A 104630-nucleotide genomic window follows, 5' to 3' on the forward strand; every position below is an offset into this window, starting at 1 on the left:
TGGTACCACAGCATGCGACGCCTGCGCATCCGCTGGGAACGCCGCGCCGACATCCACGAGGCGTTCCTCGGCCTGGCCACCTGCATCATCTGCTTTCGACACATCAAAACCCTTTGTTAGGAACTCTTAGGAATCCTTCTTGCGGCGGGGGCGGAGGCTTGCGGCGAAGCGGGGCTTCTCGAGCGCGTTGTAGAACGCCATGTAGGCCTGCTGGACATCTCGACGAGAATCGTCCGGTGTGGACGGTGCGGCCTTGCGGTCCGGGTCGGGCATGCTCGTGACCCGCATCCACCGCTCGTTCCACAGCGCTTCCATCGCGGCGTTCCACCGCTTGCGCACGTCGTCGAACACCTTCTCGCGCTGCTCGTCGGCGGCCTCCCGGCGCTGCTTCCCCGCCGCGACCGCCTCGCCGAGCTCGTCGGCCCGCTCGCGCTCGTGCTTGCGCAGCTGCTGCGCGGCCGTGGTGGCCCGCGCGGTGATCTCCCTGTACCGCTCCGCGGCCGGAATCTGCTCAGTCACCGGCTTCCTCCCGGATCTCGCACCGCTCGTCCGCCGCTCGCGGCGCCGGGACCGCCGGCACCGGCTTCGCCTGGTCGCCGAGGTCGAAGGGCAGGATCACCTCGGGCCGGGAGTGCACCGCGCGGTCGAAGAACAGGCCGCGCCGCGCCCGCGGCGACCAGTTGACCACCTGCCCGGCCGCGAACGCAGCCAGCTCCTGGCCGTGCACGTCGAAGGCGACCCAGGCGCCGATGTCGTCGACCGGGCCCATGCCGAGGGTGTTCTTCACGCGCTGCGCGCTGCGCCACCAGCCGATCACGTGCACCCGCAATTCGGGACCCTGCTTGAGGATCTTCCGGAGGTGGTCGAGCCCGCTGACGCGGGTGGTCGGGTCCTTGCGCTCCAGCGTGGTGTGCGCCGCGTCGGCGGCGTAGAGCACCAGGACGTGCGGCACGTCGGCGCCGGATCGCTGGTCGATCGTCTCGGCGGTGGCGGCCAGCGCGGCCTCGATGCCGTCCAGACCGACCAGCTCGACGTCATGACCGTCGATGCGCAACGCCTCGGCGACGCCGCGCGCGTCGTCGTCGACGTCGTCGAGCAGGGTCGCGATGGTGAACTTGATGCTGCCCGGAACGTATTGGCGCGCCAGGGAAAGCGTCGCCGTGCCGAGCACGCTGGTCGCATCCGCCAGCACCGAGCCGATCACCGCGATGTTGCGTCCCGGCGAGCGCACGAGCCGGACCGCGGCGGCCGTGCCGTTGACGTCGATGATCTGCCCGAGCAGGACCTTCGGCACCGCCACCGGCGCCCGCAGCTTCGCGTAGTCGTCCAGTGTGGACAGCGCGGGCAGGTTCGAGCCGTCGAACAACCGCGGCGGCGGGTCGTTCTCGTCGCGCCGCTTCCACAGCTCCTGCTGCAGCGCATCGAAGGTGTTCTTCGCGGTGGCGTCCGGGATGCGCGCGATCTCGTTGCCGTGCTTGACGCCCGACTCGTGGTTGACGACCGCGTGCCAGCGCGGCAGCTCCAGCGCGGCGTTGTTCTGGTCGGCCAGCACCCGCCGCGCCTTGGGCAGCGCGATCCGCAGGATGAACTGCTCGAAGATCGCCGGCTTGCCCCAGAACGCCTCGATCCCGGACACGTCCTGGCTGGCCAGCACCAGGTGGATGCCCTGCGACCGGCCGCGCCGCGCGACGTCCTCCAGCAGCGCGGCGGCCTGCGCCGTGACCGGGTCGCGCTCGGCGAAGAGGTACTGGAACTCGTCGATCACGGCGACGATCCGCGGCCACCGGCCGTTCGGGTCCTCGGCGCGCAGCTCCTCCAGCTTGGTGACCTCGTGCTCCTTGGCGGACTCCGCGCGCCGCCGCATTTCGTCGGCCAGGAAGCGCAGCAGCGCCAGCCCGAACTCGCGGTCGGTGTTGACGTTCACCCCGACCAGCTGCGCGTGCGGCAGCCAGCTCGGGTCGCGGCGGCCCGGGGTGAACTGGGCGAACGACACGCCTTCCTTGAAGTCCAGCAGGTAGAGCTCCAGCTCGTCCGGCGAGTAGCGGGCCGCGAGCCCGCCGAGCATGCCGTAGAGGAAGTTCGTCTTGCCCGATCCGCTGGGGCCGCCGATCAGGGTGTGCGGGCTGCCGTCGCCGAGGGTGATCCACACCGGTTCGCCCTCGTTGAACCCGACCGGCGCGTGCAGCCCCGCCGTCGAGCGCTGCGTCCACAGCTGCTCCGGCACCAGGTCGTCGAAGGTCCGCACCCGCGCCCGCCGGGCGAGGAACGCCTCCGCGATCGCCGAGCACGCCTTGGTGACCTCGTTGCGCGACGGCGATTCGTCCAGCTGCACAACGGCTTCCGGCCCGGTCATGCTGGTGCGCGCTCGGTCGCCGCCGAGCAGCCGGATGGACTCGATCGCGCTGTTCACGGTCAGCGAGAGGTCCACGACGATCAGCTGGATGCCGCAGGCCAGGCCGTTGCGCGCGATCCGCTGCAGCTGTTGCTGCTGCTCCTCGCGCAGCGCCTCGCCGTTGCCGAACAGCACCGCGACCCGCCAGGGCTCCGAGCGGTGCCCGCTTTCCGCGGCCAGGGAGCGCAGCGAGGTGTGGCCGCCCACCAGCGAACTGGTGTGGATCCGCCGGATGTGGTCGGAGAGCGCTTCGAGCATCTCGTCGAGCCGGGTCGGATCGTGCGCCGTCAGCAGGCCCGCGCGGGTCAGCGGGTAGAGCCCGGGCAGCGTTCCGGTCAGTTGCGCGACGTCCCAGACGTGGATGCGCACCAGACCGGGCTGGAACCGGCTGAGCAGCCGCAGCAGCAGGTTCTGCACCAGGGTTTCGGCGGATTCCGGGTTGCCATCGGTGACGATCCGCAGGTGCGACTCGTCCAGCAGTGGGACGGCGGCCGGGAACGGTTGCGGGTCGGGCGAATCCGGGACGGTCGCGGTGCCGATCCGCCACAGCTCGGGCGGTGGCGCGGCGGCGTCCTGGGTGCCGACCTCGCCGAGCCATTCCGGCCACGGAAGCCCCGCGGCGCCGGGAGCCGCCTCTGCGACGAGCCCGCCGAGCTGCTCCGGGCCCTGCTCGGTCCACTCGGCGTAGATCTCCGCCCGCTCGCGCAGCGCCTCCCGCATCGCGGCCTGGAAGCCCGGATTCTGGGGGTCGGCGATCTCCGCCGGTTCGCGTTCCGCCGCGGCCACCCCGACCTGGGCGATGCGCAGCGCGAACTCCTGCTGCGAGCATTCGGCGAGGACGCGGTCGTGCTCCTGCTCGGCGGCGCCGAGCGCGGAGGCGATGCTGGTTCGCAGGCGCTCGAAGGCCGCTTCGATCCGACTCCGCCGCTCGTTGCGTTTACCCACGCCCCACCTCGGAACCCGTGTTACAGACCGTGATCAAAATACCACTCGACGAGGAGCCGAGCAGGCCCCTGGTACACCCATGCACGAGGGCGAATGTGGCTCGGTTGAGCGCCGAATGCCGAGAACGCCGCCGCGTCCTACAACCGGGTGGCGAAGTCGCGCACCGTGTTGAGGACGTGCTCGATCATCCCCTGGGATCGCTCGATCTGGTCATCTGCGCGGTGCAGGCTCGGCGGCACCACCGTCTCCGGGTGTTCCGGGTCGAGCTTCGCCAGCGCCTGCTCCGCCTCGGCCAGCGCGGTCCGGCTGGTGCCGAGGTGGGCGCCCGCGTCCGCCAGGTGTTCCTCCACGAGGCGCAACGTCTGGATCAGTTCGTCGAGTGTCGACACGGTGCCACAGAGCCTGTCTACGAGGTCGGGTTGGACTTCTGTCGTTGCACCGAGCGGCCGGAACCTAGAGGCGGCCCGAGTAGCCCTCGGTGGCGTTGATCGTGGCGCTGATCTGCGCCTGCACGCCGCTGATCACCTGCATCACCTCGGCGAGCGAGCCGTGCGCGTGCTGCATCTCCTCCTGGGAGCTGCCCTGGGTGGCGGTGACAAGGGCCGATTGCGCCTCTTCGAGCGCGAGGTTGCCCTGTTGCAGGGCGGCGATGCTTTCCTGCATCTTCTGATTTGCCAAGGCAATTCCCGCGCGAACTTCTTCGACGCCCGCCATCTGGACTCTGGACCTCCGTGGTGCACAACGCTGTATCGGTCCACAAGTTAGCGCCCGGTGGCGGCGACGGCGCAGGCAGGTGGGTGCGGATGATCACGATGCGATCGCGGTACGTGACGACCAGGGAAATTGATCACCCGGCCGGCAGAACGCCCTCCTGAAATGCCGCTTTTGTCCGTTCAGTCCTCCGGTGTGCCCGCAATTTCAATGGAAATCGGGCCTTCGATTTCCATTGAAATCGCGGCCGATCGCCGGTTAGCCGTGGCCCGTGGTGCCCACTGTGGATTGTGGTTCGTCGGCTTCGGCCTCGACGGCGGACACCTCGATCGCCGCGACGCCGGACGGCGGTGTCGGCGCTGCCGACCACCGGGCGGTGGCGCGGTGTTCGTCGACGCGCAGCCGCGACCAGCCGTTGCCGCCGAGAGTCGAAATCGCGCCGAGCACGATCTCCGGCAGGTCGCCGAGCGCCGGCCCGAGGTCCATCGCGACCCGGACCAGCGGCGGATCCACCGCGTACTCGGTGATCGCGGCCGTGTGCGACAGGCGGCTGGCCACCGCCCGCGCCGGCCACTCCGCGCCCGCCCGCCGCTCGGTGACCACGTCCACGAGCAGTCGCAGCCGCGGGCGCGGATTGCCGCGTTCGTCCAGGTCGCCGATGCCTTCCGGCGCCTCCGCCGGCGGTTCGTCCGGGTCGCCGGGGTCGGACCTGCCGAACAGGATCGACCCGCCGGACCACGCCTCGACCAGCAGTCGCTCGCCGCCGGCGACCAGATCGCCCACCAGCTCCGGGTGCTCCACCACCGTCCACGCGGTCGGCGGCTCGCAGGACACCCGGTGCCTGGCGTAGTCGGGCCCGAGCTCGCGCAGGAAGTTGCGCACCGCGCGGGACAACCCGGCCACGTGCTGCGCGGTTTCCGCGCTGGCCCGGCTGATCGTGACCGACCAGCAGCCGGGCTCCTCGTCGGAGCAGTCCCCGGACGCCACGATCCGGCCGTCGATCCGCCGCACCAGGCCGCGGCAGGCGGCGCGGGCGGCGGTCTCGTCGTCGGCCGCGACGACAACGGTGATCAGCAATTCGAGCTCGGTGTTCTCAGCCATCGCGAGAAGCATTCTCGCGCACTGAACCGGAACGTCGAACGGATGATCAGGTGAAGTCGCGACACGCGGGCGGTCGGCTTGTGTCCGACGACACAACCGACCCGTTTGACCCTCACACTGGTGTGACGGTTGGAGCATGGCCGCAACACCCGGAAAACGCCGCGATAGCAGGGAAAACCCGCCGCGGCCAGTCCGATCAGGAGGCGGCAGTGCACAACCAGCTCTTCGACTACAGCCCGATCGTCGACCGCGCCCCGGTGCGGTGGCCGGACGGCGCCCGGCTGGCGTTCTACGTGGGCCTCAACGTCGAGCACTACGAGATCGACCGGCCGTCCACCAGCATCTTCGCCGGGACCAGGGACCTCGCGCCCGACCCGCTGAACTACGGCTGGCGGGACTACGGCCCGCGGGTCGGCATCTGGCGGCTGGTGGACATCTTCGACCGGCACGGCATCCGCCCCAGCGTGCTGCTGAACTCCGACGTCACCGAGCACAACCCGCAGATCATCGACGCGGGCAAGCAGCGCGACTGGGCCTGGTTGGCGCACGGCAAGAACAACTCGATCCTGCAGGCGGACATGCCGGTCGACGAGGAACGCGCCTACCTGCGGGACGTGGTGGACACCATCGAGGCCGCGACCGGCACCCGCCCGCGCGGGTGGATGGGGCCGGGGCTGACCGAAACGTTCCACACCCCGGAGCTGCTCGCGGAACTCGGCCTGCGGTACGTGCTCGACTGGAGCAACGACGACCAGCCGTACCGGCTGAACGTGCCCGGCCTGCTCAGCGTGCCGTACCAGACCGAGCTCAACGACGTGACGATGTTCGTGGGCACCGGGGTGAGCGGCCCGGACTTCCTGCAGGCGGTCAAGGACCAGTTCGACCAGCTCTACGCCGAGTCGGCGGACAGCGGGCGGGTGATGTCGCTGGCGTTGCACCCGTTCGTCATCGGCCAGCCGTTCCGGGCCAAGTACCTGGACCAGGCGCTGGAGTACATCACCGGCCACGAGGGCGTGTGGCTGACCACCAGCGACGAGATCGCCGAGTCCTACGCCAGGAACTAGTTTCCAGGCTCGTTTTGCGTGGCGGTGCGGGTAGCGGAACCTGAGAACCCGCGGCGGTGCAAGCTGCGTAGGTGGGCTAAGCGGCTGCGCCGCTTCAAGAACAAAAGCCCGCCCTACCGCACTTTCCGCGAATTCCCGAACAACTGTTAGAGCCGCTGTTCGGCCTCGGTGGGCGGTTCGCCCTGGTCCAGGCCGTAGTAGTGGTAGAGGTCGCGGCCTTCCTGATCGGAGAGGTGGCCGTGCTCGGCCTCGATGCGCGGGGCGTTGCGCACCCGGTCCTTGGAGACGCGCAGGTCGAGGCGGTTCTCCTCGGTGGTCGCGCCGGCCAGCGGCACGAAGGTCTCCTTGACGCCGAACACGCCGATCCGGACGGTGACCCACTCCGGTTGGTGGGTCACGTCGTCGACGTAGACGTTCCCGACCCGGCCGACGCGGTCGCCGTTGCGGTCGAACACCGGAGTGCCGATCAGGTCCTGTGCGCGCTCGACGTTCATGGCCACCTCGCTCGCTCCGCCTCGCCCGGAGGCGCCGACCCCCCGTCGGCAATCCTCAAGCTGCCCGTGGAGCGCTTGAGCTGCAACTGCGCAAGCGACACGCCTCACCTGAACAGGTAATGATCGAGATTATTTGGCGACCACTATTAATGATCCTTCATTTTCGGACATGATTCGCGTGCCCGGCTTCGTCCTTGCGAAAGCGCGCGGAGGCCAGTGGTCACGAGTTCAGTTCGCGGCCGATGAAGGTGAGGACGTCGTTCATCACCTCGTCCTTGTTGATCTCGTTGAACAGCTCGTGGCGGCCGCCCGGGTAGATGTGCTCGTGGAACTCGCCGCCGCGAATCCGGTCGATGCCGGTGCGGGTGTCGGCCTCCGGGACCAGCTCGTCGTCCTCGCCGTGCACCCACAGCGTTGGCCGGTCCAGCGTCGGCCCGTCGTTGATGGCCAGCAGGCACTCGTCGATCGCCTGCAGCGTGGCGCGCTTGAACGGGCCGTGCCAGACCAGCGGATCGGCGATGTACGCCGCGCCGACCTCGGGGTCGCGGGACAGGATCGCCGGATCGATCGGGGCCTCCGGGATCTCGTCGTGCTCCAGCAGGTCGAGCACGTGCCAGGTGCCCAGCACCGGCGCGGACAGCACGACCGCGGCCAGGTGCTCCTGGTGCTCCTGCGCGTAGCGGGCGGCGAGCATCCCGCCCATCGAATGACCGATGAGGACGACCGGCAGGTCCGGGTGCTCGGCGGTGACCTGCCTGCGGAGCTCCTCCAGATCGGCGACGATCGTCTCGGCGTCCTCGAAGTAGACCCGGTCGCCGGGGGAGCGGCCGTGCCCGATGTGGTCCGGGGCGTAGACCAGCGCGCGGGCGCCGACCAGCTGCTCCGCGACCCACTGGTACCGGCCGGAATGCTCGCCGTAGCCGTGCACGACCAGCGCGATCCAGCCGGGGTTGGTCCCCGACCACTCGCGCACCGCCAGCTCGCCGTGCCGTCCGCTGACCACTCGATCCGTTGACTCGATCATGCCGCCACCCCAGCACACCTCATCCGGTCGGGCCAACCCCGGCCCTTACCCGTCGAACGGCGATTTCGCGCGAAATCGACCGGCTCCCGGTGCGGGAGCGCCGATTCCGCGCGAAGCCGCGCTGTCGTCACTGGTGGTACGCGCTGTTGTCGATGCTGCCGAACCCGCAGACCGGGCCCACGTTCCAGGCGACGGGGAGCGCGTCGGTCTCGTCCGGCGGGATGACCTGCGCACGCACCGGAGTCGGCTGGCAGGGGCCGTCCATCGGCTCGCCCTCGTGCGGGACGGCCGTCCAGTGCAGCGTCGCGCGGGCCGACTCACCAGGCGCCAGCGTGATCAGGCCCGGGCCGGGGTTCGGCGTCCGCTCCATCTTGGTGGGCACCGCCTGGCCGGAGGCGTCGACCAGCTGCATCCCGCCGTAGCCGTAGAGCGTGCAGGTCTCATTGCTGGAGTTGCGCAGCACCAGCTCGGCGTAGCGCTGGCCCGCTCCGGCTTCGGCGCCCTCCACGGAGCCCGTGAGCATCGAGGTGTGGCAGCGCTCCACCTTCTTCGGCTGGACGCGCCCCGGCGACGAGGCCGGCGTCGTGCTGCCGCCCGTGGCGGGGCCGTTCCCGGCGGCCTCGGAAGCTTGGGGATCCGGTCGTGGATCCGTGCTCGTCGCCGGTGGTGCCGGCTGGACGTGCTGCTCCGGTGCCGTGATTACCTGGCCGGTCTGCGCGGTTTGCGCGCTGTGCGCTCCGCAGCCCGCCATCAGCCCGGCGATCAGCAGGGCCCCGGACGCCTGGAGCGTCCGCGAGCCGAAAATCCGCAATCGGTTCGGGGTCACGGTGACCACCTCCCGTCCCCGGCCTCGCGGGCGGGGTCGTCGGTATTTGCTCTGCTGTTCCTGAAGACGTCCGGCCGTTGGCGAGGTTGCCCGCACGGTCGATTTTCCGCCGTCGGTGACTTGGTGACCTGTGGCGCGGCGGATGCTCCGGTTGCCCCGATCGACTGCCTCGACCAGCGGATCGAGTGACGGACGACTGCGCCGAATAGGTCTTGTCACGGCTAGGTGCAACCCGATTCGGGTAATTCACGGCGCCACGAATCCGTTACGCATCGCGCAGATATCGACCGATCGGGTGGGGATCTTGACCTGAACGGCGGGACTGCCTCTTTGCCCGACTTCGATAGTTTGGCAACTGCAGAAAGGCCGAAGTCAGGGGGTTGATCATGGCCGAGCGAATTCCGGGCATTGACGTCGCGCGATATCAGGGGGAACCAGACTGGGGAGCGGTTCGCGGCGCCGGATATGCCTTCACGTACATCAAGGCGACCGAGGGAATCGGATATGTGAGCCCGACCCTGGACGCCCAGCTGGCCGGCGCCCGCGGCGCCGGGATGGTCACCGGGCTCTACCACTTCGCCCGCCCGGACACGAATTCGCCGCAGCAGGACGCGGCCGACTTCGCCGCCCAGCTGGCGCGGCTGAACTCCAGCGCGCCGGGCAACCTGCCGCCGTGCCTGGACATGGAGACCGACGCGCCGAACCTCGGCGGCTGGATCAAGGGGTTCATCGACGCGGTCCGCGGGCACACCGGGCGGCACGAGATCGTGGTCTACGCCTCGACGTCCTGGTTCCAGAGCAAGCTCGCGCCGGAGACCTGGGTCGACCCCGGCGTGTTCCTGTGGGTCGCGCACTACGGGCGCCCGCCGGGCGAGCCCGGCTACCTCACCGACCGGGTCGCCATCCACCAGCACGCCTCGGACGGGAAGGTTCCGGGGATCGCCGGCGACACCGACGTGAACGTCTCGCTGGTCCCGCTGGAGGTGCTCACCGGGGCCGGTGCCCCACCGCCTCCGCCGCCTCCGCCGCCGGCGGAGACCTACGTCGTGCAGCCTGGCGACACGCTCTCCGAGATCGGGCAGAAGCTGGGCGTCGACTGGCGGGAGATTGCGCGGGTCAACGGCATCGCCGATCCGGACCTGATCTACGTCGGCCAGGTGCTGAAGATCCCGCGCTGAGACAGCGCCGTTCTCCCGACGGAGCCCCCGGCGATCCTCGTGACGGGCGTCCGAGGCTCCGCTGGCGTGCGCTTTTCCGGCGAATTGCCCAAAACGTTACTGCCGCGTACGTCGTTGCCGCACGCTCGCGATCAGTACCGACTACCGTTTTTCGCGTGAACATCGCGCAAGGTGGAGGTGAACGCGATGGCGGGTACAGCTGAGCTGGTCCGAAGCCACTGGACGCGTGGTGAGCCGGGTCGGGAGGCTCCCCCGGAACTCGTGATCGCGCTCTATCGCTGGTGGGTGATCGCGATGGCGCTCAAGATCGCGGGCGCCACCTGGGACATCTGCTGGCATTTCCGGTGGCTCCGCGACGACCTCGCGCCACCGCACATGATCAACACGGTCGGCACCGTGATCGTGATCGGATTGGTGGTCTTCCACACCTACACCGGCATCGGCGCCGATCGCGCCACGCTGCGCTGGATGCAGTGGGGGCTGGGCATCTTCCTGGTCGCCGCGCCGCTGGACGTGATCAACCACCGGATCAACGGGCTGGACATCACGGCGTGGAGCCCGTCGCACGCCCTGCTCTACCTCGGCACCGGGCTGATGAGCGTCGGCCTGCTCCGCGGCTGGGCCCGCTACGGCGGCGGCGACCGGTACTACTACCCGATCACCTGCTTCCTCTGGTTCACGGTGCTGGACAACTTCCTGTTCCTCAACCAGCACCAGGAATACGGCGTGCTCGGGCTGGCGGCGTGGGAGCGCGGCACGCCCTACGCCGAGGACATCCTGCTGCAGTTCGCCGCCGACGACCTCGGGCGGCCGCTGGACTGGATCGCAGTCGAGTCCTTCACGCTCCCGGTGCCGGACTGGGTCTACCCGACCTGGGCGGTCATGACCGGGCTGGGCACGCTGCTGCTGGCCCGGCAGCTGGTCGGGCGCCGCTGGACGGCGACCACCATCACCGCCGGCTACCTCGTTTTCCGTTGCGTGGCCTGGGGATTGCTGGCGGCGGCCGACTTCCCGATCTCGACCGTGCCGTTCTTCCTGCTCGCCGGGGCGGTGGCGATCGACCTGTCGTTCCGGCTGGCGCCGCGCATCCGGCCGTTCGCCGGAGCGGCGGTCGTGACCGCGGTGGCGTACCTCGCCCTGCGGGCGCAGCAGACCTACATCGCCGCGCCGCCTGCCGACTACTGGTCGGTGCTGTACACGGTGGTCATGTTCGCCGCGGTGTGGTGGGGCATCTCGTACCTGGTCGAAACCGAGCGCGGGCGCCGGCTGCTGTCGCGCGGTCAGACGATGACCGGGGCGCGGGAGAGCACGACGCCCAAGCCGTAGGCGATACCCATCACGCCGACCTCGGCAGCGGCCCAGCCGATCAACGCGGCGCGCTGGTGGCGCGCGATGCGGGGCAGCAGGCGGAATCGCATCTGCGACGCCACGATGCCCAGCAGCACCAGGCAGCCGGTCTTGGCCAGGATGATCTGGCCGTAGCCGGTGTTGATCAGGCCGGGCAGGCCGACGGTCGGCGTGATGATCAGCACCATCAGGCCGTTGAACAACCCGGAGGCGCCGACCACGAAGATCGCGATGGTGGCGAGCTTCGAGAACCGCGGCAGGGCCTCGGCGAGCAGCCCGCGGCGTGGGGCGACGAACAGCGCGATCGCGGCCAGACCGCCGGTCCACATCGCTGCGCCGATGACGTGCAGTTCCATCGAGATCATGCTGAAGTCGTGGTACTGCCAGTCCGTGGCGTGGCCGGTCAGCGGCATCGGGAGCAGGCCGAGCAGCGCGATGATGGTGCGCAGTTCCGCCGGGACGCTCTCGCCGAACCGGACCGCGAGCAGGCCCAGCACCGCGCACACCAGCCCGGCGCCGGCGCTGGCGAGCAGGCCGGGGCCGGCCGGCACGTTCGCGACGTAGTCGATCAGCAGCTGGGTGGTCACGGGCCGGCCAGGGCTGAGCTCCGCGGCGTGCAGGACCAGCGAGACGAGGGCGCTGAGCATCCAGATCAGCGAGGTGATCACGGTGACCCGCCGGGCCAGCGCCATGACCGGCTCGGTGTGCTTCGGGCGGTCGAAGCCCAGCAGCTTCGGCAGCAGGCTCAGGCCGACGGTGCCGAGTGCCGCGATGTCGAGCACGGCCCGGGCGACGGGCAAGCCGAAGTGCACGAGCGGCGGCGGGTCGGCGAGGCCGGGGATGGTGCCGACTGCGGTGTAGGCCGTCGCGGCGAGTGCGGTCAGCAGCGCGCCGCCCAGCAATGCGGCCACCACGGCTGCCTTGGCACCGAACACGTTGCGTTCGTCGGCGTCGGCGGGGTGCTCCGGCTTCGCGGTCCGGCCGTGCTGGGAGACATCAGAGTCGGCAGCCACGGGTGCATCGTCTCACTCGGACGAGCGCACATCGGCCTTCGGCCCCGAGGATGAGCCGAATTTGATCACGGGTCGTGACCGATTTGTTTCGGTGTGCGAACGGTTTGCGGGGCGTGATGTTGTCGCGGTGTCGCATTCGTCACCGTTTCCGCGATGATTAGTTGATCTTCATTGTTTCCGATTTCCCTGCTGACGGGGTGTTTTCGGCGGCGCATCGCTATTCCGCGGGATTGCGGTCGCGACGCTGCCGTCGTCCTCCGGGCGAGTCGGGATGTGTTGCTGGCAAAGTCCTCAGCGACGTTGTTCTACAGTCGTGCACGTGGATCCGGCGGACAGTGCAGAAGCGCACGCGCGAGGTGCGTCCGGCGCGCCTCCATCGTGCGCGAGTGCAACGATTCCGAAACCGGTTGGGTTCATTCCACTTGTTTCTCCTGGCGGTCGACTTTCGTTCACCGGATCGGTTCGCACATATTCGTCTGACGTTTCACGAGCCGCCGCAATTCCGTGCTTTGCTGTAATGCCCGCCGGGCGGGCCGGGATGTGCGTGCGGGTTACCCGGAGAGCTGGCCGGGTCGGTGCCGCAGCGTGTTTACGCAGGTCCGGCAGGGTGCTGGGGTCGGTTCCGGGGCGTCGTGGCCTGGGGGCCCGGCGGACGCCCCAGGGTGCGAACCCGGAACGTCTCAGGGAAATTGGGGGTCCGGCCCCGGATGTGAGTCGGACTCGCGAGACGCGAGATTGAGCGGTGTGGACGGACAGCGAAGGCGGGAATCAGCGGGCTCGGAGCCCGATACTGGTAGCAGGCCGACGCGGCGGACGCCGCGGGGCTCGAAAGCGGGACGTGACATGGATCGCGCACTAGGGTGTTCGGTAGCCGAACGTTCCCGCAGCCTGGTGAAGAGGACTGATCCGGTCGTGCAGCACCATCCGGCCACCGTCGCGGGACGTGGTCCACGATGACTGCGCTCGCGGTGCTGCTCGCTGCACTGGGGGCCTGCGGCTATGCCGTGGGGGCGAGGCTGCAGCATGCCGCTGTGCACGACGCGATGGACGGCCGCGGACTCGGTCTCCGCAGCCAGGCCCAGCTCATCCGCAACCCCCGCTGGCTGGGCGGCCTCGCCGCGCTCGGTAGCGGCACCGTCCTGCACGCCTGCGCGCTCGGCCTGGCACCACTGAGCGTGGTGCAGCCGGTCGGAGTGCTGGCGCTGCCGATCACCGTCCTGCTGAACCTCAGGCAGCAGGGCATCACCGCCCGGGACCTCAAGCCCAGCGTTGCGCTGTCGGTGGTCGCGGCCACCGGCGGTGTCGGCGCCTTCGTCTTCCTCGCCGCGGGCAGCGCGACGGCCACCCCGATCGCCGGTGACGAGCAGCTGCTGGCGACGCAGCTGGTGGCCGGCGCGATCCTGGCGGTGGGCGTGCTCGCGATGCTGACCCGCTCGAAGGCGCGTTGCATCCTCTTCGCCGCCGGTTGCGCGGTGGCGTACGGGTACGTGTCGGTGCTGATGCGGGCGGTGGCTCAGCAGCTGGGCACGACCGAGCTGCTGGACATCAACCCGCTTCCGCTGCTCGGCATCGTCGTCGCAATGGTCGTCGGCGGTTGGCTGCTGCAGCACGGGTACGCCAGCGGCCCGCCGGACCTCGTGGTGGCCTGCCTGACCGTGATCGACCCGCTGGTGGCGGTGGGGCTGGGCATCGGCCTGCTCGGCGAGGCCGATCATGTCAGCGCCTGGACCGCCGTTGGCGAGGGCCTGTGCGCCGTCGTGGCCTGCGCGGGCGTCTTCGCGCTGGCCCGCTACCACCCCGACACCCAGGAACGGAGCGAGCCCGCCGCCGCTGCGCTCCCCTCGACCACCGTGACCACTGCGACCTCACCGAACACTTCGAACGGCAGCAGTGATCTTGCCGGACCGAGTTCGACAGATCGTCCTGACGGGAGTTCCACTTGACTTCGCAACCGCCCAGCAGGCGCCCGATGCGGATCGTGGTCGGCGCGACCACCTACCCCCCCGACGTGAACGGGGCGGCGAACTTCGGCCACCGCCTGGCGACCGGGCTGTCCGGTCGCGGCCACGACGTGCACGTCGTCTGCCACTCGACGGACCGGGAGTCGCGCTCCGAGGTCGAGGACGGCGTGACCGTGCACCGCGTCGCCTCCTACGGCTCGCCGTTCCACCCGTCGATCCGGGGCCTCCTCCCTTGGCAGGCCCGCCAGGCGGACCGGCTGATCGCCGAGATCCAGCCCGACGTCGTGCACGTGCAGTCGCACTTCTTCATCTGCCGCGGCCTGATCAACTCGGCGCGCCGCCGGGACATCGGGCTGATCGCCACCAACCACTTCATGCCGGAGAACATCTTCGGCTACTTCAAGGTCCCGGAGTTCCTCCAGCAGGCGGCCGGCCGCCTGCTGTGGCACAACCTGGTCAAGCATTACGGGAAGGCGCAGCTCGTCACCGCGCCGACCCCGCGCGCCGTCCAGCTGCTGCAGGAGAACGGGTTCGCCGACCTGGCGCTGCCGGTCTCCTGCGGCATCGACGTCGAGCGGTACCGGCGGCGGGCCCGGAGCTACCGCAAGCAGCACCCGGACCCCGCCACCCGCACCGTGCTGTTCGTCGGGCGCCTCGACGAGGAGAAGCACATCGACGACCTGCTGCGGGCCATGGCGCTGCTGCGCACCGAGGTGCCGACGCGGCTGGAGATCGTCGGCAATGGCAGCCGTCGCGACGCCTTCGAGCAGCTCGCGGTGGAACTCGGCATCGCCGACCGGGTGCACTTCCACGGGTTCCTCAGCGATGACGAACTCCTGGACGCCTACGCCCGCGCGGACCTGTTCTGCATGCCCAGCATCGCCGAGCTGCAGAGCCTGGCCACCATGGAAGCCATGTCGGCGGGCACCCCGGTGGTGCTGGCCAACGCCATGGCCCTGCCGCACCTCGTGCAGCCGGGGGAGAACGGCTGGCTCTACCCGCCGCGGGACGTGCACGCCCTGGCCCGGGCGATCGACGACGTGATCAGCGATCGCGCGACGATCGACCGGATGGGCGCGGCCAGCGAGCGGTTTGTGTCCCGTCACGACATCGACGAGATCCTGGGCCGGTTCGAGGCGATCTACCACCACGTGACGGACCCGGAGAGCACCGTCGAGCTCGACGAGATCCGCACCGAGCTGGCGAGCTGACCCAACATGATCGTTCCGGAACTCCAGCCCGCGGAGCGGGTGGAGCACATCAGCGGCGCCGAGCTGCACTACTGGGTCTACCGCGACCACCTCGCCGAGAGCGGTTCCACCGCGCCGGTCGCGTCGACCGAACCGGTTGACGCAGCCGAGACGGTGGTGATGGTCCACGGCCTGCGCGGTACCCACCACGGCCTGGAACTCGTCGCGGCGAGCCTGCCGGACCAGCGCGTCGTGATCCCGGACCTGCCCGGGTTCGGGGACTCCGGGCCGATGACCGGGCGACGGCACGACGTCGCCGGTTACGCGCACGTCATCACCGAACTCATCGAGCGGCTCGGCGGCCGAACCCGGCCGGTGGTGCTGATCGGGCACTCCTTCGGCTCGATCGTGGCGTCGCGCGTCGCCGCCGCCTCGCCGGAACTCGTCCGCCGCCTAGTGCTGATCAACCCGATCGCGACGCCCGCGCTGCGTGGGCCACGCGTGGTGCTGTCCGGGCTGACCTCCGCCTACTACACGCTGGGCAAGCGGCTGCCGCTCCGGGCCGGGCACTCGTTGCTGAGCAACCGGTGGGTCGTGCTCGCCGCGAGCCGGGCGATGACGCGGACGAAGGACAAGCAGCTGCGCGGGTTCATCGACGAGAACCACCTGCGGTACTTCAGCCGCTTCCACAGCCCGGCGCTGCTCAGCGAGACCTTCGAGGCTTCGGTGACGCACACCGTCGCGGACCACGTCGACGAGCTCGGGATGCCGACCCTGCTGATCGCGGGGGAGTCCGACGAGATCGCGCCCCTGGCCGGACAGCGGGCGCTGGCGGCCCGGTTCGCGGACGCCGAACTCGTGGTGATTCCGGACGTCGGCCACCTGGTGCACTACGAGACGCCGGAGCCGGCGGCCGAAGCGATCCGACGATTCCTCGGAACGCCATGACCGGCGTCGGACAGCACGGGAGCGGTACCTCCGGCCAGCGTTCGGGCGAGGCCGGGGCGGCGACGATGAACGTCTTCGTCGACGCGCGTTGGACGCGAACCGATCAGCACGACGGGATCAGCCGCTTCGGCGCGAGCTTGATCGAGGCATTGCACCACCTCCATCCGGTGACGATGTTGATCCATGACGAGCGGCAGCTGCGACTGCTGCCCTCCGGGGTTCCGCACGTGAAGGTCAACAGCCCCTTCTCGCCGCGGGAGTTGTGGCTTTCCCGCACACTCAACCGGCTCGGTGCGGACGTCGTGTTCAGCCCGATGCAGGTGATCGGCGGCTTCCGGCGCGACTACCGGCTCGTCCTCACGCTGCACGACCTGATCTACTACCGGCACCCGCAGCCGCCGGGTTTCCTGCCGCTGCCGGTGCGCATCGCGTGGCGGCTCTACCACAAGGCGTTCTGGCCGCAGCGGGTCATGCTCAACCGGGCTGACGCGGTGGTCACGGTCAGCGAGACGACCCGCAAGCTCATCGAGGAACACCGGCTCACCCGGCGCTCGGTGACGGTTGTCCACAATGCACCGTCCCCGTCATCGGGGAACGACGCCGGCAACGGGGAGCCCGACGCCGATTCCGGTGCGCAGCCGGGTGGGCCGCGGGAACTCGTGTACATGGGCTCGTTCATGCCGTACAAGAACGTGGAAACGTTGATCGCGGGCATGGCTCTCCTTCCGGAACACCGGTTGCACCTGGTCAGCCGGATCGCAGCCGCGCGCGAGGCGGAATTGCGCGCGCAGCTGCCTCCGGACGCCGATGTTGTTTTCTGGCATGGCATCAGCGAAAGCGACTACCAGGCGCTGCTCGGCAGGGCCAGCGCCTTGGTGACCGCTTCGCGGGACGAGGGTTTCGGGTTGCCGATCATCGAGGCGATGAACGCGGGGACGCCGGTGGTCTGCAGCGACCTGGAGATCTTCCACGAGGTGACCGGGGGACACGCGAAGTTCTTCGATCCGGGGTCGTCGAAGGACTTCGCCGCCGCGGTGCGTGCCGTGGAGGATCCCCGGACGCGTGCGGATCTGATCGCCGCGGCTCGCGGTCAGGCGGCGAAGTTCACCTGGGCCAACTCCGCCGAACGCCTGCTGGAGCTGATGCGGGACCTGGTCCGCTGAGTTCCTGCCGGGAATCGGTGCTGCGCCTGGTTCCTGCGGCGGGTTCTCAGGCGTCGCCTCGGGAGGACGACATCGGCGCTGCACATCGGTGAATGCGCGAACGGGATGTCGTCGACGGCGTCTGAGATTCCGCCTGTGCAGCAAATTGCGTGTCGAGGCAGGGTCTCGCCGGTCAGTGCGACCAGATCTTGATTGCTCGCGCGACGTAAGTCGCCCGTGGATTCTGGGAACCCGTTGGATACGTGCTGAATTCCGCTTCGGTGTCGCAGTCGGGATCCTGGTAGACCGTCACCGGCCGGCCGGTGTTGTTCGCGAAGGACCGCGCCTCCGCGCCCTGCTGGAGCCGGACGCACTGCTCCAACGAGGTCGCCTGGAGGCCGACCTCGTGTGACTGGCCGGTGAAGTTCTCCTCCGGCCAAGTGCAGAAAGATCCTGCCGGGCAAGGACTTTCGGGTGGCGCGGCGTAGGCTCCGCCCGCGCCGACCGCGATCGCGGCGAGGACGGACAGCACCGGGACGGCTATTCTCCGGAGGCCGCTCCGCCAGGCCCCTCGCCGGGTGGACGAGCGGATCGCGATTCGGCACGACGCGGCGGAAGAAGCGCACTTGGACATGCTAAAACCCTTTCATGGGCGGATAATGAGTAGATCGCGACCGAAATCGGCGCGCTGAAAACAAGATTCCCGAAGCCCGGATCGGAATGCCAGCGAATTTGCTGGATACACCCCGACCGGGTGGAATTCCGCGCCTGCGCGCAATGTCGCGGCGCCGTGGCGATCGGCCGGACGGGCTGTCGGAGCGTCCCCGACTGCGGTATACAGGCACTCGGTTACCACTCGGTAGTGCGGAGGTCGGCAGTGACGTTGGACGCTGATGTCATCGTGGTGGGCGCCGGCCTGGCCGGCCTGGCCGCCGCCGCGGAGCTGGCCGACGCGGGCCGCCGGGTCGTGCTGGTCGACCAGGAACCCGAAGCCGCCCTGGGCGGCCAGGCGCACTGGTCGTTCGGCGGCCTGTTCCTGGTGGACTCCCCGGAACAGCGCAGGCTGGGCGTCCGCGACTCCCACGAGCTGGCCCTCCAGGACTGGCTCGGCTCCGCCGGGTTCGACCGACCCGAGGACCACTGGCCCCGGCAGTGGGCGGAGGCCTACGTGGACTTCGCCGCCGGGGAGAAGCGCTCCTGGCTGGTCGAGCAGGGCGTGCGGTTCTTCCCGCTGGTGCAGTGGGCCGAGCGCGGCGGCCACCTGGCGACCGGGCACGGCAACTCCGTGCCGCGGTTCCACGTCACCTGGGGCACCGGCCCCGGGGTGCTCGCCCCGTTCATCCGCCGCGTGCGGGAGGCCGCCGAGCGCGGCCTGGTGACGTTCCGGTTCCGGCACCGCGTCAGCGAGCTGATCACCAGCGGCGGAGCGGTGACCGGCGTGCGCGGCGAAGTGCTCGTGCCGAGCGCGGTGGAGCGCGGGCAGCCGAGTTCTCGCGACGTGGCAGGCGATTTCGAGCTGCACGCGCAGGCGGTGGTCGTCGCGTCCGGCGGCATCGGCGGGAATTTCGACCTGGTGCGCCGGAACTGGCCCAAGCGCTATGGCGAGCCGCCGAAGGAGATGATCGCCGGGGTGCCCGACCACGTGGACGGGCGGATGCTGGAGGTGGTGTCCCGCACGGGCGGGCACATCATCAACCCGGACCGGATGTGGCACTACACCGAGGGAATCCGCAACTACGCGCCGATCTGGAGCAAGCACGGCATCCGGATCCTGCCCGGCCCGTCGTCGCTGTGGCTGGACGCGCAGGGCAGCCGGCTGCCCTCGCCGCTGTTCCCGGGCTTCGACACCCTCGGCACGCTGGAGCACATCGTGCGGACCGGCCACGACTACACCTGGTTCGTGCTCAACCGGCGCATCATCAGCCGCGAGTTCGCGCTGTCCGGCTCCGAGCAGAACCCGGACCTGACCGACCGCAGCATCCGCAAGCTGCTGCAGCGCGGCGGCGGTGCCACGCCGGGACCGGTCGCCGAGTTCGTCCGCCGCGGCTCCGACTTCGTCGTCCGGCGCACCGTGCCGGAGCTGGCGCACGGGATGAACGACCTGGTCGGAGAGCCGCTGATCGACGCGGCCGCGCTGGAACGCGAGATCGTCGCCCGGGACCGCCAGGTCGAGTCGGGGCTGGGCAAGGACGAGCAGGTCATCGCCATCCGCGCGGCCCGCCGCTACGTGGTCGACCGGATGATCCGGGTCGCCGAGCCGCACCGGCTGCTGGACCCGGCCGCCGGGCCGCTGATCGCGGTGCGGCTGTCCATCCTGACCCGCAAGACGCTGGGCGGGCTGGAGACCGACCTGTCCGGCCGGGTCCTGCAGGACTCGGGCGAGCCGCTGCCCGGGCTCTACGCGGCCGGGGAGGTCGCGGGCTTCGGCGGCGGCGGTGTGCACGGGTACCGGGCTCTGGAGGGCACGTTCCTCGGCGGCTGCCTGTTCTCTGGCCGGCAGGCCGGACGAGCGGCCGCCGCTGCCGTCGGCTAGCCCTGCTGACCTGCGGAGTTCGCCCGGCTCGCGGACAATCGGATCATGCGAGATCCGGCCGAGTCGGGCCCGTTGGTGCTGCGGATCGGGCGCGAGGAGCTGCTGATCCGGCGGCGGTACGAGGTCATCAGCATCGTCAACGACTTCCTGATCGCCGTCTGGTTCGCCGTCGGCAGCCTGCTGTTCTTCCACGAGTCCACGGTGACCGCGGGCACCTGGCTGTTCCTGCTGGGCAGCTGCGAGCTCGCGGTGCGGCCGGTGATCAGGCTCGCGCGGCACGTGCGCCTGCGTCGGTTGCGGCCTGCCGGGCTGCGCGGATCTGATCAGGATTTCTGACCCGCCCATTCCCGGCGGCCGAATGCGACTCGATCATAGGAAGCAGCCGCTGACGAATCCGCTGACGCGGGTGCGGCGATTCGTGATGTCGAACCATTCCGAATTCGCAGATCCGTCCGGGCAGCGGACGGATTCCCCACGGGTCGCCTGGCGAATGCTGGCGTCGTCGCCGGGATTTCCCACGCCGCGTGCGGCGCTGCCGGTATCGGGCGCCGAACGGATCAGCACCCCGGGTTCGCGGAAGTCGCCCGACCGGCCGTGGGAAGCCTTCTGGGCCAGCTCGACCAGGCCGTTCTTGACTTCGGCCGCGATGGTGACGACCTGGGTGCCCAGCCCGGACATGGGCAGGACGGCGGCGGTGACCGCAGCGAGCAGTGCATTGCGAACCGTTCGCATGGAATACCCCCCGATTCGCCCGCCGGAGCGCTTCCCATTGCCCCCTGCTATTGCCGAAGCGCCCCGTTGGCGGGCAGTTCCATTTTATGGAGAATTGCGGCCGCCCGGCAGTATCCGATTGGGTAGAGCGCAATCGAGCACGGCGACCGGACGGCCGGTGACCCATGGCGATCGGGCGCACGGCGGAGCCCACCTGTGGGTTAGCACCGGTCGGGCCACCGCTGCGGTGCGTGCAGACGAGAACGGCCCCGGGACACCGAGTCCCGGGGCCGTTCCCGAAGGTTCCAACACTTGTTCGCGGCTGCTTCAAAGCACGATCCATACGGGACCGCGAAGCTTGGCTCGCATGATCGAAGGCCTTCGCAAGCGGCGTAGCCGCTTAGCCCACCCTCGCAGCTTGCACCGCCGCGGGTTCTCAGGCGTCGTCTGGCGAGGACAGCCCCGACGCGTCGTATTGGTCATACGTGTGTCGGGGATCCCGGAGACCAGGCGGCGTCTGAGGTTCCGCTACCCGCACCCCACGCAAAACGAGCCTGGAATCCAGTCGGTGTCAGCCGGCTCGGGAGCCGATGCCGGTCAGGGAGCGGACCTCCATCTCCGCCTGGCGGTCCTCGTCGACCGCGTCCTTGCCCACGAAGGTGCCGATGATGCCGCAGATGAACGAGACCGGGATGGACACGATGCCCGGGTTCTTCAGCGGGAAGAAGGCGAAGTCCACGCTCGGGATGATCGAGTCCGGCGAACCGGACAACACCGGCGAGAAGATCACCAGCAGCAGGCAGGAGCCGAGCCCGCTGTAGATGCCCCACAGCGTGCCGGTGGTGTTGAACCGCTTCCAGAACAGCGAGTACAGCAGCGTGGACAGGTTCGCCGAGGCGGCGAACGCGAACGCCAGGCCGACCAGGAACGCGATGTTCTGCCCGATGACGAGGATGCCGCCGAGGATCGAGGCCACGCCGATCACCAGCGCCGTCAACCGGGCCACCTGCACCACGGAGTCCGAGTCGATGTCGCCGCGGCGGATCACGTTGGCGTAGATGTCGTGCGCGAAGGACGCCGATGCGGTCAGCGTCAACCCCGCCACCACCGCCAGGATCGTGGCGAAGGCGACCGCGGCGATGATGCCCAGCAGCACCGTGCCGCCGATCCGGTAGGCGAGCAGCGGGGCTGCAGAGTTCTCCGCGCCCGGCGCGTCGAGGATCGCGTCCGTGCCCACCAGCGCGGCCGCGCCGTAGCCGATGACCAGGGTGCAGATGTAGAACGTCGCCACCACCCAGGTCGACCAGACCACGGAGCGGCGGGCCTCGCGGGCGTTGGGCACGGTGTAGAACCGCATCAGCACGTGCGGGAGGCCGCCGGTGCCGAGCACCAGGGCCATCGACAGCGACACGAAGTCCAGCTTGGTCAGTTCGGACTTCCCGTACTGGACGCCCGGGGCGAAGATGTCGCGGCCGTGCGGGTTGTTCTCGGCGGCGTGCTGCAGCAGGTTTGTGAAGCTGTAGCCGAACTTGCCGAGCAGGAAGATCGTGATCATCAATACCGACAGCAGCAGCATGGCGGCCTTGATGATCTGCACCCAGGTGGTGCCCTTCATGCCGCCGACCAGCACGTAGATCATCATGATCGCGCCGACCGCGGCGATCACCAGGGCCTGGCCGAACTTGCCGTGCACGTTGAGCAGCAGGGCGACCAAGCCGCCCGCGCCGGCGATCTGGGCGATCATGTAGATGATCGTGATGGCCAGCGTCGAGGACGCCGCCGCAGCCCGCACCGGGCGCTGGCGCATCCGGAAGCTGAGCACGTCGCCCATGGTGAAGCGGCCGGTGTTGCGGGTGCGCTCGGCGAGCAGCAGCAGGTTGATCAGCCAGGCGACCAGGAAGCCGATGGAGTACAGGAAGCCGTCGTAGCCGTAGACCGCGATCGCCCCGGCGATGCCCAGGAACGACGCGGCCGACAGGTAGTCACCGGAGAGCGCGATGCCGTTCTGCACACCGCTGAAGGAGCTGCCCGCGACGAAGTAGTCGCTGGAGGTGCCCCGGTTGCTCACCCGGTACACGACGAACAGCGTGATCAGCACGAACGCCGCGAAGACGCTGGTGTTGATGATGGCGTTGTCGGCCGGGATCAGCTGCGGTTCGTTCACTGGTCGGACTCCCCAGCGTCCTGTCGGATCCGGTCGACCTCGGGGTCGACGCGGCGGCGGGCGAACCGGACGTAGAGCGCGGTCAGGCCCAGGGTGGTGACGAACTGACCGACACCCATGACCAGGCCGACGTTGATCTCGCCGATGAGTGGCTGGGCCATGAAATCCCGGGCGTAGGCGGCGATCGCCACGTACCCGAGGTACCAGATCAGGAAAAACGCCGTAGCCGGGAAAATGAACCATTTCAGTCGGCGGCGCAGGTCGCGGAATTCAGGGCTCTGCTGGATAGCGGCGAAATCAGGACGTTCGTTAGTCGCGCGAACGGAGCTCTTGTCGATTCCACCGAAGGCCACCCGCGGATTTCCGGGCTGGTCGCGGGGACCGCCGCGCAGCGCGGATTGCGTTGCGTTGCTCATGCATCCTTCCTGGGACTTCGCGGTTGGCCGCTCGGCTGAAGGGCCTGGCGGTGGCGGGGAATTCTAACCATGTGCCGCGCGAGATCGACAGTGTGGTGATCCCCACGTGGTTTCGGCGGTTGCGGAGCGGCTCGCGGGCCTCGGCGAGGCCGGTCGTCGACGCTTGGTTACTGTCCGGTATTGCCAGGTCAGAGGTCCAGCTTCGGCGCTCATGATCTTACTGACCAGGTCTTTTGCGCTGCTCGCGACCAAAGTGGATTACCTCGCTCTAGGCTGAACGAGTGAAAAAGCCCCCGGGTGTGGAGTCGGGTTCGAACACTCGGTGTTACATCGCCTGTTTGTCGTAGCGGAATGGGAAAAAGCCCCCGGTGCTATCCGCGGTCCTGGGCCTTATAGTGCTTGGGCACTGAAAGACAGTCGCGCGATCTGGAAGGTCACGGTTCGGTACCAGTGTTCGAAATGCGCCAACCGGGGACGCTCATAGTTACTCTGAGTGAATCTGATCACGCATTGGTACGGTGCCGTACCGTAAGCCGTTTCCGGGCGTCGGGTAGTGCTCGACCGCGGCTGGATTTCACCCCCGACAGCCCAGACGACGATTGCGGGATCGCACGCATGCGCCGTTCTCCAACGCATTGTTCGCCCGAGAGGGTCCAGACCTTGGTTGACCTGCACGAGGCCCCGAGCTCGCAGCCTGGAGGGCGCTCGTGAGCGCGGGTGGATTCGAGCGGGTACGCGACAACGTCGTGCAGTGGCGTAACTGGTCGCTGCCGACGAAGCTGGGCGCTGTCGTGCTGGTGCCGGTCATCTTCGCGATCACGCTCGGTATCGGGCAGATCCGGTGGCAGGTCGACCGCGCCGCCGAGTACGGCCGCGTCGCGGACGTGCTGAACGCGGTCGATCGGGTCGAGCCGCTACTCGTCGGCGTCCAGCACGAGCGCACCCGCTCCGTCGAGTTCCTGGTCGGCGACGGCGACCTCGCCGCCGCCGAGGAGCCGACCGCCGCGGTGGACCGGGCGGTCGCCGACCTCGGGCAGATCCTGGCCTCGCCCGACGTCGACACCGGCGTCATCGCCGACCGCTACGGCGAGCTCCGGCCCCTGCTGGACGGGCTCGGGCAGCTCCGCCAGCAGATCCGCGAGCACCGGATCAGCCCGGCCAAGGCGATCGGCGACTACACCCGCGTGATCAACTCGGTGCTGGCCCTCGACCGCGCGCTGAGCAGCAGCGTCGCCGACCGGAGCCTGTCCAGCACGGCGACCGCGCTGCAGGACATGCTGGGCCTGACCGAAGAAGTGCGGCTGCAGCAGGCCTGGGTGCTGACCGGGCTGACCGAGGCCGACATCGAATCGGTGGCGCTGGAGAACCTGAGCGGTTCGCGGGCCCGGCTGCTCAGCAAGATCGGCGATGCTCGTTCCACCGTCGCCGCGTACTGGCAGCAGCGGCTGGACCAGACGCTCACCGCCCCGGCGATCGTGGATCGCAACCGGATGCTCGACGCGATCGTGCGAGAGAGCACCGACAACATCTTCTCCGGCGAGTTCTCGGTGCAGCGCGACGCCTGGAACACCGCCACCGAAGCTTCGGTCGCGTTGATCGACCAGGGCCACGACGACCTCGCGACCGACGTGCGCGCCACCGCTTCGCGGCTGGAGGACGAGGCCAGCAACGCCGCCGGCTGGGACTCGGTGCTGCTGCTGTCCGCGTTGATCGCCGCCGCCGCGATCATCATCGTGATCGCCCGGCAGCTGCTCGGCTCGCTGCGCGACCTGCGCAGCAGCGCGCTGGACGCCGCGGAGTACGAGCTGCCCGCGGCGGTGTCCAGCATCCGGCAGGGCCGGATCGCCGACGCCGTCGTCGAGCCGTTCCCGGTGGACACCACCGAGGAGGTCGGCCAGCTGGCCCGCGCCTTCGACGAGGTGAACCAGCAGGCGCTGCGGCTCGCGGTGGAGCAGGCGGACCTGCGGCGCGGCTACGGCGAGGTGTTCATCAGCATCTCGCGGCGCAGCCAGAGCCTGCTGGAACGGCAGCTGCGGCTGTTCGAGCAGCTGGAGCAGGACGAGGAAGACCCGGACCAGCTCGCGCGGTTGTTCCAGCTGGACCACCTGGCCACCCGGATGCGGCGCAACAACGAGAACCTGATGGTTCTCTCGGGCAGCGACCTGGCGCGCCGCTTCACCCAGCCCACCGCCATGGCGGACGTGCTGCGCGCCGCCGTGTCCGAGATCGAGCAGTACCCGCGGGTCGTGGTGCAGCCGCCGCCGGCGGTCAAGCTGCGCGGGCACACCGCCAGCGACCTGGTGCGGCTGGTCGCCGAGCTGCTGGACAACGCGGCCAACTTCTCCGCACCGGACACGACCGTCACGGTGTCCAGCTACCAGTCCGGCGACGGCACGGTGGTGCTCGACGTGCTGGACCAGGGCATCGGCATGGGGCACGAGGAGATCGCCCGGGCCAACGAGCAGCTGGCCCACGCGGACGAGGACGACCTCGGCACCTCGCGGCGGATGGGCCTGTACGTCGCCGGACGGCTGGCGGTTCGCCACGGCGTCGGCGTCGAGCTGCACGGCGGGCCGGACGTCGAGGGGGTTCGGGCGACCGTGATGATCCCGGCCGAGCACGTCGTCTCGGTCGAACCCGGCCCGGCCCTGCAGCCCACGGCGACGCCGCCGGGACAGCGCAACGGGCACTCGCACACGGACCTGCCGACGTCCGGTGTGCTGCCGCGTCGCGGTGCGCAGCCCGAACCGGCGCAGGACAGCTCGCCGTGGCAGGAACCGGCGACGGCAAGCCTCTTCGAGTCCGGTCCCACCCGGGAGGAATCGCCGACGGAGCACCTCTTCGACGCGCCGCTCGGCATCCCGCAGCAGCCGCGCGCGGTGTCCTCGGACCTGGGCGTCGACTGGCCGGATGCCGAGCCGCCCGCGGAGCGGCCCGCGGCGGAGGCGCCGCTGTTCACCGAGGCATCGACCCAGTGGTTCCAGCCGGCCGGCGAGAACCCGTACGCGAAGGAGCAGGCCGCCGCCGACGATTTCGGCTGGCCCGACGCGGAGGGCGAACCGGCGGGCTTCCCGTCGAGCTCGGACTTCCCGCCGGACGACCGGCGGCCGGAGGAGCCGTCGGTCACCTCGTCCGGGCTGCCGCGCCGCGTGCCGCGCGGGCAGCAGCAGACGGAACCGCCGGCCGACAAGCCCTCCCGCAGCGCGGAGGACATCAGCCGGCGGCTGGCCCAGAACGGTGTCCAGTTCGGGCACCCGGCCGACGTGCCTGCGGAAACGCCCGCGGAGACCTCCGGGGCGGGTTCCTGGTTGTCGGAGCCTGCACAACAGGACCCGTGGACGGAGCCGGCCGGATCGGACGGCCCGGCGGCCGCCGAATCGTCCTGGATCCCGGACACCTCCGGGGCGGACGCCTGGAACTTCGCCGCCGACAAGGCGCGCGAGGCGGCGGAGGCCGCGGCGAACCCGCAGCCGGCGTCGTTCACCCAGGCGGGCCTGCCGCGCCGGACCCCGAAGGCGCACCTGGTGCCGGGCAGCGTGACGAATGCCGAGCGCCAGGCCGAGGCCGAGCCCTTCCAGCGCGACGCGGATCAACTCCGCGGTCGGCTGGCCGACTTCCAGAGCGGTATCAGTCGTGGTCGGCACCGAGCAACCGACGAGGGCTGACATGGATTCCGCAGCGCGAAGGCGTGATCACCGCGGCAACGAACAGGAGGTTGCATGACTGCTCAGGAGATCATTTCCCGCAGGTTCGGCTGGCTGATCACTGACTTCACCGAACGCGTGGCCGGTGTGGCGCACGCGATCGTGGTGTCCGCCGACGGCCTGGTGCTGACCGCCTCGGCGACCTTGCCCAGGGACCGGGCCGATCAGCTGGCCGCGGTCGCCTCTGGGCTGCTGAGCCTCACCCAGGGCTCGGCGAAGTGCTTCGAGGCCGGGCGAGTGGTCCAGACGATCGTCGAGATGCAGCGCGGCACCTTGCTGCAGATGGGCATCAGCGACGGCTCCTGCCTGACCGTGCTCGCCGCCCCGCAGTGCGACATGGGACTGGTCGCCTACGAGATGACCATGCTCGTGGAGCGCGTCGGCCAGATGCTCACCCCGGAGATCCGGTCGCAGCTGCAGGGGGCGCCGAACGCGTTCACCGGCCAACTGGTGTGAGGATGCGATGAGTAGACACTCTGAATACCCACGGCAGGGCCGAAGACGGGACAGCTCGGGGGACGACAGCTTCGCCCACGTCGTCAACGGGTTCACCTTCGGCAGCGGGCGCAAGAAGCGCAAGCGCGACGAGCCGCAGGAACAGCCCGTCGAGCATTACGAGGACCAGTACGACGACGGGTACGACGACCAGTACGGCGACTACGGCCATTACGAGGGCCGGCAGGAGCCGTACCCGGACGAACCCGTCGAGCCGGAGGCGCCGGCCGCGTCCAGCATCCGCTCCTACACCTGGACCGGCGGGCGCACCAGGTCGAACCACAAGCTGGAGCTGGAAACCCTGGTCTCCACGGGGGACGTGTACCAGCCGGGCGCGGCGGTTCGGCTGGAGCACCAGTCGATCGCCGAGCTGTGCCAGCACCCCAGGTCGGTGGCGGAGGTGGGGGCGCTGTTGTCCGTGCCGATCGGGGTCGCCCGCGTGCTCCTGGCCGACATGGCCGAACTGGGGTTGATCACCGTGCACCAGACGGTGAGCGAAAGCGGTAGCGCACCACACATGGTGTTGATGGAAAGGGTTTTGAGTGGACTCCGTCGGCTATAGCGCGCCCCAGCTCGGCTCCGCGCCGCCGCAGGCCGTCAACCAGGGCAGCACCACGTCGACGTCGGCGAAGATCGTCGTCGCGGGTGGTTTCGGGGTCGGCAAGACGACGTTCGTCGGGTCGGTGTCGGAGATCGTGCCGTTGACCACCGAGGCGGTGATGACGGAGGCCAGCCGTGGCGTCGACGACCTCGGCGCCACGCCGAACAAGACGACCACCACGGTGGCGATGGACTTCGGCCGGATCTCGCTGGCCTCCGACTTGATCCTGTACCTGTTCGGCACGCCCGGGCAGCAGCGGTTCTGGTTCATGTGGGACGACCTGGTGCGCGGCGCGATCGGCGCGGTCGTGCTGGTGGACACCCGGCGGCTGGCGGACTCGTTCTCGGCGATCGACTTCTTCGAGGACCGCGGGCTGCCCTACCTGGTCGGCGTGAACCTGTTCGACGGCCAGATGCTGCACTCGATCGAACAGGTCCGCGAGGCCATGGCGATCGGCCCGGACGTGCCGATCGGGCCGTGCGACGCCCGGGACCGGGAGTCGACCAAGCGGACCCTGATCGCGCTGGTCGAGCACGCCATGAGGCACTGGACCTCTCGGCAGCCCGGCTGATCCAGGCACGAGATCGGGGGCGTTCCGGGCAGCCGCCCGGAACGCCCCCGGCTCTTTTCAGGCCTTGCGGGCGACGCCGCCGAGGAGGTTGTGCTCGGCGTCGGACGGCTCGGTGAGACGCGGGCCGTCGGGCCACCAGTCGAAGAGGTACGACAGGCCCGGCTCGACCATTTCGAGCCCGCAGAACAGATCCTGGATCTCGTCCCGATTGCGGTAGTAGCAGCTGCCCATCATCGAGTTGAACCGCAGCTGGGACTCCGTCGCGAGTTCGGCCCGCGAGCTGCCGTCGGCCGGGTTGTGCAGGTGCGAGATCGCGAGGTAGGAGCCCGGCGCCAGTGCGTCGACGTAGGCCGACATGATGCCCTGCGGATCCTCGTCGTTGGTGACGTGGTGCAGGGTGTTGCACTGGATCAGCGCCACCGGGCGGCTCAGGTCCAGGTACTTGGTCACCACCGGGTCGGACAGGATCTCCGCGGGATTGCGCAGGTCGCCGACCGCGAAGTGGGTGTAGTCGTTCTCCTCCAGCAGCGCGCGGCCGTGCGCAGCGACCGACGGGTCGTTGTCGATGTAGACCACCCGGGCCTCGGCGTTGAGCCGCTGCGCCGCCTGGTGGGTGTTCTCCGCGGTGGGCAGCCCGGAGCCGAGGTCGAGGAACTGGTCGATGCCGGCCTGGCCGGACAGGAACCGGACCACGCGGATCAGCCACGCCCGGCACTGCCTGCCGACCTGCACCGCCTCGGGCGCGATCTTCTGGATCTGCTGCAGGACCTGGCGGTCCACCTCGAAGTTGTCCTTGCCACCGACGAAGGCGTCGTAGACCCGCGCGATGCTGGGCTTGGTGGTGTCGATCTGCGGCCTGTCAGCAGTTGCCATGGGGAAGGGTCCGCTCGGTCCGGGGTCGAAACGATCAAGAGCAGGGTATTCCGCCGAATGCGCCAGGTAAACACCTGTTACTGATCGACTTCGGCGATCCGGACGTCGTGGCCGGCATCCGGCTCAGCGAATTCCAGCAGCCGCCGGCCTTCCGCCTCGATGGCATCGGCATCCTGTTCGGACAGCTTCCGGTACGGCTCGACCAGGAGCGTCGCGGAGTTCTTCCGCCGGTCGATCCGCCAGGTGCCGTGCAGGAAGCCGTCGACCAGGATCGTGCCCGGCAGCACGGCGTTCTTGACGGCGAACAGGCGCTTGCGGTCGTCCTCCCGCATGACGCGGGTGCGGTCCTTGTGCGAGAGCAGCAGGTTGTCGAACGGCGGCAGGAAGCGCGGCGGGCTGGGCACGTCGGGATCAGGGCGGGGCGCGTCGGGGAGGTCGAGCAGCTCGCGGTCGTTCTCGTCGCGGAAGCTGCGCAGATCCAGCTTCGACGCGACCGCCTTCAAGCCCGTGAGGCCGGACCAGGTCTGCATGTCCGCGACCGTGGCCGGGCCGAAGGCCGCGAGGTAGCGGCGCAGGACGTCCTCCGGCGCGGGCTCCGTGGCCAGCGGGCGGCCGAGCCAGGTTTCGGCCGTCGCGTAGGTCGGCTGGCCGCTGCGACCCCAGATCGCGCGCGGCGGGACCTGCACCAGCGGCAGCAGGCTGCGGACCGCGTGCGCCAGCGACGCCGGCTTCCGATCCGGCCACCGCTCGGCGAGCAGCGGGCCGAGCTGGGCGGCCGTCCGGGGCTGCTCGTCGAGCAGTTCCCGGGCAGCGGCGGCGAGCTCGGCGTGGTCCAGCTCCGCGATCTCGTCCCGGTGCTGGTTGTTCGTGCGCAGGCCGCGATCCATGATCGGCTGCACCAGCGGGCGCAGCAGCAGGCAGTCGGCGGCGGAGACCAGGTGGACGGTGCCGCGCATCAGCACGATGCGGACCACGCTGCGGTCCAGCAGACGCTGCGCCAGGTCGTCGGGCCGGAACCCGGTGATTCGGGTCCACAGGCCGAAGTACGGCGGGAACGGCGCCTGCGCCTGCATCCCGACGAGGTGGTCGATCACCTCCACCGCGGACCGCTCGGAGCGGCGCAGCAGCAGTTGCCGCTCCAAGGTCGCGCGGTTCAGCTCGCGCAGGCTCAGCACCGTCATCGTTTTCCTCTCGCCGGGGGCCGACCTTATGTCGTGGGACCGACGGGTTCGCCTCGATGGGCAGGGCGTTCGCGCCGGTGCGCGGCGGGCGGGGTCGCCGATGGCAGACTTGCGGCGATGAGCGGAGCGGTATTGGTCCTCGGGGGCCGCAGTGAAATCGGTGTGGCGGTGGCGGAGCGCTTCGTCAAGCGCGGGCACGGCACCGTGGTGCTGGCGGCGCGGCGGTCGGCGGACCTGGACGCCGAGGAGACCGCCCTCCGCGAGGCCGGGGCCACCGACGTGGCGCGGGTGGAGTTCGACGCCTCGGACGTGGACAGCCACGCGGAGCTGCTCCGCGGCATCGTCGACAGGCACGGGCCGATCGCCGTCGCGGTGACCGCCTTCGGCTTGCTCGGAGACCAGGAGCGGGCCGAGCGGGACGCGGCGCACGCGATCGACATCGTGCACGTCGACTACGTCGCGCACATCAGCGTGCTGACGCACCTGGCGAACCTGCTGCGCGAGCAGGGCAGCGGCGAGATCGTCGTGTTCTCGTCGGTCGCCGGCGTGCGGGTGCGGCGCGCGAACTACGTCTACGGGTCGGCGAAGGCCGGGCTCGACGGGTTCGCCAACGGGCTGTCCGACGCGCTGGTCGGCAGCGGCGTGCGGTTGCTGATCGTGCGGCCGGGGTTCGTCATCGGCCGGATGACCCGGGGCATGAGCCCCGCGCCGTGGTCCAGCACGCCCGACCAGGTCGCGGATGCGACGGTCAACGCCCTGCGGCGGGGGCGGCGAGTGGTGTGGGTGCCGCCGATCCTGCGCTGGGTGTTCGCGGTGATGCGGCTGGTGCCGCAGGCGATCTGGCGCCGCATGCCCCGCTGATCCCCGGTCTCGTCCCGCGCAGCTGCGCCTGCCGCATGGGTGCGGTTTCAGTGAGGTTTTTCCGGCCTAGATTTGCGTGGCGGTGACCTCGTCGGGTGGTGGAGTTCTGGTGCATGGCCGCAATTTCCATTGAAATTGAACCTTCGATTTCAATGGAAATTGCGTCAGTACCCGGCGTCGGTGCGGTATCCGCAGGTCGCAGGCCGTGCGTGTTTCTTGCTGCTATGGCGACACAATGTGCTCACGGGCACTGACCTGCAGGGATGTCCGCGTTCACGTCAGGCCCTGGGCCGTTGCGTCGATCGCGAGGAGATCGCGGAGGGCCTCGGCGCCCGGATCGGTCAGGCGGACCGCCCGGCCCGTGCCGATCCGCTTGATCCAGCCGTTGTCCAGGAAGCTGCGCAGGAGGTGGGCTCCGGCGGCTCCGGCCAGGTGGGAGCGGCGCTCCGTCCAGTCCAGGCAGGCTCGGGCCAGCGGGCGCCGGGTGCCGGTGAGGTCCGCGGCGGGGATGCCGAGGGTGCCGGTCAGCCAGTCCACGCCCGCCTCGGTCATCGCGAACCCGCCGGCCTGGTCTAGCAAGCCCGCGGCGGTCATGCCGTCGGCGATCGCGACCCCGATCCGGCCGGCCAGGTGGTCGTAGCAGGTGCGGCCCCTGGCCAGGGCCGCCGAGGCGCCGACCGCGCGCAGGCCGCGCGGCTGCTCCCGGCTCGGCCCCAGGTGGCCGATGAACGCCTCCAGCAGGTCCGCCGCCTGCGAGTTCGCGAGCTGGACGTACCGGTGCCGTCCCTGCCGGCGCTCGACCAGCAGCCCGCCCGCGACCAGCCGGTTCAGGTGCTCGCTGGCCGTCGAGGCGGCGACCCCGGCGTGCGTGGCGAGCTCGGTCGCCGTCCAGGCCCGGCCGTCGAGCATCGCCAGGCAGAACGCGGCACGGGTCGTGTCGGCCAGCAGCCCGGCCAGTTGCGCGACATCGCGTGCCATCGTCATGCGGTCATCCTGCAACACCGACGGTTCGGCGGCTGCCGAACCGTCCCGGTCCTATGGTGCGGGCATGTTCCGAGAATTCCACGCGCTGCACCACGCTGACGCCCCGCTGCTGCTGCCGAACGCCTGGGACTTCGCCTCCGCTGCGGCGCTGGTCGAGGCCGGTTTCGAGGCGATCGGCACGACGAGCCTCGGCGTTGCGGCCGCCCACGGCCTGCCGGACGGTGAGGGGCGTACGCGCACGCAGACGATCGAACTCGCCCGGCGCCTGGCGGACCTGCCCCGGCCGGTCACCGTCGACATCGAATCGGGCTTCGGCGGTGGCCCCGGCGAGGTCGCGGAGCTGGCCGCGGACTTGGCCGCGGCGGGCATCGCCGGGATCAACCTCGAAGACGAGCTCGGCGATCCCGCGCGTCATCAAGAACTGATCGGCGCGGTGAAGGAACGGGTGCCGGATCTGTTCCTCAACGCCCGCACCGACACCTACTGGCTGGGCGACGACCCGTCGCTGGCCGACACGATCGACCGCGCGAAGCGCTACGTCGCCGCTGGTGCGGACGGCGTCTTCGTGCCGGGCATGGCCGCAGACGACGACATCCGCGCGCTGCGGGATGCGATCGACGTGCCGATCAACATCCTCTTCCAGCCGGGACAACGCATCGAGCACCTCGCGGAGCTCGGCGTCCAGCGCATCAGCACGGGCTCGCTGCTGTACCGCGCCGCGCTGCACGCAGCGGTCACCACGGCGCGCAGCGTCCGTGACGGTGCGGCCTTGGCACCCGGTATCCCCGCTTATTCGGTTGTGCAGGACTACGCGATCGGTGGCCGTCGGCGGGGTTCCGGCGGCTTCCAGTGACCTCCGTCCGGGCCGGTCCAGCGCTCGACCCCGGCGCCGAGGTAGTTGCGGAACCAGCTCGCGGCCAGCTCCGCGACCTGGTCCAGCGCGCCGGGCTCCTCGAAGAGGTGACCGGCGTGCGGCACGATCTCGATCTTGACGTCCGTCAACGGCAGCGACGTGAGCAGGTCGGCCGCCTGCCGATTCAGGTTGAGCACCTCGCGGTCGTCGCCGCCGACGATCAGCAGCGTCGGCGCCTGCACCGATGCCAGCCCCTCACCGCCGAGATCCGGGCGGCCGCCCCGCGACACCACGGCGGCGACGCGGTCCGGGCGCCGGGCGGCGGCCTTCAGCGCGGCGGCCGCGCCGGTGCTGGCGCCGAACAGCCCGATCGGCATGCGCCTGGTGGCCGACCACTCGTCGAGCTGGTCGATCGCGGGCACCAGCCGCTCGGCGAGCAGCTCGATGTCGAAGCGCAGTTCGTGGGTTCGTTGGTCGAACTTCGCCTCCTCCGGGGTGAGCAGGTCCAGCAGCAGGGTGCCGAATCCGGAGTACTGCAACGACTCCGCTACCGCGCGGTTGCGGGGGCTGTGCCGGGAGCTCCCGGAACCGTGCGCGAAAAGAACCACCGCCCGAGCAGGCGGTGGCACGACGAGATCCCCTTCGAGGTCGCCCTTGGGGGTCTTGACGATCACCGGCTCGGTTGCGACTTGAACCATGTGAGCCTCCTCCAGTTCCGCAAGCTCCGACTACCCCGACCTGCGTGCGCCGACACGCGGTGACCGGAGGTGAGACTTCTCGGCCGAGTCGCGTTGGGATGGGCCCGGACACCCGGTCGCGGCCGGCGCGGCTCGGGCACTTGTTCCGTGCGGCGATTTCGCGCGAAATCACCGTTCTGCACGCCTGTCAGGTGGCGATTTCGCGCGAAATCGCCCGCCCCGCCGCCTCCGGAACAGGCTCTGCAGCAGCTCGGAAGTGCTCACGGGACTGCTCGCCTAGCCCTCGGCGAGGGTGACCGCGCGGCAGGCCAGGTGGAGGGCCAGGCGTTCGTCGCGGTGGCTCAGGTCGACCGCGAGGAGGCGCTCGATCCGTTCGATGCGGGCCGCGACCGTGTTGCGGTGCACGCCGAGCACCGCCGCCGTCTCCGCGATCGACGACTCCGCGTCCAGGTAGGTCGCCAGGGTCCGGATCAGGTCGCCGGGTTGGCCGCGCAGCGGCGCGATGAGCACGCGGGCCGCCGGCTCGAAGGTGTCCGTGCGCGTCCACTCCAGCAGCAGCTGGGCCATGCCGAGCTGGTCGACGTGCAGGAACCGGCCGGACTCCGGGCGGGTCCTGGCCATCCGCGCGGCGTCGGTGGCCTCGGCGATCGTCGTCGCCAGCCCGTCCGCCTGCGGGTGCGGGCGACCGACTCCCATGTGCGCATCCAGCGTGCGCTGCAGCTCGTGGGTGGCGGCGCGCAGCTGGGCGGCCAGTGCGCGCACCCGGTCGGCCGTCGGATCCTGGTCGAAGGTAGCCCAGCCGGTCCAGCCGTCGCCGTGCTCGACCACCACCGCGTCGATGCCCTCGGCGTGCAGCACCCGCTCCACTTCCCGGCCGCGCGCGACGGTGTCCACTGTGGATTGGCTACCGATCCGGATGCCGACGTGCCAGCCGCCGAGCCCCCAGCCCGCGTCCGCCGCGCGGCGGCGCAGGTCGGCGGTCGGCTCGTCGTCCAGGCGCAGCAGGTCGCTCAGCAGCGCGGCCCGGGACCGGGCGTCGCGTTCGAGCTCGAGCCGGTTGGCGAGCAGCCAGCGCTGCACCGCCGCGGCGGCGACCGACAGAGCAGGCGGCACGATGTCGGCGCGCGCCGCGTTGGCGTCGGGCAGCTCGGTGGCCAGCCAGAGCGTCGGTCGAGCCGTGTCGGGGAGAAGCACCGGGTGTGCGAGCAGCACGCTGTCGTCGAGCTCGATGCGCTGCGGAACCGGCTCGTGCACGCGGACTTCGTTGGTGTGGGGGAGTTTTCCGGCGAGCAGCATGCCGCTGTCGTCGAGCAACGCGACCGGCGCGTCCAGCAGACCGTTCAGCGTCGCGACGATCTCCTCGGGCGAGCGGATGCGCGAGCCGAGCGCCTCGTGGGTCGCCAGCACCAGGTCCGCGCGGTCGAGCGCGGGAGCCGCCAGCAGGAGCCGGGCGGAGATCAGCAGGTCCAGCGGCGATGCGGCGGCCGCCAGCAGCGGGATGCCGAGCCGGTCGGCGAGCAGCCGGGTGGTTTGCAGCAGCTCCCCGGCCGGCAGCAGCACGCCCGCGCCACTGCCGTCGGCGACCCGGCGGAGCAGGGCGTCGATGCGCCAGTCGGTGGCCGGTATCGGCTGCACCAACACCACGAGCTCGCCGGGCTCGACGGGACGGTCGGGCGCCATCGGCCGCGCCAGCCGCACGACGCGCTCGACGTCACCCGCCAGCACTCCCACCGACTCGCGCCACTCCGGCAGCGCGAGCAACCGGCGCACGCTGATGCTCATCGCCGCACCTCCAGCAGGATCGGGTCGCAGTCGATGCCGAAGGCGCGCGGCTCCAGCACCGGCAGGCGCCGCGGGTCGGTCCAGAACTCCGCGGCCGGCAGCTGCAGGACGGTGACCTCGACGCCTTGGCGGACGACGTCGCAGGGGATCGGCACGCCGGTGCGGCGATCGAGCACCGCGAGAACGTCCGGTGTGGACGCCACCGGTTCGCCGTCGAGCATCGCGAACAGGTACTCGTTCTCCATCTCCAGCCGCAGCAACGACCGGCTCCGGTGATCCAGGATCGTCGCGCTGCCGCGGGCGAACCCGGTCCGGCCGTGCTCGCCGGGGCCCGGCCGCCGCGACACCTCGACCACCCGGCCCAGCCCGATCACCCGCCCGCCGGTGGCCGCCGCCAGCTCCTCGGCGCCGGATCGTTCGCCCACTGAAAGAGCTTGCCGGCCAAGGGAAACCGCGGAACTCATGGTGCCGGGAATCGCGCAGGACGGCAGCTCGCGCGCGGAGATCGGGGCGATTGCGAGAACCGCCCAGCCGCCGGAACCGGCGAGGAAGGCGCGCGCGGTGCGCTCCAGCTCGGCGGCGGTCGCCTCGGCGAGCACCAGCACCTGACCGCCGGGCTCGGCCAGCACCGCGGGCGTCAGCCCCTTGCCTGCGGCGGCCACGGAGAGCTGGTTCAGCCGGGGCACGCCGCGCCCCGACAGGTCGGCATCCACCACCGGCAGGCCCAGCTGCCCGCCGACGACCAGCGGCAGGACCCCGTTGAGCCCGCCGACCTCGATCGAGACCAACGCGTCCGCGCGCCGGCCGGTCCACCGCTCGATCGCGGCGATGGCCGCGCCGAACTCCGCCCCGCTGGGCAGCTTCTCGGCGAACACGGCGGTCGCGCCGACCACGCCGATCGGCACCACCTGCGCATCGGCGCCGAGCTCGCCGACCGGGGTGAGCGCCACCCGGTGGCCGGCGGCGAGCCGGTTGCGCAGCAGCGCGGCGCCGGTGACGGTGTCGCCGCCACCGCCGGAACCGAGCAGCGAAACGCCCCGCTCCAGCGCGGGCACGTCCGGCAGACCGATGCGCATGACCCACAGCCTGCCCCACCAGCGAAGATCCAGCGCGGACGGCCCCGCCGTCACCCGGGCACCGGTGCACCCCGCCGAACCCGTGACCGATCAGGGATCGACGAGGTCTTCCACGGGGTGGAAGTCGTAGGGGAGGCCGAAGGCCGCCGGGCCGAAGACCGCCAGGGCCTCCGGGGTTCGCATCAGGTCCGGGGTCGAGATGCCGATGACCGTCACCCGCTGGCCGTAGCGCAGGGTTTCGGTGGTGATCGGCTCCGCCTGCTCGGATTCCAGCACGCACACCAGGTCGGGCACTACGCACCGCACCTCGCCGTCGACCAGCGCCACCAGGTTCTCGTTCTGGAACTCCAGCTCCAGCTTGTGCTCGCCGTCGAAGGACACCGCCGCCGCGCGCCCGCGGGCGAACCCGGCCTCGGTGCGCCGCTCCACGTCCGAGACCTTGCCCCGGAACAGCACCCGCAGGTTCCCGTACAGCGTGTCCTTCAGGACCTCGCCGAGGTGCGCGATCGGATCGCCGTTGCCCTCCCGGGCCTCGCGGATGGCCTTGCCGACGGTGTGCGCCAGCGTGAGCGTGCGCGGGATCGCGGTGCGCTTCACGTCCGCGCCGCTCATCGAGTACTCGGCGATGTGCGCGACGCCGCCCAGCCTGATGGTGATGCCGCGCGCCAGCCACTCCATCCGCTCGTTGTCGTCTCCGGCGTCGATCACCGCCGTCTCGCCGCGCTCCCCGGCCACCGCCATCGGCGACCCCGTCACGCCGTAGACCCCGAAGGTCTCCATCTGCAGTTCCGGGAATGCCCGGCCCATGCCGTCGCCATCCACCACCGGCAGGCCGGTGCGCGCGGCCACCACCAGCGGGATCATCGAGTTGATCCCGCCGCACTCGATCGGCATGGTCGCGCTCGCCTCGGCCCCGAGGTAGGACTCCAGCGCGCGCAGCGCCGACACCGGCTCGTCTCCGCTGGGGATCTTCTCGTGCACCACCGTGGGCGCGCCCATCTGCGCCGTCGGGATCACCAGCGCATCATCGTCCACTTCGGACGGATCGAGCACCGTGATCGGCCCGGACTCGCGGATCGCCTGCTGCACCAGCAGGCGGCCCACGTACGGGTCGCCGCCGCCACCGGTGCCCAGCAGCGCCGCGCCGCGGGCCAGGTCTTCGAGGTGTTCCTCGGTCAGCTGCCAGCTCACCGCGCGACCCCCACCGGGTCGATGTCGTAGCCGAAGTAGCGCGGCCCGGCCAGCTCCAGGCCCGCCGGGGTGTGCCAGCGCGGGTCGGCCGGCGCGGCGATGACCGCGATCCGCTGGCCGAAGCGCAGCGCCTCGGTGGTGACGGCCTCGCCGGACTCCCGGTCCAGCGTGCAGATCAGGTCCGGCACCGAGGCCAGGACGGCGCCGTCGCGCTCGGCGACCAGGTGCTCGTTCTGGAACCGCAGCACCAGCTCGCTGCCCCTGTCGCCGTCCATGCCGGTCAGCCGCGCGTCGCCGCGCGCGAAGCCCGAAACCGTGCGCCGCGAGACGTCGACGACCTTGCCGGTGAACAGCCGTCGCCCGCCCAGCCGTGCGACGACCGCGTCCACCGGATCGGCGTGCTCGGCCTGCGCGGTGCGCACCAGCCGGCCCAGCTCGGCGCAGAGCGTCAGGGTGCCCGGCACCAGCGAGTCCCGGGCCTGCTGCCCGGTCATGGCGTACGTGCTGATCATCGCCGAGCAGCCCATGTCGATGGTGGCGCTGCGCGCCAGCCGCTCGGCCCAGTGGTTGTCCACCGTGTCGAGAACGCCGCGGTTGCCCTTCTCGTCGGCGATGGCCATCGGGGTGGCCTCGACGCCGTACAGCGTCGGCAGCACCATCTGGATCTCGGGGAACGCGCGCCCCATGCCGTCGCCGTCGATCAGCGGCAGGCCCAGCTGCGCGGCGGCGGCGACCGGGATCAGCGAGTTGACCCCGCCCGCCTCGGCGCACGCGATGTGCGTGAGCTCGCGGCCGAGGTAGTCGGCGAGGGTGCGGGCCGCCAGGCCGATCTGCTCGATCGACGGCAGCTTCTCGACCATCACGGTCGGCGCGCCCATCATCGCCACCGGCAGCACCGCGGCATCGGCGGGCACTTCTTCCAGCGGCGTCAGGGAAACCGAACCGTGCTCGCGCACCGAGGCGGCGGCCAGCAGTCGGCCGATGTGCGGGTCGCCGCCGCCACCGGTGCCCAGGATGGCCGCGCCCCGGGCGATGTCGTCCAGGTCGGAAATCGTGATCTCGCGCATGATCAGACCCCCAGTTGCAGGTCGCCGACGGCCTTCGCCCGGATCCGGGTCGCGTTGCCCGGCAGGTACGGGATGGGCACCTCGTCGAAGTCCACGATGTCCACTGTGGACGGGCTCGCACCCGCCGCCACCGCCCGGTCGATCGCCTCCTGCTTGGCTTCGTCGACCACCGACTCGCGGCGGCCCGGCTCGATCGCGTACACCCGGTCCACCTCGCCGCCGATCTGCGCGATCGCGGCCCCGATGGCGTTGGCCACCGCGTAGTTCTCCGGCCGGTGCACCTCGCCGGCGTCGCCGAGCTCGTCCGGCAGCAGCACCGAACCGCCGCCGACGGCGACCACCGGCAGCGGCTCCGCCGAGGTCCGCATCCGCTCGACCGCGTCGGCGTTGTCCGCCGCGATGCGCTCCAGCGCGGCCCGCACCAGATCGCGGTCCAGGTGCTTGACCAGCTCCGGGTCGCCGATCTCGGCGCGCCCGGCCGCCACCGCGATGTCCGTCGCGGTCAGCGTGTCGCCGCCGAACACCAGCGCCTTCGAGGTCAGCCGGTAGCCCACCGACTCGGGTCCGACGGTCACCGCCGACGGCTCGCCGCGCACCAGGCTGCCGCCGCCGATGCCGATCGACAGCACGTCCGGCATCCGGAAGTTGGTGCGGATCCCGGCGACGCTGACCGCCGTGGTCGCCTCGCGGGGGAAGCCCTGGTTGAGCACGCCGACGTCGCTGGTGGTGCCGCCGACGTCGACCACCGCGCAGGTGTCCAGGCCGGAGAGCACGGCGGCGCCGCGCATCGAGTTCGTCGGGCCGGAGGCGAACGTCGCCACCGGGTAGCGGCGGGCGAAGTCGACGTCCATCAGGGTGCCGTCGTTCTGGCTCAGGTAGAGCGGGGCGGTGATGCCCGCGCCGGTCACGGACGACGCCAGGCCGTCGACGATGTTGGCCGCGAGCTCGCGCAGCGCGGCGTTGATGACGGTCGCGTTCTCCCGCTCCAGCAGGCCGATCCGGCCGATCTCGTGGGACAGCGAGATCGCCACGTCCGGCAGCTCCGCGGCGATGAGCTCCGCCGCGCGCTGCTCGAATTCGTGGTTGACGGGCGAGAACACCGAGGTGATCGCGACGCTGCGGATGCCGTTGCGGCCCATGTCGTCGACGGCTTTGCGCAGCTCCGCCTCGTCGAGCTCGGCGATGTGCCTGCCGTCGAACTCGTGCCCGCCGTGGCACAGGTAGCTGCGCCCGGAAACGGCGTCCGTGCTCGGCGTGGTGTTCCCGCCGATCGGCGGGATCATGGTTGCCGAGTCGTTCCGGGGAACTCACGAGCTGGCGGCCGTCGCGCACCGCCTGCTGCGGTTCTTGGTGGAGGAGCTGGGGTTCCGGTCGCTGTTGCTGGAAGGCGACGACGTCGCGAGCGCCGAGCTCGACGCCTACGTGCGGACGGGGCGGGGAGATCCGCGCGAGGTGCTGGCCGGCGCCCGGCCCTTCCTGCGCACCGAGGAAGTCCTCGATGCCATGCGGTGGATCCGCAGTCACAACGAGCGGCACCCCGACGACCAGGTGCGGTTCGCCCTGGCGGACCAGGCGGTCGGGCCCGGGCCGGACCTCGCGGACATCGAGCGCGGACTGGCCGAGAACACCATCCGCTGGCACGAGCGCACCGGGCACAAGATCGTCTACTGGGGCGGCCTCGCGCACCTCGTCAACGGTGCGGCGCGCACGGTGTCGCCGGGGGCGCTGACCCACCGCAACGCGGGCAGCTACCTGCGCGAACGCTTCGGCGCCGGATACGTCCCCGTCGGGTTGACCTTCCAGCGCGGCCACGAGGTGCCCGCGCCGCCCGCGGACTTCGCCGAAGCCGTCCTCGCCGCCGGGCCGGACGCCTACGTGCTCGACCTGCGCGCAGATGCCCCGGCGGACGTGCGCGCCTGGCTCGACGCCCCGACGCGGACGCGGCTGATCGGCCCGCACTACGACCCCGCCGAGGACGCCTCCTACCACCTCTCCGGCGGGTCCCTGGCCGAATGGCTCGACCTCGTGATCCACGTCCGCGAGGTCGGCGCCGCCCGCCTCCTCCGCTGATCCTGGCCCGAGGGCTTCGGCAGAGGGCAGTTGGTTTGCGACGATGCTGAGGTGACCATGCATCGGCAACAGAGCTCGCACTGGGGACTGTTCACCGCGGCCAGCACGCCGGATGGCCTGGGCGTGATCGCCGATCCGGACGACCCGGACCCGGCTCCGCTGCTGCGCAACGTGCCCGCAGCGCTCGACGAACGGGTGCGAGTGCTCGCGCCGCACGTGCGGAAGGGCTGGCTGGAAGGCCGGGGCGTGCGCGGCCGGGACGAGTACGTGCAGGTCAGCTGGGCCGAGGCGGTCGAGCTCGCGGCGGGCGCGCTGGACCGGGTTCGCCGCGTCCACGGCAACGAGGCGATCTACGGCGGCTCCTACGGCTGGGGCAGCGCAGGCCGGTTCCACCACGCGCAGAGCCAGATCCACCGGTTCCTGAACGTCATCGGCGGCTACACCCGCTCGGTGAACTCCTACAGCCTGGGCGCGGCCACGCCGCTGCTGCGGCACGTCGTCGGTAGCGTTGACCCGATCGGCCGCCCGACGGCGTGGCCGGTGCTGGCCGAGCACACCGAGCACTTCGTCTGCTTCGGCGGCATCCCGGCGAAGAACTCGCAGGTCAACTCGGGCGGCATCAGCAAGCATTCGGTTGCCGGGCACCTGCGTCAAGCGCGGGCGCGCGGCGCGCGGTTCACGCTGGTCGGCCCGCTGCGCGACGACCTCGCCGCGGAGCTCGACGCCGAGTGGCTGGCGCCGGTGCCGGGCACCGACACCGCGCTGATGCTGGCGCTGTGCCACGTGCTGATCGAACGCGGTTGGCACGCCGAGGAATTCCTCCGCACGCACTGCGAGGGCTTCGAGGAGTTCTGGAAGTACCTCTCGGGAGCGGCGGACGGTACCGCGAAGAGTCCACAGTGGGCAGAGGAGATCTGCGGCATCGACGCGGCGGTGATCGTCGGGCTCGCCGAGTCCATGGCGACGCGGCGGACGATGGTGACGCTGAGCTGGTCGCTGCAGCGCGCCCGCCACGGCGAGCAGCCGCTGTGGGCGGGCATCGCGCTGGCGTGCGTGCTCGGCCAGATCGGCCTGCCCGGCGGGGGATTCGGCCACGGTTACGGCTCGATGGCCGGCATCGGGGTGCGCCCGTTGCCGTACCGGTTGCCGACGTTGCCGCAGGGTGTGAACCCCGTGCGCCAGTTCATCCCGGTCGCGCGCATCGCGGACATGCTGCTGAACCCGGGGCAGGAGTACGAGTACAACGGCGAACGGCGCACTTACCCGGACATCAGGCTGGTGTACTGGGCCGGCGGGAACCCGTTCCACCACCACCAGGACCTGACGCGGCTCGCCGAGGCGTTCAACCGCCCCGAGGCGGTCATCGTGCACGACCCGTTCTGGACGGCGACGGCGCGGCACGCCGACATCGTGTTCCCGGCCACGACCACGCTGGAGCGCAACGACCTTGGCTGCGCCAGGGAGGATCGCGCGCTGGTGGCCATGCGCCAGGTGGTTCCGCCGCTCGGGGAGGCCCGGTCGGACTTCGAGATCTTCGCCGCCCTGGCCGAGAAGCTCGGGCTGGCGCAGGAGTTCACCGAGGGCCGCGACGAGCGGGCCTGGCTGGAGCACCTGTACGAGCAGTGGCGGCAGAACTTCGATCCGGGCCTGGACTTCGCGCAGTTCTGGGAGAACGGTCGGCTGGACCTGCCGGGAGAACCGGACGACCAGGTCCTCTACGACCGGTTCCGCGCCGACCCGGCCGGGAACCCGCTGCCGACGCCGAGCGGGCGGATCGAGCTGTTCTCGCAGCGCATCGACTCCTTCGGCTACGCCGACTGCCCCGGCCACCCGGCCTGGCTGGTCCCGGAGGAGCTGCAGGTCCCACCGGGATCGGGCGAGTTCCCGCTGTTCCTGGTCGCGAACAACCCGGCGACCCGCCTGCACAGCCAGCTCGACCACGGCGCGACCAGCGCGGATTCCAAGGTCCACGACCGGGAACCGATGCGCATCCACCCCGCCGACGCGGCGGCGCGAGGACTGTCCACAGGGGACATCGCGCGGGTCGTGAGCGCCACGGGCAGCGCCCTAGCAGCGGTGGTGATCAGCGACGCCGTGCGACCCGGCGTGGTCCAGCTCTCGACCGGCGCCTGGTTCGATCCGAGCGCGCCCGAGGTCGCGACCTGCATCCACGGCAACCCGAACGCGGTGACGCGGGACATCGGAACTTCGAGCCTGGCCCAGGGCTGCACGGGCCAGCTGACCCGGATCGAGGTCCGACGCCACGAGGATCCGCCGCCGCCCCTGCGGACCCTGACCCCTCCGATCGCCCCGAGGTGACCGGCCCGAATCCCGGTTTTCCCGCAATTTCAATGGAAATCAGACCTTCGATTTCAATGGAAATTGCGGCAGTCATCCACAGCCTCCGGCGTGTCGTGCGCCCGACACGCCGGAGGTGTGCAGTTTCAATTGAAACTGGGGGGATGTCAGGCGGCGGCGTTGCCGAGGGTCATCAGCAGTCGGTTGTCCCAGGTGAACATCGCCGAGACCGCCACGAGATCGCGGACGTCGTCGGCGCTGAGGCCGACGGCGTGCAGGCGGCGGATGTCGGCGGCGGACAGCGCCGCCGGAGTGGGGGCGAGGGCACCTGCGGTGTCGACGATGGCGCGCCGGCGCGGATCCGCCACCGCCGCCGGGCCCGCCTCCGCGAGCGCCACGGCGGTGATCTGGTCGCCCGACAACTGCACTTGGCGGCGGCCGTGCACCCCGGCGCAGTACTCGCAGCCGGTGATCAGCGACGTGGCGAGCGCGGCCAGCTCGCGGTCGGCCGGGTCGAGCGCGCCGGAACCGCTCATGATCGCGTTGTGCAGCGCGGTGCGCTCCGCCAGCAACTCCGGATCGTGCCGCAGCGTCAGGTAGAACGGCGACCACTGCGCCCCGGCGGATTCCTCCGGCGCATCAGCCGGATCGACCCACGGAACCCAGCGCAGCGCCCGGAACGCGTCGGCGGGGGCGGGGAGTTCGCAGCCGTCGGCGGTGGCCCCGGTCTCGATGGTGTTCACCGGGCCGTCGGGAACCGGCCCGTCCCCGGCCTCCTCGACGAGCGACAATCCGAGCAGCAACCGGACCCGGTAGCTGACGTACGCGACGATTTGCGCCGCGGCCACCACCTGCGCGGAGCTGAACCCGTGCTCCCGCAGCGCGGTGATCTCGTCGAATCCCGCATCGGCCGGGTCCAGCGCAACCTGCTCGCAGTGCGCGAGCAACGCTTGCAGCGCCTCCGGAAGTTCGGACCAGCGCTCGACGTCGAGGACCACCTCGGCGGCGCCGTCCCCGGCCAGCGAATCGAGCTGTGCGGCCAGCTCGTCCGCGTATTCCTGGTGTTCGTTGACCAGCGCGACGCGCAACGCGATCCGGGCCCGATCGGCGTGGCTGAGCACGGATTCGTCGGCCGGGCGCAGCACAGCGGCATCAACGCTCGCGGTCAACTCGCGCACGTCCGGCCGCAGCACGGCCAACGCCTCTTCGGTCCGGCTGACGCGCTCGCTGCCGACGATCGTCATAAGCATCCCATCCGCTAGAACGGCTTCTCCCGCAATAGTTTTCCATTGCGCGCTCCAGCGGTGATCCCGGGCTGTCAGCCGGGGAGGTTCAGTTGCCAGGAGACGCCGAAGCGGTCGTTCACCCAGCCGAACTTGGGGCTGAAGCCGTAGGAGCCCAGCGGCATCAGCGCGGCGCCGCCCTCGACGAGCGCCGCGTAAGCGCCGTCGAGCTCGGCTTCCGTGCGGCAGTTGACGAACAGCGACATCGACGGCGTGAAGGTGAAGGCGTGCGACACGTGGCTGTCGATGCACATGAACTGCTGGCCGAGGATCGTGAACGTGGCGAGCTGCACGGTTCCCTCGTCGCCCGGACCGTCGGCGCCGTAGCGGGTGATGTCGAGGATCTCGCTGTCCTCGAACAGCGAGGTGTAGAAGTTCATCGCCTCCTCCGCCTTGCCCTCGAACATCAGGAACGTCGTGATCCGCGGGGAATCCGGGCTGGTCATCGTGGCTGCTCCCTCGAATGCCGGTTTCGCGCCGCAATCTAACCTCCCCTCCGATCACGCGCACGCCGCGAGAAACGGTCAGCCGGCTTGCGGGACCGCGTGCCGGGCTGGTTCGCGGGCCGGGGCGAGCAGGGCCGCGACCGCCAGAGCGCCGAGCGCGGTCACCGCCGCGATCGCCCAGAGCAGGACCTGCCAGGCGTCGCTCAGCTGGGCGGCCAGGAAGTCGTGCTGCGCGGCGGCCAGCTCGCCGGTCGCCACCTTCCCGGCCTGGTCGCCGACGCGGCTGGTCAGCAGGCTGATCAGCACCGAACCGAACAGCGCGAGCACCAGCGTCTGGGAGCCGCCGCGGATCGTGTTCAGCAGGCCCGCCGCCATGCCGGTCCGGGACTGGGCGACCTGGTTCATCGCCTGCGCGTCGATGAGACCGGTGGCCAGGCCGATCCCGACGCCGACCGTCAGCAGCGGGCCGAGCAGCGCTCCCGCGCCGATCCCGGGGTGCAGCACGGTGAGCCAGGCGTTGCCCGCCGCGATCAGCAGCAGCCCGGCAGTGATCAGCGCGCGCGGCGAGACACCCCGGTTGACCAGCCGCCCGCCGAGCAGCGGCATGAACAGCGTCGGGGCCGTCGACATCAGCATGATCAGCCCGGCGTCCCGCGCCGACATCCCGTTCGCGCCCTGCAGGAACGTGGGCAGGTACGACATCATCCCGCCGAAGCCCAGCACCATCACGACGCCCGAGGTGAGCCAGCCGACGAACCGCCGGTCGCGCAGCAGGGTCAGGTCCAGCACAGGGTGCGCGCTGCGCCGTTGGACAGCCGCGAACAGCGCCAGCAGCGCGGCGCCCGCGGCGAGCAGGCCCAGCACCAGCGGGCTCGTCCAGCCGGCCCGCGAGCTCTGGGTGATCGCGAACATCACCGAGGCGAGCCCGGCGATGAAGGTCACCGCGCCGCCCCAGTCCACCCGCGGGCGCTGGTCGCCCCGCGTCTCGGCCATCGCGAAAGTGCCTGCCAGCAGGAGCATTCCGGCGGCCGCGAAGGTGCCGAACGTCGCGCGCCAGCCGAGCGCGCCGACCAGCCAGCCCGCCAGCGTCGGGCCGATCGCCATGCCCAGGCCCGCGGTCGTGCCCATCGCGGCGAACGCCCTGGTCCGCTCGGTCCCGGTGAACGTGGACGCGAGGATCGCGCCGCCGCCAGCCATCACGCCCGCCGCCCCGACGCCGGTGAGCGTGCGGGCCACGTCCAGCACCAGGATGCCCGGCGTGAGCGCGGCGGCCAGGCTGCCAAGCGCGTAGATCGCGGCGCCGACCCGGTAGATCCGGCGCCTGCCGAACAGGTCCCCGGTCGAGCCCGCGACGAGCATGAACGACGAGGCGGTGAGGAAGTAGCCGGTCACCACCCACTGCAGGGCGCCGCCGGAAGCGTCGAGCGAGACGCCGATCTGGGGCAGCGCCACTGTCGTGCCGGACATCGACATCGGTAGGACCAGGTAGCCCAGCAGCACGACCACCAGGGTGAGCTTGTTCTGCACGGGAGAGCTCCGGGGGATCATGCGGCGTACGGTTCGGTGGCGCGGGCGGCGCGCAGGGCGCGCGCCCACCAGCTGAGCTGGCCGAGCATGCCCTTGGCGGCCTCGTTGCAGCCCTCGTCGATCGGGTCGCCGGTCTCGTCGAAGCGCTCCCAGGCGTTGTGGAAGCTGACCGTGTCGCGGACGGTCGTGGCGTGCAGTTCGGCGAAGACCAGCCGCAGCTGCTCGACGGCGCGCAGGCCGCCGCCCATCCCGCCGTAGGAGACGAAAGCGACCGGCTTCGCCTGCCATTCCTCGCGGTAGAGGTCGATCGCGTGCTTCAGCACGGCCGGGAAGCTGTGGTTGTACTCGGGGGTCACGACGACGTAGGCGTCGGCGGCGGCCAGGCGGCCGGCCAGCTCGACGACCGGCTGGGCGCCGAAGTCGAGGGTGGCGGGCAGGTCGGTCTCGGCCAGGTCGATAACGTCGACGTCCAGACCGCCGAACTCCCGGGCCTGCCGGGTGAACCAGTTGCCGACGGTCGGGCCGAAGCGGCCCTCGCGGTTGGTCCCGATGATCACGGCCAGGCGCAGTGCGGACATCTTTCACTCCTCGTGGATCGGCGTTCCGGTGGGTTCCGGAAGCGGCGCAGTGGTAAAGTACAACATGTAATGCATTTAATGCAATGAGCGTTGTACATTGACGGAAAGGGCATTGATGAGCAGGGAAAACGTCTCGCGTCGCGGCTCGGAGAAGCGCCGGGCGATCATCGACGGGGCCCGCGAGGTGTTCGGCCGGGACGGCTACGCGCGCGCCAGCATCGACACGATCGCCAAGGCGGCCGAGGTGTCGACCCGCACCATCTACAACCACTTCGCGGACAAGGGCGAGCTGTTCCGCGAGGTCATCCTGGAAAGCGCGGCGGCGGTCCGGGACGCGCAGCTGGCCGACCTCGACCGGCACCTCGGCAAGATCGTCGACCTGCGGTCGGACCTGATCGGCCTCGGGCGCGACTTCGCCGCCGCGATGCCCGAGTTCGAGGCACATTTCTTCCTGGTGCGGCAGATCAACGCCGACGTCGGGCACATCCCGGCGGAGGTCGTGGAGGAGTGGCAGGCGGCCGGCCCGCGGCAGGTGCAGGCCGATCTGGCCCGGCGGCTGGCGGAGTTGAGCGACAGGGGGCTGCTGGAGATCGACGACCCGCAGCGGGCGGCGGTGCACTTCGTGCTCCTGGTCGCCGGGGAGGTGCAGAGCCTGACCTTCTGGGGCGCGCGCTCGATCGACGAGGACGAGGTCGAGGCCATCGTCGCGGCTGGCGTCGAGGTGTTCCTGCGTGCCTACCGCCCTCGGTAGGGCGAGCACATCCGGCGCCGCTGCACCGTCGGAATCGGGGAGCGGTTCAGGTCTGAGCCGCCCACTGCCTTCGCGCTGGCGTCCGGGTCGATACGCTTTGTACATGGAGCGCGATCCGGTCGACAGCCTGCTGCCAGAACTGGCGGAGTGGGCCGATAAGCAGGCACAACCGGTGCAAGGGAACAGCAACGACGCCGAGATCCTGCTCCGGCTGCTGTACGAGCACGTCGGCCTGCCCGAACTCGGCGAACTGCGTCCGGGCGATCTCGACGAGCTGCTGCTGGAGCAGTTCCCCGCCAAGGTCGCAGTCGAGGAGGACGAGGACCTGACCGAGGTGCTCGCGACGCTCCGCGAACTGCTGACCTTCGCCGGCGACACCGGCCGGATCGAGCCGGCGCTGGTAGCCGACCTGCGGCGGAAGGTCGACGAGATCGAGCCGCGGTTCGGCGAGGTCGCGATGGCCCCGCCCGGCGAGCAGCCCTACGACCTCCGGGCGGAGCTCGGGCTGCCGGACCGGCTGCCGCCGCTGCGGTTGCCGTCGGACGAGGAGCTCGCCGCCGCGGCGCGGCAGAGCCCGCTGCTCGACCGGGCCCGACGGCTGGCGGTCCGCACGGTCGCCTGCCCGATCAAGGCCGGTGCGCTGAGCACCGCCGACGCCATCGCCGCCGCCGAAGCGCTCGGCTTCGCGGTTCCGGACGCGGTGGAGGGCATGGCGGACATCCCGGAGCTGGAGCGGCTGTGGGAGTGGGCGGCCGAGCTGGAATTCATCGGCCCCTCAACGGAAATCGTCGAGGTCGGCCCCAGTGTCGACGACTGGCCGGACGGCGACGACCAAGCGGTGCTGGACGTCTGGGCGGACGCCTTGGGGCTGCTGCTGGAGGAGATCTTCCAGGACGAGTGCGCGGACCTCGACCTCGAGGACATCGCCTACTACGCGATGGTGTCGCTGTTCCTGGCCCGCAGCGAAGGCGCGTCCGTCGCCGAGCTGCGCGACATGATCCGCGAGATCGCCGTGGACGAGACCACTTCCGATGGCGCGTGGGACAACTGGGTCGCGACCTGCGGCGATCCGGCGGAGCGGCTGCTGGCGGTCCTCGCCGACCTGGGTGCGGTGACGGTGGAAGGGGGCATCGCCCGCCTCACCCCGCTCGGCCAGTACACCTTCGGCGGCGCGTTGACCGACGGCGGCGTCGAGGTTCCGCTGCTGCCGCCGGTCGAGGAGATGGCCGCCTTCGACCTGGTGGACTTCGCCAAGGGCGCGACCGACGAGGAGCTCGACGCGGAAACCGTCGCCTGGTTCGAGGTGCGTGGAGCCGTCGCCGCCACCGACGACCTGCTGACCGCCGCCGCGGAAGGCGAGGCGGAAGACAGGATGATCGCGGTCTCCATCGCGGCGCCGCACGCCGCGACCGCGACGCAGCGGTGGCGGCAGGCTCTGGACGAGCCGATGCTCCGGCCTTACGCGAAGGTGACGCTGCACCAGCTGGATCCGTCCGAGGAGCTCGAGTCGACGGTGGCCGACGCGGCGCGGTTGCTCACCGACATGCTCGCGGCCGCGCTCGACTCGGTCGACCCGGAGGAGCTGCCCGACGTGCTCGCGGAGACCGTGCCCGCCGGGCAGGAGCCGGCGGTCTTCGAGGAGATGTGGCGCCTGGACCACCCGGACGTCCGCGAGGTCCTGGCCCTGATCGGCGCCCAGCACCCGGACAAGAAGATCGCCAAGGCGGCCCGCAAGGCGGGCTTCAAGATCGCCCCCGAGGAGTGACCCTCGGTCGGCTCCGGTAAGCGACGGGCCCGTGCGTGTTTTGTGTTGCCATAGCAGCACAAAACACGCACGGGACCTGACCGGCGGGGTCCGCTGCCGTGGGGATCACCCGGCCGCGGGGGTGGGCCGGTAGCACAGGCGGACCACGCCCGAGGGGAAGGTCGTCGTGTTGACGAGTTCCAGCCGGACGGGGCCGAGGTCGTCGAAGATCCGCGGTCCGGTCGCCCACAGGTAGGGGCTGACGTTGAACCAGAGCTCGTCGACGAGGTCGTGGGCGATGAGGTCCCGGGTCAGTTCGCCGGCGCAGGGGACGATCAGGTTGCCGTGGTGTTCGTCCTTGAGGCGGCGCACGCTCTCGGCGAGGTCGCCGTCGATCAGGGTGGCGTTCCACTCCAGCGGCCCGGTCAGCGACCGGGACGCGACGTACTTGGGCATGCCGTTCATCCGGGCCGCGTACGCCTCGAAGCCGGGGACGTCGGCGAGCTGGGGCCAGGCGGCGGCCAATCCCTCGTAGGTCTTGCGCCCGAGCACCATGGCGTCGGCCGCCTGCCACATCTCCAGCCCGGCCTGCATGCTGTCGGGATCGGTGACCAGCCACCCCTGCGGCTCGGGCGCTGGTGCTTCGAAGGCGCCGTTGACTGTCATGCCGACGTTGATGATCAGTCGTCCCACGAGAAGCTCCTGGTGTCGGTGTCGTGCTCGGTGTTGTCGGTGAGGGTCGCCGCGAGCTTGTCGAGGCACTGGCCGAAGCCGATCTCGATGCCTGCGATGAAGTCGGCGGAGTCGACGGTGCTGTCGGTGATCCGCCAGTGGGCGTCGAGCTCCGTGCCGGTGTCGGTGGGCCGGAGGCCCAGGTCGACGTGCGCGGTGAAGGCGAGGCCGCCGTCGGGGAGCAGCGGGGAGAGCCGGTAGGTGAGGCGCTCACCGGGGCGCACGTCCTCGACGACTCCCTCCGCGCGTCCGGCGACCGGGTCCGAGTCGCCGGTGTCCTCGACGTCGCGGTACTCCTGGACGATCCGCCCGCCCGGTCGCGCCTCGAAGACGAGCTCGGAGACGCGCAGGTCGTCGGGTGTCCACCAGTGGGCGAGCAGTGCGGGATCGGTCAGGTGGCGCCAGACCAGCTCGGGACGCCCCGCCAGCGACCGGTGGAACCCGAACGAGCGCCCATCGGCCCACCCGGATTCCTCGGCGGCGCGCCGTTCCGCGTCGAGGCTGGCCCCGTGGCGGTCGTAGGTCTCGCGCGGGCCGCCGACCTGGTCCGCGGCGTCGGCGAGCCGGTTCAGCGCGGCCGCCAGGTCTCGCAACGGGCCGGGCCGGAGTGCGTAGATGCGGCGCTGGCCGGTGCGCTGGGAGGTGACGACGCCGGCGCGTTCAAGGGTCTGCAGGTGTTTGGTCGTCTGCGGCTGGCGGGCTTCGGCGAGCTGGGCCAGGACGCCGACCGAGCGGGGCCGCTCGGCCAACAGGCTCACGAGCCGCCAGCGGGCCGGATCGGCCAGTGCGGCGAGGAATGCTGCGTCCATGGGCAGGACTATTCGCCATGGAGAATGTTCGTGTCAAGGAATACTTCGCAGGCTGGCCCGTGCGTGTTTTGTGCTGCCATGGCGACACAAAACGCACACGGGTCCTGACCAGCGGATATTCCGTGCCTAGGCGGCGGCGAGGAGGATCTTGCGGAAGTCGTCCGGGGCGTCGGCCACGATGTTGTGCCCGATCGGCAGTGACCGGACGTGCCACGCCGGATCGTTCCGCAGGCGCTCGTAGGTCGAGGCGAACGGGGTGTGCTCGAACTCGGAGCAGAACACGTACTCGCGGCGCGGAATCCGGTCCAGCGCGCCGGTGAGCCGGATGCTCTGCACCAGCGTGGCCAGCGGATGCGGCGTCGCTCGCGGGCTCAGCACCGGCAGCGGCGCGACCGAGAGGCCGTCGCCCGCCGAGCCGCCGATGTACCACTGGTGCCAGTAGTCGTCGGTCAGCGACATCACCGAATCGCCGTTCTGCGGCACGAAGGCGTCGACGTAGACCAGCGACGCGATCCGCTCCGGCACCCGGTCGGCGGCCCCGGTGATCACCATGCCGGCATAGCTGTGTCCGCACAGGACGACATCGCGCAGGTCCTCCTCTTCGAGTAGGCGCACCACGTCGTCGATGTGCGTGTCCAGGTTGACCGCGCCGGTCGGCGAGGCCTGCGGGCCGAGGCCGGTCAGCGTCACGGGGTACGCCCGGTGTCCCTCGTCGCGCAGCTCCGCGGCCAGCGGCTCGTACCACCATCCGCCGTGGCAGGCGCCGGGAACCAGCACGTAGATCGCCATGTCACGTCTCCTTCGAGGTCGTCGTGACAACAACCCTAGGAGCCGTTTAGGACAGGAACTGTCCACAAGAAAACCTTCTTGGACGTGAGTGAACGGCCCGTTCGCCTCGATAGGCGGCGCGAACGGGCCGTTCGCTCACGACGACGTGCCGAACCACCCCGGAACGTCGAGGCGGAACGTCTCCGCCGGCGTCATGGTGCGCAAGTCTGCTTCCAGCTCCCGAAGCCGCTGCGCGCCAAGGGTTTTCGCCCACTGCGACCGGAGTGCTTCGAAGATCGCCGCCGAGCGGGCGAGCACGTCGACCCCTCGGTCGGTGAGCCGGATCAGCTTCCGCCGCGCATCCGCCGCGTCATCGGCCCGCTCGACGTAGCCGAGGCTCGCCAGGCGGTCCACCGTCTTGCCCGCGGCCTGCTTGGAGACGCCGAGCCTGCGGCCCAGCTCGCTGGCCGTCGCGCCGTCGCGCCCGATCGCCTGCAGGGCGAATCCGTGCGCCGGGCGCACCTCGGGATGTCCCTGCGCGGCCAGTTCGGCGTGCAGCTGGTCGATCAGCGAGCGGAACCCCGCGAACAGCAGCAGGGGCAGCTCGAATCCGTGTGCTTCAGTCGTTGCCATATTCGACAACCTGGTTTACCTTTTCGACAACCATGTTGTCGATTCTAGGCGCCGGAGGGCGCCAACTGGAACGGGGGAACATGTTCACCGACCACACGGTGGAGTCCGCGCCCGCCGAGTCGCGGCGGGCCATGGAAGCCACCGCAAAGCGCCTCGGCCACCTGCCGGCGGCGATCGGGCGACTCGCCGAGTCGCCGCACCTGCTCGACGGATTCCTCAAGCTCAGCGCCATGTTCGAGGCGACCACGCTGGACCCGCTCGCCCGCGAGACCGTGATCCTCACGATCGCCACCCGCAACGAGTGCCATCTCTGCGTCGCGATGCACACAGCCAAGCTGACCACCATGGGCGCGAGCCCCGGGACCATCGCCGCGCTGCGCGACGGTGAACCGCTGGACGATCCGCGCCTGGAGGCGATCCGGGAGTTCGCGGTCCAGGTGGTGGAGCGGGCCGGGGCGGTGGAACCCGAAGCGCTGCAAGCATTCCTGGCGCACGGCTACACGACCCGCAATGCGCTCGAAGTGGTCCTCGGCATCGGCGCCTACACGATGTCCACGCTGGCGAACCGGCTGGTCGAAGCGCCGCTCGACGAGTGGCTCGAACCCTTCGCCTGGCCGGGGCTCAGCGGGTCAGCAGGGAGGTGACCTTCACCGCGGTGCTGTTGATCCACACGTCCGAGTACTCCACGGCCTGGCCATCGCGGGTGTAGGTCACCTGCTCCAGGTACAGCACCGGGGTGCCCGCCGGGACCTCCAGGGCCTCCGCGACGTCCTCGCGGGCGGGGTCGGCGCTGAAGGTCCGCCGGCCCTCGGCGACCGGCAGGCCGTAGGACTCCTCCAGCACGTCGAACAGCGAATGCCGCTCGAAGTCGACCTTCTCGATGCCGGGGCAGAGATCCGCGCGCACCCAGTTGACCAGGTACGCGAGCGGCCCCTGCGCGCCCCGGAAGATCCGGACCAGCTTCAGCCCGGGCGTGCCCGGCGGCGCGCCGAGGAGGGCCTGCACGGTCATCTGCAGGCCCTCCAACCGGGCACCGATCACCTGGACGTCCAGCGCGAACCCCTGCGCGCGGAAGTCCTCGGACAGCGAGTGCAGCCGCTGCGCGATCCGCGGCTCCAGCACGCCCGTGGTGACGAACGTGCCGCGGCCGCGGGTCTGCGTGAGCAGCCCCTCCTCGATGAGGACGGCCATCGCCTTCCGCAACGTCCCGCGGCTGACCCCCAGCTGCTCCGCGAGCGCGGGCTCCGGCGGCAGCTTGAAGTGCGCCGGCCACTGTCCACTGAGGATGTCATCGCGGAACACCGCCGCGATCTGCACGTGCAGCGGCTCGGGTGCGTCGCGCGAGATGCGCGACGCTTCGGTCTCCGTCACCTGACCCCCCGGTGTTGCGCGCCTTCGACGATCACGACTCAGTATGACGAAGCGGCCTCGCCGCCCGTGACGATCGCGATGCCGGCGCTGGTGCCCAGCAGCGATGCGCCCGCGTCGAGCAGCGAAACCGCCTGCTCGACGGTCTTGATTCCGCCCGAGGCCTTGACCGCGACGCCCGGCCGGGCGCGTTCGACCAGGTAGGCGATGCTGTCCGGGTTCGCGATCTCGACCGCCCCGCTGCTGGCGTTCTTCAGGTAGGCCGCCCCGGCGTCCATCGCCAGCTCGACCGCGCGCTCCCGCTCGGCTGCGGTGAACTTCGGCAGCTCCAGCATGACCTTCACGGGAATCCCGGCGGCTTCCACCACGGCGGCGATGTCGTCCCGGAACTCCTGCTCCATGCCGCTGCGCAGCCAGCCGACCTGCACGCCCATGTCCAGCTGGTCGGCGCCGGCCTCGGCGATGGCACGAGCCTCGGCGGCCTTGCCGGCGGAGGTCATCGAGCCGACGGTGGGGAAGTCCAGGGCGCTGGCGACCTGCACGCCGGTGCCGCGCAGCCGCTCGGCGACCAGCGGAACCCACGACGCCGGGACCATCGCGGCGTTGAAGCCGAAGCGCACGGCCTCCTCGCAGTGCCGGATCATGTCGTCGCGCGTGATGCCGATGTCGATGGCGGTGTGCTGGATGAACGGTGCGAGGGAAGCCGGTTGGTCGGCCGAGTAACTAGGCACGTCGATCACCTTTCGTCGAGCGAGTGTTCCAACGGTGGTTGCATAGCGGTGCGGGTAGCGGAACCTCAGCGGCCTTCTCGGCTCCGGGATCCCCGACTTATGTATGTCCAATACGCGGCGCTGGGGCTGTCCTCGCGAGAAGACCGCTGAGAACCCGCGGCGGTGCAAGCTGAGTCCCACACCACAAGCGGCTCCCGCCGCTTATAAAGCAGGTCCTAGATCTTCGGAGTGGGGCAGGCCGGGGATCACCTCGTGGTGGGCGACGGCGAACGCCCCGGCCGCGGCGGCGTAGCGGGCGGCGCGGCGCAGGTCCCAGCCGCGGCACCACGCGACGGCGAAGGCGGCGTTGAACGCGTCGCCCGCGCCGGTGGTGTCCACGACGCGAGCCGCCCGGACCGGCGGGATGTGCGTGCGATCGGTGCCGTCGTCCACGTAGGCACCGTCGGTTCCGCAGGTCAGCGCGATGGTCGAGGAAAACCGCTCGCGCAGCGCGTCCAGCAGGACGTCCGGGTCGGTGGTGTCCAGGCCGGTCAGCACCTGGGCCTCGGTGAGGTTCGGGGTGAGGAGGTCGACCAGGTCCGCGGCGTCCTGCGGCAGATCGCGGGCCGGGGCCGGGTTGAACAGAACCCGGGTGCCGCGGTCGGCGGCGGTCCGCACCGCGGAAACGACCACGTCGGCGGGGATCTCGTTGCAGACCATCAGCAGGTCGGCGGCGGCGATGACGTCGGCGAAGCCGCCGACGTGCGCCGGGCGGAGCAGGTCGAGGGCGCCGGGCGCGACGATGATCCGGTTCTCGCCGTCGTCCTCGACGAGGATCACGCCGGTCATGGTCGACGCGTCGACGGTGACGACGGCGCTCGCGTCCACGCCCTCGTGCCGCCACAGCTCGCGGCCCTGCGCGCCGAGCACGTCGTCGCCGATCGCGGTCAGCAGCGAGACTTCCGCGCCCAGCCGCGCGGCGCCGATGGCCTGGTTCGACCCCTTGCCGCCGGGGCCGAGCGAGAAGGCGGCCCCGCCGAGCGTCTCCCCGCGCCCCGGCATCCGGCTGGTGCGCATGGTCATTCCCGTGCCGTAGCTGCCGACAACCGCGATCCGCATGACACCTCCCTGGTATGTACAAAAGTGTACATATGTGAGTCCGGTAGGCCCCGATTGACGCGTCAACAGGGCAGACTTACAGTACATCCGGCTTTGCCAAGTGAACAAAGACGTGAACAATGGCCGCACTGGAGACGTCATGCCTGAGCGCATCCCACTGGTGATCGACACCGACACGGCGCAGGACGACTGCATCGCCCTGCTCGCGGGCCTGCTCGACCCCCGAGCCGACCTGCGCGCCGTGACGATGGTCGCCGGCAACGTCGACTTCGGCCACCAGGTCCGCAACGCCTACCTGACCTGCAACGTCGCCGGACGGCTCGGCGAGGTCCCGATCCACCTCGGCTGCCGCCGCCCGATGGTCCGGGCGTGGGAGAGCGCGGAGAACGTGCACGGCGACGGCGCGGGCGGCCTGGCGATGGACATGACGGACTGCGACCCGGAGCCCGAGCACGCGGTGGACGCGCTGCTCCGGCTGGCCGCGGAGAACCCCGGCGAGCTGTCGATCGTCGCGATCGGCCCGCTGACCAACATCGCGACGGCCGTCGTGAAGGACCCGAACTTCGTCCGGAACGTCAAAACCCTCTACGTGATGGGCGGTTCCAACAACGCCCGAGGCAACATCACCGCAGCGGCGGAGTTCAACTTCTACGTCGACCCCGAGGCGGCGAAGACGGTGTTCGCGGCGGGCTTCGAGATCGTCGTGGTCCCGTGGGCGCCGCTCACCCTGGACCAGGCGGTGTTCGCGCAGCCGGCGCTGGACGAGATCGCGGCGCTGGGCACCCCGCTGTCGGACTTCTTCACCCGGGTCTGCGCGGCGACGCTGGATTTCGACCGCAGCGTCGGCATCGACGGCACCACCCACCCCGACTCGCTGACGGCGGCGGTCCTCCTGCACCCCGAGCTGATCCGCAGCAGCGCCCGCTACCACGTCGACGTGGAGACGGCGGGCGAGCTGACCCGCGGCTACGCGGCGATGTCCTGGGGAGTCCACGGCCTGGCGGCGAACGCGACGGTCGTCGAGGAGATCGACGCCGAAGCGTTCTTCGAATACATCAAGGGCCTGCTGGCCACGAAGACCACCCCGGCCCGCGAAATCGCCTGACCGCCCGGGCTTCACGAGCGAGAGCGCTGAGATGACTGCAACTGCCCCGCCGCGCGTCGCGGCCCGCCCGCCACTGGTGCTCACGGCCCTGCTGGTGGCGGTGGCCAGCTTCCAGATGAACGCGACCATGCTGTCGCCGGCCATCGACAACATGGCGACGTCGTTGAACACGGACGTCGGCACGATCGGCCTGACGGCAACGGTGTTCCTGTTCGTGGCGGGCCTCGCGGGCGTGGTGCTGCCCCGCTACAGCGACATCATCGGCCGCCGCCGCGCGCTGTTCGGTTCGATCGCGGTGATGGCGGCGGGCAGCCTGATCGCGACGATCGCACCGAACGTCGAGGTGCTGATGGCCGGCCGAGCCCTGCAAGGTGCCTGCGGCGCAACGATCTCCCTCGGCATCCTGACGCTGCGCGACATCCTGCCGACCAAGCAGTTCGGCCGCTACCTGGGCATCCTGACGGCGGTGAACAGCGGCGTCGCGGGCGTGGACACGCTGCTGGGCGGCGTCATCACGGACACGATCGGCTTCCGGGGCATCTTCGGCTTCACCTTCGCCCTGGAGGTGATCGCGGTGGTGATGATCGGAGCCTGGGTCCCGGACTCGGAGCGCACGGGCACCCGAATGGACTGGAAGGGCGCGGCGGTGATCTGCCTGGCCCTGCTAGGCCTGAACGCCTGGCTCTCGCTCGGCCCGACGGTGGGCTGGTTCGCCCCGTGGCCACTGGCGTGCCTGGCGGCGGGCCTGGCGCTCCTGGTGGTGTTCTGGCTGGTGGAACGCGGCCAGTCCGACCCGCTCCTACCGCTGCCGGCCCTGCGCAGCCGAGGCGTCTGGGGCCTCCTGGTGACGACGTTCTGCACGATGGCCTCGATCTTCGCGGTCCTGACGTTCGTGTACCCGACGCTGGCCCAGAACGCGGCGGCGGGCTTCGGCTACGACGGCACGACGACGGCCCTGATGTTCCTGATGCCCTACGCCCTGGCGGGCTGGATCCTGGCGCCCCTAGCGGGAACCCTGGCGCCGAAGATCGGCTACCGGAAGATGCTGAGAATCGGCCTGGTGGGAAACCTGGCGCTGATCGCAGCAACGGTGTTCGCGGTGAAGTCCCCATGGCTCCTGTTCGCACTGGTGGCGCTGATGGGTGTGTCCTACGCGGCGTGCGCAGCAACGGCCCTGAACGGAATGGGAGTGATCTACGCCCCCAAGGAGTCCCCAGGAATCCTCCCAGGCCTGAACGCAACGATGTTCAACCTCGGAGCCTCGGTAGGCATCGGAGTCCTGTCAGGCCTCGCGGCCCAGGGAACCCCGGAAGGCGCAACGAACCCGGCAGGCTTCACAACGGCACTGGTGGTCGCGACGGCGATCTCGGCAGCGGCCCTGCTGGCGTCCTTCGTCCTACCAGGCAAGCAAAGCTCGACAGAGAAGGTCTGAATAGGCGGCCGGTGAAGCCGGTTTTCGCTTTAGTTAACAATGCGTTTGATAAGGGGAGAGAGTTGATCCGGGGGCTGCGGAAGCATGTCCGGCGAAGCCCAAGGCACAGGGGCGACCAGTGCTGTCTTCCCCATGGAACCTCCCGGCCGTCCGCTCATAGCCTCGTTGAGGATCCGCCGGCGTACCGTGTGACAGCCTGCGGCCACTTGCTTAACAGGGCGCATCGGGTTCGGGGTCCCTGAGGTAAGGAACCCCGAACCCAGGATTGTTCTTGCCGGCCGGAAGGATTGATCAGAGCCCGATCTACTCTTCTTCCTATGCCGGCGGAGATGTCAAGGCGATAGACATTGCTTTGGTCGCGTCCGCCACGAGGCCGAAGTAGTTCAGGGCAAGCGAGAAGCGCAGGACTTCCCTGTCTGAGCGTTCGCGGCTGAAAGTGCCGATCAAGGTCTCCGCCAGCGCGTGCTCGCCGTACTGGCGGAGCTTGACGATGCTGGCACCGGTGGTAGCGGGGCCGAGAACTCCGGGGAGTTCCCGGAGGAGGGTGAGAGCGTCGTCATCGCGACCACTGCGCGAAAGTGTTACCGCCGCATCCACAGCTTCCCGCTTCGCGTCGGCGGCGACGTTGCTTCGTGCCGACGCCTGCTGCCGCATGATCCTCTGCCGGTCTGCAAAATAAGCCCGCAGAGTCTCGACCGGCAGGGGAGTTGCGAGAATCTTGGCCGCTGACACCGAGTCGTCGCCCCGGAAGCCGTGGTCGGCATCCAGCTTGAGCGGACGCGGCCGCTTGCTGCTATTTCTTGCTGACCTGCACAAGGTGGTCAGCTGCTCGAGCGAGATGTCGACCTGGTCGCAGGTGTCGACGGTCACTGCTCCATGCAGTGCTCGAACGAAACCTTCAGGGGGAACGCTCTTGCCGTTGCGATAGCGCGAGAGCGTGCTCACGGTGACCGGGTACCCCTCCTTGTCGAGGCGTGAGCACATGCTTGCGAGGTCTCGTTTCGGGGCCTGCAGTTTCATGCAGAGAAGGTTGATCATGCGCCCAAGTTCAGTTTGGGCGGTCTCGTTGTTGATGACGGCGTCCCTTCGGCTCGCGCGGTGATGTGCCCGTGCGTGTATGAGCAGGTTGAACGGCAGACCCCGGAAGCGTTACAAATTCGTGACTCTTTCGGGTGATCATGGATCCCTACTTGTACCGCGCGCACGGGCAGCGCGTCAAGCGGTCCGCGGCTTGTGTGCGAAATGAAGAAGTTTGCACAAAGTGGCGAGGAGCTGGACATCCTCGTGTTCCGGGTGTCCACTGTGTGGCACGGAGGCGATCTTCGGGGGGCCTGCGAGGTGACCTTGAGGACGTTACTCTGGGGCGCTGACTGCACCTGGTCGGTTGTCGCTGGGGTGTGAACAGGTGAGGGAGGACTGATGACACTGCCGTCGTGGCGGGACACGAGCCTGGGGAGCATGATCCGGGCAGCTCTGTGGCTGGAGTCCAAGGTTGGTGAGGGCAACGTCTTCACCAAGAACCAGCTCCGGGAGGCGTTCCCCGACGTGTCCCAGATCGATCGCCGACTGCGCGACCTGCGTGCGTACGACTGGCAGATCGACACAAGGCGCGAAGACCCTTCTCTCCGGCTGGAGGAGCAGCGATATGCGAAGAAAGGGATCGAGGTCTGGGGGCCGGAGCGTGCGAAAGCGAAGCCGAAGGCGAGCTTGACGGCAGCGCAGCGGGCCAAAGTCATGTCGGACGACAACTTCTTGTGCAGGTCGTGTGGAGTTGCGGCCGGCGACTACTACGAAGATGGCGTTTCCACTGCTCAGCTGGACGTTGCGCGAAAGCAGGTCAAGCTAGTCGACGGGACAACGGAGGTACAGCTGGTCACCGAGTGCAACAGGTGCCGGATCGGTGGGCGCGGCAAGGTTGTTGACCTGGGGGTCGTGATTCGTGACGTGACAGCTCTTGAACCGTTGGAGCGGAAGATCTTCGTCGGCTGGTTGAAGCGGGATCGCCGGAGCTTCAGTGCTTTGGAGAAGCTTTGGGCGACGTTCCGTGCACTTCCGGAAGAAGCACGTGCCGAGATCAAGCGCGATGTGCTGGGTAGCGGGGAGCAGCCACCTGGTATCGGTGGGCGCTCGACGAGCACGCTTTGGTGATGTCGGCGGAATGACCCACCTCTCCGATGCCGGCGCGATCATGCGGAAGCGTAACGCCGGCATCGGAGAGGCGATGTCAACTTCGCCCGCCTCGCGCGGAGCCTGCTTGGCTGGAAGCAAGCAGAAAAAGATTGAGAGGGAAAGTTGCGGGAGTTACCGACGCCACCGGGTGCGGCTGCACTCAGTGAACTGATCAAGAAGCGGCTTGCGGAAGCTACGGCTTCCAAGGGCACTCGGGAGACTGTCACCGTTGAGTGGAATCAGCAGCCATTGCACGTTGAGGTGATCGATCTTCCGCTGAGTAGGCTTTACTTCAACCCGGCTACGCATCGAATCCGGGCTCAGCGCAGCCACGATCCTCAGCGTGACCGGGCTCTTCACGAGGACCCGTACAGCACTCAGAGCCAGGACTACTTGAAGTTCTTGCTTCAGGCGGAGCCGAAGAACCCGAGCCGGCGGGACCCAGACTTCGAAAACCTCAAGGAGAGTCTCCAGAGCTTCGGGCAAACGGATCCGGGTCTGGTGACGCACGAGGGCATCCTGGTGAACGGGAACACGCGTGCTGCTGCACTGCGAGAACTCGGCCGTCAGTCGATGCGTGTCGGAATCCTTCCCGAATCGTTCACATGGACTGATATCAATGCGATCGAGCTCTCCCTGCAGCTTCGGGATGATCATCGACGAGAGTATTCCTACATCAACAGGATGTTGGCGATGGAGGAGCAAGCGGGCCTTGGTAAGGACAAACAGGCAATAGCCAAGGAGTTCAGGGTCCGCAAGGAGACGGTGGAGCAGGAGAGGTGGATTCTCAGCACGATTCGTGAGCAGATCAAGCGCAGCCAGGGCCCAAGAGGTGCCGTGCTCACCTTGATTGACTTCGAAGATCACCAGGAAAAGCTCAAAGAGCTGCACCGGGCATATGAAAAATTGCGAGCAGTCGATCAAGAGCAGGCTGACGTGTTCAAGGAACTCCGCCTGGCTGCGATCACGCTCGGTTTCGCGAAGACGGACGTCCGGCACATCGAGGACGGGGCTTTCCAGGACACCTACCTGCGCAAGGAATTGCCGGAGGTGTTCTTCGCTGCCACCGCAGATGAGGACGCGGTGACTGTTCCGGGCTTGGGCGTTTCGATTCCGGGAGACACGGACGTGCTGGCATCGGCCCGCAAGATCCATGATGAGGTGTTGCAGGCGAAGGCGGAAGCAAAGGATCTCTCCGGGGTTCCAGACGATGACAGGAAACACGCAGGTGAGAAGTTTCAGCAAGTGTGGAAGGCGTTCGACGGCGCACTTGACAAGGCAGGCCGGAGTGCCCGGCTGCGCAAGCGCAAGCAGTTGGCGCCGGCACGACTCGCGGATGCCTGTGCAGATATCGACCAATGTGTTGTGGATCTTGTGCAGGCGCGTGCCTCTCGTGCCCTAGACGAGGAAGCGTTCGATGACGCCGTGGTAAATCTGCGGGAGAGCCTCCGGAAGCTCGCGCATCAAGCGGGCAGGGGAATTCGCAACCCTGGATCGGGCGTCTCCTGGCTGCTGGAGGCCGCATCGATGGAGGACATCTCGTGACCGGCGTAGCTGACGAATCAACGCTGAGTATTGGTTTCGATGAGTCTCGTACCCGAGTCGTGCTCAGGGTAGCGGAAAGGTTCCAGGACGATCTCGTTCAGCTAGCGGGTCACTTCCCAAGCGGATCACAAGTAGGTCCGCTTTCGGTGGCTGTTGATCTGAACGACCTTCTAGGGCGTTTGAAGCTGATCAGCGGGTGGCCAGATCACGCCGGCGTGGAGTGGGAGCCGGAGCTTGCTGAGTTGGTCCGAGGCAACCTCCAGGATGCCGCGGTGGTCAAGTCCAAGTTAGACACTGGTGTGGCAACGAACGAACTCGGGACGTCCGAGGTTCTTTCGTTGCTCGGGGACGACTGGACAGGAGACCTCAGAGAGTTCCAGGTCCGCGACATAGCCAAGCTGCTTGCCTTGCAGCACGGCGCAAACTTCAGTGTTCCAGGCGCTGGTAAGACACGTGTTGCTCTTGCTATCTACGCAGCTCAACGCGCGGCAAAAAAAGTTCGCCGGTTGTTGGTCGTCTGTCCTAAATCTGCCTATGAGTCATGGCAGTTTGAGACTGGCAAGTGCTTTCGCTACCCGTTGCGAGCACACGTATTCGAGCGATCTCTCGGTTTCGACGAGTGGGCTGAGGTCCTGATCGTCAACTACGAGCGGCTTGACCGTTCGCTCGGAACACTCGCCGGATGGTTGAAGGCAGCGCCCTCGATGATCATCCTAGATGAGGCCCATCGGATGAAGCTCGGGAGTCGTGGGACTTACGGCGCGGCATGCATGGCACTTGGTCCGTTAGCGCGACGGAGGCTGATCCTTACTGGTACGCCGGCACCGAACGGAGCCAGGGACTTGGAGAGCTTGCTGGGGTTCGTTTGGCCGGGGTACGGGCACCGGACAGTCTCCTCCGCGGTGGGAAGCGGCGATCTTGCGTATGCAAGCAGCGTCCTGCGCCCGCTGTTCACACGTACGACCAAGCAGGAACTCGGGCTTCCTTCGGTCAGCTCCAAGGTTCGTGTCGTCGACATGCCTCCACTGCATAGAGAAATCTATGACTCACTGGTGGGAGGGTTGTCTGGGGACACGGCGCGTGACGACCTGAGCGCTCTCGGCCGGACAGCCTTGCGGCTCTTGATGGCAGCGACGAGCCCAGCACTTCTGCTTGAGGCAGCGAGCAAGTACGAGCCGCTTCCTTACCAGCTTCCGCCTCTGGAGATTCCGAAGGGCGACTCGCTGTACACGCTCTTGCAGAACCTCCCCAGCTACGAGATGTCCCCCAAGTACCAGGAGGCCGCTGCGATCGTGGCGGCCAATGCCCGGAGCGGACGCAAGACGTTGGTGTGGACGACCTTCGTGCGAAGTCTTGCGACGTTGCAGAAGTTATTGGAGGAGTACCAGCCTGCAGTAGTGCACGGTGGCACGCTTGACCGTGACGACCAGCTCCGGCGCTTCAGGGAAGACCCGAACTGCATGGTTCTAGTGTCGAACCCGGCCACACTGGGCGAGGGGATCAGCCTGCACCAGGTGTGCCATGACGCTGTGTACGTCGACCGTGACTTCATGGCCGGCCGCTTCTTGCAAAGTCTTGATCGCATTCACCGCCTGGGACTCGAGCCCGATATCGAGACCCGAGTCACAGTGCTCGCGGTCCGTGACTCCATCGATGAGGTGGTCGAGACACGCCTGAAACAGAAGCTGGAGTTCATGGGGAGAATCCTCGACGATCCATCTGTGCAGCAGCTGTCCGATCTTCAAGAGGAGCCAGCTGTTGCAGGTGGACTGGACGCTAGCGATGTTCGGGCGTTGCTGCGGCACATGGGAAGCCTCGCGTCCTGAGGACGGTGCCGAGCCCGTCGCGGGGCCCGTTCTTGTCTCGCGGCGGTGCTCTACTGTGTCGAGAGTCTTGTCGGAGCCATCTGCGACACTTGGGCGTCGTTAGCGTGAGACAGAAGGAGTGCCGATGGGTGCGAGCGTCGGCAGAAGCGGCTTGACCTCAGTCGAGATCTGTGCAGGTGCGGGAGGCCAGGCGGTCGGTCTGCACAACGCTGGCTACACGCACAGGGCGCTCGTAGAGATCGATCCGCACGCTGCCGAGACGCTCCGCGTGAACGCAGGGCGCCTGGATATCAGCTCCGACAGAATTCTTGAAGAAGATCTGCACCGATTTGTCGAGCTCGACGTTCAACGATTCCGTGAAGATCTGGGAATCGAGCCGGGCGAGCTTGATCTACTGGCTGGCGGCGTTCCATGCCCGCCGTTCTCCTTGGCGGGAAGACAGCTTGGGAAAGATGATGAGCGAGATCTCTTTCCTGTTATGCTGAAATTGGTCGAGAAGTTGCGCCCCAAGGCTGTCATGATCGAGAATGTACGCGGCCTTCTCGAGCCTCGTCACAAATTTTCCTCCTATCGGAAGTATATTCTCGATAAGCTGAGTGATGAGTACGAGGTTGCTGAGGAAGGACTCGATCTCGGTCGGTCCTGGAGGATCCTGGAGGCGCGTGACTTCGGGGTTCCGCAGCTGCGCCCTCGTGCCATTCTGGTCGCTATTAGGAAAGATATTCTTCCGGCTGGTGGTGAATTCGTTTGGCCTGTTCGTTCCAGGCTGGGTGTGGTCAGCGTTTTTGAAGCTCTGCGCAAGACCATGAAGCAGCGCTGTGACGATCACGGTGAGGAAGGGAAGAGGGTCTTCGTAAAGTGGGCGGAAAGGGCTGAGGGCGCGCAGCGCAATGGCAAGATCAACGCGGTTGCGCCAACGCTGGTGGGAGGATCCAAGAAGCACGGGGGGGCTGACCTGGGGCCGACGCGAGCCAAGCGTGCTTGGGCAGAGCTCGGGATTGACGCTATGGGGGTTGCGAACGATCGTGAGCAATGCATTCCTAGCCGGGACCTGCTCCGGGAAGCGGGGCCGATGCTGACCGTCGAGCAAGCGGCGATCATCCAGGGGTTCCCGCGCTACTGGAAGTTTTCGGGAGGTAAGACCGCTCGATACCGGCAGGTGGGGAACGCTTTTCCTCCGCCTGTCGCTGAAGCTGTCGGTAGAGCCATTGCTGCGGTGCTGCGCCCAGAGCTGCGCGATGAACTCCTGGAAGGTCTTGAAATGGAAGACGAGATTGCTTCGAGTGAATTGGGTGAAATTCAGCAGCTCGACATCTTTAAGTCAGTCGGCGTTGACCCTATTCCTGCGTAAGGAAACTTTTTCCACTATTTGACGAACGCAATGTTCCGTGGACTGGTGTTCCCAGAAGCGGAGAACGAGCCATCCGGCGTCGGCGAGTCGTTGGTCGGTGTCGCGGTCGCGTGCAATATTGCGCGCGACTTTGTCTGACCAGTACTCGGGGTTTCTGCTGGGCGCCTTGTAGTGTTCGGGGCAGCCGTGCCAGTAGCAGCCATCGATGAAGACCGCCACTTTCGACGGCCTGAAGACCATGTCAGCGGTACGCCGAAGGTCTGGCAAGGGACGTGCGCAAACCCGATAGCGCAGCCCCTGGGCGTGCACAAGGCTCCGGATCAGCCGTTCGGGCGCCGTGTCGCGATTCCGGATCGCTTGCATGTTCCGCCGGCGCCCAGCGGAAGAAGCCCAGGAACCGTTGGGCAACGTCCGGTCGGCGTCGTCAGCCATGACTTGAAGGGTAGCGCCTGCAAAGGGCGGCATTCGTCCGAGCGGTGTGGTCGGTGACCGGACGCGTGGTGGTGGGGGTGTCGCGCCCGGTCACCGGGGTGGGCCGGTGCGGCGGAGGTCGGGGAGGTCACCGCACCGGCCCGGCTCGGGAGGGCAGGGCTCGTGAGTGTTCGTTCCGGCAAGAACCGGAGTGAGCACTCACGAATGTTCAGGTGCGCAGGTGGTGCCGCCCGGTGGGTTCGTCGGGGTCGGTGGCGGGGAATCCCGGTGGTATGCGGGGATGTTCGTGTTCCAACCCGTGCTCGTCTGCCGCTTCGCGGGTTTCGGCTTCGACGTCGGCTATGAGGTGCCAGACCGTGTAGGCGCCTTCGCGGCCTCCGGCGTGCTGGCCTGTTGAGAACGCGATGGCTCGTGTGGGGATCTGGCTGGTGAGCATGGCGAGGATCAGCAGGTTGAACAGGATGAATGTGCTGAGCTGGATCCAGAACATGAGATGGCTTCCTTTCAGGGTGTGGGGTGCGCCGTTTTCGCGCGAAATCGGCGTTTCGCACGCGTGGCGGTGACGGTTTCGCGCGAAAACGCCATCTCCACCCGGACGTGTCAGGGGCGAGCGGCGAGGATGCGCCAGCAGCGCATGCAGGAGTCTTCGCGGATCCAGACCACTTCGGACCGGTCGTGCAGCTCCGCCGCGTCCGCTTCTGCTCCGCAGAACGCAACCGCTGGGAGACCCGCGGGGTTTTTCGTTGCTGCGATGGGGAAAGCGTGGCGTCCGCCCGTGACCGGGCGCCAGATGTAGGTCAAGTAGTCAGACACTGGAACCTCCTTGGGTCTTCTCAGAATTTATCGGTAGTTTCTGAAACTGATCTATTCCCGTTTTGGGTGAACCAGCGACCCGAGCGGACGATCTAGGCTGCTCAGCATGAATGGCAGTGCTCGCGCACGAGGCTTGGGAGCCGAACTGCGACAGCTCCGGAACGGGAGTGGCTACAAGCAGGAGGAGGTCGCGAAGCGACTCGGCCTGTCCAAGGCGACGATGAGTCGCATCGAGAGCGGCGCGAAGGTAGTCACCGAAGCTGACGTGTCCGCGATCCTCGCCATACTCGGCGTGACGGGTGAGGACCGTAACCGCCTGCTGAAGCTTGTGCGCGAACAGGATCAGCCCGGCTGGTGGGAGACCGGTGTTCCGGGCTTGCCGAAGCAGCTCACCGGTTTGCTGGGGTTCGAGCGTGACGCAAGCCAGATCAGCTGTCTCGGCATGGTCCTGGTTCCAGGACTGCTGCAAACGAGTGACTACGTGCGCGCTGTAATGCGCGGCAGCGGTGTTGACGCTGCCGACATCGAGGCGCGCGTTGCTATTCGCCTTGGACGACAGGAGATTCTCACCAAGCCCACGCCTGTCGTGTTCCACGCTCTCATCGACGCAAGTGTGCTTCGGCGAGTCGTCGGAGGACCGCGCGTGATGACGGAACAACTGCGCCACATCTTGAAGATGGCCAGGCGTCGAAACGTGACCATCCAAGTCATCCCGGAAGAAGTCGCAACCCATCCCGGGCTCGAAGGCTCCTTCGTCCTGCTTGAGTTCCCGAAGGCCCGCTCGATCGTCCACCTGGAGCAGCGCAGGCTGGGCGCGTTCCTGGACGAGCCTGCTGACGTTGCCGATTACGCGAAAGTGCTGGATACACTCCAACGGGTGACGTTGAGTCCTGCGGATTCGGCGAAGCTGATCGCAAGGCGGGTTGACGAGCTAGAGGGGTGAGAGTCATGGCGTTCCAGACCTGGCGGAAGTCCAGCCGCAGCGCGAGCCAGTCTGACTGTGTCGAGGTTGGCACCGGCACCGACGTGGTCGGGGTGCGGGATACCAAGGATCGGGACGGGGGGACGTTGGTCTTCCAGTCGCAGGCCTGGGGATCCTTCTTAGCCGCCGTCAAGGCGGAGCGCTTCGGCTGAACCGTAGAGCGCAGCAGGGTTTTTGCTTCTGGAGGTAGTGACAGTGCCGGAATGGTCCCTGGCGGAGTGGCGGAAGTCGAGTAGGTCGGGGTCGACCTCGAACTGCGTCGAGGTGGCAAGGGCAGCAGATTTTGTCGGCGTCAGGGACTCGAAGAATCGTGGCGGAGCCGTGCTGGTGTTCGGGTCGTCGCAGTGGTCGGCGCTCGTCTCGGCGTTAAGGGACCCAATCCAGCATCGACGCTGACGCCGTGCAGGGCGACTCGGTTGAGCTGGGTGTGCGTAGCCTGCTCTGGCGAGAAGCGATCACTCTTCCAGCATCACGAGGGGCGCGCGTGAGCGAGTACCAGTACTACGAGTTTTTGGCTATTGATCAGCCGCTTGATGAACGGCAGCAGGGCGAACTTCGGGCTCTTTCGAGTCGGGCGGACATTTCTGCAACCGGGTTTGTTAACGAGTATCACTGGGGCAACTTCCGGGGCAATCCGCGCGTATTGATGGAGCGTTACTTTGACGCCTTCCTCTGCTTCGCGAACTGGGGCGACCGGCAGCTGATGCTTCGGGTTCCCGCGCAGCTTCTTGATCTTGAGGCAGCGCAGCGGTACTGCGTCGATGGCGATCTGACCATTGCTTGGCAGCACGGCGACAACGTCATTCTGAGCTTCCTGTACCGAGACGAAAGCGGCGAATGGGAATACACCGAAGACCCGAGGCTGGGAGCGTTGCTTGCGATCCGCGAGGAGTTGGCTGGTGGCGACCACCGCGCCCTCTATCTCGCATGGCTGACGACCATCGGCCTTTACCTCGACCCGGAGTACATCGACGTCGAAGAGGTTGAACCTCCCGTTCCCGCTGGGCTTTCGAAGCTGACCGGAGCGCAGCGTGCACTGGTGGAGTTTCTGCGGATCGATCAGGATCTGCTGGCCGTCGCGACACAAGCCAGCCCGCCACTCGGCGCAGGTCCTTCGGATGACGGGCTCGTCGAATTCGTGAAAAGCCTGTCGCAGAAGGAAAAGGACGCACTCCTGGTCCGCGCTGCCAAAGGCGATGCGAGTGGCATTGCCGATCTTCGGCGGCGCTATCGGAGCCTGCACGCGGCTACGCCCATGGCCGGTTCCCGCACGGTCGGTGAGCTGCTGGACGCGGCGTCGGGGCGGGGGGACGAAAGGCGGCAAGAAGAGGCTCGCCGCGCTGAAGAGTTGCGCGCTCGCCGCGAGCGCAGGGCCGCCGCCGCTCGCGAGGAGCGGCTTGATGCTCTCGCCGCTGACAGGGAAGCGGCGTGGCAAAAAGTAGACGCACTAATCGCCACCAGGAACCAGAGCCAATACGACGCTGCTGTCAGCCTCCTCATCGATCTCAAAGCGCTCAGCGCACGGAGCAATGACGAGACGGTGTTCACCCAACGCTGCCAACAACTTCGGGACGAGCACCGGCGCAAGCCGACCTTGATGCAGCGCTTCGATGCTGCGGGACTTTGAACGAGCTGGCCGCAGTTGCCGAACCCTGCTTGTGGCGGTAGTAGAGCGAAGCACCAGGCGTGGAAGCTCAGCGGGCATGTTGATGTCGTTTTTTCGCTAGCGCTGGGTTGGTGCTGTGGTGATGCTGGTTGGTATGCATGAGGATGTGGCGCGGTGTGTTCGGGCCGTTCAGTCGAAGGACGCTCGGTTCGACGGGTGGTTCTTCACCGCCGTGATCAGCACCGGGATCTACTGCCGGCCGAGTTGTCCGGTGGTGCCGCCCAAGGTGGAGAACATGCGGTTCTACCCGAGCGCCGCCGCCGCTCAGCAGGCCGGGTTCCGGGCCTGCAAGCGGTGTCGGCCGGATGCCAGCCCCGGCTCGCCGCAGTGGAACGAGCGGGCGGATCTGGTGGGCCGGGCAATGCGGCTGATCGCTGATGGCGTCGTCGACCGGGAAGGCGTTCCGGGGCTCGCCGCGCGGCTCGGGTACAGCGTGCGGCAGATCCAGCGGCAGCTGTTGGCCGAGCTCGGGGCCGGGCCGCTCGCACTGGCCAGGGCGCAGCGCGCGCAGACCGCGCGGCTGCTGATCGAGACCACCTCAGTGCCCATGAGCGACGTCGCGTTCGCCGCCGGTTTTGCCAGCGTGCGGACGTTCAATGACACCGTGCGCGAGGTCTTCGGACTCGTCCCGACCGAGCTGCGGGCGCGCGCTTCGAAGCGGCAGCCGGCAGCCGCCGGATCGTTGGCTTTGCGGTTGCCGTTCCGGGCGCCGTTGTGCCCGGACAACCTCTTCGGACACCTCGCCGCTACCGCCGTGCCCGGGGTCGAGGAGTGGCGCGACGGGGCCTATCGCCGCACCTTGCGCCTGCCGCACGGGCATGGGGTCGTCACGCTGCGCCCGCAGCCCGAGTACATCGACTGCCGGCTGACCCTGACCGATCTTCGGGACTTGTCGGCCGCCATCACCCGCTGCCGCTGGCTGCTCGACCTCGACGCCGATCCGGTCGCCGTCGACGATCTCCTGCGCGCGGATCCGGTGCTCGCGCCGTTGGTCGAGAAGGAGCCGGGGCGGCGGGTGCCGCGGACCGTCGACGCCGCCGAGTTCGCGGTGCGGGCCGTGCTCGGGCAGCAGGTTTCCACCGCGGCGGCCCGGACGCATGCCGCTCGGCTGGTCACCGCGCACGGCGAGCCCGTCGACGACCCAGCGGGCGGCCTGACCCACCTGTTCCCGGACGCGGCGGCGCTGGCCGAGCTTGACCCGGAGACGCTCGCCTTCCCGCAGTCTCGGCGGAAGACGATCACTACGCTGATCGGCGCCCTGGCCGCCGGCGGCATCGACCTGAGCGTCGGCAGCGACTGGCACCGGACTCGCGCCCAGCTCGCCGAGCTGCCGGGTTTTGGCCCGTGGACCGTCGAGACGGTCGCCATGCGCGCCCTGGGCGACCCCGATGCCTTCGTGCCCACCGACCTCGGCATCCGGTACGCCGCCCGTACTCTGGGGCTGCCCTCGACACCCGCGGCGCTGACCCACCATGCGGCCGCTTGGCGCCCCTGGCGTGCGTACGCCGTGCAATACCTGTGGGCGACCGGCGACCACGCGATCAACCGGCTTCCCGCCTGAGGAGAGGATTTCCGTGCAATCGGTGAAGACCGTCATCGACAGTCCGGTCGGACCGCTCACCCTCGTCGCCGTCGACGGGGCCCTGACCGGTCTATACATGGAAGACCAGCGCCATCGCCCGCCCGAGGAGAACTTCGGCGAGCCGGACACGACACCGTTCGGGCCGGTGATCGAGCAACTGGGCGAGTACTTCGCAGGGCAGCGCAGCGAGTTCGACCTGGCGATGGCGCCGGCCGGCACCCCGTTCCAGCGCGCCGTGTGGGCCGCCCTGTGCGAAATTCCTTACGGCGAAACGATTTCCTACGGCGAGCTGGCCGAGCGGATCGGCAAGCCTAGCGCCTCGCGGGCCGTCGGCCTGGCCAACGGCAAGAACCCGATCGGCATCATCGTGCCCTGCCACCGCGTCGTCGGCTCCAACGGCAGCCTCACCGGCTACGGCGGCGGTCTGGGCCGGAAGCAGCACCTGCTCGACTTCGAGCGGCGCAACAGCGCAGGCGCGCAGGCGGCGTTCGACTTCTAGTCGCGCGGTGCTGGCGGCGTTTTCGCGCGAAACCGTCACCCGCCCTCACGAGGAATGCCGGTTTCGTGTGTGTTTTCAGGCGCTCCACGGCTGTCCGGGCACGACCGCTTGGGCTGAGCTTGTGGCATCGGCGCGGGCGTCCACCTGGCGGTTCGCCCGCCGGGCCTGATGGTGATCGGCGGCCGGTTCCTGTCCGGTGCCGCGCCGCTGGCTGAGGCAGCGCCGCTCGTGAGTGTTTTGGAGTGCTATGGCGCTCCAAAGCGCTCACGAGCAGAGTCACCAGCGGAAACCCGGAAGCTCTCGGTAGGGCCGGTTATGGCGTCCAGGCGGGATTCCGTCCGGTGCGGCCGAGGATCCGGTCCAATGTGGATGCCGTGTCCGGGACGGTGACTTCGGCGTCGTAGACGCCCATCTCCCGGCCCTGGTCGGCGGTTTTCGCGACCTCGCCGTGCACGTAGTCGAGGACGTCGTCGTCTGGCGCCACGCGCTGTCCGGTGGCCTTCGCCAGATCCCAGCCGTGCACCACCAGTTCCACCACGATCATGCCGCCGACCATCGAGGCGGGCAGTTCCGTCGGGCCGCCCATGTGCGTGGTGCCCTCCCACGCGTCTGCCTCGCTCCAGGAGCCCGCGGTGCGGTCCAGCAGCGCCACCAGGTCCGCCGCCCAGTCGCCGCCGGTCAGATCCAGGCCCTGCTCGGCTTCGGCGGGCGGCGGCACCGTCTCCTTGCGCGCGGCGGCCTCCAGCGACGGCCCCCAGAACAGCAGGTGGTTCACCAGCTTGCGCACGTCGTACTCGGCGCACGGCGTCGGGGCGTCGAGCTGGTCGGGCTTGATGTTGCGAACGATTTCCCGCAGCGATGCGGCCGCGCGGGTCAAGAACTGAGCTTCGGACATGGCTCCAGACAAGCACGGCGAGCGGCCGACGTCTTGAACGAACGCGACATAGGATCCACCCGTGACCAGGGACGCCCGCGGACTCGGGGGCGCGTGGACGAAGTACCAGCGCCACGCCACCCACGCCCCGTCACCGGACCTCGCCCGCCACGTCGAGCGCTACTGGGTCGTTTCCTGGGACTACCGCGAGCCCTACCGGCAGCTGATCGTGCCCTTCCCGAACGTGCATCTGACGTTCCAGGACGGCGGCGCGACCGTGAACGGCGTCTTCAGCGGCCACCAGACCAGGGTGCTGAAAGGTCGCAGCGGGGTGTTCGGGGTGGCGTTCCGGCCTGGCTGCTTCCGCCCGTTCCTCGGCGCATCGGTCTCGACGATCACGGACCGGTCGATCGACGCGCGCGAGATCTTCGGCCCGGGCTTGCCGGACGCGCCGGATGTGGCCGAGGTCGAGGGGTTCCTCCGGGCTCGCTTGCCGCGGCCCGACCCGAAGGCCGACGAGGCCGCGGAAATCGTCGCGCTGATCGCCGCGGAACCGCAGATCACCAGGGTCGACGCGCTCGCCGATGAGCTCGGCACGAGCGTCCGCCGGCTGCAGCGGCTGTTCTCGGAGTACGTCGGGGTCGGGCCGAAGTGGGTGATCCGCCGCTACCGGCTGCGCGAGGCGACCGAGCGGATGGGGGAGGGGAACTGGGCGGCGCTCGCGGCCGAACTCGGCTACGCCGACCAGGCGCACTTCGCCCGGGACTTCAAGGACATGTTCGGCGAACCTCCCACCTGGTACGCCGAGCGGTGCTAGCGGCGATTTCGCGCGAAATCGCCGACCGCCAGGCGTGGCGAACGCCGGCTTCGCGCGAAATCGCCACCTTCAGAGAGGCGATTTCGCGCGAAGCCAGCGGTGTCGCGCAGCAGCCGCAGTGGTGCTCGGCTGCCAGGCCGACCGGTCCGGTCCCGCTTGGGGCGAGCACCTGGGTGCAGGTTCCCGTCCGCGCTGAACGTCGGCCAGTCTGGGCTCAGTTGACCATATTGGACATTTCCGTCGCATCCGCTGTTCTGGCGAACGGCCTTGATCTGCGGGCGTTTCCGCCGCTGCCGATCAAGGTGGCGGTGGGGATCACGCGGCCGCGCACAACGTGTCGCCGAGCCGTGAACGCTCGTAGAAGACCTCTCGCCCGCTGCGGCGGCGCGTGATCAGGCCCGCTTCGAGCAGCACTTTGAGGTGCTGGCTGATCGCGCCGGGGGTGACCGACAGGCGCCGCGCGAGGATCGTCGTCGTGGCCGTTTCGCTGAGGGCGACCAGGAGCCGGGCCCGGGTCCGGCCGATCAGGGCGTCGAGGGCGTCCGTGGTGGGCACGACGTCGTGCGACCAGACCGTTCCCACTCCGGCCGCCGGATAGACCAGCATCGGCTGGTAGGGCTCCGCCATGACGGAGGTGTCCGGCCAGTGGAAGACGCTGGGGATCAGGAGCATGCCGTCGCCGCCGAGCGGTCCGCTGCGTTCCCAAGCGAGGGTCCGCACGCGCAACCGGCCGTCGTGCCAGCTGATGTTCGGGTGCAGGTCGTTGAACATCGAGCCGACCCCGTCGCGGGTCAGCTGCCGGGACCGGCGCAGGACCTCCGATTCGAACAGCCCCCGGATCTGGGGCCAGTACCGGGCCAGCGCGATGTCCCAGTACTGGCGCAGTTCCGCGGTCGCCCGCGCCAGCCCGGCGGCCGGGTCGGCGAGGAACTCCTGCACGACGGGGGTTCCGGCGGCCGGGACTCGTGCCGCTTCGGCGACGGCCGCGTCGAGGTCGGCCCCGGCGATCAGGTCCAGTTCGGCGGTGATGTCCGGCAGGGGACTGGACGGCGGGGGTGTCAGGAAGTCCACGAGGTACGGGCCGAGCGGAACCAGCGCGAAGAGCAGCCGGAGGTCCAGCCGGGCGAGCTGCGGGCGTACCGCGCGGATCCACGGCAGGTGCAACGCGTGCCGCCCCGGGTCCTGCAGCAGGCGCAGGCTCGCGACCGCCTCGGAAGCCGGTGAGAACGCGAACCGCAGCCGCGCGAGGTCCGCGGAGGTGAAGTCGAACTCGGCATACGAGGATTTAGGCACGGCGAAAACATTTATCCGTTCGGGACGGGCCGGTCAAACATGTGTGCACGGCAGCCGGAAGCCCGTCCGGTCGCGCAGCAACGGATAACGCACAAGAGGAGAACAGCCGTGCAGACCCACGACAGCGTCGCAACGACCTACGAGGTCGGATACGTCGTCGGCAGCCTGTCCAAGCAGTCGATCAACCGGCGGCTCGCGACCGCGCTCAGCACGCTGGCCCCGGCCGAGCTGCGGCTCACCGAGATCCCGATCGGTGATCTGCCGCTGTACGACCACGAACTCGACGCAGACTTCCCGCAGGTCGGCTGGGACTTGAAGCGTGCCGTCGAAGCATCGGACGCGATCCTGTTCGTCACGCCGGAGCACAACCGGTCGATCCCCGCCGCGCTGAAGAACGCCATCGACTGGGCGACGCGGCCGTGGGGTTCGAACTCGCTCGACGGCAAGCCCGTCGCCGTGATCGGTGCTTCGCCGGGGAAGGTCTCCACCGCAGTCGCCCAGCAACACCTGAAGAACATCCTCTCGTTCACCAACTCTCCGGTGCTCGGCCAGCCGGAGGCGTACATCAACTACTCCGACGGCCTCGTCACCGAGGACGGCAAGGTGACATCCGAGGGCACCGAGCAGTTCCTCCGCCAGTTCATGGAGGCTTTTTCCTCGCACATCAGGAAGAGCCGCGACGAGTGAGGTCGTGAGTGCCTATGGTCGCTGGAGCGGCCATAGGCACTCACGACCGGCTCAGCGGGGGAGGTGCCGTGCGAAGAACGTGCGCACGTGGTCGCGGATCGCGGGCACCGATTCGGCCGGGTCGACCGCGCCGACCAGCTTCGCCCGGTGCTCGGCGCTCATCAGCCCGGCGTCCTGGAGCTGGGGCGCTTGGGCGCCGTAGTCGGTGAACACCCAGTGCGTGGCGTTGTCGAGCTGTTCCCAGCGGGTGCATCCCCGGTGGGCGAGCATCGCCGTCCAGGTGCGCTCGAAGCGCTCGTCGCGGAAGCCGTCGGTGCCCAGCAGCAGCAACGGCCGGTCCACGCCGTCCCGGGCCACCGGGAGCAGTTCGCCGTCCTGGCCGGGTTGTTCCGGCAGGTAGTCGAGGTAGCCCTCCATGTTGACGGCGGCGTCGATGCGCCGGTCCTCGTACAGCGCCTCGGCCACCGTCGCGCCGCCTGCGGAGTGGCCGTACGCGCCGACCCGCCGCAGGTCCAGCGCCCGGCCGAGGTTCTCGGGCAGCGTGCGTGCTTCCGCGTCCGGGTTGCGCCCGGCGGACAGGTCGCCCAGCCGGTCCAGGACGAACCGGGTGTCGGCGACCCGGGTGTCGAGCATGGTGCGGAACAGTTCCGGGTCGGTCCGGGGATCGCCGGGGACGTCGATCGTGCGCACCCGGCCGCCGGGGAATTCGACCTCGCTGGTTTCGCCGGGGTGGTCGATGGTCACCACGACGTTGCCGTGGCTGGCGAGTTCTTCGGCGAGCCCGGTTCCGATGGTGCGCGGGTCGGCGCCGCCCGGGCTGTAGAGCAGCACCGGGCGCGCGACGGGCTGCGCGGGCGCGCCGGTGTGCGAGTGGGTCGCGGTGGCCGCCCAATCCACGCCCTCGTCCGGCAGCTCCGGATGCAGGTAGACCGGGTCGAAGCCCTTGAACACCTCCGCCGCCGCGGGCGTCAGCTGCGGTGCGACCGGGTATCCGCCGACGGTGCTCGCGGGGTAGAACACCGTGATCACCAGTTCCCTGGCGGTGCCGTTCCACGGGTCGGTCCGGTCGCGGTCGATCAGGTGCAGCATCGTGGTGCCGAGCCGGTGCGGTCCGGTCGGCGCCGGTAGCCGCAAGGTCGTCGGCTCCGCGTGCGCGGTGCCGCCGGCGGCGAGCAGCAGCGCGGCGGCGAGGATCGTCGTTGTGCGCAACATGTTTTCCCCTTCCGTTCCCAAGGCATGACAGGTCGAGCCCGCAACTTCCCGTTCGGGCTTTTCGTCGAACCGGCCGGGTTCAGTTCTTCCGCATGACCGCGCAGGCGCGGTCCAGGTAGTCCAAGAAGTCCTCGCCGAACACGAAGCCCCGGTCGTCGGGGACGGCGCGTTCCCGGAGGAAGCGGAGCATCGTCTGAAGGATCGCGGGGTCGCCGCCGGTGAACAGGTCGCCGAGCTCGAACAGGCGCCGCGTGGCGCGCTGCACCCCAGGGTCGTCCACCGGGTCGTCGGCCTCGCAGTGCCGCACCAGCTTCGCCGCCACCAGCGGCCATTCCGCGTCCAGCAGCTTCCTGCCCTCCGCACCGAGCGCGTCGGCGCGTTCGTCCAGGACGGCCTGCTGCTCGTCGGTGATGTACTGGTCGATCGTGGTCATCCGGCCCAGCGCGGTGAGGAATTCGCCGCTCTCCGGGCGCCACGAGCCGTCCAGCTGCTCCAGCAGGTTCCTGGTCCGGCTCCGCAGCGCGTCCAGCCGACTGGCCTGCTCGTCGAGCTGGTCGAGGTGGGCGACGAGCACCTCACGCAGCGCGGCGGGATCGGCCAGCACGTCGCCGATCTCCTCCAGCGACATCCCCAGCTGCCGCAGCAGCCGGATCTGGTAGAGCCGCTGTAAGTCGTGCTCGGTGTACCGGCGGTGCCCGGACCGGGTTCGCTCGCCGGCCTGCAGCAGCCCGAGCTCGTCGTAGTGGTGCAGCGTGCGCACGGTCAGGCCGGTCGCCCTGGCCAGCGCCCCAACACTCCAAAGCGGCTGCTTCTCGCCCCCGGTTCCGGTCACGGGAACGACACTAGAACCTCCCGCTACGTCAGGTTCAACACCGGCGCAGGAGAAATCCACTGTGGACGTGTGGAGACGGGTCTTGCGGCTCTCGACCGGCCGCCTTACGATCCCTGCTACTCGATCGATCGATCGACGGACACGGTCCGATCGGATCGGCTCGCGGCGGGAGTGATGGGATGCACGGCACCAGAGAACTGCGGCGAGTCGCTTCCGCGGCGTTCATCGGCACGGCTCTGGAGTGGTACGACTACTTCCTCTTCGGCGCGGCGGCCGCGCTGGTCTTCGACCGCGTCTTCTTCCCCGACCTCGATCCGGGCACCGGTCTGATCGCCTCCTTCCTCACGTTCGCTGTCGGCTTCGTCGTCCGGCCGCTGGGCGGGATCCTGTTCGGGCACATCGGCGACCGCCTCGGCCGCCGCCGGGCGCTGACCGCCACCCTGCTGATCATGGGCCTGTCCACCGGCGCGATCGGCCTGCTGCCGGGATACCAGCAGATCGGCTTCATGGCCCCGCTGCTGCTCGCCGTTCTGCGCTGCCTGCAAGGGCTTTCCGCGGCAGGCGAGTGGTCCGGCGCGACGCTCATGGCGGTGGAGCACGCGCCAGAGGGGCGGCGCGGCTGGTACGGCGCGATGCCGCAGTACGGGGCGCCGGCGGGCACGCTGCTGTCCAGCGGCGCGATGGCGTTGGCGACGCTGCTGCCCGAGGAGCAGTTCGTGGCGTGGGGCTGGCGGATCCCGTTCCTGGTTTCGTTCGCGCTGCTGCTGGTCGGCTTCCAGGTCCGGCGCCGGATCGAGGAATCCCCCCTGTTCGAAAGGGAATCCCGGGAGAAGGTGCCCGTCCTGGCGGTGCTGCGGGGCCATTGGCGGGAGGTGGTGATCGCGTTGTCGGCGACCATCGCCAACACCGGCGGCCTGTACCTGCTGACGACGTTCCTGGTCGGCTACGGCACGACCGCGCTGGGCCTGCCCAGGCACGTGATGCTCGCGGCGACGCTGATCCCGGCGGCGCTGGAGTTCCCGGTGATGGCGCTGAGCGCCCGGCTGGCCGACCGGTTCGGCCCGGGCCGGATGTGCGTCGTCGGCTCGCTGCTCTCGGCGATCACCGCCTTCCCGGTGTTCCTGCTGGTCGACACGCGATCCCCGGTGCTGGTGGTGCTGGGCGCGGCCGTCGGGATCGGCATGCTCACCATCACCTACGCGGCGCTGGGCACCCTGATCGCGTCGATCTTCCCGCCGTCGCTGCGCTACACGGGCGTCGCGATGGGCGTCAACCTCGCCGGGGTGGTCGGCGGCCTGCTGCCGTACTTCGCCACCCAGCTGCTCGTGCTGTCCGGCAACGCTTCCTGGCCCGCGGCGACGCTGCTGCTCGTGATCGCGGTGTGGAGCCTGCTCGGCAGCCTGGCCGCGCAGCGCCGCCTGGGGGCGAAAAGCCAAGCGCGCCAACCCGAATCGGTGGCCTGAGAGGAATGAGCATGCCCAGCGCGATGACCACATCCGGTCCGGTCGACCGCGACCGGCTCGGCCCGACCCTGCCGCACGAGCACCTGTTCATCAACCTGCTCCGCGAGCGCCGCGGCGACGGCCTGATCACCGACGAGCGGCTGGTCACCGCGGAAGTCGGCGCGTTCGCCGAGCTCGGCGGCGGCACGATCGTGGACCTCACCTCCGCGGAACTGACCGTCGGAGCCGCCCCGGACCCCCGCAGCGACGCCGCAGGCGACACCCGAGACCCGGAGAACGTCCTGGCCGTCGCGCGCGTCGCGAAGGCCGCCGGGCTCAACGTTGTGCTGGGCACCGGGCACTACCGAGACCCGTTCCTGGACCGGGACTGGTTCGACCGGCACGACCCGGACCAGGTCGCCGAGCGGCTGGTCCGCGACCTGACCGAAGGCTTCCCGGGGACCAGCACCCGGGCCGGCATCATCGGCGAGATCGGCGCCGACAAGTGGTACATCTCGGCGGCGGAGGAGCGCTCCTTCCGGGCCGCCGCCCGCGCCCACCGCGCAACCGGGGCGGCGATCTACACCCACGCGGCGCGCTGGCCGGTCGGGCTGCCGCAGCTCGACCTGCTCGCGGCGGAGGACGTCGCGCCGGAGCGGATCGCGATCGGGCACTGCGACCTGGTCGAGAAGCCGGGCTACGCGCTGGAAATCGCGCGGAGAGGGGCCTACGTCGGGATCGACACCATCTTCACGGCGAACCAGCACGAGGTGCGGCGGCGCGTGGCGCTGGTGGTCGAGCTCGCGCGAGCGGGACATCTCGACCAGATCCTGCTCTCCCACGACGTCTGCGTGAAATCGCAGCTCAGCGCATACGGCGGCACCGGCTACACGTTCCTGCAGACGACTTTCCGAGACGCCTTGCGAGAGGCGGGGATCGACGACGGGGAGTTCGAGCGGATCACGGAGGACAACCCGGCCCGACTGCTCTGCGGCTGAACCCGACGGCGCGCGTGAATCCGTCCGGGAGACGTTCGCACCGGACTGCATTGATCGCGGGACGCCCTGGGCAATCCGTTTTCGCCGGTCCGCTACGGGCCCGAGATCCTCAACCGCGACGCCACCCAGATCGGCACGGCCCTGGAACGCCGCTTTCAACGCCAGGCGACGTGAACGAGGTCCGCACGGTCACCCTGATCGTGGGTTCACCCGGCAGTTGGTGTGGAGGTATCGGGCAGCGCCGTCCGCGAAGTCGTAAATCGCGACCGTCTGGGTGTCCTCCAAGGAATCCGCCGGCGGCATCAGGAAATTCGTCTCGCTCACCGGGAGCAGTTCATATCTGATGCGGTCCGGTTTCTGGAGGAATTCCGCCTGCATCGGGTCGAGGACCAGGGTCAGGTGCAGCCTTCTGCCTCCGGCCGACACCTCGTAGCGTGCGCCGGGGCGCTCGTAGACGCCAACGTATCTGGACAGGTCGAGGTTCCGCGTCGCGTCCGGTGCGGGCAGGTCCGGAACGGTGACCGTGCCGAGGTCGGTCAGGATCTCGTTGAACACCGCTCGGTAGAAGCTTTCCCGCGGTCCGCCGTTCGTCAGCATCGTGATGGCGGTGTTCGAGTCCGGCAGGATCCGCAGCCGTGCGTTCTGGCCGATCGTGCTGCCGTCGGCCGCGTAGGCGGTTTCGCCGTGCCAGTCGCACGCGATGAGACCGAGCGCCCACTCCGGCCCGAACATGTACGGATCCGGTACGGGCACCCGCGAACGCATCATCTCCCGGATGCCCTCGGCCGAGACGATCCGCTTTCCGTTCGCCGCCGTGCCTTCGCGGAGCAGGACGTGCGCCATTGCGAGCACCTCCCGGGGCGTCGAGGTGATGCCCCCGCCGGGGCCGAAGGCGCGCGGCAGGTAGTCCACGGGTGTGACGATGGGGCCTTCTTCCAGGGAACGGATCAGGTGGCCGGTCGCGGCGCGGGTTTCGTCCACCTGCTCGCGCCGGCTGCTCGTGCTGGTCAGGCCCATGGGATCGAAGAGGCGATCCCGCATGACGTCGTCCCAGCGCTTGCCGTCGTGCACCTCCAGGATCCGCGCGAGGATCGCGTAACCGAGCGCCGCGCTGTAACCGTGGGTGCGGCCGACCGGGAAGACCTGGGGTGCGTCGGCGATGTTCTCGACCATGCGCTCGTAGACGTCGTCGTCTTCGCCGGGATCGCCGTAGGCTTCCTCGATACCGTTGGTGTGGCACAGCAGGTGCCGTGGGGTGACCTTGGCGCTCGTCTCCGGATCGGCAACCTTGAAACCGGGCAGATAGGTCCGCACCGGCTCGTCCAGGTCGACTTTCCCCTCGTCGACGAGCTGCATGAAGGCCAGCGCGGTCCACGTCTTGGTCATGGAGCCGCACTGGTAGACGGTGTCCGTCGTAACGGGTTCCCGCGTTTCCACGTTCTTGACACCGACCGCGAGCTCAGCGAGTTCTCCGCCGTGGAGCACACCGATCGCGGCGCTCGGGATGCCGTACTCCGCCAGGAGTTCCGCGACCCAGGCTCGAATCCGCGGCACGTCGATCGTCATCGCGGGAGACCGACCGCGTTCGCGGCGTCCGCTTCGAAGTACTCCGTCGTGGCACAGGCGCCGGTGTGCGCCTCGAAGAAGTCCCGGACGGCATCGATGGAGTCGTGGTCGATGACGTTGACCGCCTTGGCCCCGTCCTTGCTCGCGACCGCCAGCTTCCACTTGGCGCCCTTGGGGAGCTTGGCGTGCGCGGTCTTCAGGCCACTCCAGAACTTGCCGTCGTCCGAGACGGTCGACACGGCCATTACGTGCATCGTTGTTCCCTCTCTTTCCAGATGAGGAAAAGCTACGTTGCGTTTTATAACCAGTCAACGAGATGTACCTGCAAAACAGCAGCAAAAGGCTAATCGTTGCAACAGAATTGACAACAAATGCAACTATCCGGACCGAGTCGTTGCAATGTACTGTCGATGAATGCAAGAGGAGGTGTGCCGGTGCCAGGAGGCAGGCTGACCCACGAGGACCGCCGGCGGATCGCGGCATGGCTGGCCGGTGGGCTCGGTTATGCGGAGATCGGCCGTCGGCTCGGCCGGCCAACCTCCACGATCAGCCGCGAGGTGGCGCGAAACGCCGCATCAGGCGACTACCTGGCCGACCACGCGCAGCAGGCCGCCGGCCACCGCGCCCGCCGGCGCAAGCCGGCCCGGCCGGCCGAGCCGGCGACCGACGGGCAGCCGACCGAGGTCGTGCGCGGCTTCGTGGACCAGTTCGCAGCCCGGCTGGCCGCGACCGGCATGCCCCGGATGACCGCCCGGGTGTTCGTCTGCCTGCTCACCGCCGACGCCGACGGCCTGACGGCAGCCGACCTGGTGCACCGGCTGCAGGTCAGCCCGGCGTCGGTGTCCAAGTCCATCGGCTACCTCGAAGCCATGAAATTGGTGGTGCGCCAACAGGATCCCGGTGGGCGCCGCGAGCGGTACGCCATCGACGACGACGTCTGGCTCCGGGCGTGGCAGGCCGACACCGGCGCACACGGCGAGATCGCGACCGCCGCACAGCGGGGCATCGAGATCTTCGGCGCCGACACGACCGCCGGCGCCCGACTCGGCAAGATGGGCCGGTTCTTCGGCCGGCTCAGCGAGCAGATGAGCGGCAGCACCCTCACCGAGGCCGTCGTGCACGACGCGCTGACCGTGCTCGCCGCCCTCGTGCACGCCGGCCGGCCGCTCACCCTGGACGTGCTGGCCACCGCGCTCGACTGGCCCCGGGAGCGTGCCACCGCCGCGCTGGACGCGATCCAGCGTCAACCGGTGATCGCCGACCCCCTCGCCCTGCGGGCCAGCGGGCCCGAGACGTACGTCCTCACCACGAGACCGGACCGCCTGAGCCCGGCGCAACGCGCAGCACTCGAGAAGTGAGTCGGCGCCCTCGACATAGGCGCCGCGGCGTGGCATGCGCAGGTCGGCTCTGGGCGGAGCGCTTTCCGGTAGGTGCGGGCCGGCTCGCGCGCTTCCCACGCCGGACACCGTGAGCACCTGGACCCCTCCGAGCAGGTCACCCAGGAGTGGGGTCTTTGCGGTTTCGCGCGAAACCGCCGCTCCGGCGTCAGGCACCGGCGCCTTCGGGATCAGCCGGGCGGAGCCATTCTGAAACGACCTCTTACTCGGTCAGGCTTCCGCCGTCGGCGACCACGTGGCCGTTGTGGATCACCGTGCGGTCGCGGCCGCGGTCCATCACGGTGGAGGTCACGGTTTCGCCGTCGACGAGCAGCAGATCGCCCTGGTCCCCGACGGCGAGGCCGGGCCGGTCGGCGACCGACGCGACGCGCGGCAGCGAGCGGTCGAGGATCGACGCACCGCCGCGGGAGGCCACCGCGTAGCAGTGCTCGATGAGCTCGTCGGCGCGGAACTGGTTGGTGAATGCGAGCTGCCACGTGCGGTCGAGCATGTCGGCGTTGCCGTACGGCGACCAGTAGTCGCGCTGGCCGTCCTCGCCGAGCCCGACGCGGACACCGGCGGCGGTGAGCTCGGCCAGCGGCAGCGAGTGGTGCCGCGCGGGCGCGACGGTGGCCATCGAGATGTCGAGCTCGGCGAACTCCGCGATCAACCGCCGGGTGGTGGCCTCGGAAACGCTGCCGAGGCTGTAGGCGTGGGAGATGGTGACCTGCCCCGCCATGCCGAGGGCGCGGGTGCGCTCCAGGATCAGGTCGGTCGAGAACACCCCGAGCTCGCCGGGCTCGTGCAGGTGGACGTCGATCGGCGCCTGGTGCTTCTCCGCCAGCCCGAACAGGACGTCCAGGTGGCGCACCGGATCCCGGTCGAGGGTGCACGGGTCGATGCCGCCGACCACGGCGGCGCCCGACGAAAGCGCCTCGTCGATCAGCGGCGGCACGCCCTTCTCCCGCAGCAGGCCGGCCTGCGGGAACGCGATGATCTCGACGTCGCAGCGGTCGCGGTGCGCTTCCTTCGCGGCCAGCACGCCCTCGAACCGCTCCAGCTTGCAGTCCGCGTCGATCTGCGCGTAGCTGCGCACGCGGGTCGTGCCCTGCTCGATCATGCGGCGGAGCGTGTAGGTGGCGCGTTCGGCGATGCTCCACTCGGCGTCGCGCCAGTTCTCGCGGTCGTTCATGACCATCGGCCAGATGCCCGGGCTGCCGGTGTGCGGGCGGAACGGCAGCCCGATCCGGGTCGAGTCGAGGTGGCAGTGCACGTCGGAGAACGACGGCAGGGCGAGCCGCCCGCGGCCGTCGACCGCGTCGGCGCGGTCGGCCTGCGCGGCGTGCGGGGTGATGGCGGTGATCCGCCCGTCCTGGATCTCGATGTCCGAGGGTTCGCCGCCCCACGGGCGCACGTTGGTGATCAGCATTGGCTCTCCGTCGGTCACGTCGCGGGCAGTACGTCGGCGAGGCTGGCCAGCGAGGGAGCCCGGCCCAGCTCGATGTGCGAGAACGCGAGTGCCGCCGCCAGATCGGCGTTGCCCGCGTAGATGGCTTGGCAGATGTCCTTGTGCTCGGCGCACTGGACGCGCATGTCGCGATCCGAGGTCATGGTGAACAGCCACTGCATCAGCCCGAGCGAGGGCTTGAGCGCGTTCTCCAGCATCCGGTTCCCGGTCATCGCGACGATTTCGGCGTGCAACGCGGTGTTGGCGGCCGGGATCTCGTCGGCGTCGCCGCGCCGCGTCGCGTCCTCGGCGGCGTCCATGAGCTCCCGCAGCCGCGTTCCGCCGCCGCCCGCCGCAACGGCTTCGGCGGCCCGGCGCGCCGCCATCACCTCCAGGCTCAGCCGCAGGTCGAAGAGCTCGTCGACGTCCTTGAGCGTGAGGGCGCGGACGGTGGCGCCGCGGCGGGGCGACGCCACGACGAAGCCGTCGGCTTCGAGCCGCGCCAGCGCCTCGCGCACCGGGATGCGGGAGATGCTGAGCGCCTCGGAGAGATCGCGCTCGCGAAGCCGATCGCCGGGCGCGTACTCACCCGCGAAGATCCGGCGGCGGATCTCGTCCGCGGCGCGGACCGCGGTGGACGGCCCGAGGTCCGGACCCTGGCGGCGATCGGTGGCAGCTGGACCGGTCATGGGCCGACCCTACGCGCGGCGACGCGGACGCGGCTTCGACCCAACACCGCCCCGGTGGCCGGCGGTTTCAGCCGAAACCGCCGCCGGATGTCCGCAGTTCCGATTGACGCCGTCATCCAACCGGATCCCCGGTCGTGAACGCCGGGTACGTCGGCGGGAACAGCTCCGCGGCCGGCCGCCGCTGCACGTCGCGCTCGGAGTAGGCCTCGCGCATCTTCTCGAACAGCAGTTGCGCGCGTTTCCGCAGGTCTTCGAGGTCGACGCCGGGGATGCGGGAGTCCGCCAGGACGGTCCGGCCCGCGACGACGGAGTGCGTCGCCTGCCGCGCGGTTCCGTTGAGCAGGAAGGTGCGCACCGGGTCGTCCAGCACGCCGTCGCGGATGTCGTCGATGCGGAACGCCACCACGTCGGCCTGCGCGCCCGGCTCCAGCCGGCCGAGGTCGCCGCGGCCCAGCGCCCGCGCGCCGCCGAGGGTGGCGGCGTCGAGGTAGTCCTCGGCAGGCGCGGCGTCGAGCCGGTCTTCCAGAACCTTCGCCAGGTGGATGCCGACGTCCATGCCCCGGATCAGGTCCGGCGGGAAGGAGTCGGTGCCCAGGCACAGGTTGATGCCCGCGTCCCGGTACATGCCGAAGGTGTGCAGCACCTTCCCGTAGCGCAGGGACGTCTGCGGGCAGTGCACGATCGACACGCCCGCCGCCGCGAGCTTCGCGAGGTCGCCCCGGTCTTCGCCGTGGACGTCCGGGTGCCGGTCGGTGACCAGGCCGTGCGGCACGAGCAGGTGGGTGTCGAGGAGTCCGGTGCGTTCGAGCATCTCCAGCGGCGTGACGCCGTGCTGCCGCTCGACGAGGTCGCGTTCGAGCAGGCCCTGCAGGCAGTGCAGCCGCACGATCGCGTCGCGCTGCCGGGCGGTGGCGGCGGTCTCGCGCATGATTTCTTCGGTGATCGTTTCGATTCGGCAGGGCAGGAGCACGCCGGTCACCAGCGGGTCGGCGAGCCCGGCGACGTGGTCGAGGAACCGCACCGCGTCCTGCAGCCCGGCGCGCCCGCGTTCCTCGTCGAAGGCCACATCGCGACCGCCCTCCGGCAGCGCGACGTTCACGCCCGAGCGGTAGGCGGGGCCGAGGTAGGCGCGCAGGCCCAGCTTGCGCGAGGTCTCGGTCATGGTGACGAGCTCGTCGTAGGGCTCGGCCCACGAGCTGTGGATCTCCGAGGCGATCGGCATGTACGTGGTGATGCCGTGCAGGGCGAGCTGCACCAGGGCGTACTCGCGGATCGTCGCGCGTTCCTCGGGGGTGAACACGTCGCGGCGCCGGTGCTGGAAGTAGTCCAGCGACCACTGGAGCCCATCGGCCCGCTCCGGCGTCGGCCAGGCGTCGAGCACCAGGTGGTCGATGTCGGTGAGGGCGTCCAGGTCGATGAGGCCGGGCAGCACCAGCGATTCGCCGAGGTCGAGTTCGGCGTCGACGGGCCCGTCGACGCCGTGGCCGACGTGGACGATCACGTCGTCCTCCCAGACCACTTCGCCGTCGCGCAGGAGCGCGTGGTGTCCGTCCTGGTGGGCGAGGACGTGGCTGGCCCGCCAACGCGTGCGCATGGGATCTCCTCGGGCTCGGTTCTCGGTGGCCTGGAAGTGCCCCGACACTAGCATTTGGCATACCAAATGCGAACGGTCTTTTCGGTGGAGCTGACCGGGCGAGGCGACCATGGGGCGTTCCGTATCGGTAAACGCCTAGCTCAATCGGTAAATGTTAAGCCGAGGTAACTCTTCGCCCGTCTGATCTGGTCATTCCGGGAGCAGCTCTTTACCCTCCCGTCGGTATACCAGCTAGGCCCGACCGGTCCAATTCACGGACCGTGCCCTGGAGGCAGCCATGGACCAAAGCACCGGCACGACGTCCGCGACGGAGCAACCGATCACCCGTGCGAACTGGATAACCGCGATCGTGCTGTCCACCGTGATCTCGGTGGTCTCGGTGCTGATCGGCGAGTACAAGTTCCAGGTCGGACCGGCCGCGATCGCGCTGTTCCCGATCATCTGGGCGGTGCTGATCGGCGCGATCATCGGCGTCCAGCGCTGGCGACCGGTCTCCGGCGCCACGCGCTCGGTGGCGACCGTGATGCTGGAGATCAGCATCCTGCTTTTCCTGGCGAAGCTCGGCACCGAGATCGGCCCCTCGCTGGCGAAGTTCCAGAACCTGGGCCCGGCCATCCTGCTGCAGGAGGTCGGCCACATCTTCGGGACGGTCCTGCTCGCGCTGCCGGTCGCGGTGGCGCTGGGCCTCGGGCGGGCGGCCATCGGGGCCACCTGGTCGATCGACCGCGAGTCCTACCTGGCGTTCGCGATCGAGCGCTTCGGCGTCCGGTCGCCGGAATACCGGGGCGTGTTCTCGGTCTGGCTGATCGGATCGGTCTTCGGCGCCCTGTACGTCTCGCTGCTCTCGGGCTTCATGGGCAGCCTGGGCATCTTCCACCCGCTCGCGCTCGCCCTGGGGCTCGGCCTGGGATCGGGCTCGATGATGCTGGGCGGCGTCGGCGCGCTGTCGCTGATCTACCCGGAGCGGGCGGCGGAGATCGCGGCCCTGGCGGCGCTGTCCAACCTGGTCACCAACATCGTCGGCTTCTACTCGGGCGTCTTCCTGGCGCTGCCGCTGTGCCGCCGGCTCTACGCCTTCTGGAGCCGCGTGTTCGGCCGCGACGACGAGGGCAACTCGCGCCGCGCCACCGCCAAGCCGAAGAAGCAGAAGAAGCAGCAGGTGCTTGAGGTCGTGCAGGACCCCGAGGTCAAGCTCACCCCGAGCCTGACGCTGCTGTCCTACCTCGTCGTCGGTGCGGGCGGGCTGCTGGCCAGCGCGATCGGCACGCGTTCCTTCGAGATCAAGGACGCAGTGGGCATCGTCGTCCTGCTCGTCCTCACGTGGGTGTGCGTCCGCCTGGCGAAGCTGGTGCCGATGGTCCCGGCCAGCGTCTTCGTGCTCGGCATCGGCACGCTGCTGTCGGCGAACTTCCTCCCGACCGGCCCGCTGGTGGCGGACCTGATGGAGAACATGAAGGTGATGCTGATCGGCCTCCCGGGCCTGGCCCTGATCGGCCTGACGCTGGGCCGGGACATCCAGGCGCTGCGCCAGCTGAGCTGGAAGGTCGTCCTGGTCGCGCTGCTGACCTACTCGTCCTCGTTCCTCGCGGCGGCGGCGCTGGGCCAGACGGTCCTCCACCTCTGACAGCGAAAGACGGAGCAGGTCGACCCCGGGGTCGTGAGCGTTTTGGACTGCTATGGCGGACCAAAGTACTCACGACCCCGACCCCGTTGTCGTTGGCCGGCGTGCCGGGCTGCCACGAGTGGCAGATCGATTGACTTTCGATAGGTATCGATCGATAATCGATGTATGAATCGCATCGTCATAGTCCTGCTCCGGGTCGGCATCGTCGCGGCCGTGCTGCTCGGCCTCTTCGGTCAGATCGTGGTCATCCCGACGGCGGCGGCCGACGAGGTCGACAGCTTCCCGCCGTACGCGCCGTTCGCCGCGCCCTACGTGGTGGTGACGATCATCGGCGTCGCCTGCGTCCAGGCGGTGCTCGTCGCGGTGTGGATGCTGCTGTCCATGGTCCGGCGCGATGCGATCTTCACGCCGCGGGCCTTCCGGTGGGTCGACATCATCATCGGGGCCTCGGTGGTGGCGACGCTGCTGGCGATCGGGACCGCCGGGCATCTGTCCGTGGCCAGCATTCCGTCTCCCGGCGATGGCATGGACGTCGTCAGCGCATTGGCCGCCGCGGTCGCGTGCGTCGGCGTGGGGACGTTGTTCGCGATGCTCGTCGTCGTCATGCGGAGCCTCTTGCGCAAGGCGACGGATCTGCAGTCAGAGATCGCCGAGGTGATTTGATGGCGATCATCGTCGACCTCGACGTCCAGCTCGCCAAGCGCGGCATGTCGGTCGGCGAATTCGCCGCCGCCGTCGGCATCACGCCCGCCAACATCGCGGTGCTGAAGAACGGCCGCGCGAAGGCGGTCCGGTTCACGACGCTCGACGCGATCTGCCGCACGCTCGAATGCCAGCCCGGTGACGTGCTGCGCTGGGTTCCCGACGGCAGCTAGACGCGGAATCTGCGCTCCGCGCAAGGCGGCCTGAACGCCACTCGGGCCACAGTGGACACTCGTGCATCCGGGTGGTCGAGTTGCGCCGGGTGGCCGCAACCCGTCGTCTGGGGAATAGGTGCCGCGCGGACGCGGTTGCTTGGTGTTGAGTAGTTCAACACCAAGCTATTCGGAGGTGTGCGATGAAGGCCATCGACACGATGTTCGTCTTCCTGGCCCCGGGGGCCGAACGAGCTGGGAAGCGGATCGAGCAGCAGACCGCGGGCGGGGTCAACGCGTTCGTGTGGGTGCCCGACGCCGAGGCGGCCGCCGAGGTGGTCGCGGCGCAGGCCGCGGCCGGACTCGAACTGGTCGAGCTCTACCGGGGCTTCGGCTTGCGCGAGGCGCGGCGGGTCGTCGATGCCGTCGCCGAGCGAGCTCCGGTGGGCGTGTCTGGTTTCGGCTTCGGTGCCGCGGCCGGGGGAGCGGTGGGAGATTCCGTGACCATCTACGGCGCCGATCTCGACGACCCCGGCGTCCGGCGGGTCGAGGTGGAGATAGCCGGGCGGCGCACATCGGTGGTGCCGGTCGCCGATGCCGCCGGGGCCGCGAAGGCGGCGGCCGAAGCCGTCGATGCGGGCGCGGAAGTGGTGGAGATCTGCGGCGGCACACCGTTGACCACCGCAGCGCTCGTCGAGCAGGAATTGGCCGGTCGGGCGGCGGTGGGCCTGGTCTCCTGGCCCTTCGAATCGATCACCGGCGCCGCCGCTTACAAGGCGGCGTTCGAGGCCAGGGCGTGATCAGTCGGTCTCGTGCGGGGCGAGCGCGGTCTTCAGCAACGCGGCGAGCTGCTCGCGCTGCGCGTCGTCCAGCGGCGCGAGCAGCTCCTCGTCGGCGGCCAGTACCGCCTCCAGCGCCTCGGTGGCGAGTCGTTCGCCCCGGTCGGTGAGCCGCACGAGCACGGCGCGCCGGTCGGACGGATCGTTCGCGCGGGCGACCAGCCCGGCCTCGACGAGCCGGTCCAGCCGAGCCGTCATCGCCCCGGAAGTGACCAGCGACGAGCGGGCCAGATCCCGGGGGTTGGTGCCGTCCGGGTCATCGCGCCGCCGCAGCGTGTTCAGCACGTCGAAATCGCCGTAGCTGAGCCCGAGCGGCTGCAGCGCATCCCTGATCGCCCGCTGCCCGTGCTCGGCCCACCGCAGCAGCCGCCCGATCACCTGCAACGGCGCAACGTCGAGCGAAGGTGCGCGCCGACCCCATTCGGCGACCATCCGATCAACCGAATCCATGGCCACCCCGGGATCGTAGTTCCGCCGAACCGGGACGCCGACCGGCCGGTCGCTAGCCGCTGTTTTCGTGACGGAGGATCGCGAGGTATTCGTGCTCGTCGCGCAGCAGCGCGTGCAAGCCCGGGCTCGGTGAGAGGGGCAGCTCGCGATCTCCCGCGACAATTCCGCTCAGCGCCAGGCCGGTCCCGTCGGCAGCAGTGCGAGGTCCGCAGGCGTATAGCAGCGCAGGTGCTGGCTGATCTTGCGGTCGGGACGGGCCGCTTCCCGCCAGGTGGCGGTGCAGGTGACCGGTCGAAGCTCGTCCGCTCGCGGAGTTCGTAGTCGCGTACGCGGCCCGGGCGGTCGCCGCGGCCGTCGTTCCGTAGCAACCAGACCCCGGCCGTCAACTGACCGGTGTGCCCGATCGGCGGGCTCTGGCGTGGTCAGTGGTGGGTCGTTGGCTCGGTGCTGGCGGCGCGCTGGTAGGTCAGGCCGGTGATGGTCTCGCCGCTGGGTGCGTGTTGCGGGCTCGGGCCGTCGACCAGGTGGAATCCGGCTCGCGCCAGCGTGCGTTGGGAGGCGGTGTTGCCCTGTTCGGTGCGGGCGCGCAGCGTGGTGATGCCCCGGGTCGGAGCCCAGGTGGCGATGAGGTCCACCGCTCGCTGGACGACGCCGAGGCCGCGGGCGTGCGGAGCGAGCCAGAAGCCGACTTCGGCGCTCTGGCCCTGGATGTCGAACAGGGTGATCGAGCCGAGGAAGCGGTCGTCGGCGGCGTTGGCGATGGCCAGCACGGCGAGGTTCCCGCTGCTGAGGCCGTCGGCGATGACGCCGCGGATCTGCTCGCGCACCAGTTGGGGGGTGTAGTGCGGGCTGGGCAGGTGCGCGAATCGGCGCACGGCCGCGTCGGCGGTGGCGGCGGCGAAGTCTTCGGCGTCGCCGTCGGTTAGGTGCCGGACGGTCACGGTGCCGTCGGTCAGTCCGGACTCGGGAAGGGCCAGGGACACGCTTACCTCCGATTCGGGAACGATGTACACGACTCTAGAACATTGTTCGATTGCTGGTTCGACGTACTAGTGTGGGTGGTGAGGAGCGGGGGTGTGTCGATGGGCGAGCAGGTCGCCAGTGTGTGGTTCCGGGAGTCGCGCCCGGCGCGGGAGGCGCCGCTGACGCGGTCGCGGATCGTGGCCGAGGCGGTGGCGTTGCTGGATGCCGAGGGGGCCGACCGGTTGACGATGCGGCGGCTGGCGGGTCGTCTCGGCAGTGGGGCGACCACCCTGTACTGGCACGTCGACACCAAGGACGACGTGCTGGACCTGGCGTTGGACGCGGTGTTCGCAGAGGTCGACCTGGCTCCGGGCGCGGCGGGGTGGCGGGGCGAGCTGATGCGGCTGCTCACCGACTGGCGTGCGATGCTGCTGCGCCACCCGTGGTCGGCGGTGCTGCTGGGGCGACGGCCGCTGATGGGTCCCAACGCGCTGGCCTGCACCGAATACCTGCACGCGCTGCTGGTGGATGCGGGATTGCGCGCGCCGGAGCTGATGGCTTCGGCTTATGCGCTGTCCAACTACGTCATCGGGTGCGCGACCAACCAGGTCGGCTGGCGCACGCAGGACGAGCCTGCGGTGCGGCGGGCCGCCCACGAGCACCTGCGCGGCAACGCCGAGCGCTACCCCACCCTGGCAGCGCACATGGACGTGCTCGACGCGGACTGGGACAGCAGTTTCCGCCGCGGCCTGGAGTACCTGCTCGACGGGATAACAGCCCGCCTGGGGTGAGGCTCGCGGTCGGCGCGGGCGTGCCAGCGGCCGTCGGTGCGGGTGATGCGCACCGGGCGGTCGAAGCACTTGCTGATGTGGCCGGTGGTGATCACCTGGTCGCCTCAGGCACGACCCGGCGGGAACCAGCGGCGCGACCGATCGCAAAGAAATGTCCGCAAATGATTCTTTGCAATCATGAACGAACGCCGCCGCAGTACCGCGCACGCGTCTTGGGCGCGATATCCGCGGGAGCGCTGCTGGGAATGCCGGCCGGAACGCTGATCGCGGGACTGCTCAGCGACCACATCGGACTGATGCCCAGCATCGCGGTGTTCACCGCCGCGTCCGCGGCGATGTCCTTGTGCCCGCTGCTGTTCCCGGCGTGGCGCGCCGTCGACCGAAGGACTTCCCCTGCCCGGGAACGAGCCGGGGAAGTCCTTTGAGGACGGTCAGCTGCCGACGTAGTCCGCGAGGTGCTCGCCGGTGAGGGTGGCGCGGGCGGCGACCAGGTCGGCGGGCGTGCCCTCGAAGACGAGCCGTCCGCCGTCGTGGCCGGCGCCGGGACCGAGGTCGATGATCCAGTCGGCGTGCGCCATGACCGCCTGGTGGTGCTCGATGACGATCACCGACTTGCCGGCGTCGACGAGCCGGTCGAGCAGGCCGAGCAGCTGCTCGACGTCGGCGAGGTGCAGGCCGGTGGTCGGCTCGTCGAGGATGTAGACGCCGCCCTTCTCCGCCATGTGCGTGGCCAGCTTGAGCCGCTGCCGCTCGCCGCCGGAGAGCGTGGTGAGCGGCTGGCCGAGGCGGAGGTAGCCGAGCCCGACGTCGACCAGCCGGTCGAGGATCTTGTGCGCGGCCGGGAGGCGCGCCTCGCCTTCGGCGAAGAACTCCTCCGCCTCGGCCACCGACATCGCGAGCACCTCGCTGATGTCCTTACCGCCGAGGTGGTGTTCCAGCACCGATGCCTGGAACCGCTTCCCCTCGCACTCCTCGCAGGGGGTCTCGATGCCGGCCATCATCGCCAGGTCGGTGTAGATGACACCGGCGCCGTTGCAGTTGGGGCAGGCGCCCTCGGAGTTGGCGCTGAACAGCGCCGGCTTCACGCCGTTGGCCTTCGCGAACGCCTTGCGGATCGGTTCGAGCAGCCCGGTGTAGGTCGCCGGGTTGCTCCGCCGCGAACCGCGGATCGGGGTCTGGTCGACCGCCACCACACCGTCGCGCCCGGACACCGAGCCGTGGATCAGCGAGCTCTTGCCCGAGCCCGCGACCCCGGTGACGGCGACCAGCACGCCGAGCGGGATGTCGACGTCGATGCCCTGCAGGTTGTGGGTGCCGGCGCCGCGCACCTCGAGCGCCCCCGACGGCTTCCGCACCGACGGCTTCAGCGACGCGCGGTCGTCCAGGTGCTGCCCGGTGAGCGTGCCGCCTGCCCGCAGCCCCTCGACGGTGCCCTCGAACACCACCTCGCCGCCCTTGGTGCCCGCGCCCGGGCCGAGGTCGACGACGTGGTCGGCGATCGCGATCGCCTCCGGCTTGTGCTCCACGACCAGCACGGTGTTGCCCTTGTCGCGCAGCCGCTGCAGCAGGTTGTTCATCCGCTGGATGTCGTGTGGGTGCAGCCCGATCGTCGGCTCGTCGAAGACGTAGGTGACGTCGGTGAGCGACGACCCGAGGTGCCGGATCATCTTGGTGCGCTGCGCCTCGCCGCCCGAGAGCGTGCCGGTCGGGCGGTCGAGGCTGAGGTAGCCGAGCCCGATCTCGACGAACGAGTCGAGGGTGTCCTGGAGCGCCTTCAGCAGCGGCGCCACGGACGGCTCGTCCAGCTCCCGCACCCACTCGGTGAGGTCGCTGATCTGCATCGCGCAGGCGTCGGCGATGTTCATCCGCCCGATCTTCGACGACCGGGCCGTCTCGCTGAGCCGGGTGCCGTCGCAGTCGGGGCAGGTGGTGAAGGTGACCGCCCGCTCGACGAACGCGCGGATGTGCGGCTGCATCGACTCCTTGTCCTTGGACAGGAACGACTTCTGGATCTTCGGGATCAGCCCCTCGTAGGTGAGGTTCACGCCCTCGACCTTCACCTTGGTCGGCTCCCGGTAGAGGAAGTCCTGCATCTCCTTCTTGGTGAACTTGCGGATCGGCTTGTGCGGGTCGAGGAAGCCCGACTCGGCGTAGGTCCGCACGGTCCACCAGCTGTCCGACTTCCAGCCGGGGATGGTGAACGCGCCCTCGGCGATCGACTTGGAGTCGTCGTAGAGCTGGGTGAGGTCGATGTCGTTGATCGTGCCCCGGCCTTCGCAGCGCGGGCACATGCCGCCGGTGACGCTGAAGCTGCGGCGTTCCTTGATGGTCCGTCCGGCGCGTTCCATCGTGACCGCGCCCGCACCGCTGATCGAGGCGACGTTGAAGGAGAACGCCTGGGGCGAGCCGATGTGCGGCTTCCCGAGCCGGCTGAACAGGATGCGCAGCATCGCGTTGACGTCGGTGGCGGTGCCGACGGTGGAGCGCGGGTCGGAGCCCATCCGCTGCTGGTCGACGATGATCGCGGTCGTCAGGCCTTCGAGCACGTCGACCTCGGGGCGGGCCAGCGTCGGCATGAAGCCCTGCAGGAAGGCGCTGTAGGTCTCGTTGATCAGCCGCTGCGACTCGGCGGCGATCGTGTTGAACACCAGCGAGCTCTTGCCCGAGCCGGAGACGCCGGTGAACACCGTCAGCCGGCGCTTCGGGATCTCGATGCTGACGTCCTTGAGGTTGTTCACGCGCGCTCCGTGCACGCGGATCAGCTCGTGGCTGTCGGCGGCGTGCGGCGCAGGCGACTGCGCGTCCTTCCTCGTGGCCTTGCTCATCGTGTCTCCATCTTGTCGGGCGGGGGCCGCGTTCGCGGGCTCCCTCGGCGTCGCCTGGCTCGATCCGATCAGCGTCGAGTCCGGAAGTGGGTGCGGTCCGACCTGCGGTGTCGTTCGGGGTGGCGCGGCCCGGCCGCGCTCGGCGCGAGGTCCGGTGCCGGCGTCGTCAGGCCGGGTGCGGCGCGGCGCCGGTGGCCACCGGGAGGTCGCCGCCGACGCCGTGCGCGGGCTCCTCCACGGTACCGTCCGCGCAGGTCATGGCCGGAGGGATCAGCGCTGTTCCTGGATGCGGACCATGTTGCCGGCGGGGTCGCGGAAGGCGCAGTCGCGGACCCCGTAGGGCTGCTCGGTCGGCTCCTGGACGACCTCGGCGTCGCCGGCCTGCAGCCGCTCGAAGGTGCCGTCGAGGTCCTTGGTGGCCAGCACGATGATCCCGTAGGTGCCCTTGGCCATCATTTCGGAGATGGTGCGGCGCTCGTCGTCGGTGATGCCGGGGCTGGCGGCCGGCGGGAACAGGACGAGGGAGGTGCCGGGCTGGCCGGGAGGACCGACGGTGATCCAGTGCATCCCGCCGTATTCGACGTCGTTGCGGACCTCGAAGCCGAGGGCGTCGCGGTAGAAGGCCAGCGACGCGTTCGGGTCCTCGTGCGGGAGGAAGGTCGAGTGAATGCTGATGTCCATGCGGGTCAGGCTATGTGCGGCCAGGTGACCGCGCTTCTCGATTCCTGATCGGTCTGGTCACCTGCTTCGCCACGCACGACGGCATCCCGGCGGTGGCGCGCGCGGCCTCGTTCCGGTAGGCGCTGGGCGGCATGCCGACCAGCTCGGTGAAGCGGGTGCTGAAGGTGCCCAGCGAAGAGCAGCCGACCGCGAAGCAGACCTCGGTGACGCTGAGATCGCCGCGCCGCAGCAGCGCCATGGCGCGCTCGATGCGCCGCGTCATCAGGTAGCCGTAAGGCGACTCGCCGTAGGCGAGCCGGAACTGGCGGCTGAGGTGCCCGGCGGACATGTGCGCGTCGCGGGCGAGCGCCTCGACGTCCAGCGGCTGCGCGTACTCCCGGTCGATCCGGTCGCGAACGCGGCGGAGCCGGGCGAGATCGCTCAAGCGCTGAGCCTCCGATGGTCTGCTGGTCACCTGCGAAATCGTGCCACACGCGACGCCGGGCGGAACAAGGCGAACGCGGTGCGTCAGCGGTCCTCGAACCACGGGTTCGCAGCGGTGCCCTTGGCCTCGATGAGCTTGGTGCGCCCGTTGCGGCAGAAGGCGAAGTCCCTGCTCCGGAACGGGCTTCCGAACGCGGCGACCGCTTCGACGTGGACCGGGGCGTACTCGCCGACCCCCACGTCGCCGGCGTCGAGAGTTCTCGCTTCCGACCGGCCGAAGTAGGACGTCCATTCGGTCGAGTACGGTTCGCTGTTCTCGGCACGCACGGTGAACGCGACGGCGAAAGCACCATCGTTGCTGACCGTGACCGACTGGTAGCACGGTTCGAACAGGGCGCTGGGGTCGTCGAGTTTCACCGTCGCGTGAGCGGAAACGCCCGCAGCCATCGGCACAGTGGCGGCCAAGGCGGTAGTGGCACCTATCAACCCGCGATGCAGAGCATGCATGACAAAGCTCCTTAAGCCTGGGGAATGCTCGGGAACACGGCGGAGTCAACTGATCCCCGAAGGCCGCGACAACGAAGACGAGGTGCTTTCACCCAATAATCCAGCGTCGTCACCTGTCCGAGCGGCCCACGAGGCTGGCACCGGCCGGATGTGTCCCATGATCGTGTTACCGGAGTCGTCGGATGGAGGTGCGACGTGCCGTCGCCCCCCGAAGGAGACGAGCCGTGGTGCAACGAGACCGGAATCCCACGTAGCGAAGAGCTCTTGCGGACCGACAGCTACGACGAGCTGGACGAGAACAGGCCCCTACCCGGCGAGATCCCGGGTAGGGGCCTGTTCGTTGTGCGCGGGCTTGGTGCTGCGACTGCAGTCAGCGGTGACAGCAAGGCCGCCTCAGCAACTACAAACGCCGGAGCCGGCCACCCGCCTGAGGAGTGGTCGCGGCGTTGCGCCCTCTCAGCTGCGGTGCGTGTTACTTGGGGACCCGCAATTCGGTATTGCCGTCGTAGAACATGCATTCGCCGTTGGGGAAGAAGGTCACCCTGTACAACTCGCAATTCCGGACTTGGTCATCTCCGGTTCCAGGCCACATCGCAACAACGTCGTAGGACGCCTGCGCGACGGCCTTGTGCGCGACGGCCTCGGTGGCGGGACTGGCCGAGGCCGGTCCGGCCATGAAAACCGCAGCGCCGAATGCGACCAGGGCAACGCCGAAACCGGCGGCACGCCTACGAAACATCAAGAGTCTCCACTAGTACCAGGGGTCAACCTTCGCTTTTGCCGAGACCGTAGCAATTTCTATGCGGAAAATGCCGACGGAAAGCGTTCTCGGGCACCGGGTTCGCCCGAAGTACTCTTCCCCGTGAAGGTCGCGTCGACTGCCGCGCCGAGACCCTACGGGTTCGGGGCGAGGTACGGCCATGACCGTGTTAGGTGGACGTTGCGCCGCCTCTACGCCGGGCTTCAGACCTGAGGACCTCACGGTCGAGCCTGGCACTTCCGCCCCGGGCAAGCCTGCGCCGGGTTCCAGGGCGCGTTCCGCCTGCAGGCGGCAGGGCAAAACGTCACAGGCTTTGACGCTAGGTGCGGACGTGACCGCCCCAGTGCCAGGTCGTTCTAGCGAAGCCGTGGCGGTCTGGTTCGGAAACGCAACTGCTCCGTCGGACGTTCTTGCGCCTGCTCAACGGCGAGTTCAAGTTGATCTGTCAGCTCCCGGACGAGCCGCCGCAGTGAATCGCTCCACTCTGGACGCACTTCGAGGCTGACGAGGCACTCTTGGAAAGCCACGAGGTGGCCCCGGGCCTTCTCGTACTCGCGCTGTAACTGGTCCGTCACATGATCAGTATGAGTTGTTGAGCCTGCAACTAGTTTATCGTTCTGATAACACCGCTCGCTGCTCCGTGGCGAGCCCGCTCGCCTGGGTTGCTCGAGCCGCGCCCGGTTCGCCGTGGGCTGGGGTTCTACCAGGGGACGGGTTGTCTATGGCGGTCCAGGAACCGCAGGCCTGGGGTGCCAGCCTGCGCCTCGAGGACGTCGGCGACGGCGGGAATGCTCTGCTGGGGGGTGAGGGGCGCGTCGAGGCCGCCGAGCTGGGTCTGGTTGTGGCCGGGGTCGATGAGCAGTTTGGTGTGCCCGTCGTCGGCGTGGCGGGTGGCGTAGCTGCGCATCAGCTGGTTGAGCGCGGCCTTGCTGGCCTTGTAGAGCTCGTAGCCGTCCTCGGTGTTCAGCGAGATGCTGCCCTGCTCGGAGGACATGACCGCGACGGTCCCGCCGGGCCTGACGAGTCCGCGAAGAGTCTCAATGGCGCGCAGCGGGCTCAACGCGTTGGTGATCATCACCTCGGTGAACATCTCGGTCGGGACCTTGTCGATGGGCAGATTGCCTCGGTTGATCGCGGCATTGACGAACAGCAGGTCGAGTCGGCGGTCTGCGAGGCGTTCGCGCAGGGCGGCGAGCTGTTGCGGGCTTGTCATCTCCAACGACTCGGCCTCCAGCCGCTCGTGCCAGGCGTCGGCGCCCGCCCTCGGCCCGCCGCCGTGCTGGCGCGTCGTGGCGATGACCCGCCAGCCGCGCCGGGCGAGTTCGTTGGCTAGGGCGAGGCCCGCGTCGCCAAGCAGACCATCTACCGCTGGTGGCCCTCGAAGGTCGAGATCCTCCTCGACACGCTCATCGAGGACAGCGGCAAGCGCCTTCCTGTCCCGACCGGCAAGCCCACGGCGGAAAGCATCCGCGGCTACCTCCGCGGGCTCGCGCGATTCCTCACCCGCGACCCCGCCGGCAAGGTCCTGCTCGCGCTCATCGCCGAGGCGCAGCACGACCCCGACACGGCGACGAGCTTCCACCAGCGCTATCTCAGCCCGCGCCGCGACCAGGAACGCGACATGCTCGCGCGCGCTATCCAGGCCGGCGAGGTGTCGCCAAGCCTCGGTCCCGACGCCACCCTCGACGCCCTCGTCGGCCCGATCGTCTATCGCGCCTTCACCGGGGCGAGCATCCCCCGCGGCCTGGTGGACACCCTCGTCGAAGACCTGCTCAAGCCCCGTCCCGACTGAGCGCCCGCCCAGCTTTCCGCCAACATGACCGCCAGGCACCCGCCCCGACGGCACCTTCATGCCGCATAGCGCGTACCGCGAGGCGGATGTTCGAGGTCAGCCAAGGCGACTGGCGATATCGACGCGGAATCGGCGAAACCTGATCAGGATCCCCAGTGTCCTAGGAGTTGATTTCCAACAATCAGGACGGAGCCCAGCAGCGTGACTGACCTCTACCAGATCTCCATCGACGACAAGACGGATGCCACCCTGCGCGGCCGGATCCACATGATCAATCCCGATGCGGGACTCTTCCCGGAAGAACTCGACTTCCCGCTGCGGATCATCATCGACGCATGGCACCGCATGAAGCACGGGTACTTCTTCACTGGCCACCACCTCGGAGACGACCGGCTGCCCATGCCCCGCGAGCGGGCGGCCGCGATCGCGACCGAGCATGAGATGAAGGAGGAGTTCGAGGAGTGCCAGGCACTTGACGAAGGGGCGGAAGTCCGCATCGAACCGGGCGACGGGGCGATGCTTTCTGCAGCTGACGCCGAAGGTGCGGACGCCTACGAGAAGGCGAGTCTACGCATCGCGGAGAAGTACGGGATGCAGTTCCGCATGAGGTGGATGAGCAACCGCGAGTGGTACATCCAGGGCGAGCGCGACGGCGAAGCCTTCCTCGACCGTGCCTACGGAATCATCAACGCCTTTGAAGTAGGCGAACCGCACAACATGCCGCCCTTCTGGGACGCCGACGACGATTTCGTGGCACCCAAAACCCTCGACGGGTACCCGTACGTCGAGTTCACCCTTACCGTGCGCGACGCCCGCTACCTCGCGCACCTATCGCGCGGTATGCACTGGGCGACGGCAATCTACGGTGAGCTCGAAGACTGACACTGAATAGTTAGAGCCGCCAATGCAGGCGCAGCCGCAGCGGGCAAGACCAGCCACGCCCCCTGACGCGGGATTTTGAGACGCGAAAAGCGCGACTCCGGCGGCGCCCTGCCTCCCGGCGGACGCTGTGATCCGAACTCCCCTACACCTAGCCGTAGCTCCTACGGAGGTTGTGAACGTCGGCTTGCGCATGGGGGTGGGGGTCGTGATGACTGATTTCCGCCAGATTCAAGGGCCTGCCTCTTGAAGACTCGACGTATGCGTTCTTGGTACTGGTGCGTGCGCGGATGAGCGCGAACACGTTCGTCGCGTTGCTGATGTTCCTGTTCCCACTCGCGTACAGCCCTGGCCCGGGTAACGCGTTCTTCGCCGCGATCGGTGCGTCAAAGGGGCTGCGCGCCGCGGTCCCGGCGCTTGCCGGTTATCACGTCGCGACGTTCGTCGTGACCGCGCTCATCGGTCTGGGCATGGGCGTCACGATCCTGAACCACCCGGTAGTCGCGAAAGCGCTTAGCGTGCTCGGCAGTCTCTACGTCCTCTGGCTGGCGTTCAGTTTCATTCGCGCGGCCCGCGCCAAGGCGTCGCCGAGGACCGAGAGCGTGCCGCCGAAGGAGCAGAGCATCGGGTTCTGGGCCGGCGCGATCGTGCTGCTGCTGAACCCGAAGGCATACTACATCCTCGCCGTGATGTTCACGCAGTTCCTGCGCCCATCTGTCGACGACAACGTGCTCACCGTCCTGGCGATCACCACTGTCTTCACTCTCAACAACCTGATCGCGTTCATCGTCTGGGCACTGGGTGGACGCGCCCTCACGACACTGTTCCGAAGCGAACGGTCGAGGCGATGGATCGATTATCTCTTCGCCGCGACGCTCATCGCCGTCGCGATCTGGATGGCAGTTCCGTTGTTCACGTAGAACAGAAGCGTCACCGTCACACTCCAGCTTCGGGGGCGCCGTCCCGCCAGACCGTGTTCACAACCTCCGTGGGAACTACCCTAGCCGCCACTGCGGCGGGACCGCGATCGGTTGCGAGCGGCGTTCTCAGAGCGCGTTTTCACATTGTGGCAGGGCCCGCAGAGGCTCTGCGCGTTGGCGTGGTCGAACATCGCGCCGCCCTTGGCCAAGGGCAGGATGTGGTCGACCTGCTCGGCTGGCCGGCCACACCCGCGGCAGTTCGGTTCGAGGCGCAGGTGCTCAGCCTTGAACGCGACATCACGGCGAGCGAGTCGACCGCGGGGCTGGTGTCGGCTGCGCTGCTGCCACGGCTTGTCGGCCGGTGGTGGTGAGCTCGGTGCAGCCGTCCGCGCTGCATCGGGTGGGTGGTGCTGTTGGCATGGGATCACCCACTTGCCGGATGCCCGATCGGGTTCGGCCGACGATGTACGGGTCGAGGCGGTAGCGCGGCACCACGCTCCGGGGTGCGGTCGACAAGCGCCTGCTCGCGGTCTCGCCGAGCGCCGGGATCAAACTGGAGACGGTCACCGCGGACGACGAGTACTTCATGACGCGCGCCGAGGTGGCACGGTTTCGCGAAGTCGCAGCAGAGGACAGCGAACAAATCGATCTGCTGATCGACATCGGCACCGAGACCGGTCTGCGATGGGGCGAACTCGCCGGGCTGCACCTGGAACGCGTCGACACCAAGCGACTCGTGATCCAGGTGCAAGAGGTCTGGGACAAGCACAGCAATGAGATCAAGCCCTATCCGAAGGGGCGACGTCGCAGAGGTGTGCCGATCACCAGGCGGCTAGCCGGCCGCATCGACGACTACGTGGAGCGGAATCCGCCGAAGCGATGCCGGGCCCGGCACCGTGGTGGGGGACGTTGCACCGGGGCGCTGTTGCTGGCGTCCAAAGCCGGAACGCCGCTGAACTACGGGAACGTGCGTCGTCAGCACAGGGACTCCGTCGCGGAGGGCGCGGGGCTGGCAGGAGTCACGCCGCACGACATGCGGCACACGTACGCGTCGTGGCTGATCCAGGATGGGGCCGGCATCGAGACGGTGTCGGCGCTGTTGGGGCACAAGTCGTGGACGACCACCATGCGGTACGCGCACCTGGCGGATGCCCGTTGGGCACAGGTGCGGGACATCATCGGCGGCCCGGAGCCGACTTCGGGCGGGCTGAGTTCTGACTCGATCGCCGCGGCGGTGCGGGCCCTGGCCGAGGCGGAACCCGAGCGGTGGGCGGCGGTCGCCGCAGCCCTCGACGGGGAGCAAGATCCGATTTCTGCTCCCTTCGGGGGGAACCGAAGGGAGCGCCAAGATCATCGATCTGGCGTCCCGCCGCAGATCAGCAGGCTGATCTGGCTTGCGCCCCCGGCAGGATTCGAACCTGCGACACCCGCTTTAGAAGATCTTGCTTACGGTCCTTTCCGGACAGTCGCGGATTTTCCCTGTGGTCTCAACGGATCCCGATTGCGAACGCTGGCTGTTCAGCGTCGGTTGCGGACGTTTCCGGTTGATTCCTGGGGGTAAAGTGGGGGTTCGACGTGGAGAGGCGGGCGCGGAGGCACGTCTAGTGACACCCGGAACAGTAGGATGCGCGGCGCATTGATTAGAATCGTCGACCGTAATAGCGGTAGATTAAATCCATATCGCGCTTATCTTTTTCGCGTGAACTGCCACCCTTCCACTGAACGACCATGGCCATAGTGACAAACTTGAGGCCATCTATGTACTCGGCGTTATCAATCAGAGTGTCAGTATCCCACGCCGCATCTATCCATCGATCGAAAATCTCAATTCGGCCACCCGATAGCTGCACCATGTCACCATATCCCGACGGTGCAGGGGAAGGTGTGCCTAGAGTGGTTGCCATTTCCCACGCTTCACCTCTGGCAATGACATCTAGGTCGCTGATATGGCTGCGAATTCCCCATGCGAAGAGGGGGCCGCTACCAAATATTGCGTAGTCCTGACCAGGGAACGCCAGAGAGGAAAATTCTTGAAATAGGGTGCAGGTTCTAAGATTGTTTCTTGGCATCAGATCGGACTCATTCCGAGCGCAAGTCGGGTCATAATGGCGAACAGCATCGCAACTAATGCGCTAAGCATGCTGCCCACAAGCACATATTCTGCCATATTATGACTGTCTTTTCGGATCGAAGGGAGCCGAACCAGCGATTTTGCGGTGAACGCGATGGCGGCTGCCGCTGCTACCCCGCCAGCAAAGAGAGGGAAGAAAATCGCCCGCTCGATCCAGCCAATATGGGCGCCAGCGTTCTTAAGCTTCTTCGCGTCGTCGGACTCATCACCTGAAGCGTTGGCTAGAAGCGGTCCGACCGCATGGCTTACAATGAGGTCGCCGAAGAATGTGGCGCCCAAGTATCCGCTGCAAATTATGATGGCCTGATCGTTTTGTATAGTGTTCCCTAATGTTTCTCCAAGTGCAATGTTCGGGAACAGTATGGCGACAATGACTCCAATGAGGGCAAATAACCCGGCCAGTTCAGATAGTCGCTGTATAAGAGAGCTTCCCCAGGGGGCCGAGCCGTCCTCGCTTGCGACGACCTTGTCTAATTTGACTACTGCTCGGATGGCAAAAGATGCGCCGATTGTAATGCCAAATGACAAAAAACCGAGCCATGACGGAAGAAGAGGAAAGAGCACAATGAAGGAATATGTTGCCGTCAGGGCAATGGTGAGCTTTTTGCTCGCGTTTACAGTCGGGATCTCCAGGGGAAATGCGGCCGCTACGGGCAGCCCGATGGCTATCCTCGCCAATTCCATTAGCTATCCGTCTTCTTTGTAATTGTTGATCGGGCTTGATCAACTGTGGATTATGCCACGGTCTACCTGCTTCCGCGAGCTACTTCTGAAAAGGTGTCGCGGGAAATATTGGCACTGCTGGACCACAAGCAGGCAACCACGTACGGGGCTGGACGGCTCAGCCCAGCTTGAGGGGCAAGGTGACCAGCTCGCCGACATGCCCAGCACCGTTTCTCAATGGCTCGCCCAGGCGACCAGTGGAGTCCAGGACATCCGAGGTTCAGATCTCCATCTCGGTGGCTTCTGCGGGGCCGCCTGCCTTCCGCTCGCGCCAGGACGAGGCCGCCGACCTTTCCGCTCGCGCCCGGTCGCCGTCGATGGCCGGCCGGGACCGGTGAGCGCAGCGAGCCGCACGCCCGGCCGGCCATCGACGGCTTGACCGGGCTCGCATACAGGAAGGTCGGCGGCCTCGTCATGGCTCGCATACAGCAGGCAGGCGGCCCCGCAGGGGCCGCCCTTGATGAAGTAGAGAAAGTTTAAACACACGTGGGCTAGGGCCTGGTGTCGTGGTTCGACTGATGCTTGACACGCTGGCTCCAACTGATGCTTGACACCGCTGGTCACAGGTTTGATCACCCGGACGTCGCCGTTCGGGGTGGAGGGCCTGGGCCTGATGCTGGTGGAGCTGAGTGTGGTCGAGCAGCGGTATCACGCCGTGATGGAAGTTCTGGCAGGCATTCCGGTTACCGAGGTCGCGACCCGTTACCGGGTCTCGCGGCAGTCGGTGCACACCTGGGTGAAGCGCTACCGGGAGAGCGGGCTGGCGGGGCTGGCCGACCGTTCCCACCGGCCCCGGTGCTGTCCACGTCAGGTCGACGGGCAGATCGAGGCGTTGATCTGCGAGCTGCGACGCACTCATCCCGGTTGGGACCGAGGCGACTGGTGCACGAGCTGGAGCGTCGGGAGGTCACCCCGGTGCCCTCTCGGTCCACGGTCTACCGGGTGCTGATTCGGGCGGGCCTGCTGGAACACACCACCCGGAAACGCAAACGCGGCGACTACCGGCGCTGGGAACGGTCCGCGCCGATGCAGCTGTGGCAGATGGACATCGTCGGCGGCGTGTTCCTGGCTGATGGCACCGAAGCCAAGGTGGTGACCGGGATCGACGACCACTCCCGGTTCATCGTCTGTTGTGACGTGGTCGCCCGGGCCACCGGCCGCGCGGTGTCCACCGCGTTCGAGCCTGTCAAGTGGTTTGTGTAAATGACTTCGGTTCGGTCAGTTGAGGTAGGGGTCGAGTCGGTCGGGGAAGTGCAGTGCGAGGGCGCCGAGGGCTTGTTTCCATCCGTGGACGGTGGCGCCTTCG

The 104630-nt window shown here is 68.9% G+C and carries 105 protein-coding genes and 2 pseudogenes; 50 read left to right on the forward strand and 57 right to left on the reverse strand.

Going from position 1 to position 104630, the window contains the following annotated elements; all coding sequences use genetic code 11:
- A pseudogene (locus E1288_RS48920) lies at window positions 1-120 on the forward strand (IS5/IS1182 family transposase); the annotation flags it as partial.
- Between the two features lie 6 nt (window positions 121-126).
- Here the strand turns inward: E1288_RS48920 and E1288_RS23145 are convergent.
- From E1288_RS23145 to E1288_RS23165, 5 genes are all read right to left on the reverse strand, one after another.
- On the reverse strand, window positions 127-519 hold the full coding sequence (locus E1288_RS23145; RefSeq protein WP_132488394.1) for a hypothetical protein: 393 nt from the start codon (window positions 517-519) through the stop codon (window positions 127-129).
- Window positions 512-3337: an FtsK/SpoIIIE domain-containing protein gene (locus E1288_RS23150; RefSeq protein WP_132488396.1), complete on the reverse strand. Its 2826-nt coding sequence runs from the start codon at window positions 3335-3337 to the stop codon at window positions 512-514. The genes E1288_RS23145 and E1288_RS23150 overlap by 8 nt, the downstream gene beginning before the upstream one ends.
- A 137-nt stretch (window positions 3338-3474) precedes the next feature.
- The gene (locus tag E1288_RS23155; RefSeq protein ID WP_132488398.1) at window positions 3475-3726 is read right to left on the reverse strand and encodes a hypothetical protein; all 252 of its coding nucleotides are present in this window, start codon (window positions 3724-3726) and stop codon (window positions 3475-3477) included.
- 64 nt (window positions 3727-3790) lie between these two features.
- On the reverse strand, window positions 3791-4051 hold the full coding sequence (locus tag E1288_RS23160) for a hypothetical protein (protein ID WP_132488400.1): 261 nt from the start codon (window positions 4049-4051) through the stop codon (window positions 3791-3793).
- A gap of 255 nt (window positions 4052-4306) precedes the next feature.
- Entirely contained in the window at window positions 4307-5149 is an 843-nt protein-coding gene (locus tag E1288_RS23165) for a hypothetical protein (RefSeq protein WP_132488402.1), read from the reverse strand.
- Window positions 5150-5358: 209 nt separating this feature from the next.
- Here E1288_RS23165 and E1288_RS23170 point away from each other — a divergent pair, with 209 nt between their 5' ends.
- Complete coding sequence (locus E1288_RS23170; protein ID WP_132488404.1) at window positions 5359-6213, forward strand: polysaccharide deacetylase family protein; 855 nt, start codon at window positions 5359-5361, stop codon at window positions 6211-6213.
- 146 nt (window positions 6214-6359) lie between these two features.
- Here the strand turns inward: E1288_RS23170 and E1288_RS23175 are convergent, their stop codons facing one another.
- The 3 genes from E1288_RS23175 to E1288_RS23185 form a co-directional block, all read right to left on the reverse strand.
- Window positions 6360-6707 (reverse strand): PRC-barrel domain-containing protein, encoded by a 348-nt coding sequence (locus tag E1288_RS23175; RefSeq protein WP_132488406.1) that lies wholly within the window; start codon window positions 6705-6707, stop codon window positions 6360-6362.
- 220 nt (window positions 6708-6927) lie between these two features.
- Window positions 6928-7731, reverse strand: coding sequence for an alpha/beta hydrolase (locus E1288_RS23180; protein ID WP_132488408.1), 804 nt, complete (start codon window positions 7729-7731; stop codon window positions 6928-6930).
- A 127-nt stretch (window positions 7732-7858) separates the two neighbouring features.
- Complete coding sequence (locus E1288_RS23185; RefSeq protein ID WP_235883753.1) at window positions 7859-8557, reverse strand: DUF4232 domain-containing protein; 699 nt, start codon at window positions 8555-8557, stop codon at window positions 7859-7861.
- Window positions 8558-8943: 386 nt separating this feature from the next.
- Between E1288_RS23185 and E1288_RS23190 the strand changes: the two genes are divergently transcribed.
- Complete coding sequence (locus E1288_RS23190) at window positions 8944-9735, forward strand: GH25 family lysozyme (RefSeq protein ID WP_132488410.1); 792 nt, start codon at window positions 8944-8946, stop codon at window positions 9733-9735.
- Between the two features lie 186 nt (window positions 9736-9921).
- Window positions 9922-11061, forward strand: coding sequence for a hypothetical protein (locus E1288_RS23195; RefSeq protein WP_235883754.1), 1140 nt, complete (start codon window positions 9922-9924; stop codon window positions 11059-11061).
- Here the strand turns inward: E1288_RS23195 and E1288_RS23200 are convergent.
- Entirely contained in the window at window positions 11016-12095 is a 1080-nt protein-coding gene (locus E1288_RS23200) for a copper resistance D family protein (RefSeq protein WP_132488412.1), read from the reverse strand. The two genes, E1288_RS23195 and E1288_RS23200, sit on opposite strands and share 46 nt — an antisense overlap.
- Before the next feature lie 953 nt (window positions 12096-13048).
- On the opposite strand from E1288_RS23200, the gene E1288_RS23205 reads away from it, so the two are divergent.
- Genes E1288_RS23205 through E1288_RS23220 form a run of 4 tightly spaced genes read left to right on the forward strand, consistent with a single transcriptional unit; the run spans window position 13049 to window position 17357 of the window.
- Complete coding sequence (locus E1288_RS23205; RefSeq protein ID WP_132488414.1) at window positions 13049-14038, forward strand: DMT family protein; 990 nt, start codon at window positions 13049-13051, stop codon at window positions 14036-14038.
- Window positions 14035-15267 carry a glycosyltransferase gene (locus tag E1288_RS23210; RefSeq protein WP_132488416.1) on the forward strand — a complete coding sequence of 411 codons (1233 nt, stop codon included), beginning with the start codon at window positions 14035-14037 and terminating at the stop codon, window positions 15265-15267. Before E1288_RS23205 ends, E1288_RS23210 begins: the two co-directional genes overlap by 4 nt.
- Window positions 15268-15273: 6 nt before the next feature.
- Window positions 15274-16194: an alpha/beta fold hydrolase gene (locus E1288_RS23215; RefSeq protein ID WP_132488418.1), complete on the forward strand. Its 921-nt coding sequence runs from the start codon at window positions 15274-15276 to the stop codon at window positions 16192-16194.
- On the forward strand, window positions 16191-17357 hold the full coding sequence (locus tag E1288_RS23220) for a glycosyltransferase family 4 protein (protein WP_235883755.1): 1167 nt from the start codon (window positions 16191-16193) through the stop codon (window positions 17355-17357). The genes E1288_RS23215 and E1288_RS23220 overlap by 4 nt, the downstream gene beginning before the upstream one ends.
- A 172-nt stretch (window positions 17358-17529) precedes the next feature.
- Here the strand turns inward: E1288_RS23220 and E1288_RS23225 are convergent, their stop codons facing one another.
- Complete coding sequence (locus E1288_RS23225; protein ID WP_207954506.1) at window positions 17530-17868, reverse strand: peptidase inhibitor family I36 protein; 339 nt, start codon at window positions 17866-17868, stop codon at window positions 17530-17532.
- A gap of 345 nt (window positions 17869-18213) precedes the next feature.
- On the opposite strand from E1288_RS23225, the gene E1288_RS23230 reads away from it, so the two are divergent.
- Window positions 18214-19869: an FAD-binding dehydrogenase gene (locus tag E1288_RS23230; protein ID WP_132488422.1), complete on the forward strand. Its 1656-nt coding sequence runs from the start codon at window positions 18214-18216 to the stop codon at window positions 19867-19869.
- A 45-nt stretch (window positions 19870-19914) separates the two neighbouring features.
- Window positions 19915-20205, forward strand: coding sequence for a YrhK family protein (locus E1288_RS23235; protein WP_132488424.1), 291 nt, complete (start codon window positions 19915-19917; stop codon window positions 20203-20205).
- A gap of 33 nt (window positions 20206-20238) precedes the next feature.
- Here E1288_RS23235 and E1288_RS23240 read toward each other — a convergent pair whose 3' ends face one another.
- The 3 genes from E1288_RS23240 to E1288_RS23250 form a co-directional block, all read right to left on the reverse strand.
- Window positions 20239-20601, reverse strand: coding sequence for a hypothetical protein (locus tag E1288_RS23240; protein WP_132488426.1), 363 nt, complete (start codon window positions 20599-20601; stop codon window positions 20239-20241).
- Window positions 20602-21151: 550 nt separating this feature from the next.
- Window positions 21152-22744, reverse strand: a complete 1593-nt coding sequence (locus E1288_RS23245; RefSeq protein ID WP_132488428.1) for a solute symporter family protein — start codon at window positions 22742-22744, stop codon at window positions 21152-21154.
- Window positions 22741-23160 carry a DUF485 domain-containing protein gene (locus tag E1288_RS23250; protein WP_207954507.1) on the reverse strand — a complete coding sequence of 140 codons (420 nt, stop codon included), beginning with the start codon at window positions 23158-23160 and terminating at the stop codon, window positions 22741-22743. The genes E1288_RS23245 and E1288_RS23250 overlap by 4 nt, the downstream gene beginning before the upstream one ends.
- A gap of 707 nt (window positions 23161-23867) precedes the next feature.
- Between E1288_RS23250 and E1288_RS23255 the strand changes: the two genes are divergently transcribed.
- The 4 genes from E1288_RS23255 to E1288_RS23270 are packed head-to-tail and all read left to right on the forward strand — an operon-like array spanning window position 23868 to window position 28531.
- The gene (locus tag E1288_RS23255; protein ID WP_132488430.1) at window positions 23868-26825 is read left to right on the forward strand and encodes a nitrate- and nitrite sensing domain-containing protein; all 2958 of its coding nucleotides are present in this window, start codon (window positions 23868-23870) and stop codon (window positions 26823-26825) included.
- A gap of 54 nt (window positions 26826-26879) precedes the next feature.
- Window positions 26880-27320, forward strand: coding sequence for a roadblock/LC7 domain-containing protein (locus E1288_RS23260; protein WP_132488432.1), 441 nt, complete (start codon window positions 26880-26882; stop codon window positions 27318-27320).
- A 7-nt stretch (window positions 27321-27327) separates the two neighbouring features.
- Window positions 27328-27921, forward strand: coding sequence for a DUF742 domain-containing protein (locus E1288_RS23265; protein WP_132488434.1), 594 nt, complete (start codon window positions 27328-27330; stop codon window positions 27919-27921).
- Window positions 27902-28531 (forward strand): GTP-binding protein, encoded by a 630-nt coding sequence (locus tag E1288_RS23270; RefSeq protein ID WP_132488436.1) that lies wholly within the window; start codon window positions 27902-27904, stop codon window positions 28529-28531. Before E1288_RS23265 ends, E1288_RS23270 begins: the two co-directional genes overlap by 20 nt.
- Window positions 28532-28588: 57 nt before the next feature.
- Here the strand turns inward: E1288_RS23270 and E1288_RS23275 are convergent, their stop codons facing one another.
- Window positions 28589-29404 carry an SAM-dependent methyltransferase gene (locus E1288_RS23275; RefSeq protein ID WP_132488438.1) on the reverse strand — a complete coding sequence of 272 codons (816 nt, stop codon included), beginning with the start codon at window positions 29402-29404 and terminating at the stop codon, window positions 28589-28591.
- A 77-nt stretch (window positions 29405-29481) separates the two neighbouring features.
- The gene (locus E1288_RS23280) at window positions 29482-30585 is read right to left on the reverse strand and encodes a winged helix DNA-binding domain-containing protein (RefSeq protein WP_132488440.1); all 1104 of its coding nucleotides are present in this window, start codon (window positions 30583-30585) and stop codon (window positions 29482-29484) included.
- A gap of 117 nt (window positions 30586-30702) precedes the next feature.
- Here E1288_RS23280 and E1288_RS23285 point away from each other — a divergent pair, with 117 nt between their 5' ends.
- Complete coding sequence (locus tag E1288_RS23285) at window positions 30703-31446, forward strand: decaprenylphospho-beta-D-erythro-pentofuranosid-2-ulose 2-reductase (RefSeq protein WP_132488442.1); 744 nt, start codon at window positions 30703-30705, stop codon at window positions 31444-31446.
- 273 nt (window positions 31447-31719) lie between these two features.
- On the opposite strand, the gene E1288_RS23290 is transcribed toward E1288_RS23285, so the two are convergent.
- Window positions 31720-32430 carry an ArsR/SmtB family transcription factor gene (locus E1288_RS23290; protein ID WP_132488444.1) on the reverse strand — a complete coding sequence of 237 codons (711 nt, stop codon included), beginning with the start codon at window positions 32428-32430 and terminating at the stop codon, window positions 31720-31722.
- Between the two features lie 64 nt (window positions 32431-32494).
- Here E1288_RS23290 and E1288_RS23295 point away from each other — a divergent pair, with 64 nt between their 5' ends.
- Complete coding sequence (locus E1288_RS23295; protein ID WP_132488446.1) at window positions 32495-33283, forward strand: isocitrate lyase/PEP mutase family protein; 789 nt, start codon at window positions 32495-32497, stop codon at window positions 33281-33283.
- On the opposite strand, the gene E1288_RS23300 is transcribed toward E1288_RS23295, so the two are convergent.
- The 6 genes from E1288_RS23300 to E1288_RS23325 form a co-directional block, all read right to left on the reverse strand.
- Complete coding sequence (locus E1288_RS23300) at window positions 33238-33981, reverse strand: dienelactone hydrolase family protein (protein WP_132488448.1); 744 nt, start codon at window positions 33979-33981, stop codon at window positions 33238-33240. The two genes, E1288_RS23295 and E1288_RS23300, sit on opposite strands and share 46 nt — an antisense overlap.
- A gap of 276 nt (window positions 33982-34257) precedes the next feature.
- Window positions 34258-35763, reverse strand: coding sequence for a PucR family transcriptional regulator (locus E1288_RS23305; protein WP_132488450.1), 1506 nt, complete (start codon window positions 35761-35763; stop codon window positions 34258-34260).
- Entirely contained in the window at window positions 35760-36839 is a 1080-nt protein-coding gene (locus E1288_RS23310; RefSeq protein ID WP_132488452.1) for a DUF917 domain-containing protein, read from the reverse strand. The genes E1288_RS23305 and E1288_RS23310 overlap by 4 nt, the downstream gene beginning before the upstream one ends.
- Window positions 36840-36929: 90 nt before the next feature.
- The gene (locus E1288_RS23315; RefSeq protein ID WP_132488454.1) at window positions 36930-38030 is read right to left on the reverse strand and encodes a DUF917 domain-containing protein; all 1101 of its coding nucleotides are present in this window, start codon (window positions 38028-38030) and stop codon (window positions 36930-36932) included.
- Window positions 38027-39097 (reverse strand): DUF917 domain-containing protein, encoded by a 1071-nt coding sequence (locus E1288_RS23320; RefSeq protein ID WP_207954508.1) that lies wholly within the window; start codon window positions 39095-39097, stop codon window positions 38027-38029. The genes E1288_RS23315 and E1288_RS23320 overlap by 4 nt, the downstream gene beginning before the upstream one ends.
- Window positions 39098-39099: 2 nt before the next feature.
- Window positions 39100-40380 (reverse strand): hydantoinase/oxoprolinase family protein, encoded by a 1281-nt coding sequence (locus E1288_RS23325; protein ID WP_235883756.1) that lies wholly within the window; start codon window positions 40378-40380, stop codon window positions 39100-39102.
- On the opposite strand from E1288_RS23325, the gene E1288_RS23330 reads away from it, so the two are divergent.
- Window positions 40355-41167: an erythromycin esterase family protein gene (locus E1288_RS23330; RefSeq protein WP_207954509.1), complete on the forward strand. Its 813-nt coding sequence runs from the start codon at window positions 40355-40357 to the stop codon at window positions 41165-41167. The two genes, E1288_RS23325 and E1288_RS23330, sit on opposite strands and share 26 nt — an antisense overlap.
- 57 nt (window positions 41168-41224) lie before the next feature.
- Window positions 41225-43486 carry a molybdopterin-dependent oxidoreductase gene (locus E1288_RS23335; RefSeq protein WP_132488456.1) on the forward strand — a complete coding sequence of 754 codons (2262 nt, stop codon included), beginning with the start codon at window positions 41225-41227 and terminating at the stop codon, window positions 43484-43486.
- A gap of 146 nt (window positions 43487-43632) precedes the next feature.
- Here the strand turns inward: E1288_RS23335 and E1288_RS23340 are convergent, their stop codons facing one another.
- The 4 genes from E1288_RS23340 to E1288_RS23355 form a co-directional block, all read right to left on the reverse strand.
- On the reverse strand, window positions 43633-44709 hold the full coding sequence (locus tag E1288_RS23340; protein WP_132488458.1) for a peroxidase-related enzyme: 1077 nt from the start codon (window positions 44707-44709) through the stop codon (window positions 43633-43635).
- Between the two features lie 74 nt (window positions 44710-44783).
- Complete coding sequence (locus E1288_RS23345; protein ID WP_132488460.1) at window positions 44784-45194, reverse strand: VOC family protein; 411 nt, start codon at window positions 45192-45194, stop codon at window positions 44784-44786.
- Window positions 45195-45272: 78 nt separating this feature from the next.
- Entirely contained in the window at window positions 45273-46742 is a 1470-nt protein-coding gene (locus tag E1288_RS23350) for an MFS transporter (protein WP_207954510.1), read from the reverse strand.
- Window positions 46739-47299, reverse strand: a complete 561-nt coding sequence (locus E1288_RS23355) for an NADPH-dependent FMN reductase (protein WP_132488462.1) — start codon at window positions 47297-47299, stop codon at window positions 46739-46741. Before E1288_RS23355 ends, E1288_RS23350 begins: the two co-directional genes overlap by 4 nt.
- A 115-nt stretch (window positions 47300-47414) precedes the next feature.
- Here E1288_RS23355 and E1288_RS23360 point away from each other — a divergent pair, with 115 nt between their 5' ends.
- Window positions 47415-48050, forward strand: a complete 636-nt coding sequence (locus tag E1288_RS23360) for a TetR/AcrR family transcriptional regulator (protein WP_132488464.1) — start codon at window positions 47415-47417, stop codon at window positions 48048-48050.
- 103 nt (window positions 48051-48153) lie between these two features.
- Window positions 48154-49815 (forward strand): hypothetical protein, encoded by a 1662-nt coding sequence (locus E1288_RS23365; RefSeq protein ID WP_132488466.1) that lies wholly within the window; start codon window positions 48154-48156, stop codon window positions 49813-49815.
- Window positions 49816-49920: 105 nt separating this feature from the next.
- On the opposite strand, the gene E1288_RS23370 is transcribed toward E1288_RS23365, so the two are convergent.
- The 4 genes from E1288_RS23370 to E1288_RS23385 all read right to left on the reverse strand — a co-directional run bounded on the left by E1288_RS23370 (window position 49921) and on the right by E1288_RS23385 (window position 52736).
- Window positions 49921-50487 (reverse strand): dihydrofolate reductase family protein, encoded by a 567-nt coding sequence (locus E1288_RS23370; RefSeq protein WP_132488468.1) that lies wholly within the window; start codon window positions 50485-50487, stop codon window positions 49921-49923.
- Entirely contained in the window at window positions 50475-51335 is an 861-nt protein-coding gene (locus E1288_RS23375; RefSeq protein WP_132488470.1) for a metalloregulator ArsR/SmtB family transcription factor, read from the reverse strand. Before E1288_RS23375 ends, E1288_RS23370 begins: the two co-directional genes overlap by 13 nt.
- Window positions 51336-51461: 126 nt before the next feature.
- Window positions 51462-52124 carry an alpha/beta fold hydrolase gene (locus tag E1288_RS23380; protein ID WP_132488472.1) on the reverse strand — a complete coding sequence of 221 codons (663 nt, stop codon included), beginning with the start codon at window positions 52122-52124 and terminating at the stop codon, window positions 51462-51464.
- A 135-nt stretch (window positions 52125-52259) separates the two neighbouring features.
- Window positions 52260-52736, reverse strand: coding sequence for a MarR family winged helix-turn-helix transcriptional regulator (locus tag E1288_RS23385; RefSeq protein WP_132488474.1), 477 nt, complete (start codon window positions 52734-52736; stop codon window positions 52260-52262).
- Window positions 52737-52816: 80 nt separating this feature from the next.
- Here E1288_RS23385 and E1288_RS23390 point away from each other — a divergent pair, with 80 nt between their 5' ends.
- Entirely contained in the window at window positions 52817-53380 is a 564-nt protein-coding gene (locus tag E1288_RS23390) for a carboxymuconolactone decarboxylase family protein (RefSeq protein ID WP_132488476.1), read from the forward strand.
- Here the strand turns inward: E1288_RS23390 and E1288_RS23395 are convergent.
- From E1288_RS23395 to E1288_RS23405, 3 genes are all read right to left on the reverse strand, one after another.
- Window positions 53358-54107, reverse strand: a complete 750-nt coding sequence (locus tag E1288_RS23395) for a GntR family transcriptional regulator (protein WP_132488478.1) — start codon at window positions 54105-54107, stop codon at window positions 53358-53360. The genes E1288_RS23390 and E1288_RS23395 overlap by 23 nt on opposite strands.
- 38 nt (window positions 54108-54145) lie before the next feature.
- On the reverse strand, window positions 54146-54835 hold the full coding sequence (deoC, locus tag E1288_RS23400; protein WP_207954511.1) for a deoxyribose-phosphate aldolase: 690 nt from the start codon (window positions 54833-54835) through the stop codon (window positions 54146-54148).
- Window positions 54836-55036: 201 nt separating this feature from the next.
- Complete coding sequence (locus E1288_RS23405; RefSeq protein WP_132488480.1) at window positions 55037-55933, reverse strand: ribokinase; 897 nt, start codon at window positions 55931-55933, stop codon at window positions 55037-55039.
- A gap of 139 nt (window positions 55934-56072) precedes the next feature.
- Between E1288_RS23405 and E1288_RS23410 the strand changes: the two genes are divergently transcribed.
- Together E1288_RS23410 and E1288_RS23415 are read left to right on the forward strand one after the other, a co-directional pair.
- A complete protein-coding gene (locus E1288_RS23410; protein ID WP_132488482.1) occupies window positions 56073-57038 on the forward strand; it encodes a nucleoside hydrolase in 966 nt (321 codons plus the stop codon).
- Between the two features lie 31 nt (window positions 57039-57069).
- Window positions 57070-58470, forward strand: coding sequence for an MFS transporter (locus E1288_RS23415; protein ID WP_132488484.1), 1401 nt, complete (start codon window positions 57070-57072; stop codon window positions 58468-58470).
- A gap of 315 nt (window positions 58471-58785) precedes the next feature.
- Here the strand turns inward: E1288_RS23415 and E1288_RS23420 are convergent, their stop codons facing one another.
- Window positions 58786-59508, reverse strand: a complete 723-nt coding sequence (locus E1288_RS23420; RefSeq protein ID WP_132488486.1) for a hypothetical protein — start codon at window positions 59506-59508, stop codon at window positions 58786-58788.
- Window positions 59509-59889: 381 nt separating this feature from the next.
- On the opposite strand from E1288_RS23420, the gene E1288_RS23425 reads away from it, so the two are divergent.
- The 4 genes from E1288_RS23425 to E1288_RS23440 all read left to right on the forward strand — a co-directional run bounded on the left by E1288_RS23425 (window position 59890) and on the right by E1288_RS23440 (window position 65361).
- Window positions 59890-60618 (forward strand): hypothetical protein, encoded by a 729-nt coding sequence (locus E1288_RS23425; RefSeq protein ID WP_132488488.1) that lies wholly within the window; start codon window positions 59890-59892, stop codon window positions 60616-60618.
- Between the two features lie 144 nt (window positions 60619-60762).
- Window positions 60763-62184, forward strand: a complete 1422-nt coding sequence (locus E1288_RS23430; protein WP_132488490.1) for a ParB N-terminal domain-containing protein — start codon at window positions 60763-60765, stop codon at window positions 62182-62184.
- Between the two features lie 146 nt (window positions 62185-62330).
- On the forward strand, window positions 62331-64010 hold the full coding sequence (locus E1288_RS23435; protein WP_235883757.1) for a DEAD/DEAH box helicase: 1680 nt from the start codon (window positions 62331-62333) through the stop codon (window positions 64008-64010).
- Window positions 64011-64134: 124 nt separating this feature from the next.
- Window positions 64135-65361, forward strand: coding sequence for a DNA cytosine methyltransferase (locus E1288_RS23440; RefSeq protein WP_132488492.1), 1227 nt, complete (start codon window positions 64135-64137; stop codon window positions 65359-65361).
- Here E1288_RS23440 and E1288_RS23445 read toward each other — a convergent pair.
- The 3 genes from E1288_RS23445 to E1288_RS23455 all read right to left on the reverse strand — a co-directional run bounded on the left by E1288_RS23445 (window position 65332) and on the right by E1288_RS23455 (window position 66606).
- The gene (locus E1288_RS23445) at window positions 65332-65793 is read right to left on the reverse strand and encodes a very short patch repair endonuclease (protein WP_207954513.1); all 462 of its coding nucleotides are present in this window, start codon (window positions 65791-65793) and stop codon (window positions 65332-65334) included. The two genes, E1288_RS23440 and E1288_RS23445, sit on opposite strands and share 30 nt — an antisense overlap.
- A gap of 208 nt (window positions 65794-66001) precedes the next feature.
- Window positions 66002-66283, reverse strand: a complete 282-nt coding sequence (locus E1288_RS23450) for a hypothetical protein (RefSeq protein WP_132488496.1) — start codon at window positions 66281-66283, stop codon at window positions 66002-66004.
- Window positions 66284-66393: 110 nt separating this feature from the next.
- A complete protein-coding gene (locus E1288_RS23455; RefSeq protein ID WP_132488498.1) occupies window positions 66394-66606 on the reverse strand; it encodes a zinc finger protein in 213 nt (70 codons plus the stop codon).
- A 106-nt stretch (window positions 66607-66712) separates the two neighbouring features.
- On the opposite strand from E1288_RS23455, the gene E1288_RS23460 reads away from it, so the two are divergent.
- The 6 genes from E1288_RS23460 to E1288_RS23485 all read left to right on the forward strand — a co-directional run bounded on the left by E1288_RS23460 (window position 66713) and on the right by E1288_RS23485 (window position 71335).
- Window positions 66713-67549 carry a helix-turn-helix domain-containing protein gene (locus E1288_RS23460; protein WP_132488500.1) on the forward strand — a complete coding sequence of 279 codons (837 nt, stop codon included), beginning with the start codon at window positions 66713-66715 and terminating at the stop codon, window positions 67547-67549.
- Window positions 67550-67554: 5 nt separating this feature from the next.
- Complete coding sequence (locus E1288_RS23465) at window positions 67555-67740, forward strand: DUF397 domain-containing protein (protein ID WP_132488502.1); 186 nt, start codon at window positions 67555-67557, stop codon at window positions 67738-67740.
- A gap of 43 nt (window positions 67741-67783) precedes the next feature.
- Window positions 67784-67984 carry a DUF397 domain-containing protein gene (locus E1288_RS23470; protein ID WP_207954514.1) on the forward strand — a complete coding sequence of 67 codons (201 nt, stop codon included), beginning with the start codon at window positions 67784-67786 and terminating at the stop codon, window positions 67982-67984.
- A gap of 88 nt (window positions 67985-68072) precedes the next feature.
- The gene (locus tag E1288_RS23475; RefSeq protein WP_132488506.1) at window positions 68073-69215 is read left to right on the forward strand and encodes a hypothetical protein; all 1143 of its coding nucleotides are present in this window, start codon (window positions 68073-68075) and stop codon (window positions 69213-69215) included.
- A 133-nt stretch (window positions 69216-69348) separates the two neighbouring features.
- Complete coding sequence (locus E1288_RS23480) at window positions 69349-70815, forward strand: AlkA N-terminal domain-containing protein (RefSeq protein WP_132488508.1); 1467 nt, start codon at window positions 69349-69351, stop codon at window positions 70813-70815.
- A gap of 13 nt (window positions 70816-70828) precedes the next feature.
- Window positions 70829-71335 carry a methylated-DNA--[protein]-cysteine S-methyltransferase gene (locus tag E1288_RS23485; protein ID WP_235883758.1) on the forward strand — a complete coding sequence of 169 codons (507 nt, stop codon included), beginning with the start codon at window positions 70829-70831 and terminating at the stop codon, window positions 71333-71335.
- Window positions 71336-71648: 313 nt separating this feature from the next.
- Here E1288_RS23485 and E1288_RS23490 read toward each other — a convergent pair whose 3' ends face one another.
- Window positions 71649-72230, reverse strand: a complete 582-nt coding sequence (locus E1288_RS23490; RefSeq protein ID WP_132488512.1) for a TIGR03086 family metal-binding protein — start codon at window positions 72228-72230, stop codon at window positions 71649-71651.
- A gap of 61 nt (window positions 72231-72291) precedes the next feature.
- Here E1288_RS23490 and E1288_RS23495 point away from each other — a divergent pair, with 61 nt between their 5' ends.
- Window positions 72292-73026: a helix-turn-helix domain-containing protein gene (locus E1288_RS23495; protein ID WP_132488514.1), complete on the forward strand. Its 735-nt coding sequence runs from the start codon at window positions 72292-72294 to the stop codon at window positions 73024-73026.
- Between the two features lie 315 nt (window positions 73027-73341).
- Here the strand turns inward: E1288_RS23495 and E1288_RS23500 are convergent, their stop codons facing one another.
- Window positions 73342-74319: an ArsR/SmtB family transcription factor gene (locus tag E1288_RS23500; RefSeq protein WP_132488516.1), complete on the reverse strand. Its 978-nt coding sequence runs from the start codon at window positions 74317-74319 to the stop codon at window positions 73342-73344.
- A gap of 108 nt (window positions 74320-74427) precedes the next feature.
- Here E1288_RS23500 and E1288_RS23505 point away from each other — a divergent pair, with 108 nt between their 5' ends.
- Window positions 74428-75006, forward strand: a complete 579-nt coding sequence (locus tag E1288_RS23505; protein WP_235883759.1) for an NADPH-dependent FMN reductase — start codon at window positions 74428-74430, stop codon at window positions 75004-75006.
- Between the two features lie 51 nt (window positions 75007-75057).
- Here the strand turns inward: E1288_RS23505 and E1288_RS23510 are convergent, their stop codons facing one another.
- Together E1288_RS23510 and E1288_RS23515 are read right to left on the reverse strand one after the other, a co-directional pair.
- Window positions 75058-76218: an alpha/beta hydrolase family protein gene (locus E1288_RS23510; RefSeq protein WP_132488520.1), complete on the reverse strand. Its 1161-nt coding sequence runs from the start codon at window positions 76216-76218 to the stop codon at window positions 75058-75060.
- 79 nt (window positions 76219-76297) lie between these two features.
- Window positions 76298-77050 carry a MerR family transcriptional regulator gene (locus E1288_RS23515; RefSeq protein WP_132488522.1) on the reverse strand — a complete coding sequence of 251 codons (753 nt, stop codon included), beginning with the start codon at window positions 77048-77050 and terminating at the stop codon, window positions 76298-76300.
- A 179-nt stretch (window positions 77051-77229) separates the two neighbouring features.
- Between E1288_RS23515 and E1288_RS23520 the strand changes: the two genes are divergently transcribed.
- Both E1288_RS23520 and E1288_RS23525 read left to right on the forward strand, forming a co-directional pair.
- Complete coding sequence (locus E1288_RS23520; protein ID WP_132488524.1) at window positions 77230-78513, forward strand: MFS transporter; 1284 nt, start codon at window positions 77230-77232, stop codon at window positions 78511-78513.
- Window positions 78514-78524: 11 nt separating this feature from the next.
- Window positions 78525-79490, forward strand: coding sequence for a phosphotriesterase family protein (locus tag E1288_RS23525; RefSeq protein WP_165968221.1), 966 nt, complete (start codon window positions 78525-78527; stop codon window positions 79488-79490).
- 189 nt (window positions 79491-79679) lie between these two features.
- On the opposite strand, the gene E1288_RS23530 is transcribed toward E1288_RS23525, so the two are convergent.
- Window positions 79680-81056 carry a serine hydrolase gene (locus tag E1288_RS23530; protein ID WP_132488528.1) on the reverse strand — a complete coding sequence of 459 codons (1377 nt, stop codon included), beginning with the start codon at window positions 81054-81056 and terminating at the stop codon, window positions 79680-79682.
- Window positions 81053-81301, reverse strand: coding sequence for a hypothetical protein (locus E1288_RS23535; RefSeq protein WP_235883760.1), 249 nt, complete (start codon window positions 81299-81301; stop codon window positions 81053-81055). Before E1288_RS23535 ends, E1288_RS23530 begins: the two co-directional genes overlap by 4 nt.
- A 189-nt stretch (window positions 81302-81490) precedes the next feature.
- Here E1288_RS23535 and E1288_RS23540 point away from each other — a divergent pair, with 189 nt between their 5' ends.
- Window positions 81491-82414 carry a GbsR/MarR family transcriptional regulator gene (locus E1288_RS23540; protein WP_132488532.1) on the forward strand — a complete coding sequence of 308 codons (924 nt, stop codon included), beginning with the start codon at window positions 81491-81493 and terminating at the stop codon, window positions 82412-82414.
- A 241-nt stretch (window positions 82415-82655) separates the two neighbouring features.
- On the opposite strand, the gene E1288_RS23545 is transcribed toward E1288_RS23540, so the two are convergent.
- The 3 genes from E1288_RS23545 to E1288_RS23555 form a co-directional block, all read right to left on the reverse strand.
- Complete coding sequence (locus tag E1288_RS23545; protein ID WP_132488534.1) at window positions 82656-83861, reverse strand: amidohydrolase; 1206 nt, start codon at window positions 83859-83861, stop codon at window positions 82656-82658.
- 14 nt (window positions 83862-83875) lie between these two features.
- Window positions 83876-84568, reverse strand: a complete 693-nt coding sequence (locus E1288_RS23550) for a GntR family transcriptional regulator (RefSeq protein ID WP_132488535.1) — start codon at window positions 84566-84568, stop codon at window positions 83876-83878.
- Between the two features lie 112 nt (window positions 84569-84680).
- Window positions 84681-86162: a chlorohydrolase family protein gene (locus E1288_RS23555; protein ID WP_132488537.1), complete on the reverse strand. Its 1482-nt coding sequence runs from the start codon at window positions 86160-86162 to the stop codon at window positions 84681-84683.
- 277 nt (window positions 86163-86439) lie between these two features.
- Between E1288_RS23555 and E1288_RS23560 the strand changes: the two genes are divergently transcribed.
- The 4 genes from E1288_RS23560 (at window position 86440) to E1288_RS23575 (ending at window position 89440) form a co-directional block, all read left to right on the forward strand.
- On the forward strand, window positions 86440-87786 hold the full coding sequence (locus E1288_RS23560; protein ID WP_132488539.1) for a DUF3100 domain-containing protein: 1347 nt from the start codon (window positions 86440-86442) through the stop codon (window positions 87784-87786).
- A 165-nt stretch (window positions 87787-87951) separates the two neighbouring features.
- On the forward strand, window positions 87952-88449 hold the full coding sequence (locus E1288_RS23565) for a DUF2975 domain-containing protein (protein WP_132488541.1): 498 nt from the start codon (window positions 87952-87954) through the stop codon (window positions 88447-88449).
- A complete protein-coding gene (locus tag E1288_RS23570; RefSeq protein ID WP_132488543.1) occupies window positions 88449-88661 on the forward strand; it encodes a helix-turn-helix domain-containing protein in 213 nt (70 codons plus the stop codon). The genes E1288_RS23565 and E1288_RS23570 overlap by 1 nt, the downstream gene beginning before the upstream one ends.
- A 182-nt stretch (window positions 88662-88843) precedes the next feature.
- Window positions 88844-89440, forward strand: coding sequence for a DUF6506 family protein (locus tag E1288_RS23575; RefSeq protein ID WP_132488545.1), 597 nt, complete (start codon window positions 88844-88846; stop codon window positions 89438-89440).
- Here E1288_RS23575 and E1288_RS23580 read toward each other — a convergent pair whose 3' ends face one another.
- A complete protein-coding gene (locus E1288_RS23580; protein WP_207954515.1) occupies window positions 89441-89929 on the reverse strand; it encodes a MarR family winged helix-turn-helix transcriptional regulator in 489 nt (162 codons plus the stop codon).
- Window positions 89930-90351: 422 nt separating this feature from the next.
- Window positions 90352-90912 (reverse strand): GNAT family N-acetyltransferase, encoded by a 561-nt coding sequence (locus E1288_RS23585; RefSeq protein ID WP_132488547.1) that lies wholly within the window; start codon window positions 90910-90912, stop codon window positions 90352-90354.
- 99 nt (window positions 90913-91011) lie between these two features.
- On the opposite strand from E1288_RS23585, the gene E1288_RS23590 reads away from it, so the two are divergent.
- Together E1288_RS23590 and E1288_RS23600 are read left to right on the forward strand one after the other, a co-directional pair.
- The gene (locus E1288_RS23590; protein WP_132488549.1) at window positions 91012-91683 is read left to right on the forward strand and encodes a TetR/AcrR family transcriptional regulator; all 672 of its coding nucleotides are present in this window, start codon (window positions 91012-91014) and stop codon (window positions 91681-91683) included.
- A gap of 245 nt (window positions 91684-91928) precedes the next feature.
- A complete protein-coding gene (locus E1288_RS23600) occupies window positions 91929-92108 on the forward strand; it encodes a hypothetical protein (RefSeq protein ID WP_132488551.1) in 180 nt (59 codons plus the stop codon).
- Window positions 92109-92114: 6 nt separating this feature from the next.
- Here E1288_RS23600 and E1288_RS23605 read toward each other — a convergent pair whose 3' ends face one another.
- The 6 genes from E1288_RS23605 to E1288_RS23630 form a co-directional block, all read right to left on the reverse strand.
- The gene (locus E1288_RS23605; protein WP_132488553.1) at window positions 92115-94508 is read right to left on the reverse strand and encodes an ATP-binding cassette domain-containing protein; all 2394 of its coding nucleotides are present in this window, start codon (window positions 94506-94508) and stop codon (window positions 92115-92117) included.
- A 270-nt stretch (window positions 94509-94778) separates the two neighbouring features.
- Window positions 94779-95189, reverse strand: coding sequence for a VOC family protein (locus E1288_RS23610; protein WP_132488555.1), 411 nt, complete (start codon window positions 95187-95189; stop codon window positions 94779-94781).
- A gap of 10 nt (window positions 95190-95199) precedes the next feature.
- A complete protein-coding gene (locus E1288_RS23615; RefSeq protein WP_132488557.1) occupies window positions 95200-95643 on the reverse strand; it encodes a helix-turn-helix transcriptional regulator in 444 nt (147 codons plus the stop codon).
- A gap of 53 nt (window positions 95644-95696) precedes the next feature.
- A complete protein-coding gene (locus tag E1288_RS23620) occupies window positions 95697-96119 on the reverse strand; it encodes a hypothetical protein (RefSeq protein ID WP_132488559.1) in 423 nt (140 codons plus the stop codon).
- A gap of 472 nt (window positions 96120-96591) precedes the next feature.
- Complete coding sequence (locus tag E1288_RS23625; RefSeq protein ID WP_132488561.1) at window positions 96592-96858, reverse strand: hypothetical protein; 267 nt, start codon at window positions 96856-96858, stop codon at window positions 96592-96594.
- A gap of 721 nt (window positions 96859-97579) precedes the next feature.
- A complete protein-coding gene (locus tag E1288_RS23630) occupies window positions 97580-98461 on the reverse strand; it encodes an SDR family oxidoreductase (RefSeq protein WP_456320507.1) in 882 nt (293 codons plus the stop codon).
- Between E1288_RS23630 and E1288_RS23635 the strand changes: the two genes are divergently transcribed.
- From E1288_RS23635 to E1288_RS23645, 3 genes are all read left to right on the forward strand, one after another.
- Window positions 98345-98671, forward strand: a complete 327-nt coding sequence (locus E1288_RS23635) for a TetR-like C-terminal domain-containing protein (RefSeq protein ID WP_235883763.1) — start codon at window positions 98345-98347, stop codon at window positions 98669-98671. The genes E1288_RS23630 and E1288_RS23635 overlap by 117 nt on opposite strands.
- Window positions 98672-98872: 201 nt before the next feature.
- Window positions 98873-99553: a hypothetical protein gene (locus E1288_RS23640; RefSeq protein WP_132488565.1), complete on the forward strand. Its 681-nt coding sequence runs from the start codon at window positions 98873-98875 to the stop codon at window positions 99551-99553.
- 287 nt (window positions 99554-99840) lie between these two features.
- Complete coding sequence (locus E1288_RS23645) at window positions 99841-100470, forward strand: LysE family translocator (RefSeq protein WP_132488566.1); 630 nt, start codon at window positions 99841-99843, stop codon at window positions 100468-100470.
- Window positions 100471-100550: 80 nt separating this feature from the next.
- Here E1288_RS23645 and E1288_RS50425 read toward each other — a convergent pair whose 3' ends face one another.
- Complete coding sequence (locus tag E1288_RS50425) at window positions 100551-100679, reverse strand: hypothetical protein (protein ID WP_408013786.1); 129 nt, start codon at window positions 100677-100679, stop codon at window positions 100551-100553.
- Between E1288_RS50425 and E1288_RS48930 the strand changes: the two genes are divergently transcribed.
- Window positions 100650-100841 carry a hypothetical protein gene (locus E1288_RS48930; protein ID WP_235883761.1) on the forward strand — a complete coding sequence of 64 codons (192 nt, stop codon included), beginning with the start codon at window positions 100650-100652 and terminating at the stop codon, window positions 100839-100841. The two genes, E1288_RS50425 and E1288_RS48930, sit on opposite strands and share 30 nt — an antisense overlap.
- 215 nt (window positions 100842-101056) lie before the next feature.
- Window positions 101057-102031, forward strand: coding sequence for a tyrosine-type recombinase/integrase (locus E1288_RS23655; protein WP_132488570.1), 975 nt, complete (start codon window positions 101057-101059; stop codon window positions 102029-102031).
- Between the two features lie 79 nt (window positions 102032-102110).
- Here E1288_RS23655 and E1288_RS23660 read toward each other — a convergent pair whose 3' ends face one another.
- Complete coding sequence (locus E1288_RS23660) at window positions 102111-102539, reverse strand: hypothetical protein (RefSeq protein ID WP_132488572.1); 429 nt, start codon at window positions 102537-102539, stop codon at window positions 102111-102113.
- Window positions 102539-103285 (reverse strand): hypothetical protein, encoded by a 747-nt coding sequence (locus E1288_RS23665; protein WP_132488574.1) that lies wholly within the window; start codon window positions 103283-103285, stop codon window positions 102539-102541. The genes E1288_RS23660 and E1288_RS23665 overlap by 1 nt, the downstream gene beginning before the upstream one ends.
- A 664-nt stretch (window positions 103286-103949) precedes the next feature.
- Between E1288_RS23665 and E1288_RS23670 the strand changes: the two are divergent.
- Window positions 103950-104503: pseudogene (locus tag E1288_RS23670) on the forward strand (helix-turn-helix domain-containing protein); the annotation flags it as partial.
- Window positions 104504-104630 lie beyond the last annotated feature (127 nt).

Origin of the sequence: Saccharopolyspora elongata, from assembly GCF_004348985.1 — a bacterium.
Classification (GTDB): Bacteria; Actinomycetota; Actinomycetes; order Mycobacteriales; family Pseudonocardiaceae; genus Saccharopolyspora; species Saccharopolyspora elongata.

Bases quoted from the DNA above. Each gene is read 5' to 3' on its own strand.
- E1288_RS23345 (WP_132488460.1), bottom strand. From the start codon at position 45,194: ATGACCAGCCCGGATTCCCCGCGGATCACGACGTTCCTGATGTTCGAG.
- E1288_RS23355 (WP_132488462.1), bottom strand. From the start codon at position 47,299: ATGTCCGCACTGCGCCTGGCCGTGATCATCGGGACCAACCGCGAGGGC.
- E1288_RS23350 (WP_207954510.1), bottom strand. From the start codon at position 46,742: ATGATCCCCCGGAGCTCTCCCGTGCAGAACAAGCTCACCCTGGTGGTC.
- E1288_RS23410 (WP_132488482.1), top strand. From the start codon at position 56,073: ATGCCTGAGCGCATCCCACTGGTGATCGACACCGACACGGCGCAGGAC.
- E1288_RS23295 (WP_132488446.1), top strand. From the start codon at position 32,495: ATGTTCCGAGAATTCCACGCGCTGCACCACGCTGACGCCCCGCTGCTG.
- E1288_RS23305 (WP_132488450.1), bottom strand. From the start codon at position 35,763: ATGAGCATCAGCGTGCGCCGGTTGCTCGCGCTGCCGGAGTGGCGCGAG.
- E1288_RS23365 (WP_132488466.1), top strand. From the start codon at position 48,154: ATGGAGCGCGATCCGGTCGACAGCCTGCTGCCAGAACTGGCGGAGTGG.
- E1288_RS23520 (WP_132488524.1), top strand. From the start codon at position 77,230: ATGCACGGCACCAGAGAACTGCGGCGAGTCGCTTCCGCGGCGTTCATC.
- E1288_RS23545 (WP_132488534.1), bottom strand. From the start codon at position 83,861: ATGCTGATCACCAACGTGCGCCCGTGGGGCGGCGAACCCTCGGACATC.
- E1288_RS23360 (WP_132488464.1), top strand. From the start codon at position 47,415: ATGAGCAGGGAAAACGTCTCGCGTCGCGGCTCGGAGAAGCGCCGGGCG.
- E1288_RS23610 (WP_132488555.1), bottom strand. From the start codon at position 95,189: ATGGACATCAGCATTCACTCGACCTTCCTCCCGCACGAGGACCCGAAC.
- E1288_RS23605 (WP_132488553.1), bottom strand. From the start codon at position 94,508: ATGAGCAAGGCCACGAGGAAGGACGCGCAGTCGCCTGCGCCGCACGCC.
- E1288_RS23175 (WP_132488406.1), bottom strand. From the start codon at position 6,707: ATGAACGTCGAGCGCGCACAGGACCTGATCGGCACTCCGGTGTTCGAC.
- E1288_RS23420 (WP_132488486.1), bottom strand. From the start codon at position 59,508: ATGATCAACCTTCTCTGCATGAAACTGCAGGCCCCGAAACGAGACCTC.
- E1288_RS23530 (WP_132488528.1), bottom strand. From the start codon at position 81,056: ATGACGATCGACGTGCCGCGGATTCGAGCCTGGGTCGCGGAACTCCTG.
- E1288_RS23550 (WP_132488535.1), bottom strand. From the start codon at position 84,568: ATGACCGGTCCAGCTGCCACCGATCGCCGCCAGGGTCCGGACCTCGGG.
- E1288_RS23220 (WP_235883755.1), top strand. From the start codon at position 16,191: ATGACCGGCGTCGGACAGCACGGGAGCGGTACCTCCGGCCAGCGTTCG.
- E1288_RS23275 (WP_132488438.1), bottom strand. From the start codon at position 29,404: ATGGCAACTGCTGACAGGCCGCAGATCGACACCACCAAGCCCAGCATC.
- E1288_RS23460 (WP_132488500.1), top strand. From the start codon at position 66,713: ATGAATGGCAGTGCTCGCGCACGAGGCTTGGGAGCCGAACTGCGACAG.
- E1288_RS23165 (WP_132488402.1), bottom strand. From the start codon at position 5,149: ATGGCTGAGAACACCGAGCTCGAATTGCTGATCACCGTTGTCGTCGCG.
- E1288_RS23320 (WP_207954508.1), bottom strand. From the start codon at position 39,097: ATGCGCGAGATCACGATTTCCGACCTGGACGACATCGCCCGGGGCGCG.
- E1288_RS23340 (WP_132488458.1), bottom strand. From the start codon at position 44,709: ATGACGATCGTCGGCAGCGAGCGCGTCAGCCGGACCGAAGAGGCGTTG.
- E1288_RS23600 (WP_132488551.1), top strand. From the start codon at position 91,929: ATGCCGGCCGGAACGCTGATCGCGGGACTGCTCAGCGACCACATCGGA.
- E1288_RS23535 (WP_235883760.1), bottom strand. From the start codon at position 81,301: ATGGCCGTGTCGACCGTCTCGGACGACGGCAAGTTCTGGAGTGGCCTG.
- E1288_RS23450 (WP_132488496.1), bottom strand. From the start codon at position 66,283: ATGTTCTGGATCCAGCTCAGCACATTCATCCTGTTCAACCTGCTGATC.
- E1288_RS23415 (WP_132488484.1), top strand. From the start codon at position 57,070: ATGACTGCAACTGCCCCGCCGCGCGTCGCGGCCCGCCCGCCACTGGTG.
- E1288_RS23375 (WP_132488470.1), bottom strand. From the start codon at position 51,335: ATGGACGCAGCATTCCTCGCCGCACTGGCCGATCCGGCCCGCTGGCGG.
- E1288_RS23300 (WP_132488448.1), bottom strand. From the start codon at position 33,981: ATGGTTCAAGTCGCAACCGAGCCGGTGATCGTCAAGACCCCCAAGGGC.
- E1288_RS23645 (WP_132488566.1), top strand. From the start codon at position 99,841: ATGAGCGCGAACACGTTCGTCGCGTTGCTGATGTTCCTGTTCCCACTC.
- E1288_RS23265 (WP_132488434.1), top strand. From the start codon at position 27,328: ATGAGTAGACACTCTGAATACCCACGGCAGGGCCGAAGACGGGACAGC.
- E1288_RS23555 (WP_132488537.1), bottom strand. From the start codon at position 86,162: ATGCGCACGCGTTGGCGGGCCAGCCACGTCCTCGCCCACCAGGACGGA.
- E1288_RS23235 (WP_132488424.1), top strand. From the start codon at position 19,915: ATGCGAGATCCGGCCGAGTCGGGCCCGTTGGTGCTGCGGATCGGGCGC.
- E1288_RS23565 (WP_132488541.1), top strand. From the start codon at position 87,952: ATGAATCGCATCGTCATAGTCCTGCTCCGGGTCGGCATCGTCGCGGCC.
- E1288_RS23260 (WP_132488432.1), top strand. From the start codon at position 26,880: ATGACTGCTCAGGAGATCATTTCCCGCAGGTTCGGCTGGCTGATCACT.
- E1288_RS23660 (WP_132488572.1), bottom strand. From the start codon at position 102,539: ATGCCAAGAAACAATCTTAGAACCTGCACCCTATTTCAAGAATTTTCC.
- E1288_RS23445 (WP_207954513.1), bottom strand. From the start codon at position 65,793: ATGGCTGACGACGCCGACCGGACGTTGCCCAACGGTTCCTGGGCTTCT.
- E1288_RS23625 (WP_132488561.1), bottom strand. From the start codon at position 96,858: ATGTTTCGTAGGCGTGCCGCCGGTTTCGGCGTTGCCCTGGTCGCATTC.
- E1288_RS23160 (WP_132488400.1), bottom strand. From the start codon at position 4,051: ATGGCGGGCGTCGAAGAAGTTCGCGCGGGAATTGCCTTGGCAAATCAG.
- E1288_RS23590 (WP_132488549.1), top strand. From the start codon at position 91,012: ATGGGCGAGCAGGTCGCCAGTGTGTGGTTCCGGGAGTCGCGCCCGGCG.
- E1288_RS23215 (WP_132488418.1), top strand. From the start codon at position 15,274: ATGATCGTTCCGGAACTCCAGCCCGCGGAGCGGGTGGAGCACATCAGC.
- E1288_RS23190 (WP_132488410.1), top strand. From the start codon at position 8,944: ATGGCCGAGCGAATTCCGGGCATTGACGTCGCGCGATATCAGGGGGAA.
- E1288_RS23390 (WP_132488476.1), top strand. From the start codon at position 52,817: ATGTTCACCGACCACACGGTGGAGTCCGCGCCCGCCGAGTCGCGGCGG.
- E1288_RS23440 (WP_132488492.1), top strand. From the start codon at position 64,135: ATGGGTGCGAGCGTCGGCAGAAGCGGCTTGACCTCAGTCGAGATCTGT.
- E1288_RS23205 (WP_132488414.1), top strand. From the start codon at position 13,049: ATGACTGCGCTCGCGGTGCTGCTCGCTGCACTGGGGGCCTGCGGCTAT.
- E1288_RS23425 (WP_132488488.1), top strand. From the start codon at position 59,890: ATGACACTGCCGTCGTGGCGGGACACGAGCCTGGGGAGCATGATCCGG.
- E1288_RS23335 (WP_132488456.1), top strand. From the start codon at position 41,225: ATGCATCGGCAACAGAGCTCGCACTGGGGACTGTTCACCGCGGCCAGC.
- E1288_RS23560 (WP_132488539.1), top strand. From the start codon at position 86,440: ATGGACCAAAGCACCGGCACGACGTCCGCGACGGAGCAACCGATCACC.
- E1288_RS23510 (WP_132488520.1), bottom strand. From the start codon at position 76,218: ATGTTGCGCACAACGACGATCCTCGCCGCCGCGCTGCTGCTCGCCGCC.
- E1288_RS23665 (WP_132488574.1), bottom strand. From the start codon at position 103,285: ATGGAATTGGCGAGGATAGCCATCGGGCTGCCCGTAGCGGCCGCATTT.
- E1288_RS23465 (WP_132488502.1), top strand. From the start codon at position 67,555: ATGGCGTTCCAGACCTGGCGGAAGTCCAGCCGCAGCGCGAGCCAGTCT.
- E1288_RS23575 (WP_132488545.1), top strand. From the start codon at position 88,844: ATGAAGGCCATCGACACGATGTTCGTCTTCCTGGCCCCGGGGGCCGAA.
- E1288_RS23480 (WP_132488508.1), top strand. From the start codon at position 69,349: ATGCATGAGGATGTGGCGCGGTGTGTTCGGGCCGTTCAGTCGAAGGAC.
- E1288_RS23380 (WP_132488472.1), bottom strand. From the start codon at position 52,124: ATGGCGATCTACGTGCTGGTTCCCGGCGCCTGCCACGGCGGATGGTGG.
- E1288_RS23620 (WP_132488559.1), bottom strand. From the start codon at position 96,119: ATGCATGCTCTGCATCGCGGGTTGATAGGTGCCACTACCGCCTTGGCC.
- E1288_RS23195 (WP_235883754.1), top strand. From the start codon at position 9,922: ATGGCGGGTACAGCTGAGCTGGTCCGAAGCCACTGGACGCGTGGTGAG.
- E1288_RS23655 (WP_132488570.1), top strand. From the start codon at position 101,057: ATGACGCGCGCCGAGGTGGCACGGTTTCGCGAAGTCGCAGCAGAGGAC.
- E1288_RS23240 (WP_132488426.1), bottom strand. From the start codon at position 20,601: ATGCGAACGGTTCGCAATGCACTGCTCGCTGCGGTCACCGCCGCCGTC.
- E1288_RS23180 (WP_132488408.1), bottom strand. From the start codon at position 7,731: ATGATCGAGTCAACGGATCGAGTGGTCAGCGGACGGCACGGCGAGCTG.
- E1288_RS23385 (WP_132488474.1), bottom strand. From the start codon at position 52,736: ATGGCAACGACTGAAGCACACGGATTCGAGCTGCCCCTGCTGCTGTTC.
- E1288_RS23580 (WP_207954515.1), bottom strand. From the start codon at position 89,929: ATGGATTCGGTTGATCGGATGGTCGCCGAATGGGGTCGGCGCGCACCT.
- E1288_RS23325 (WP_235883756.1), bottom strand. From the start codon at position 40,380: ATGATCCCGCCGATCGGCGGGAACACCACGCCGAGCACGGACGCCGTT.
- E1288_RS23570 (WP_132488543.1), top strand. From the start codon at position 88,449: ATGGCGATCATCGTCGACCTCGACGTCCAGCTCGCCAAGCGCGGCATG.
- E1288_RS23490 (WP_132488512.1), bottom strand. From the start codon at position 72,230: ATGTCCGAAGCTCAGTTCTTGACCCGCGCGGCCGCATCGCTGCGGGAA.
- E1288_RS23280 (WP_132488440.1), bottom strand. From the start codon at position 30,585: ATGACGGTGCTGAGCCTGCGCGAGCTGAACCGCGCGACCTTGGAGCGG.
- E1288_RS23525 (WP_165968221.1), top strand. From the start codon at position 78,525: ATGCCCAGCGCGATGACCACATCCGGTCCGGTCGACCGCGACCGGCTC.
- E1288_RS23310 (WP_132488452.1), bottom strand. From the start codon at position 36,839: ATGCGCATCGGTCTGCCGGACGTGCCCGCGCTGGAGCGGGGCGTTTCG.
- E1288_RS23290 (WP_132488444.1), bottom strand. From the start codon at position 32,430: ATGACGATGGCACGCGATGTCGCGCAACTGGCCGGGCTGCTGGCCGAC.
- E1288_RS23405 (WP_132488480.1), bottom strand. From the start codon at position 55,933: ATGCGGATCGCGGTTGTCGGCAGCTACGGCACGGGAATGACCATGCGC.
- E1288_RS23250 (WP_207954507.1), bottom strand. From the start codon at position 23,160: ATGAGCAACGCAACGCAATCCGCGCTGCGCGGCGGTCCCCGCGACCAG.
- E1288_RS23285 (WP_132488442.1), top strand. From the start codon at position 30,703: ATGAGCGGAGCGGTATTGGTCCTCGGGGGCCGCAGTGAAATCGGTGTG.